The 115,343-nt window shown below is 42.3% G+C and carries 100 protein-coding genes and 5 pseudogenes (2 of these 105 cut by a window edge); 47 read left to right on the forward strand and 58 right to left on the reverse strand.

Annotated elements, in window-relative coordinates:
• Positions 1 to 403, forward strand: the 3' portion of a protein-coding gene (locus FTV31_RS00275) for an SDR family oxidoreductase (protein WP_180012623.1). Its footprint begins 368 nt before the window's first position; the window shows 403 of its 771 coding nt (coding positions 369-771); the start codon falls outside the window, past its left edge; it ends in the stop codon at positions 401 to 403.
• Between the two features lie 25 nt (positions 404 to 428).
• Here FTV31_RS00275 and FTV31_RS00280 read toward each other — a convergent pair whose 3' ends face one another.
• Positions 429 to 1,049 (reverse strand): 4'-phosphopantetheinyl transferase superfamily protein, encoded by a 621-nt coding sequence (locus tag FTV31_RS00280; RefSeq protein ID WP_180012707.1) that lies wholly within the window; start codon positions 1,047 to 1,049, stop codon positions 429 to 431.
• 352 nt (positions 1,050 to 1,401) lie between these two features.
• Between FTV31_RS00280 and FTV31_RS00285 the strand changes: the two genes are divergently transcribed.
• Positions 1,402 to 1,881: a hypothetical protein gene (locus FTV31_RS00285; protein WP_218948649.1), complete on the forward strand. Its 480-nt coding sequence runs from the start codon at positions 1,402 to 1,404 to the stop codon at positions 1,879 to 1,881.
• A 56-nt stretch (positions 1,882 to 1,937) separates the two neighbouring features.
• Here FTV31_RS00285 and der read toward each other — a convergent pair whose 3' ends face one another.
• From der to FTV31_RS00360, 15 genes are all read right to left on the reverse strand, one after another.
• Positions 1,938 to 3,350: a ribosome biogenesis GTPase Der gene (gene der, locus FTV31_RS00290; protein ID WP_180012624.1), complete on the reverse strand. Its 1,413-nt coding sequence runs from the start codon at positions 3,348 to 3,350 to the stop codon at positions 1,938 to 1,940.
• Between the two features lie 176 nt (positions 3,351 to 3,526).
• The gene (bamB, locus tag FTV31_RS00295) at positions 3,527 to 4,675 is read right to left on the reverse strand and encodes an outer membrane protein assembly factor BamB (protein WP_180012625.1); all 1,149 of its coding nucleotides are present in this window, start codon (positions 4,673 to 4,675) and stop codon (positions 3,527 to 3,529) included.
• Positions 4,672 to 5,370 (reverse strand): tetratricopeptide repeat protein, encoded by a 699-nt coding sequence (locus FTV31_RS00300; protein ID WP_005232125.1) that lies wholly within the window; start codon positions 5,368 to 5,370, stop codon positions 4,672 to 4,674. The genes bamB and FTV31_RS00300 overlap by 4 nt, the downstream gene beginning before the upstream one ends.
• 30 nt (positions 5,371 to 5,400) lie before the next feature.
• A complete protein-coding gene (hisS, locus tag FTV31_RS00305) occupies positions 5,401 to 6,696 on the reverse strand; it encodes a histidine--tRNA ligase (protein WP_180012626.1) in 1,296 nt (431 codons plus the stop codon).
• Between the two features lie 3 nt (positions 6,697 to 6,699).
• Complete coding sequence (gene ispG, locus FTV31_RS00310; RefSeq protein ID WP_004782104.1) at positions 6,700 to 7,821, reverse strand: flavodoxin-dependent (E)-4-hydroxy-3-methylbut-2-enyl-diphosphate synthase; 1,122 nt, start codon at positions 7,819 to 7,821, stop codon at positions 6,700 to 6,702.
• A 23-nt stretch (positions 7,822 to 7,844) separates the two neighbouring features.
• Positions 7,845 to 8,630, reverse strand: a complete 786-nt coding sequence (locus tag FTV31_RS00315; RefSeq protein ID WP_180012627.1) for a helix-turn-helix domain-containing protein — start codon at positions 8,628 to 8,630, stop codon at positions 7,845 to 7,847.
• A complete protein-coding gene (gene pilW / locus FTV31_RS00320) occupies positions 8,621 to 9,394 on the reverse strand; it encodes a type IV pilus biogenesis/stability protein PilW (protein WP_373683619.1) in 774 nt (257 codons plus the stop codon). The genes FTV31_RS00315 and pilW overlap by 10 nt, the downstream gene beginning before the upstream one ends.
• A gap of 41 nt (positions 9,395 to 9,435) precedes the next feature.
• On the reverse strand, positions 9,436 to 10,671 hold the full coding sequence (rlmN, locus tag FTV31_RS00325) for a 23S rRNA (adenine(2503)-C(2))-methyltransferase RlmN (RefSeq protein WP_180011824.1): 1,236 nt from the start codon (positions 10,669 to 10,671) through the stop codon (positions 9,436 to 9,438).
• Between the two features lie 121 nt (positions 10,672 to 10,792).
• Entirely contained in the window at positions 10,793 to 11,224 is a 432-nt protein-coding gene (gene ndk, locus FTV31_RS00330; protein ID WP_004782097.1) for a nucleoside-diphosphate kinase, read from the reverse strand.
• Between the two features lie 109 nt (positions 11,225 to 11,333).
• Positions 11,334 to 11,534, reverse strand: coding sequence for a Fe-S cluster assembly protein IscX (iscX, locus tag FTV31_RS00335; RefSeq protein WP_005232138.1), 201 nt, complete (start codon positions 11,532 to 11,534; stop codon positions 11,334 to 11,336).
• A gap of 88 nt (positions 11,535 to 11,622) precedes the next feature.
• Entirely contained in the window at positions 11,623 to 12,174 is a 552-nt protein-coding gene (locus FTV31_RS00340) for a phosphatase PAP2 family protein (RefSeq protein ID WP_180012628.1), read from the reverse strand.
• 607 nt (positions 12,175 to 12,781) lie between these two features.
• Entirely contained in the window at positions 12,782 to 13,054 is a 273-nt protein-coding gene (locus FTV31_RS00345; protein WP_180012629.1) for a hypothetical protein, read from the reverse strand.
• Positions 13,055 to 13,298: 244 nt separating this feature from the next.
• Positions 13,299 to 14,315, reverse strand: coding sequence for a ketol-acid reductoisomerase (ilvC, locus tag FTV31_RS00350; RefSeq protein WP_005232140.1), 1,017 nt, complete (start codon positions 14,313 to 14,315; stop codon positions 13,299 to 13,301).
• A gap of 107 nt (positions 14,316 to 14,422) precedes the next feature.
• Positions 14,423 to 14,914: an acetolactate synthase small subunit gene (ilvN, locus tag FTV31_RS00355; RefSeq protein ID WP_004782091.1), complete on the reverse strand. Its 492-nt coding sequence runs from the start codon at positions 14,912 to 14,914 to the stop codon at positions 14,423 to 14,425.
• Entirely contained in the window at positions 14,911 to 16,638 is a 1,728-nt protein-coding gene (locus FTV31_RS00360) for an acetolactate synthase 3 large subunit (protein ID WP_004782089.1), read from the reverse strand. The genes ilvN and FTV31_RS00360 overlap by 4 nt, the downstream gene beginning before the upstream one ends.
• Positions 16,639 to 17,318: 680 nt before the next feature.
• Here FTV31_RS00360 and FTV31_RS00365 point away from each other — a divergent pair.
• The 4 genes from FTV31_RS00365 (at position 17,319) to holA (ending at position 22,246) form a co-directional block, all read left to right on the forward strand.
• Positions 17,319 to 17,669 carry a DUF4124 domain-containing protein gene (locus FTV31_RS00365; protein ID WP_180012630.1) on the forward strand — a complete coding sequence of 117 codons (351 nt, stop codon included), beginning with the start codon at positions 17,319 to 17,321 and terminating at the stop codon, positions 17,667 to 17,669.
• 121 nt (positions 17,670 to 17,790) lie between these two features.
• Positions 17,791 to 20,427 carry a leucine--tRNA ligase gene (gene leuS, locus FTV31_RS00370; RefSeq protein ID WP_180012631.1) on the forward strand — a complete coding sequence of 879 codons (2,637 nt, stop codon included), beginning with the start codon at positions 17,791 to 17,793 and terminating at the stop codon, positions 20,425 to 20,427.
• A 277-nt stretch (positions 20,428 to 20,704) separates the two neighbouring features.
• The gene (locus FTV31_RS00375) at positions 20,705 to 21,238 is read left to right on the forward strand and encodes a hypothetical protein (protein ID WP_180012632.1); all 534 of its coding nucleotides are present in this window, start codon (positions 20,705 to 20,707) and stop codon (positions 21,236 to 21,238) included.
• Between the two features lie 9 nt (positions 21,239 to 21,247).
• A complete protein-coding gene (gene holA, locus FTV31_RS00380; protein WP_180012633.1) occupies positions 21,248 to 22,246 on the forward strand; it encodes a DNA polymerase III subunit delta in 999 nt (332 codons plus the stop codon).
• Here holA and FTV31_RS00385 read toward each other — a convergent pair.
• Positions 22,243 to 22,691, reverse strand: a pseudogene (locus FTV31_RS00385) (bacteriohemerythrin). The gene holA and the pseudogene FTV31_RS00385 overlap by 4 nt on opposite strands.
• A 600-nt stretch (positions 22,692 to 23,291) precedes the next feature.
• On the opposite strand from FTV31_RS00385, the gene FTV31_RS00390 reads away from it, so the two are divergent.
• From FTV31_RS00390 to FTV31_RS00400, 3 genes are read left to right on the forward strand one after another with little or no spacing between them, the layout of a single operon-like run.
• On the forward strand, positions 23,292 to 24,665 hold the full coding sequence (locus tag FTV31_RS00390) for a MacA family efflux pump subunit (protein ID WP_180012634.1): 1,374 nt from the start codon (positions 23,292 to 23,294) through the stop codon (positions 24,663 to 24,665).
• Between the two features lie 2 nt (positions 24,666 to 24,667).
• A complete protein-coding gene (locus FTV31_RS00395) occupies positions 24,668 to 26,644 on the forward strand; it encodes a MacB family efflux pump subunit (RefSeq protein ID WP_180012635.1) in 1,977 nt (658 codons plus the stop codon).
• A gap of 10 nt (positions 26,645 to 26,654) precedes the next feature.
• Entirely contained in the window at positions 26,655 to 28,067 is a 1,413-nt protein-coding gene (locus tag FTV31_RS00400) for an efflux transporter outer membrane subunit (protein ID WP_180012636.1), read from the forward strand.
• Between the two features lie 56 nt (positions 28,068 to 28,123).
• Here FTV31_RS00400 and FTV31_RS00405 read toward each other — a convergent pair whose 3' ends face one another.
• Both FTV31_RS00405 and FTV31_RS00410 read right to left on the reverse strand, forming a co-directional pair.
• Complete coding sequence (locus FTV31_RS00405; RefSeq protein WP_180012637.1) at positions 28,124 to 29,938, reverse strand: tetratricopeptide repeat protein; 1,815 nt, start codon at positions 29,936 to 29,938, stop codon at positions 28,124 to 28,126.
• Positions 29,939 to 30,039: 101 nt separating this feature from the next.
• The gene (locus FTV31_RS00410; protein WP_004782076.1) at positions 30,040 to 30,810 is read right to left on the reverse strand and encodes a ThiF family adenylyltransferase; all 771 of its coding nucleotides are present in this window, start codon (positions 30,808 to 30,810) and stop codon (positions 30,040 to 30,042) included.
• 198 nt (positions 30,811 to 31,008) lie between these two features.
• Here FTV31_RS00410 and FTV31_RS00415 point away from each other — a divergent pair, with 198 nt between their 5' ends.
• Positions 31,009 to 31,257, forward strand: coding sequence for a hypothetical protein (locus tag FTV31_RS00415; RefSeq protein WP_159124233.1), 249 nt, complete (start codon positions 31,009 to 31,011; stop codon positions 31,255 to 31,257).
• 35 nt (positions 31,258 to 31,292) lie between these two features.
• Here FTV31_RS00415 and orn read toward each other — a convergent pair whose 3' ends face one another.
• Positions 31,293 to 31,847, reverse strand: coding sequence for an oligoribonuclease (orn, locus tag FTV31_RS00420; RefSeq protein ID WP_004782074.1), 555 nt, complete (start codon positions 31,845 to 31,847; stop codon positions 31,293 to 31,295).
• 124 nt (positions 31,848 to 31,971) lie between these two features.
• Here orn and rsgA point away from each other — a divergent pair, with 124 nt between their 5' ends.
• From rsgA to secB, 4 genes are all read left to right on the forward strand, one after another.
• Positions 31,972 to 33,030, forward strand: a complete 1,059-nt coding sequence (gene rsgA / locus FTV31_RS00425; RefSeq protein ID WP_179992385.1) for a ribosome small subunit-dependent GTPase A — start codon at positions 31,972 to 31,974, stop codon at positions 33,028 to 33,030.
• Positions 33,031 to 33,123: 93 nt separating this feature from the next.
• Positions 33,124 to 33,531: a rhodanese-like domain-containing protein gene (locus FTV31_RS00430; RefSeq protein ID WP_005232169.1), complete on the forward strand. Its 408-nt coding sequence runs from the start codon at positions 33,124 to 33,126 to the stop codon at positions 33,529 to 33,531.
• Between the two features lie 21 nt (positions 33,532 to 33,552).
• Positions 33,553 to 33,807 carry a glutaredoxin 3 gene (gene grxC, locus FTV31_RS00435; RefSeq protein ID WP_004782071.1) on the forward strand — a complete coding sequence of 85 codons (255 nt, stop codon included), beginning with the start codon at positions 33,553 to 33,555 and terminating at the stop codon, positions 33,805 to 33,807.
• Between the two features lie 35 nt (positions 33,808 to 33,842).
• Positions 33,843 to 34,301: a protein-export chaperone SecB gene (gene secB, locus FTV31_RS00440; protein WP_004782070.1), complete on the forward strand. Its 459-nt coding sequence runs from the start codon at positions 33,843 to 33,845 to the stop codon at positions 34,299 to 34,301.
• Between the two features lie 51 nt (positions 34,302 to 34,352).
• Here the strand turns inward: secB and FTV31_RS00445 are convergent, their stop codons facing one another.
• The 12 genes and pseudogenes from FTV31_RS00445 to FTV31_RS00500 form a co-directional block, all read right to left on the reverse strand.
• Entirely contained in the window at positions 34,353 to 34,751 is a 399-nt protein-coding gene (locus FTV31_RS00445; RefSeq protein WP_180012638.1) for a cytochrome b562, read from the reverse strand.
• A gap of 189 nt (positions 34,752 to 34,940) precedes the next feature.
• On the reverse strand, positions 34,941 to 35,747 hold the full coding sequence (locus FTV31_RS00450; RefSeq protein WP_005232173.1) for an enoyl-ACP reductase: 807 nt from the start codon (positions 35,745 to 35,747) through the stop codon (positions 34,941 to 34,943).
• A gap of 129 nt (positions 35,748 to 35,876) precedes the next feature.
• Positions 35,877 to 36,698 carry a TatD family hydrolase gene (locus tag FTV31_RS00455; RefSeq protein WP_180012709.1) on the reverse strand — a complete coding sequence of 274 codons (822 nt, stop codon included), beginning with the start codon at positions 36,696 to 36,698 and terminating at the stop codon, positions 35,877 to 35,879.
• Positions 36,695 to 37,657 carry an RsiV family protein gene (locus FTV31_RS00460; RefSeq protein ID WP_180012639.1) on the reverse strand — a complete coding sequence of 321 codons (963 nt, stop codon included), beginning with the start codon at positions 37,655 to 37,657 and terminating at the stop codon, positions 36,695 to 36,697. Before FTV31_RS00460 ends, FTV31_RS00455 begins: the two co-directional genes overlap by 4 nt.
• Positions 37,658 to 37,706: 49 nt before the next feature.
• Positions 37,707 to 38,534, reverse strand: a complete 828-nt coding sequence (locus FTV31_RS00465) for a hypothetical protein (RefSeq protein ID WP_180012640.1) — start codon at positions 38,532 to 38,534, stop codon at positions 37,707 to 37,709.
• 95 nt (positions 38,535 to 38,629) lie between these two features.
• Positions 38,630 to 40,219, reverse strand: coding sequence for a peptide chain release factor 3 (locus FTV31_RS00470; RefSeq protein ID WP_180012641.1), 1,590 nt, complete (start codon positions 40,217 to 40,219; stop codon positions 38,630 to 38,632).
• A gap of 387 nt (positions 40,220 to 40,606) precedes the next feature.
• Positions 40,607 to 43,639, reverse strand: a complete 3,033-nt coding sequence (locus FTV31_RS00475) for a type III restriction-modification system endonuclease (protein WP_180012642.1) — start codon at positions 43,637 to 43,639, stop codon at positions 40,607 to 40,609.
• Between the two features lies 1 nt (position 43,640).
• Positions 43,641 to 45,509 (reverse strand): site-specific DNA-methyltransferase, encoded by a 1,869-nt coding sequence (locus FTV31_RS00480; protein WP_373686970.1) that lies wholly within the window; start codon positions 45,507 to 45,509, stop codon positions 43,641 to 43,643.
• Between the two features lie 16 nt (positions 45,510 to 45,525).
• The gene (locus FTV31_RS00485) at positions 45,526 to 46,317 is read right to left on the reverse strand and encodes a DUF4391 domain-containing protein (RefSeq protein ID WP_180012643.1); all 792 of its coding nucleotides are present in this window, start codon (positions 46,315 to 46,317) and stop codon (positions 45,526 to 45,528) included.
• On the reverse strand, positions 46,310 to 49,567 hold the full coding sequence (locus tag FTV31_RS00490) for a helicase-related protein (protein WP_180012644.1): 3,258 nt from the start codon (positions 49,565 to 49,567) through the stop codon (positions 46,310 to 46,312). The genes FTV31_RS00485 and FTV31_RS00490 overlap by 8 nt, the downstream gene beginning before the upstream one ends.
• A gap of 11 nt (positions 49,568 to 49,578) precedes the next feature.
• Complete coding sequence (locus FTV31_RS00495) at positions 49,579 to 49,761, reverse strand: helix-turn-helix domain-containing protein (protein ID WP_178868215.1); 183 nt, start codon at positions 49,759 to 49,761, stop codon at positions 49,579 to 49,581.
• A gap of 233 nt (positions 49,762 to 49,994) precedes the next feature.
• A pseudogene (locus tag FTV31_RS00500) lies at positions 49,995 to 50,446 on the reverse strand (hydrolase or metal-binding protein); the annotation flags it as partial.
• A 100-nt stretch (positions 50,447 to 50,546) separates the two neighbouring features.
• On the opposite strand from FTV31_RS00500, the pseudogene FTV31_RS00505 reads away from it, so the two are divergent.
• Positions 50,547 to 50,804: pseudogene (locus FTV31_RS00505) on the forward strand (Fic family protein); the annotation flags it as partial.
• A gap of 55 nt (positions 50,805 to 50,859) precedes the next feature.
• Here FTV31_RS00505 and FTV31_RS00510 read toward each other — a convergent pair.
• The 4 genes from FTV31_RS00510 to FTV31_RS00525 form a co-directional block, all read right to left on the reverse strand.
• Positions 50,860 to 51,120 carry a YkgJ family cysteine cluster protein gene (locus FTV31_RS00510; protein WP_180012645.1) on the reverse strand — a complete coding sequence of 87 codons (261 nt, stop codon included), beginning with the start codon at positions 51,118 to 51,120 and terminating at the stop codon, positions 50,860 to 50,862.
• Positions 51,117 to 52,745 (reverse strand): DNA repair protein, encoded by a 1,629-nt coding sequence (locus FTV31_RS00515; protein ID WP_180012646.1) that lies wholly within the window; start codon positions 52,743 to 52,745, stop codon positions 51,117 to 51,119. The genes FTV31_RS00510 and FTV31_RS00515 overlap by 4 nt, the downstream gene beginning before the upstream one ends.
• A gap of 66 nt (positions 52,746 to 52,811) precedes the next feature.
• Entirely contained in the window at positions 52,812 to 53,888 is a 1,077-nt protein-coding gene (locus FTV31_RS00520) for a chemotaxis protein (protein ID WP_180012647.1), read from the reverse strand.
• 115 nt (positions 53,889 to 54,003) lie between these two features.
• Positions 54,004 to 54,435 carry a hypothetical protein gene (locus tag FTV31_RS00525; protein WP_180012648.1) on the reverse strand — a complete coding sequence of 144 codons (432 nt, stop codon included), beginning with the start codon at positions 54,433 to 54,435 and terminating at the stop codon, positions 54,004 to 54,006.
• A 210-nt stretch (positions 54,436 to 54,645) separates the two neighbouring features.
• Here FTV31_RS00525 and FTV31_RS00530 point away from each other — a divergent pair.
• A pseudogene (locus FTV31_RS00530) lies at positions 54,646 to 54,952 on the forward strand (transposase); the annotation flags it as partial.
• 435 nt (positions 54,953 to 55,387) lie between these two features.
• Here the strand turns inward: FTV31_RS00530 and FTV31_RS00535 are convergent.
• The 6 genes from FTV31_RS00535 to FTV31_RS00560 form a co-directional block, all read right to left on the reverse strand.
• Positions 55,388 to 55,618, reverse strand: a complete 231-nt coding sequence (locus tag FTV31_RS00535) for an AlpA family transcriptional regulator (protein ID WP_180012649.1) — start codon at positions 55,616 to 55,618, stop codon at positions 55,388 to 55,390.
• A gap of 79 nt (positions 55,619 to 55,697) precedes the next feature.
• Complete coding sequence (locus FTV31_RS00540) at positions 55,698 to 56,582, reverse strand: hydrolase or metal-binding protein (RefSeq protein ID WP_180012650.1); 885 nt, start codon at positions 56,580 to 56,582, stop codon at positions 55,698 to 55,700.
• 195 nt (positions 56,583 to 56,777) lie between these two features.
• Positions 56,778 to 57,836 (reverse strand): YqaJ viral recombinase family protein, encoded by a 1,059-nt coding sequence (locus tag FTV31_RS00545; RefSeq protein WP_078388751.1) that lies wholly within the window; start codon positions 57,834 to 57,836, stop codon positions 56,778 to 56,780.
• A 175-nt stretch (positions 57,837 to 58,011) separates the two neighbouring features.
• Entirely contained in the window at positions 58,012 to 59,043 is a 1,032-nt protein-coding gene (locus tag FTV31_RS00550; RefSeq protein ID WP_078388752.1) for a DUF932 domain-containing protein, read from the reverse strand.
• 22 nt (positions 59,044 to 59,065) lie between these two features.
• Positions 59,066 to 59,344 carry a hypothetical protein gene (locus tag FTV31_RS00555; RefSeq protein WP_131273872.1) on the reverse strand — a complete coding sequence of 93 codons (279 nt, stop codon included), beginning with the start codon at positions 59,342 to 59,344 and terminating at the stop codon, positions 59,066 to 59,068.
• Between the two features lie 105 nt (positions 59,345 to 59,449).
• Positions 59,450 to 60,358, reverse strand: coding sequence for an inovirus-type Gp2 protein (locus FTV31_RS00560; RefSeq protein WP_180012651.1), 909 nt, complete (start codon positions 60,356 to 60,358; stop codon positions 59,450 to 59,452).
• Between the two features lie 463 nt (positions 60,359 to 60,821).
• Here FTV31_RS00560 and FTV31_RS00565 point away from each other — a divergent pair, with 463 nt between their 5' ends.
• Entirely contained in the window at positions 60,822 to 61,718 is an 897-nt protein-coding gene (locus FTV31_RS00565) for a hypothetical protein (protein ID WP_180012652.1), read from the forward strand.
• 97 nt (positions 61,719 to 61,815) lie between these two features.
• Here FTV31_RS00565 and FTV31_RS00570 read toward each other — a convergent pair whose 3' ends face one another.
• Positions 61,816 to 63,000 (reverse strand): hypothetical protein, encoded by a 1,185-nt coding sequence (locus FTV31_RS00570; protein WP_180012653.1) that lies wholly within the window; start codon positions 62,998 to 63,000, stop codon positions 61,816 to 61,818.
• Between the two features lie 146 nt (positions 63,001 to 63,146).
• On the opposite strand from FTV31_RS00570, the gene FTV31_RS00575 reads away from it, so the two are divergent.
• Positions 63,147 to 63,440 (forward strand): pyocin activator PrtN family protein, encoded by a 294-nt coding sequence (locus FTV31_RS00575; protein ID WP_032008304.1) that lies wholly within the window; start codon positions 63,147 to 63,149, stop codon positions 63,438 to 63,440.
• 216 nt (positions 63,441 to 63,656) lie between these two features.
• Here FTV31_RS00575 and FTV31_RS00580 read toward each other — a convergent pair whose 3' ends face one another.
• The 4 genes and pseudogenes from FTV31_RS00580 to FTV31_RS00590 form a co-directional block, all read right to left on the reverse strand.
• Positions 63,657 to 64,859 carry a site-specific integrase gene (locus FTV31_RS00580; RefSeq protein ID WP_178868015.1) on the reverse strand — a complete coding sequence of 401 codons (1,203 nt, stop codon included), beginning with the start codon at positions 64,857 to 64,859 and terminating at the stop codon, positions 63,657 to 63,659.
• A gap of 215 nt (positions 64,860 to 65,074) precedes the next feature.
• Positions 65,075 to 65,146, reverse strand: a pseudogene (locus FTV31_RS17545) (hypothetical protein); the annotation flags it as partial.
• A gap of 287 nt (positions 65,147 to 65,433) precedes the next feature.
• Positions 65,434 to 67,491 carry an EAL domain-containing protein gene (locus FTV31_RS00585; RefSeq protein WP_180012654.1) on the reverse strand — a complete coding sequence of 686 codons (2,058 nt, stop codon included), beginning with the start codon at positions 67,489 to 67,491 and terminating at the stop codon, positions 65,434 to 65,436.
• A gap of 425 nt (positions 67,492 to 67,916) precedes the next feature.
• Positions 67,917 to 70,106, reverse strand: a complete 2,190-nt coding sequence (locus tag FTV31_RS00590; protein ID WP_166136328.1) for a carboxy terminal-processing peptidase — start codon at positions 70,104 to 70,106, stop codon at positions 67,917 to 67,919.
• A 199-nt stretch (positions 70,107 to 70,305) separates the two neighbouring features.
• Here FTV31_RS00590 and nagZ point away from each other — a divergent pair, with 199 nt between their 5' ends.
• Both nagZ and FTV31_RS00600 read left to right on the forward strand, forming a co-directional pair.
• Positions 70,306 to 71,328: a beta-N-acetylhexosaminidase gene (gene nagZ, locus FTV31_RS00595; protein WP_180012655.1), complete on the forward strand. Its 1,023-nt coding sequence runs from the start codon at positions 70,306 to 70,308 to the stop codon at positions 71,326 to 71,328.
• Between the two features lie 123 nt (positions 71,329 to 71,451).
• Positions 71,452 to 72,315 carry a class I SAM-dependent methyltransferase gene (locus FTV31_RS00600; RefSeq protein WP_180012656.1) on the forward strand — a complete coding sequence of 288 codons (864 nt, stop codon included), beginning with the start codon at positions 71,452 to 71,454 and terminating at the stop codon, positions 72,313 to 72,315.
• A gap of 29 nt (positions 72,316 to 72,344) precedes the next feature.
• Here FTV31_RS00600 and FTV31_RS00605 read toward each other — a convergent pair whose 3' ends face one another.
• Complete coding sequence (locus FTV31_RS00605; RefSeq protein ID WP_180012657.1) at positions 72,345 to 73,682, reverse strand: alpha/beta fold hydrolase; 1,338 nt, start codon at positions 73,680 to 73,682, stop codon at positions 72,345 to 72,347.
• A gap of 324 nt (positions 73,683 to 74,006) precedes the next feature.
• Between FTV31_RS00605 and FTV31_RS00610 the strand changes: the two genes are divergently transcribed.
• The 3 genes from FTV31_RS00610 (at position 74,007) to pta (ending at position 79,095) form a co-directional block, all read left to right on the forward strand.
• Positions 74,007 to 75,272: a glutamate-5-semialdehyde dehydrogenase gene (locus FTV31_RS00610; protein WP_034703231.1), complete on the forward strand. Its 1,266-nt coding sequence runs from the start codon at positions 74,007 to 74,009 to the stop codon at positions 75,270 to 75,272.
• A gap of 406 nt (positions 75,273 to 75,678) precedes the next feature.
• The gene (locus tag FTV31_RS00615; RefSeq protein WP_180012658.1) at positions 75,679 to 76,902 is read left to right on the forward strand and encodes an acetate kinase; all 1,224 of its coding nucleotides are present in this window, start codon (positions 75,679 to 75,681) and stop codon (positions 76,900 to 76,902) included.
• A 54-nt stretch (positions 76,903 to 76,956) separates the two neighbouring features.
• Positions 76,957 to 79,095 (forward strand): phosphate acetyltransferase, encoded by a 2,139-nt coding sequence (pta, locus tag FTV31_RS00620; protein ID WP_180012659.1) that lies wholly within the window; start codon positions 76,957 to 76,959, stop codon positions 79,093 to 79,095.
• A gap of 308 nt (positions 79,096 to 79,403) precedes the next feature.
• Here pta and FTV31_RS00625 read toward each other — a convergent pair whose 3' ends face one another.
• Complete coding sequence (locus FTV31_RS00625) at positions 79,404 to 79,643, reverse strand: DUF2171 domain-containing protein (RefSeq protein WP_004781996.1); 240 nt, start codon at positions 79,641 to 79,643, stop codon at positions 79,404 to 79,406.
• Positions 79,644 to 80,429: 786 nt separating this feature from the next.
• Between FTV31_RS00625 and FTV31_RS00630 the strand changes: the two genes are divergently transcribed.
• Entirely contained in the window at positions 80,430 to 81,956 is a 1,527-nt protein-coding gene (locus FTV31_RS00630) for a fumarate hydratase (protein WP_005232211.1), read from the forward strand.
• Between the two features lie 60 nt (positions 81,957 to 82,016).
• On the opposite strand, the gene FTV31_RS00635 is transcribed toward FTV31_RS00630, so the two are convergent.
• From FTV31_RS00635 to tig, 4 genes are all read right to left on the reverse strand, one after another.
• Complete coding sequence (locus FTV31_RS00635) at positions 82,017 to 82,733, reverse strand: DUF2846 domain-containing protein (protein WP_004781989.1); 717 nt, start codon at positions 82,731 to 82,733, stop codon at positions 82,017 to 82,019.
• Between the two features lie 167 nt (positions 82,734 to 82,900).
• Complete coding sequence (clpX, locus tag FTV31_RS00640) at positions 82,901 to 84,211, reverse strand: ATP-dependent protease ATP-binding subunit ClpX (protein WP_064094817.1); 1,311 nt, start codon at positions 84,209 to 84,211, stop codon at positions 82,901 to 82,903.
• A gap of 29 nt (positions 84,212 to 84,240) precedes the next feature.
• Positions 84,241 to 84,846: an ATP-dependent Clp endopeptidase proteolytic subunit ClpP gene (gene clpP, locus FTV31_RS00645; protein WP_004781985.1), complete on the reverse strand. Its 606-nt coding sequence runs from the start codon at positions 84,844 to 84,846 to the stop codon at positions 84,241 to 84,243.
• Between the two features lie 190 nt (positions 84,847 to 85,036).
• A complete protein-coding gene (tig, locus tag FTV31_RS00650) occupies positions 85,037 to 86,368 on the reverse strand; it encodes a trigger factor (protein WP_180012660.1) in 1,332 nt (443 codons plus the stop codon).
• 502 nt (positions 86,369 to 86,870) lie between these two features.
• Here tig and FTV31_RS00655 point away from each other — a divergent pair.
• The 10 genes from FTV31_RS00655 (at position 86,871) to rdgB (ending at position 101,626) form a co-directional block, all read left to right on the forward strand.
• Complete coding sequence (locus FTV31_RS00655; RefSeq protein ID WP_180012661.1) at positions 86,871 to 89,108, forward strand: TonB-dependent siderophore receptor; 2,238 nt, start codon at positions 86,871 to 86,873, stop codon at positions 89,106 to 89,108.
• A gap of 412 nt (positions 89,109 to 89,520) precedes the next feature.
• The gene (locus tag FTV31_RS00660; protein WP_180012662.1) at positions 89,521 to 91,776 is read left to right on the forward strand and encodes a catecholate siderophore receptor Fiu; all 2,256 of its coding nucleotides are present in this window, start codon (positions 89,521 to 89,523) and stop codon (positions 91,774 to 91,776) included.
• A gap of 79 nt (positions 91,777 to 91,855) precedes the next feature.
• A complete protein-coding gene (locus tag FTV31_RS00665) occupies positions 91,856 to 92,539 on the forward strand; it encodes a Fe2+-dependent dioxygenase (RefSeq protein WP_071320590.1) in 684 nt (227 codons plus the stop codon).
• On the forward strand, positions 92,539 to 93,645 hold the full coding sequence (locus tag FTV31_RS00670) for an alpha-hydroxy acid oxidase (protein ID WP_180012663.1): 1,107 nt from the start codon (positions 92,539 to 92,541) through the stop codon (positions 93,643 to 93,645). The genes FTV31_RS00665 and FTV31_RS00670 overlap by 1 nt, the downstream gene beginning before the upstream one ends.
• 316 nt (positions 93,646 to 93,961) lie before the next feature.
• Positions 93,962 to 96,280 (forward strand): TonB-dependent siderophore receptor, encoded by a 2,319-nt coding sequence (locus FTV31_RS00675; RefSeq protein ID WP_180012664.1) that lies wholly within the window; start codon positions 93,962 to 93,964, stop codon positions 96,278 to 96,280.
• A gap of 465 nt (positions 96,281 to 96,745) precedes the next feature.
• Complete coding sequence (gene leuA / locus FTV31_RS00680; RefSeq protein WP_180012665.1) at positions 96,746 to 98,443, forward strand: 2-isopropylmalate synthase; 1,698 nt, start codon at positions 96,746 to 96,748, stop codon at positions 98,441 to 98,443.
• A gap of 112 nt (positions 98,444 to 98,555) precedes the next feature.
• Positions 98,556 to 99,716: a homoserine O-acetyltransferase gene (locus FTV31_RS00685; RefSeq protein WP_034704397.1), complete on the forward strand. Its 1,161-nt coding sequence runs from the start codon at positions 98,556 to 98,558 to the stop codon at positions 99,714 to 99,716.
• On the forward strand, positions 99,716 to 100,309 hold the full coding sequence (metW, locus tag FTV31_RS00690) for a methionine biosynthesis protein MetW (protein ID WP_004781976.1): 594 nt from the start codon (positions 99,716 to 99,718) through the stop codon (positions 100,307 to 100,309). The genes FTV31_RS00685 and metW overlap by 1 nt, the downstream gene beginning before the upstream one ends.
• Positions 100,306 to 100,896 (forward strand): tetratricopeptide repeat protein, encoded by a 591-nt coding sequence (locus FTV31_RS00695; protein ID WP_218945549.1) that lies wholly within the window; start codon positions 100,306 to 100,308, stop codon positions 100,894 to 100,896. Before metW ends, FTV31_RS00695 begins: the two co-directional genes overlap by 4 nt.
• A gap of 103 nt (positions 100,897 to 100,999) precedes the next feature.
• Positions 101,000 to 101,626, forward strand: a complete 627-nt coding sequence (gene rdgB / locus FTV31_RS00700) for an RdgB/HAM1 family non-canonical purine NTP pyrophosphatase (RefSeq protein ID WP_180012666.1) — start codon at positions 101,000 to 101,002, stop codon at positions 101,624 to 101,626.
• Between the two features lie 166 nt (positions 101,627 to 101,792).
• Here the strand turns inward: rdgB and FTV31_RS00705 are convergent, their stop codons facing one another.
• Positions 101,793 to 102,674, reverse strand: a complete 882-nt coding sequence (locus tag FTV31_RS00705; protein ID WP_180012667.1) for a permease — start codon at positions 102,672 to 102,674, stop codon at positions 101,793 to 101,795.
• 186 nt (positions 102,675 to 102,860) lie between these two features.
• Here FTV31_RS00705 and FTV31_RS00710 point away from each other — a divergent pair, with 186 nt between their 5' ends.
• From FTV31_RS00710 to FTV31_RS00725, 4 genes are all read left to right on the forward strand, one after another.
• Positions 102,861 to 103,079 carry a Sec-independent protein translocase subunit TatA gene (locus tag FTV31_RS00710; protein ID WP_159123604.1) on the forward strand — a complete coding sequence of 73 codons (219 nt, stop codon included), beginning with the start codon at positions 102,861 to 102,863 and terminating at the stop codon, positions 103,077 to 103,079.
• 9 nt (positions 103,080 to 103,088) lie between these two features.
• Complete coding sequence (gene tatB, locus FTV31_RS00715) at positions 103,089 to 103,511, forward strand: Sec-independent protein translocase protein TatB (protein ID WP_179992406.1); 423 nt, start codon at positions 103,089 to 103,091, stop codon at positions 103,509 to 103,511.
• Complete coding sequence (tatC, locus tag FTV31_RS00720; protein WP_180012668.1) at positions 103,508 to 104,287, forward strand: twin-arginine translocase subunit TatC; 780 nt, start codon at positions 103,508 to 103,510, stop codon at positions 104,285 to 104,287. The genes tatB and tatC overlap by 4 nt, the downstream gene beginning before the upstream one ends.
• A gap of 187 nt (positions 104,288 to 104,474) precedes the next feature.
• The gene (locus FTV31_RS00725; RefSeq protein WP_180012669.1) at positions 104,475 to 106,703 is read left to right on the forward strand and encodes a PhoX family phosphatase; all 2,229 of its coding nucleotides are present in this window, start codon (positions 104,475 to 104,477) and stop codon (positions 106,701 to 106,703) included.
• A 34-nt stretch (positions 106,704 to 106,737) separates the two neighbouring features.
• Here the strand turns inward: FTV31_RS00725 and FTV31_RS00730 are convergent, their stop codons facing one another.
• Complete coding sequence (locus FTV31_RS00730) at positions 106,738 to 107,529, reverse strand: NRDE family protein (protein ID WP_159123608.1); 792 nt, start codon at positions 107,527 to 107,529, stop codon at positions 106,738 to 106,740.
• 93 nt (positions 107,530 to 107,622) lie between these two features.
• Between FTV31_RS00730 and lgt the strand changes: the two genes are divergently transcribed.
• The 3 genes from lgt to FTV31_RS00745 all read left to right on the forward strand — a co-directional run bounded on the left by lgt (position 107,623) and on the right by FTV31_RS00745 (position 109,296).
• Entirely contained in the window at positions 107,623 to 108,435 is an 813-nt protein-coding gene (gene lgt / locus FTV31_RS00735; protein WP_159123609.1) for a prolipoprotein diacylglyceryl transferase, read from the forward strand.
• Positions 108,436 to 108,524: 89 nt separating this feature from the next.
• Entirely contained in the window at positions 108,525 to 108,917 is a 393-nt protein-coding gene (locus FTV31_RS00740) for a hypothetical protein (protein ID WP_180012670.1), read from the forward strand.
• Complete coding sequence (locus FTV31_RS00745; protein ID WP_180012671.1) at positions 108,910 to 109,296, forward strand: hypothetical protein; 387 nt, start codon at positions 108,910 to 108,912, stop codon at positions 109,294 to 109,296. Before FTV31_RS00740 ends, FTV31_RS00745 begins: the two co-directional genes overlap by 8 nt.
• A gap of 49 nt (positions 109,297 to 109,345) precedes the next feature.
• Here the strand turns inward: FTV31_RS00745 and FTV31_RS00750 are convergent, their stop codons facing one another.
• A complete protein-coding gene (locus tag FTV31_RS00750; protein ID WP_166136276.1) occupies positions 109,346 to 109,891 on the reverse strand; it encodes a CHAP domain-containing protein in 546 nt (181 codons plus the stop codon).
• Between the two features lie 388 nt (positions 109,892 to 110,279).
• Here FTV31_RS00750 and FTV31_RS00755 point away from each other — a divergent pair, with 388 nt between their 5' ends.
• The 6 genes from FTV31_RS00755 (at position 110,280) to msrA (ending at position 114,656) form a co-directional block, all read left to right on the forward strand.
• On the forward strand, positions 110,280 to 110,771 hold the full coding sequence (locus FTV31_RS00755) for a lipocalin family protein (protein ID WP_180012672.1): 492 nt from the start codon (positions 110,280 to 110,282) through the stop codon (positions 110,769 to 110,771).
• 170 nt (positions 110,772 to 110,941) lie between these two features.
• A complete protein-coding gene (gene thyA, locus FTV31_RS00760) occupies positions 110,942 to 111,784 on the forward strand; it encodes a thymidylate synthase (RefSeq protein WP_180012673.1) in 843 nt (280 codons plus the stop codon).
• A gap of 98 nt (positions 111,785 to 111,882) precedes the next feature.
• On the forward strand, positions 111,883 to 112,395 hold the full coding sequence (gene dfrA40 / locus FTV31_RS00765) for a trimethoprim-resistant dihydrofolate reductase DfrA40 (protein WP_180012674.1): 513 nt from the start codon (positions 111,883 to 111,885) through the stop codon (positions 112,393 to 112,395).
• 26 nt (positions 112,396 to 112,421) lie between these two features.
• Positions 112,422 to 113,468 carry a DUF4105 domain-containing protein gene (locus tag FTV31_RS00770; RefSeq protein ID WP_004781909.1) on the forward strand — a complete coding sequence of 349 codons (1,047 nt, stop codon included), beginning with the start codon at positions 112,422 to 112,424 and terminating at the stop codon, positions 113,466 to 113,468.
• Positions 113,469 to 113,571: 103 nt separating this feature from the next.
• On the forward strand, positions 113,572 to 114,033 hold the full coding sequence (locus tag FTV31_RS00775) for an META domain-containing protein (protein WP_004781908.1): 462 nt from the start codon (positions 113,572 to 113,574) through the stop codon (positions 114,031 to 114,033).
• Between the two features lie 98 nt (positions 114,034 to 114,131).
• Positions 114,132 to 114,656 (forward strand): peptide-methionine (S)-S-oxide reductase MsrA, encoded by a 525-nt coding sequence (gene msrA, locus FTV31_RS00780; RefSeq protein ID WP_004781907.1) that lies wholly within the window; start codon positions 114,132 to 114,134, stop codon positions 114,654 to 114,656.
• Positions 114,657 to 114,745: 89 nt separating this feature from the next.
• Here msrA and FTV31_RS00785 read toward each other — a convergent pair whose 3' ends face one another.
• A complete protein-coding gene (locus FTV31_RS00785) occupies positions 114,746 to 115,150 on the reverse strand; it encodes a biopolymer transporter ExbD (RefSeq protein WP_004781905.1) in 405 nt (134 codons plus the stop codon).
• Positions 115,150 to 115,343: the end of a MotA/TolQ/ExbB proton channel family protein gene (locus tag FTV31_RS00790; protein WP_180012675.1), read on the reverse strand. It continues 430 nt past the right edge of the window; 194 of the gene's 624 nt are visible here — the last part of the coding sequence; its start codon lies off the right edge, out of view; its stop codon occupies positions 115,150 to 115,152. Before FTV31_RS00790 ends, FTV31_RS00785 begins: the two co-directional genes overlap by 1 nt.

Here is a 115,343-nt window from a genome sequence, read left to right on the forward strand (position 1 = left end):
GGCTTCCTTTGCTCGGGTCATTAACCTGTCTTCAGCATCGGCGATTTATGGCCAAGCGGATCTGGCTTCCTATGCAACCAGCAAATTTGCGGTTCGAGGTTTGACTGAAGGCTTAGATATTGAATGGCAAAAATATGGCATTCGGGTATTTGATGTGATGCCGCTTTTTGTTAGCACTGCAATGGTGAAAGATATGCAGGCTGAAAGTATCAAAAAAATGGGCGTGCATTTAAAAGCTGAGGATGTTGCACAAGATATTTTTAAATTAGCACAACTAAAAGATTCGATCTGGCAAGTGACACATCATCCGGTCGGATTCAAGAGCAAGTTTTTATTTCACTTATCTCGAATGAGCCCACAGTTCGTTAACCGACTGAGTAATTTAATGATTGCCAAACAATAAGAAATCTTTGGGGCTTAATCTACCTTCAAACAGCTTGATGAATCTGGATCATTGGAAATCTTAGACCTTTACAGGAATGCTCACTTTGCCAGGCCACAGTGAGCATGCAGCCCGCTAAAATATAATTTTGATAAGCATAAATTCCGATTTCTGGATGTTCACAACGTCCCCCATCCTGATGTGGATGAATTTGGGTATTCAGCTCATTGAGGTTCATCCGGATTCCAAGTCCTGAGGCTTTTAGGACCGCCTCTTTGGTGGTCCAGACTTTAAACCAGTATTCAGGATCATAATCTAATGCCTGCCACTGTCTCAGCTCTTCAGGATGAAAAGCGTGTTGGGCTAAGGCTTCAAAACGTACATTTCGATTAAGTTCTTCAATGTCAATTCCCAAATTCTGAATATGTTTGCTTGTTGCTAATGCATAAAAATTCTGGCTATGCGTATGATTAAAGCCAAAGTCTGGATGGGCTGGAAGATAGGGTTTGCCGTATTCGGTTGTAGTAAAGTCCTGCTGGTCAATAACACAACCTAAATGTGCAGCTAGCAACTGATTACGATAGTTATAAATTAGTTGTTTACGCTGCTGAATATAGGTTTTCCGATCTAAGTCTTGTAAATGTCTAAGTCGTGGTGCCAGCGCGATCCAATCAATATGAATAATAGACTTCAAAAATAGTCGCCCTTATAAAAAATGTTACTTTTAAGGCCTTCAGTATAAATCAACCTGATTGCCTCTCTGACAAACTATAGGTAATATCTTAAAATATATTTTAGTAAAACTTAAATAAAACAATAAAATATACTGTAAATCAAAATAAATAATTGAGCTTTCAAGCTATTTTTAATCGAATAAAAAATAGTTACAATCCAACTACAATTTTATACATAGAAAAACAGAGGGTCATAAGTTTAAGCGAATCATACTCAGTACGACAATTGCTGCACTATCATTTTCAACACAAGCTGGCTCCTGGCTAGAAGCTGCTACTGCAGTTATGGGAGCTAGAAACGGCGCAATCATGGATCAGGCTGAAGCAAATATGGAGCGTAGCCGTGCACAGGCGAATGCTGCTGTTGCACGTGCAGATCGTGCTTATGCTTCTAATTATAATAATGCTTCAAATCAAAATAACGGTGTCTACTCAACAACATACTTAAAAGGTTTAGATTGTACAGATTTGGCAGTAGAAGCGCGCAGTTTTGAACGTACCTTAGAAGCAAGTCAAAATGCACTCAACCAGGCGAATGCTCAAGCCAATAATCCTGTTTCTAAATTGGCAGGTATTGCAAGTGGTGCACTATCTGCTTTTGCAGGTCAATCACAAACAGTTGCGCGCGCAACTGAAATTACCAATGCTTTTAATGGTAATAATAATCAAAATAATATTGCTGCTTCTCAAGCCGATGCTGACGTAGCTTTAGCTAATCTTGAAAATATCCGTATTTATCAAAAAGCAAAAAAATGCTCAATCTAAAAAATGAATAAATAAAAAAGCCTGCTTTCGCAGGCTTTTTTATTTAACTATGGCAATTAACCACGTTTAAATTTTTTCTCGGCTTTCTTGAATTTCTGTACATAACGACGGCGACGCGCAGCAGTACGTTCATCCAGCTGTGACTTGCGACCTTCAAATGGGTTTTCTGAGGTTTTAAATTCAATTTTTACTGGTGTACCTTCAAGTTTGTACACTTTACGGAATACGTTTTCCAAGTAACGGCGATAGTCCGCAGGTGTCTTATCTACCTTATTACCATGAACCACGATAGTCGGTGGATTCTGTCCGCCCATATGCGCATAACGCATCTTGATGCGACGACCTTGTACAGTAGGCGGTTGGTGCGCTTCAGTGGCATCATTCAGGATCTGGGTCAGCTTCGCTGGTGATACTTTCAGATGTGAAGAATCATAAGCACGGTGAATCGACGGATACATCTCACCGACCCCTGTACCGTGTAGCGCAGAAATCAGGTGGATTTTCGCCCAAGGAATAAAGTCAAAACGACGCTCTACATCGAGCTTACATTGTTTACGATCATATTCAGACATATTGTCCCATTTATTGATCGCAATCACCATGGCACGGCCAGCTTCCAGTGCATAACCGATCAGATGCAAGTCCTGCTCCACAATGCCTTCACGTGCATCCACCACGATCACCACTACGTGCGCATCTTTCATCGCCTGCAAGGTTTTCACGATTGAGAATTTCTCAATCATTTCATCAACTTTACCTTTACGGCGTACCCCAGCGGTATCAATCAGGGTGTATTGACGACCATCACGCTCAAAAGGAATATAGATCGAGTCACGCGTTGTTCCTGGCTGGTCAAACGCCACAACACGCTCTTCACCCAATAGACGGTTTACTAATGTCGATTTACCTACGTTTGGACGACCAATAATTGCGAGACGTAGACCAGTATTCTTGTCATGCTCTTCTGGACTTTCATCTTCAGGCACATCTTCAAGTACTTCTTCTAGCATTTGCTGTACGCCACGGCCGTGGCTAGCAGCCACTTGCATAGGCTCGCCCATACCAAGTTTATAAAACTCGACCAGAGCAGCTTCAGCATGCACGCCATCAACCTTGTTAGCTACAAGGAAAACTTTCTTGCTCAAAGTACGCAATTCACGAGCGATCTGTTCATCAGATGCCAGCAGTCCGGCACGTGCATCGACCACAAAAATGATCATGTCAGCTTCATGGATCGCAGTTTTAGACTGCTCGGCCATATAGGAGTCAATACCGCCTTCATTTTCACCGATACCGCCAGTATCCACGACAATGAAAGATTTGTTTTGATAGATCGCATCGCCATATTTACGGTCGCGTGTCAGACCAGCAAAGTCTGCCACCAATGCGTCACGGCTCTTGGTTATCTGGTTAAACAGAGTTGATTTTCCGACGTTCGGACGACCAATGAGCGCAATTACGGGTTTCATAGATTAACCTTTATTCAATATCAGGCTGTCTAAAAATGGCCTGAACATCAGAAAGTTTTGGAAGAAAAAGGGAATAGGATTAAAGCCTAAAATAAATAAAAACACGGGGCATTGAACATTCAATCACCCCGCGTAAAAAATACGGTTGGCTTATTTTAGCATAAGCCAAACAAAAATTAACGATTCTGCCAGATGCTTAATGCACCCTTGCGTGTAGAAACATAGAGCTGGTTGTCAATTACGCGTAAATGCCGCACTTCACCAGAAGTTTTGGCACGACCAATAATCTGCCCTGTTGATGGATCTAATAGGTGCAATACCCCGTCCAGATCACCTACGATAAGCTCAGTTCCGAGCATTACCGGATTGCTCAGCTGACGATTCAACAACTGGTCATTTTCCCATAAAGGCTGGCCAGTGGTAATTTCATACGCGCTAATTTTACCATCAGTTTGGGCAACGAATACGCCATTGCCAACCACTTCCGGTCGCTGGATGCTGCTGGCATCTTCACTCCAGATCACCTGTTGTGAAGCCAGATCAAATACAGTCACTTGACCTTGATAGCTGGTGGTCACAATAAATTGACCTGCTACAACAGGATCACCATCGATATCGATCAAACGCTGAATGTCCGAACGGCCATCCGAGATCGCAACACGGCGCTGCAATTTAGGCACACCACTTAAGGCATCAATTGCATAGATATAAGCATTTGAAGTCGCAATCAATACGTTACGCGCGTCTAAAGGCACCGGAGCCGCCATGCCACGCAGGCTAAACTGGACATTCGGTAAATCATAGGTCCAGACCTGGGCGCCTGAGGCCACTTCGTGAGCATATACAGTACCGTCATTAGTGACAGTAATTACGCGACCTGCATGAATCAAAGAAGGCGCCAAGATGGCACCAGTCAATTGTGCAGTCCAGCGTTGTTCGCCAGTCTGCTGATCCAGTGCGATCAGTTGGCCTTTGTTGCTGCCAACCACCACGATCCCATCAGCGGCTTCAACGCCAGAGCTTAACGTATCTTTGCTGACTTTTTTCTGCCACAGGCGCTGCTTGCCATTAAAAGCAGTGACTTCACCCTTAGGGTCGATCGCAAATACGACTCCGTTATCCGCATCCAGACGTAAACGTAGCGGATCAGCCTTCTCTGTTGAAGAAACACTGGTCGAAAATACAGGAACAAGTGTTTTAGTCTGACTGATTTTTGGAAGTGGATTCGGTTTTACTTCTGGTACTTTATTGGTCTTACCCGCACAGCCAGCGAGTGCAAGAGTTAAAACAGTTAAAGCACAGGTGATTTTATATGTTCTGTTCATTCAGCTTCTTCCACTTGTGTTTCTATAATTGGGCGTTCGATTTCCGGGTCATCGACCAACACGCCTACGCTTTCGAGCTTAATTTGTAAAATTTGACGTTCTTCTTTACGTTCAATCAAAGCATCCCATGCACTTTGATATACTTTTTTGGCATTTTCAATATCATTTTTGGCAACATAGATATCGCCACGTGCTTCATCGGCGGTTGCTTTAAATGCAGGTTCAGTCACTGCATCCAAAGTTTTCAGGGCTGCATCATATTTTTTCTGTGCTAATTGTGCATAAGCCAGACGCAATTTAACGACCTGAACCAGGCCTTTATCATCAACTTTAGAGTTTTCAACTTTTTGTAATGCTTTCTCAGCGGCAGCGTAATCCTGCTTGTCATAAGCCAGTTTCGCCATGACCAACTGGGTTTGAATCGCTTGAGCTGAATCTGGCGCTTCTTTGACAATCTTGTCTGCAGTTTCAGATAGCTTGGCAAAAGCATCACCATCTGCAGCCTGTGCTTCATCCATCAGTTGCTGAACCTTGGCAGTCTGCATTTGCGATTCCGCCAGGTTTTTCTTCTGCCAATATTCCCATCCGAAAAAGGCAATCAGCGCAACCAGAATCCCGATAATGATCGAAGAACCATACTTCTTCGTGAAGGATTTTAAACTTTCAAGTTGTTCATCATCAGTCATTGCGCTCATGCGATTACCTTTTTCCTAATGTTTTATCGATTATTTTGAAGAAATTTTAGTACTGAAAAATGCGACAAAGTCAGCAAATGGCACAGTAGATTGCTCTGCAGTCGCCAGCTCTTTCACCGTAAAGCTTTGTGCTTCCAGCTCACGCTCACCGATAATGGCTGCATATAAAGCACCGGCCTGATCGGCTTTTTTCATTTGCGATTTCATTGAACCCTGAGAGCCGACTTTCAGACGAATATTACTGCCTGCAGCTTCCAATTGATCACGAATCTGTTCAGCTAGCACTAGTGCTTTACCTTGAGAAGCAGGATCGGCAACCAGGAATACTTCGCAATCACGTACTGGCGTATTGTCTTCAACCTGTTCCAGTAGAAGCAATAAACGCTCCATCCCCATCGCGAAACCAACTGCAGGCACAGATTGATCTGCCCTGCCTTTCAATTGACCGACTAAGCCGTCATAACGACCACCGGCACACACAGTACCTTGCGAACCTAAGTGAGTAGTGGTCCATTCAAATACGGTTTTGTTGTAGTAGTCCAGACCACGTACCAGTTTCTGATTGATGACAAAGCTGATACCGGCATCTGACAAATACTGTTGTAACTGGTTAAAGTGCGCCAGTGTTTCTTCACCCATAAAGTCGTGAAGTTTTGGTGCATTTTCTAGGATGCTTTGAGTTTTGGCATCTTTGGAATCCAGAATACGCAGCGGATTAGTCGTCAGACGACGTTGAGAATCTTCATCCAGATCCGCTTTATGCGCTTGTAGGAAGTCTACCAGCGCCGCACGATACGCTGCACGTTCATCAGACTCGCCCAATGTATTCAGTTCGAGTTGAACTTTGTCAGCAACGCCCATACGTTTCCAAAGACGTGCTGTCATCAGAATCAATTCTGCATCCTGATCAGGCGTTGCCACACCAAAGGTTTCCACGCCAAACTGGTGGAACTGACGATAACGGCCTTTTTGCGGTTTTTCATAACGGAACATCGGTCCGATATACCACACTTTCGGTGTTGCACCACGAAGCAGGTTATGTTCCAGCATCGCACGTACACAGCCCGCTGTTCCTTCAGGACGTAAAGTCAGAGACTCAGGCGGATTACCTTTGTCCAGGAAGGTGTACATTTCTTTTTCAACGATATCTGTGGCATCACCGATCGAACGTTTGAACAGATTGGTCTGTTCAACTATCGGCAAACGAATCTGTTGATAGCCATAGGCATCCATCAGACCTGACAGATGCTGTTCAAGACGTCTCCAAGCTGGGGTTTGCGTTGGGAGAATGTCATTAAAACCTTTGATTGCGACGATTGAACTCATGATCTACTCAGAAAAACTTGTGCGAATAATTTCTTTTGATTTGGCTTCTTCAAGCTCGGAAACACGTTGACGAACCATTGATTCGATTTCATCAACCAGTTGATTGGTATCGATTAAATGGCTCTTTTCACCATTACGATACACCAGTGAGCGCGGACTTGCACCTACTACACCGATATCGGCTTCTTTGGCCTCGCCCGGGCCATTCACTTTACAGCCAATTACAGACACATCCATCGGAACACGGACATCTTCCAGACGTTCTTCAAGGGTCTGCATTACTTTAATCACGTTAAATTCCTGACGTGAACAGCTTGGGCAGGCAATGAAATTAATTCCGTTAGAACGAAGACCCAGCGATTTCAGGATATCAAAACCAATCTTGATTTCTTCTTCAGGCTCAGCTGCCAGAGAAATACGCATGGTATCGCCAATACCTTCCATCAGCAGACCACCCAAAGCAATCGCTGATTTCACTGAACCAGTACGATACACACCCGCTTCAGTCACACCCAAGTGCAGTGGATTATCAATCTGTTTAGACAGCAGACGATAGGCATCCATCGTCAAAAACACGTTTGATGCTTTGACCGATACTTTGAATTCATGGAAATTCAGGCGATCCAGAATGTCGATATGACGCATCGCAGATTCCAGCAATGCTTCACCAGTTGGTTCGCCATATTTTTTCTGGATATCTTTTTCCAGTGAACCGGCATTCACACCAATCCGCATGGAAATGTCGTTGTGACGTGCTGCTGCCACGACTTCACGAATCTTGGCTTCTGAACCGATATTCCCCGGGTTAATACGCAGACAGTCTGCACCCAGATCAGCAACAGCCAGCGCAATTTTATAGTCGAAGTGAATATCTGCAACCAGTGGTACGTCAACTTGCTTACGGATTTCACCAAATGCAGCCGCTGCCTCCATACTTGGCACAGAGACACGCATGATGTCCGCGCCTGCATCCACACAACGCTGAATTTGTGCAACAGTTGCTGCGACATCACAGGTTTCAGTATTGGTCATTGACTGAACAGTGATCGGTGCATCACCACCGACATAGACAGAACCGACACGGATTTTACGTGTTGGACGGCGCTGAATTGGATTTACGATCATGATTTCGCCCTATCTGCTCACCATTAACGTGATAAACGGAAATCTGCTTTTCCGTTAACCGTATAAGGTGACAATGCAATACTTTCATTATTTAAACTGAGTGATACTGCTGTCGCATCATCCAGTCGGATCTGGAATGGCGCTTCACCGTTCAGCTCTATAGTAGACGCCTGACGACCAGTGGCCAGCACGTTACCACCTGCATCTACAATATGCACAGAGGTCGGACGGCTAAAATCAAGCTTGAGCTGATCACCGGACATGGTAGCACCGGCATCCAGATTTAAAATTTCGACATCAGAAGAGGTGTCCGCAACTTCGGCACTATTCTCGCTGCTCTCTGACCAGTTCTGGATCATGGCGACCAGTGCACCCAAGATCAGCACCACAACCAGTGCAATCAGGCCACGCTTTAACCATTTGCGGTTACGATCACGCTTTGAACCTGGCAATTTACCCATGATCTTGATTGGAGAATCTTTCAGAGCATGCGTTGCAACCATACCGGTATCATTGGCATAAATTTCATCAAAACGCTGAATCAGGCTAGAAGCATCGACACCGAGATATTTGGCATAGGTGCGGTAATAACCCTTAATAAAAGTCGCTTCAGGCAAGGATTTATAATCATCCTTTTCCAAGGCATTCAGGGTTTTTACTGGAATATTGAGTTCTTTGGCAACGTCTTCAAGCTCACGTTGCTGATTAATACGAATCTTGCGTAAGTACTCGCCTGGACGCTGAACATTTCCTAACGCGTTTGGAGCTACGCTCGAATTATTCGAATCTGAATTAGGATTTACTTCCATACGGCCTCAGTACTGTACTGTAATTGCAAATAACGTTGGTATTCCGGGCTTTCAGGGAACAATGCACGTAATTGATTGACCAAAACCTGCATGCCTAACTGATCGCCACTGGCACGCGCAGTGCGAATGCCAATCCAGAGCGCACGGGCACTCTGGTTTTTCTGCCCCACGCCACGCACAAACTGTTCATACATTTGAGTCGCGGCCGGGAACTGCTGGTTCAGATAAAAAATTTCTGCCAACTCTAACATTGATATATACGAAGCGCGATTAGCCTGTAGTGCCTGTTTGAATGATTTTTCAGCATTCGCCAGATCACCCTGTTTCAGGTAAATCCGCCCCATATTTTCAAGGGCGCGAAATCGCTGGTCATAACCTAAAGTTGCGCCAGCAATTTCGAACTGCTCAATCGCATCTTTATAGCGCTCAAGCTGATATAAATAGGTGCCGTAGTTATTTCGTGCCTGGGCATTCTTTGGATCTGCCGAAATTGCACGCTTGAAATAACCTTCGGCTTTTTCAAGATTAGGTTTACTGCCTTCCTGCTGAAGCAGCACCCCCATCATCATATTGGCTTGCGAATCACGCGGATTAGTTTCCAGTGCCTGATCCAGCGCACGTTTGGCTGAATCCAGATCACCGTTTTTAAGATATTCAACCGCCAACTGAGTACGAACCTTGGTGGCTTTTTCCGGATCCTTCTGACCTAGATCTGGCGTTTGACACGCAGTTAAAACCAAAGACCCACATACTACTGAAACCAAAGCAAGTTTAGATGTCAGACTACTCAATTGGCGACCTCTTGTTATCCTTGTGAGCGCATAATCTCATTGGACTGCGCAATTTTCTTTTTCCACTGTTCCGCACGACGGGTACGGTCAGCAACTTGTCCTACCAGTTGTCCACACGCAGCGTCGATATCATCACCACGTGTCTGACGAATCGTACACACAAAACCGGCATCAGACAAAGTTTTTTGGAAAGAAATAATCCGGTTACGGCTTGAACGGCCATATGGCGCATGCGGGAACGGGTTAAATGGAATCAGGTTAATCTTGCTTGGCAGATCTTTAAGCAGCTTGATCATCTGCTGGGCATGTTCAGGTTTGTCATTTACGCCATCCAGCATTACATATTCGATAGTCACGTGCTTACGCGCACTTTCATTACCATCTTTAGTGATGTAGCGCTGACAAGCGGCAATAAGCTGCTCTAGCGGATATTTTTTGTTGATTGGCACCAGTTCATTACGCAGCTCGTCATTGGTTGCGTGTAATGAAATCGCCAAAGCCACATCAATATCTTGCGCCAACTGGTCAATTTTCGGCACGACACCAGATGTTGAAAGCGTTACTCGGCGTTTAGACATGCCATAAGCAAAATCATCCAGCATAATGCGCATAGAGTTCAATACAGCATCATAGTTCAGCAATGGCTCGCCCATGCCCATCATCACCACATTGGTCACTGAACGCTCGCGCTCAGCCACAGGCACTTCTTCCATATAGGAGTAGTTGGCCATCCATAACTGACCAATGATTTCAGCTTGAGTCAGGTCACGCTGGAAACCTTGCTTACCGGTTGAACAGAATGAACAGTCTAGGGCACAGCCCACTTGTGAAGAAATACACAGGGTCTTACGTGAACCAGTTTTATCCTCTGCCGGAATCAGGACAGTTTCAACCAGAGAGCCTTCACCATCACCGACACGGAACACCCATTTACGGGTACCGTCTTTGGAATAGTTTTTATGCACCACTTCTGGCGCTTTAATTTCACAAATCTTTTCCAGTTTTTCACGCAGCTTGCCTGAGATATTGGTCATCTCAGCAAAATCAGTCACAAAATACTGATGAATCCATTTCATCACCTGACCGGCACGGAACTTCTTCTCGCCCATATCTTCGAAGAATTTTTCCATTTGCGGACGTGACATGCCTAGTAAGTTCACTTTTTCCACAGAATTTTGCTGTGCAGGAGTGGACGGAGATTGTTGCTGTGCATCAGAAACTGCTGATGTAGCGACCACTTCAGTACTCATGTGTATACCTAAACCATGCCTAAAGATGAAAGGAGAAGCTCAATATCTGAGCAAAGAATTATTCAGAGAATAAAAAAACCAGATAAGTATAATAACACTTATCTGGTTTGAATACTGCGTATTAACGAGTACGTGGAGCAATCTCAGTTTGCGCGAAGAAGTAGTTAATTTCGCGGTCAGCAGATGCTACAGAGTCAGAACCGTGAGCAGCGTTTTCGTCGATGCTTACAGCGAAGTCTGCACGGATTGTACCAGGAGCAGCTTCTTTAGGGTTAGTCGCGCCAAGGATGTCACGGTGAGCAAGAACTGCGTTTTCGCCTTCAAGAACTGAAACAACAACTGGACCAGAAGTCATGAATGCAACTAGGTCACCGAAGAAACCACGTTCTTTGTGCTCAGCGTAGAAGCCTTCAGCTTCAGCTTGAGTCAGGTGTTTCATTTTAGTCGCAACGATTTTAAGACCTGCTTTTTCGAAACGAGCAAAGATGTCACCGATGTGGTTTTTAGCAACTGCGTCTGGTTTTACGATAGATAATGTACGTTCAATAGCCATGATTGGCTCCTTAAGTCAATTGTTGACATGAAAATTTGCCGCATTATACCGAATAATGGACTTTTTTCTGCCTTTAAACTGTAAAAAAATTGCTTTTTTCAACTGGCAATTAACGTGCTTCGTCAATCCATGCCATTTGAATGGCTTCCAGAAGCCCTTCGGTTGATTTGGTTGGATCGTCTTCAAAATCAGGAAGCGCACATACCCAGGCATGCAGGTCGGTAAAGCGAACCCATTGCGGATCCACGTCTGGATGCGCTTCATACAATTCAATCGCGATATCGAGGGTATCTGTCCAACGTAAACCCATATCTATTCCTAAGCCTATTTACTGTGATGTAGTACTTTAGCAAATTTGCAAAATTCTGCGAGCCTTTGCCAGATCATCTCGTGATTTTTTACAACACGATATTAAAAAAAGGTGCCGTAAATACAATCATGGTGGCTACCAGCGCACCCAATATGGCTCCTACCGCCACATCACTTGGATAATGCAAGCCTAAAACCATTCGGGAGATCGCGACCAGAATGGCAAATGGCAGCATTAAAAACAGCAAGAAAGGCATGATATAACCCAGCACGATGGTCACCATCACTGCATGCAAGGTATGTCCCGAAGGAAAACTAAAATGATCCAGCGGATGCTCACAGAGCCGAATCACCTGATGCACCTGATAAGGACGTGGACGTACTGTCTTGGTTTTTAAAAGTTTATAAATCAGGGTTCCGACCATACTGCCAAACACCAGATAAACTATCTGTAAGGTATACATCAGGCCCTGAATCAGCCAGACGGTAATGAGCATCAAATACCAGAATACGCCATTACCCAACCGGCTAATGATTTTAAAAAAAGCTGCAATGCGTTCTGAATGTGAAAAATGATTAAGATAAATACAGCCTTTTAAATCAATTTCTAAAAATTTTAATTTTGCATTCTGAAATTTCATTGTAGAGCTCTTATTGTTTTATGCCCTGTATTTCAGGTTTTGCACGACTGAAAAATAGAGCTTGTTCAAATTGACACATGAGATAATCGCTATTCACCTTTTTAGTTTCTTAATGCCTACATCCTTCTGTAATCGTTATAAATCGCTTAATTCAGACATCTAACAGATGAATTCTTGCCACTATCTCAACCTACTCAGCCAACCTGTCCAATCATGTTGCACCTGTAAATCAGTACGTCCATGATCATTAGCGATCACTGCTCCACCGCTGGCCATCGCCTCCTGCACTATATTTTTAACCTTTCAATCCGACCTATCCTTGAACTGTTAATAGATGATTTATTTGTACTGGTATTTATTGAAATAAGTCTGAACAAAACCTGAGAAGGATCGAATGTGCTTCGAGTATAGTGCAGTTATAGCGCCCAAGACTTTGGTGAAAATGTATCTGGAAGCCGCCTCTTGCCTTGCTCTTACTCAAAATTTGGTTATTTCAAAGCATTTAAAAGTTAATGATATATAACTATCCATACTTTTGATTAAGTATGGGGTTCAGGTGTGACTGTTTTATGAATTGATTTATGGGAGCTTAGCATTTCTTACATTATCAAACTTGCTGATGCTTTATGTCTATTCCATCTACCTTTTCAATTTCTTTACTATACTTATGCTCAACTAATAACCGATTAAATACCTGATCCATGCCAACGGATTCAACTTGTAAAATAGTTGCCATTTTTGAATATGATTTATTTTTTTGAGATAACATTTTATCTTCAAATCCCCAGTCAACCAACAAAGCTGCTCCAAGCAATAAAATTAAAATTAAGACAGCTAACCACAAACTTAATGAAAGCCAACTACCCCCACCATACATCACGATAAATAATCGTTTGGATTTGCTGCCATGAAGTTTTGGTATTTTTTAATTCGAATGCATATTGCTCAAACTCTTGATCACCTACTTCTACTTCAGTCCAAACATAGATATGATTTTCTATATTAAAAATTCAGTTCGATCTTTCACCTTATCTTTTTATATTTATTTAAATTATTATTCGACTATATAAAAAAACCCACTCTAGTGAGTGGATTTTCGCATTCAAATCAAATGATCCAAGAAATTAGTTTTTCTCTTTATCAACGATTTTGTTTGCTTGGATCCAAGGCATCATTGCACGCAATTTAGCACCAGTTTGTTCGATACCGTGTGCAGCGTTTTGACGACGACGAGCAGTCATAGATGGATAGTTCAATGCACCTTCTTGGATGAACATCTTCGCATATTCACCAGATTGGATACGTTTAAGCGCATTACGCATTGCTTCACGAGACTGTTCGTTAATTACTTCAACGCCAGTTACGTATTCGCCGTATTCAGCATTATTAGATACTGAGTAGTTCATGTCAGCGATACCGCCTTCGAACATCAAGTCAACGATCAGTTTAAGTTCGTGTAAACATTCGAAGTAAGCCATTTCAGGTGCATAACCAGCTTCAACCAGAGTTTCAAAGCCCATTTTAACCAGTTCAACAGCACCACCACAAAGAACCGCTTGCTCACCGAACAGGTCAGTTTCAGTTTCTTCACGGAAAGAAGTTTCGATGATACCAGTACGGCCGCCACCTACGCCTGAAGCGTAAGAAAGCGCAACGTTACGTGCATTACCAGAAGCATCTTGGTGGATCGCGATTAAGTCAGGAACCCCTGAACCACGTTGGTATTCAGAACGTACAGTGTGACCAGGAGCTTTAGGCGCAACCATGATTACGTCTAGGTCTTTACGTGGAACAACTTGGTTGTAAAGAACAGAGAAACCGTGAGCAAATGCAAGAGTCGCGCCTTCTTTGATGTTTGGCTCGATCACGTCGCGGTAAAGTTGAGCTTGGAACTCATCTGGAGTCAAGATCATTACTACGTCAGCTTGAGCTACAGCAGCAGGAACTTCAGCAACTTTAAGACCAGCGTTTTCAGCTTTTTTCCAAGAAGTAGAATTCGCGCGTAGACCAACAGTTACGTCAACGCCAGAATCTTTAAGGTTAAGCGCGTGTGCGTGACCTTGTGAACCATAACCAATGATTGCTACTTTCTTAGATTGGATAATAGATAAGTCGCAGTCTTTATCGTAAAAAATTTGCATTGCTGTCTCCGCTTAAATGCTTGTGTGTCCGTTTCATCAGGCAATGATCCTTGATCACATTGCCTGAAGCCCCCTTCTTATTAGAATGAGGAAATAATTTAAAAAATTTAGATGGTTAGTACTTTTTCGCCGCGTGCGATACCTGATACGCCTGAACGCACCACTTCCAAAATCGTGTTTTCTGCTAATGCATCAATAAAACCGTCGATTTTTTCAGTCGTACCCGCGATTTGAATCGTGTAAGTTGTTGGTGTTACGTCAACCACCTGACCACGGAAAATATCGGTCGTACGTTTGATTTCATCACGGGTTGCGCCTAAAGCTTTCACTTTGATCAGCATCAACTCACGTTCAATGTGTGCACCCTCAGACAGATCCACCACTTTAACCACTTCCACCAGCTTGTTCAGCTGTTTGGTGATCTGTTCGATCTTGTGATCATCACCATACGTGGTCAAAGTCAGACGTGAAAGTGTTGGGTCTTCAGTTGGCGCAACGTTCAATGTTTCAATGTTGTAGCCGCGTTGTGAGAATAAACCCACCAAGCGAGAAAGCGCACCTGCTTCGTTTTCTACGAGTACAGAGATAATATGTCTCATTTCGTGCGCTCCCCTTTTGCTAACCACATATCCTGCATCGATTGACCCGCAACCAGCATTGGATATACGTGTTCTGTACGGTCAACCATTACGTTAATAAATACGCACTTATCATTGATCGCCATCGCTTCTTCAAGCTTAGACTCAAGCTCGTCCGCATGGTCAATCTGAATACCTACATGTCCATAAGCTTCCATCAATTTTGCAAAGTCAGGTAAAGACTCTACATAAGAGCTAGAGTGACGGCCTTCGTAGTTCATATCCTGCCACTGTTTCACCATACCTAAGGCACGGTTGTTCAGGCACAGGATTTTAACGTTCAAGCCATATTGCTTACAGGTAGAAAGTTCCTGGATACACATCTGAATCGATGCTTCACCAGTAATACAAACCACTTGCTGATCCGGGAATGCAAGCTTAGCCGCCATTGCATATGGCAGACCCACACCCATGGTACCTAGACCACCAGAGTTGATCCATTGACGAGGACGTTTGTAGCGATAGTGCAACGCGCCGAACATCTGGTGCTGACCAACGTCAGACGTAATGATCGCTTCGCCATTGGTGACTTTGTCTAGAGCACGAACCACCTGTTGTGGCTTCATAGAACCATCAGTCGGTACATCGAACTTCAAGCCATGAACCTGACGCCATTCATCAATCTGTTTCCACCATGCCGCAATTGCTTCAGGATTTGGCTTGGACACATTCATTTGCTTCAACTGGTTCAGCATTTCGTTGAGTACAGGTTCTACTGCACCCACGATTGGAATGTGCGCCATAATCGTTTTAGAAATGGTCGCCGGATCGATGTCAATGTGAATGACTTTGGCATTCGGACAGAATTTTGCCGGGTTATTGGTTACACGGTCATCGAAACGCGCGCCTACACACAGAATCACGTCTGCATTGTGCATGGTCATGTTGGCTTCGTAAGTACCGTGCATACCTAACATGCCGATGAATTGTGGATCATCGCCCGGGAATGCGCCAAGACCCATCAGGGTATTGGTAACTGGGTAACCCAATAGATGTGCAAGCTCAGTTAATTGTGCTGAAGCATTGCCCTGAACCACGCCGCCGCCTGAGTAAATGACTGGGCGTTTCGCATGAATCAGTTCATCAATCGCTTTACGGATTTGACCTGAGTGACCACGGTATGGTGGTTGATACGAACGCATCTTCACTTTTTCAGGATATTCGTAAGCAAATTTCTCTGCTGGGTTGGTTGCATCTTTAGGAATATCAACTACAACTGGACCTGGACGGCCAGATGACGCGATATAGAATGCTTTTTTGATAATTGAAGGAATTTCGCTGGCATGGCGAACCTGGAAGCTGTGCTTCACGATTGGGCGAGAAATACCGACCATATCAGTTTCTTGGAACGCATCCTCACCGATCAAATGGCTTGCAACCTGACCAGACAGGATCACCATTGGAATGGAATCCATATAAGCCGTTGCAATTGGAGTAACGGTATTTGTCGCGCCTGGGCCAGAAGTGACCAGCACAACACCAGTTTTACCTGTTACGCGTGAGTAAGCATCCGCCATATGGCCGGCAGCTTGTTCGTGACGTACGAGGTAATGATTAATTTTGTCTTGTTGAAATAGCGCATCATAAATATGCAGTACTGCGCCGCCTGGATATCCAAAAACATGTTCAACGCCTTCATCCGCTAATGCGCGAACGAGCATTTCACCACCAGATAGAAGTTCCAACGTGATTCACCCTATATTATTCACTGCACAAATGGGAGGCATTTGCAGTGTTCATTCATTAACTGTCTGCACTGTTATAGCACACAAATTTCATAGTTTTCAAAGCAATAGGAATAAAAATCCGATCTACCTGCTGTTCGAGCAATACAAGATCTAAAACATGTTGGGGTAAACATATTTTGTTCGCTTTGTTCAATTTTTCGGCTAGAAAAATTGCCCATTGCATGACATGACACTTATTCGAAGGGTGATCGATCTAAGGCATATAAAACTATTGCTGCATTCTTGTGTTTTCAGCCTTTAAAGTCAAGTTTAAAAAACAGGCTATTATTGTTTATACGTCTAAAATTTGCTGCTTTTACAGACAATTTCGACTTTAACTATGATTTTTAGCTTTAAAATTTTAATTTAAATTAATAAATTTCATATACTTAAAACTTTAATTTTATAAATTTTTAATATGTCTTATATAAAAAAATTGAATGAATTTTTAAGAAATTCAATGCAACTGTTTATAAATAAATTTCTTTTTATATAAAATTACTCTTTTTTAGCATTAGCTTGAAACATAAGACCGCTATTGATCACAAAATTAATTGAATTAAAAATCATCTTATGGCAAAAAATTCTCTACAATAACAACTCTATTTAACCGCTTGAAATTTTCAGGACTTTTACTCATGAAAAGATCTTTCCTGACCGCATTAAGTTTTGCCACTACGCTTGTTTTAGGTGTAGCAAGCAGCTCTGCTTTAGCGATTGAATATTATAAATGGGTCGATGCCAAAGGCGTGACTCACTATACCAAAACCCCGCCTCCTAAAAATGCCAAGCATAAAAGCAAAGTAGAAACCTATGGCTGGACCAATTCCGCGCCTATTCCAGCAAGAACAACCGAAAATGAGAACCGGACCGAAACGGGTAACTCAAACTCATCTGCACCTGTGCCTGTCGTTTCTGAAAATGAGCAGCAACAGCGTGAAGCCAATGAAGCTTTACAACGTGGTCAGTCTGAGCGTGTAGCCTTCTAATCATACTCGTCTGCCAATTTAGATTTTTCCTGCAGAATCCCGTACGCAAAATTCACTTTTAGGTGCATTTTGCGCTATGCTGTGCCTTATATTTTTTTAACCGTTCTCTTGTATTACGTATATGACTACTCACATTGACTCAGAATATCAAGCCAGTGCGATTGAACCTCAAGTCCAGCAGGACTGGGAATCTCGCAAAGCCTTTAAAGTTGCCGACACTGTAGAAGGTCCACGTCGTTATATCCTCTCGATGTTCCCTTACCCAAGTGGCAAACTGCATATGGGTCATGTGCGTAACTATACCATTGGTGACGTGATCAGCCGCTTTCACCGTTTAAAAGGTGAAACTGTATTACAACCCATGGGTTGGGATGCTTTCGGTCTTCCTGCGGAAAACGCTGCAATTGCACACCAGGTCGCTCCTGCAAAATGGACTTTCGAAAATATTGATTACATGCGTAATCAGTTGAAGAAACTTGGCCTGTCTGTAGATTGGGATCGTGAATTCGCAACCTGCACACCAGAATACTATCGCTGGGAACAATGGCTATTCGTTCAGCTTTATAAAAAAGGCCTGATCTACCGTAAACTTTCTACAGTCAACTGGGACCCAGTAGACCAAACAGTTCTTGCCAATGAACAGGTTGAAAATGGTCGCGGCTGGCGTTCAGGTGCATTGGTTGAAAAACGTGATATTCCAATGTACTACTTCCGCATCACTGATTATGCGCAAGAATTACTGGACGATCTTGAAACGCTGAAAGACGGCTGGCCACAACAAGTCTTGACCATGCAACGTAACTGGATTGGTCGCTCGCAGGGTATGGAAATCACTTTCCCTTCTGCTAATCCTGAAATCTATGCAGATGGTTTAACAGTATTTACCACACGTGCCGATACCTTAATGGGTGTGACTTATGTTGCTGTAGCAGCAGAACACCCAATGGCGCTAAAAGCAGCTGCCCTCCAATCAGAAGCAGGCAATCCTGAACTTCAAGCATTCATCGAAGAATGCCGTATGGGTTCTGTGGCAGAAGCGGATCTTGCGACTGCCGAGAAGAAAGGCATGGCAACAGGCCTTTCTGTAAAACACCCTGTCACAGGTGAAGAAGTTCCTGTCTGGATCGCAAACTACGTACTGATGTCTTACGGTTCAGGTGCGGTGATGGCAGTGCCTTCACACGATGAACGTGACTTCGAATTTGCCAACAAATATGGCTTAACCATCAAGCAAGTCATTGATGCCAAAGGTGCAGAAGATACAGATTTTGATGCAACTCAATGGCAAGAATGGTACGGCTCTAAAGACGGTAAACTGGTTAATTCAGGCGAATTTGACGGTTTAGACTTCCAAGGCGCATTTGATGCCTTCCTTGCAAAATTAGAACCACAAGGTCTTGCGAACGTTAAAGTTCAATTCCGTCTACGTGACTGGGGTGTATCTCGTCAGCGTTATTGGGGTTGTCCAATTCCAATGATCAACTGTGACAAATGTGGTCAAGTGCCAGTGCCTGAAGATCAACTGCCTGTGGTACTTCCAACTGATGTTGTGCCAGACGGTTCAGGTAACCCGCTGAACAAGATGCCTGAATTCTACGAAACCACTTGTCCTTGCTGTGGTGGCGATGCGCGTCGTGAAACAGATACGCTAGACACATTCGTAGAATCTTCTTGGTACTATGCACGTTATGCATCTCCAGACTTTACTGATGGCATGGTAAAACCAGAAGCAGGTCAAACCTGGCTTCCAGTCAACCAATACATCGGTGGTGTTGAACACGCGATTCTGCACTTGCTCTATGCACGTTTCTTCCACAAATTGATGCGTGATGAAGGCGTGGTACAAGGTAATGAGCCGTTCACTAACTTGCTCACTCAAGGTATGGTGCTTGCCGATACTTATTACCGTGAGTCTGAGTCAGGCAAGAAAACCTGGTTTAACCCTGCCGACATCGAACTTGAGCGTGATGAAAAGGGCCGTATCACTTCTGCGAAATACAAAGGTGATGGTCAAGACGTCATCGTTGGCGGTCAGGAAAAAATGTCGAAATCGAAAAACAACGGTATCGACCCGCAAGCGATTATTGACCAATACGGCGCAGATACTGCACGTGTGTTCATGATGTTTGCTGCCCCACCTGATCAATCACTTGAATGGTCTGATGCCGGTGTTGAAGGTGCAAACCGCTTCCTGAAACGTGTATGGCGTTTGGCAACAGGTTTCCTTGAAAAAGGCAATGCTGCGACTAAATTCGATAAAGCCGCTCTTTCTACAGCTGCGCAAGACTTACGTCGTAAGACTCACGAAACCATCCAGAAAGTGGGTGATGACATTGAACGTCGTCATGCATTTAACACTGCCATTGCAGCGATGATGGAACTGTTAAATGCGAACAACAAGTTTGAAGCGAAAGATGACAATGACGTTGCTGTAGCACGTGAATCAATCACTACGCTTCTTACTTTATTGGCACCATTTGCACCGCACTTAAGCCAGACTTTATTGGCTCAGTTTGGGATTGAGTTAACTCAAGCGCAATTCCCACAAGTGGATGAATCTGCATTGACTCGTAATACACAAACCATCGTGGTTCAGGTGAACGGTAAACTTCGTGGCAAACTTGAAGTGTCTGTAGATGCATCTAAAGATGACATTCTTGCTCAAGCCAAAGCCTTGCCTGAAGTTCAGCAATTCTTGACTGGTCCAACCAAGAAAGAAATTGTGGTGCCGAATAAGTTAGTGAACTTGGTGGTTTAATTTCCTTGAAGCCTCCTTGAGCAAGATATAAAGCACTGCTTTATATTGAAGCGCAAGAAAGGGAGGTTTGGAGGGATTTAATCTCCCCTAACCCCTCTTTAATAAAGAGGGGAATTCCCGTCCATATATAAAAAATGGGTTCTCCTCCCTTTTTAAAAGGGAGGTAGGGAGGGATTAAAAAACAATTCCAAACAAAGCCCGTTGCCAGCCAACGGGCTTTGACTTTACAATCCGGTTCAGGATTTCAAATATTTCCCCAAGGGAAAAGAGGATACTCATGCATTTAGGCAAACGTTTAGCAGCAATTGTTTTAACTTGTGGTCTAAGTGCAGGCCTCGTCGGCTGTGGCTTTCATTTAAAAGGAACCAATCCGAGTTCCGCACCTGTAGCTTACTCAGTCATGAGTCTGGCCCTCCCTGACAATACTGAAGATCTTCAGGAAAAACTGGCTGTTTACCTGGGTGCTGCTGGAGTACAGCTGAGTAATGCACCTGATGCTTATGTCTTACGTGTCCTAGATTACACCCCTCGCCGTTTAGAATTGAATGGCAAACTTGTAGAAACCTTATTGCGTCTGAATGTAACTTTCCGAATTGAAGATGCGCAAGGCAATCCGGTGACTGAACCCCGTACGGTAATTGCGACCCGTACCTATCAATATGATATTGAAACCGTGAATACAGATGACCAGGAACAGAAATTCTTAAATCAGGTCCTGATTGATGATGTGGCCCAGCAGATTGCCCGTCAAATTTCATCGAATCGTTTGCCATTGGCAAGATCAGAAACTTCGACTCAACTAGCCCAATAAGACGACCCAATGAAACTTGACTACCTCCAGGCATTAAAACGTGTCAATGAAGCTCGCGGTGCCTGGGTGTTGCATGGTCAGGAGCCTTTGCTGGAACAGAATCTGGTAGATGCCTTTCGTAGCAGCTGGCAAAACCGTGAAGTTGAACGCCAGCGTTATGATATTAGCTCTGCCTCTGACTGGAAAAATGTCTTTAATGCTTTAAACAGCCTGTCATTATTTTCTAGCCAACTGGCAATTGAAGTGCATGGCAATATCAAACCGGATGCCAGCGGTCTCAAACTATTAAAAAGCTATCTCCAACAGGACAGTGATAATCTGCTCTTGGTGGTCATGCCGAAGCAGGATGCCAGCAGCCTGAAATCCAGTTTTTTTCAGACCATTGATGCCAATGGCGTAAATGTATCACTGGTAGCGAACTACCCAAAAGATCGTCAACAGATCCTCGGGATTGAATCAGAAAAACTGGGAATTAAGCTGGCAAATGACGCCTGGCAATGGCTAGAGCAGCATCATGAGCACAATTTGCTGGCTGCTAAAAACAGCCTGATGCGCGTGGCGGATACCTTTGCTGAAGTGGATATTATCCAGATTGACCATCTATATGCCTGCTTGCAGGATCAGTCCCGTTACAGCACCTATGATCTGAGTGATGCCTTGCTGAATGGGAATTTGGCACAATCAATTAAGATCTTTCAGTATCTAGTTGCGTCTGGTGAACCGATGAGCCTGATTTTGTGGAGTATCAGTAAAGAAATGCGTCTATTGATGCAGTTATTTGAACAGCCACAAAATGCCTTACAAATTGGCATCTGGAAGACTAAAGTAAGCTTATATCAGCAAGCCTTGCGTCGTTTAAGTCCACAACGCTTTTTAAGCTGGCCTCAGCTTTTGATCCGGATCGATGCTGCAATCAAAGGGATGTCCAGAGAGAACCCTGAACATCTGATCTTACAGGCCATTGCTGAAATGTGCGGTCAAAGCTTGTTTGCATCTCCGAGTGCCTAACTAAAGAAACGCGCAAACCAGCCTCTTTGCCTTTTTTCTTCTCCTGCGTTCGCAGGTAGCTCAGCATATTGTCCCGTACTGCTACATAATCCTGATCATCGTGCTGAATATGGTTGATGAGCCATTTGGACAGTAGACGATATAAATCTTTTTCAATGGACTGACCTTTCTCAAACTTCAGACGATAATCATTTAATTTTTTGACAAATAATTCATGTATGCCGCGATGTGAGGGCAAATATTGATAACTCACCTGTTCCAGCAGGTTTTCCTCAAAGCTGAAATGTGACTGGGTATAGTCGATCAAATCATCTAAAACCTCCCGGATTTTATCGCGATCTCCGGTACTTTTGACCTACTCTAAAGCATTTATATAGTCCAGAATCTGGCGATGTTGATGATCAATCACCTCAATTCCAATATTGTAACTTTCATTCCATTCCATCTATGAACCTCATCAATTTTCTTAGTAAAGTCGTATTATTTTTTCGCTCATTAAATAAGCATATTCTCTTAATGAATAAACCCATATTTTTTTATGGAATTAAATATTACAAACTTTATTTGCTTAAACCTATATGTAAAACATAGATTTTTTAAATTTTAATAGAACACATCATTCGAAAAATTAGATTAAAAAATAAAAAAGGTTGGCTTTAGCGCAGAATTATTTTTACAACAAATATCATTAAAAACTTCCATGATATTGAGCAGCACTATGGCGTATTTTTATCAGCAATTTAGTGGCCAGCTTTTTGCATACAGTCTATCTGAGAAGTACTTTATACTCCCATGAAGATTTAATTGATTCATCATATGATCAATATTTCTCAGATAGCTAAATCGTATAAAATTTCACCTAAAAAAGATAATTCTAATAGGAATAGTTCAATGAATCCTTTATATAAAATCAGGTTTTATCTTATATGCTTTTTTAAACCAGGCAGTGGAAAATAGTTCTCATTTTAAATAAAAAAAATTCACGTTTTATCCTAATTTCGCTTTTATAATCAACTGTTATCCTACGACCCAAATCTGAATCCATATGCCAAAAATAAAACCTACGAAACTCATTATGGCGATTGTGATTGCCATTCTGGTGGCAGTCACTGCCTGGTATTTTCTGAAACCAAAAGAGCAGCAGCCACAATACATTACAGCTGAAGTGACTCAAGGGGATATTGAAAATTCGGTACTGGCAACTGGTGTACTTGAAGCCACCAAAATGGTCAGTGTCGGTGCCCAGGTTTCGGGTCAGGTTAAAAAAATGTATGTGCAACTCGGCGATCAGGTCAAACAAGGCCAACTGATTGCCCGAATTGACTCTGTTCGTCAGGAAAATGATTTAAAGACTGCTGAAGCCAGCATTAAAAACCAGATGGCACAGCTTGCCGTGAAACAGGCCAACCTTGCCAAGGTGGAAGCCGAGTATAAGCGTCAGCAAGCCATGTATGCCCAAGATGCAACCTCGCGTTCAGAACTGGAATCTGCATTAGCCAGCTACAAAACCGCTCAGGCAGATATCACCGCGATTAATGCACAGATTGAACAATCACGTTTAACCCTGGCAACTGCGAAAGAAGATCTCGGTTATACCCAAATCGTGGCACCCATGGATGGAACCATCGTAGCGATCGTGACTGAAGAAGGTCAGACTGTAAACGCCAATCAAAGTGCACCAACGATTGTGAAACTGGCGCAGCTGGATACCATGACCATTAAGGCTGAAATTTCTGAAGCTGATGTGATGAAAGTTCAGGAAGGCCAAACAGTGTATTTCACTACTTTGGGTAATACTGATAAGAAAATTTACGCCAAACTTCGTCAGGTTGAACCTGCACCAAATTCAATTAATACCGAAACCAATACTTCAAGCTCGACTTCAGGCTCTGCAGTGTATTACAACGCCCTGTTTGATGTACCCAATGAAGATGGCAAGCTGCGTATTGATATGACAGCGCAAGTTTATATCGTGCTAGATGAAGCACGGAATGTACTGACTGTTCCGGCGGCTGCCATTCAAGGTTCAAACCGTCCACAACGTCCAAATCGTGGTGAAGGCTCTCGCGGAGCCGGTGACCCATCTGCACGTGGCGAAGGTCAGGATCAAGCCCGTGGCGATAGTAAACGTCCGGAAGGTGACCGCCCTCCTCGCTTAGAACTTTCTGATGCGGAACGTGCCCTGATTGAACAAGGCAAAGCTCAGCGTGCCATGGTTCGTGTATTGCAGGCAGACGGTACAGCAAAACCAACTCCTGTCCTGATTGGTCTGAATAACCGTGTAACCGCACAAGTGATCAAAGGCTTGAAACGTGGTGATCAGGTTGTGATTGCAGATGGCTCTGATACTTCTAATGACGGTGCTAAACGTGGCGGCAGTGGCCGTGGTCCTGGTGGCGCCGGCCCAATGAGAATGTAAGCATGAATCAACAACAGCAACCTCTACTCGAGGTCAAGAATCTGGTTCGTGAATTCCCTGCGGGTGAAAGCACGGTCCAGATTTTAAAAGGGGTCAATCTGGAGATTTATCCGGGCGAACTGGTCGCCATTGTCGGTCAGTCCGGTTCCGGTAAATCCACCCTGATGAATATTCTGGGCTGTCTGGATAAGCCGACCAAGGGCAGCTATAAAGTTAAAGGCCGTGAAACCCGCGAACTTAAAGCTGATGAACTAGCGCAGTTACGTCGTGAATATTTCGGCTTTATTTTCCAGCGTTATCATCTGCTCAGTGATTTAAGTGCGGCAGGTAACGTCGAAGTTCCTGCAATTTATGCCGGTGCAGATTCAGATACCCGTCACGAACGTGCTGTCAAATTACTGACTGATTTGGGCTTGGGTGAAAAAACCCAGAACCGTCCGAGTCAATTGTCTGGTGGTCAGCAGCAGCGTGTTTCGATTGCCCGTGCCCTGATGAATGGCGGTGACGTGATTCTTGCCGACGAACCAACCGGTGCACTGGATAAGAATAGCGGTATTGAAGTGATGCGGATTCTGCGTGAGCTGAATGCCAAAGGTCATACCATTATTCTGGTCACACATGATCATAACGTGGCAAAAAATGCGACGCGTATTATCGAGATTTCAGACGGGAATATCATTTCAGATAAACCGAATATGCCTGAAGTTGATGATGGTTTCGAGAAAGAAAATCTGGTCCGAAATGAACAGAAGAAAATCTCGAGCTGGCGTTCCGCGGTAGACCGTCTCGGTGAAGCTTTCCGTATGGCTTTATTGGCCATGAATGCACACCGGATGCGGACCTTCCTGACCATGCTCGGGATCATTATCGGGATCGCGTCGGTGGTTTCGGTCGTTGCGCTGGGTAACGGTTCACAAAAGCAGATTCTGGAAAATATCAGCAGTCTTGGGACCAATACCATTACCGTGTTCCAGGGCCGGGGCTTCGGGGATAATTCACGTTCCTCCCAATCCAAGACACTGATTCCCGCTGATGCCGATGCACTGGCAGAACAGCCTTATGTGGATGGGGTCAGCCCATCGGTCAACAGCAGTGTCACTGGACGCTTCAAAGAGATTGAAGCATCAACTACCGTCAACGGCGTCAGTGAAGACTTCTTCTATGTCAAAGGTATGACCTTTAAATCAGGTCAGCCATTTGATAAAGAAAGTATTACTGAGCAGGCGCAGGATGTGGTGATTGATACCAACACCCAAAATACTTTCTTTGCAGATGGCACCAATCCTGTCGGTCAGGTACTGCTTTTAGGCAGTGTACCAAGCCGGGTGATTGGCGTCATTGATGCGCAAAAAGGCATGATGGGAAACAATGATAGCCTGAATGTCTATCTGCCCTATTCTACCGTCATGAGCCGTATGCTGGGTCAACCGAATGTGCGTCAGATCATTGTGCGTATTAAGGATGAATATCCAAGCGCAGCCGCGGAAAATGCCATTTTGAATTTACTGGTCCAACGTCACGGTGCGCAGGATGTGTTTACGCAAAATGCAGACAGTATCCGTGAAACGATTCAGCAAACGACTCAAACCATGACCTTGCTGATCTCTGCGATTGCGGTGATTTCTCTGGTCGTCGGTGGTATCGGCGTAATGAATATTATGCTGGTTTCCGTGACTGAACGTACTCAGGAAATCGGGGTACGGATGGCGGTCGGTGCACGCCAAAGTGACATTCTGCAGCAGTTCCTGATTGAAGCTGTTCTAGTTTGTATTCTGGGCGGTATTTTAGGCGTATTGCTGTCACTCGGTATCGGTCAGCTGATTACCCATTTTGCTGGAGGAACCTTCCAGATGGCATACTCGACCACATCGATTGTCGCGGCCTTTGTCTGCTCAAGTCTAATCGGTATTGTGTTCGGCTTTATCCCGGCACGTAATGCAGCCCGTTTGAATCCGGTCGATGCACTTTCTCGAGAATAAGGAATCTGATATGCATACTCTTACCAAACTTGCCAGTGCCCTGATTCTAGGGAGTTCATTGGTTGGCTGTGCGGCCGTAGTGAAAACGCCGTATGAACAGCCTGCTGTACAGGTGCCTAACAACTTTCAAAACAGTAAAGCTGTAAGCCAGCAAATCCATGCTGATATTCTGGCAGATCAATGGTGGACTCTATTTAAAGATCCGCAATTGAATAATCTGGTGAATGACGTACTGGCAGCCAATAGTGATCTGGCCGTAGCCGGGATTAATTTGCAGCAAGCCCGTATTCAGGCCAGACAGACACAAAGTCAGCAAGGTGTACGCATCAGTGATGCAGGACTAACCACGCGTAGAAGCTTTGATCTGGAAGATGGCAGTAGTTCATCCGGTTTTGGGGTTAATTTCCCTGGCTTAAGCTATGAACTGGATCTGTTCGGTAAATTGGCCAATCAGACTGAAGCAGCACGCTGGGAAGCCCTGGCATCTGAAGAGGACTTGCAGGCGACTGCACAAAGTCTGATTGGTACGACTGCTCAACTGTACTGGCAACTGGGTTATCTAAATGAACGTTATAGCGTGGTTCAGCAAAACCTGGCAACTGCACAGCGTACCTATGATCTGGTCAATGTCCAGTATCGCGCCGGGGCAGTATCTGGTCTCGATCTGACTCAAGCTGAACAGGCCATTCAAAGCCAGCAAGCGACCTTAAGTCAGATTGAACAGCAACGTGTGGAAACGCGTACGGCGCTGGCAGTGCTGATGAATATGCCTGTGCAACAGCTTTCGATTCAGGAACCTAAACGTTTACCGAATATTACTTTACCGTCGATTGAAGCCGGCTTACCTGCTAGCCTTCTCTCCCGTCGTCCTGACTTGAGAGCTACTGAATTGCGTTTGCGTAAAGCCTTGGCCAACAAGGATGCCAATAAAGCCAGTTATTATCCTTCGATCAGCCTGACTGGCAGCCTAAGTACCGGCGTGGGCACCAGTTCATCATTGTCAGATGCACTTAAAAATCCGGTGGCGACCTTAGGTGCTGGACTCAGCCTGCCATTCCTGCAATGGAATGACATGAAGCGTGATTTGCAGGTGAATGAACTGGAATATGAAAAAGCGATTATCCAGTATCGTCAGACCATGTATGAAGCTTTTGCCGATGTAGAGAATGCCTTGTCTAATCGTACTGAACTCACTAAACAGGTTGCGTTACAACAGCGTAACGTTGAACTGGCTGAACGTACTGAACGTTTGACCGAAGTGCGTTATCGTAATGGTGCAGTAGCATTGAAAAATCTGCTGGATGCACAGGAAACTACGCGGAATGCCCGTCTGTCTTTGGTGCAAACCCGACAAAGCCAATACAATGCTTATGTGACCCTGATGCAAGCTTTGGGTGGTAGCCCGATCAAACAACTACCTTAAGCAATATATTTGACTCAAAAAAGACCGCTGTTAGTCAGCGGTTTTTTTATTGAAGTTTACATATGCAGATAAGCATTTACATTGTTGAGCTGTTCAATAGAAGGCTCATGTCCTAACAGACTGCCTTTTTCTAGCCATTGACGGGCAATTGCAATATCACGTTCTACACCAATGCCTTTGGTATATAAGCGCCCCAGATGACTATAAGCATCAGCATTCACCTGCGCAGCCGCTTTACGATAGCACTGGATTGCCTGATCCAAATTGGCTTCAATGCCAATTCCTTGTTCCAAAGCCTCACCTAAAGCATTTAGTGCGAGACCATTATGCTGGCTCGCAGCCTGTTCCAGATATTTCAGTCCTAAAGCCGTATCCTGCTCCACCTTTTTGCCCTTTAAATACATTAAGCCTAATTCGGTCTGGGCTTGTGCATTGCCCAATTGAGCTGCCTGATGCAGATAACGTTTGGCCTGTTCCTCATTCACTTCAAAGACTGGATAAAAACCAGAATATGCTTGATACAGATACCAAGCAGCCTTACTTGATCCTTTCGCCACCGCCTGATTCAAATATTGAATTGGCTTTTCTCGTGTCGGCAGTGGATATTCAGGCAAGCTATAAAAACGTCCGACTATATAAATCAGATCAGCTTCAGACTGTGCTGCAAGTTGCTCTTGCTGTGCAATTGCTTGAATCATTTGGGTAGCTTTAGCCGTATCTTTAGTTACACCTATTCCGTTTAAATAGCAGAGCGCCAGACCCATCTGACTAAAGCGATGATCAGGATCGCTTTGCAAGGCATGTTGATAGAGTTCAAACGCTTTCTCCGGTTCATGTGCGACCAGATAGGATTCAAAATATAGTGCGGCAATCAGACTCAAGGCCTGTGGATGCTGGGTTTGTGCTGCTTCAGACCAGTAGCGAAATGCCATGGTTTCATTTTTTTGTACATACCAGCCATGAAAATAAGCCAGACCGATCAGGGTTTTGGCCTGTGCATCTTTATGTTCTTTAGACTGCTGTAATAGATGCTGAAACACCCGTTGACGTTGATCAGGATCAATAGTGCCGAGTAACACGCCAGCATAGTAATCATATAAACCACTCTGATCACCGAGATGAATACAGCGTTTAATGAAATTCAAAGCCTGCTGTTGATCTTTGGGCAAGACTTTGCCATTTGCATAGGCTTCGGCAATATCCTGATTGGCCGCCAAGTGATCCTGCTGTGCTGCCAGAAACAGATAGTGAATACCCAGACTTAAATCTTGCGCTCCACCATCCGCCAAATAATATTGGGCTAACTGATACTGTGAATTGGCATGTCCCTGCTCGGCATTTTGAATCAATAATTGCAGACGTTGCTGTTCTGCAGTGTCATGATCAGATTCGGCCAGCTCAGTAATGCGATACTGCGCATCCAGATGACCGCGCGCGACCGCATGCCGATACCAGTACAAGGCTTTTTCAGGATCATTTAATTGGTATTGATGACCATCATAGATCTGGCCTAAATGATAGGCTGCATCCTCACCACCTAAGCTATAAGCTTTTTCAAGAAAGCTAATGGCTTTTTCCGTGCTCTGCTCACGCCCCTGTCCGTTTAAGTGCATCAAGGCCATGCCCACATAAGCCTGTGGCAATTCCTGCTGCTGGGCCAGCCCCTGATAAATTTGATAGGCACGTTCATAGTCCGGGTGATGCGGATCCGTACTTAGACGCGTTGCATATTTCAATTGAGCATCAATCTGCTCAATCCATAGATCATGATGCACGGCTTTGGCCTGATCACGTTTCACCGGATCAGGACGTTTCCACATCCAGATTGCTAAAGCCCCAATCCCCAAAACCAGCACTAGCAAAAACCACATAGCTGCTCCAAAACCAAAAGATTGTTTTTGTTATATGTATAAAAATTCATTTTAAACTTAGCATAAAAAAAGCACAGATCGTGTGCTTTTTTTTGACTCAATCAGGCTTTAAGTCTTTTACTATCGAGCTTTTTCAATACTTCCGATACCGCAACCATGGCGAAGCTAGATGTCACTACCACTGCAGACCCATAACCACCACAGCGTAAGCCTGCGCTTGCACAAACATCTGCACTCGAGAATGGGTTATCGATAGAGTAGACACAAGTGATGCCAAATTTTTCTTTTGGCTTTTTACAGATGCCTTTAGCACGTAATTGCGCACGTAATTTTGCCAGCATTGGATCCTGTTCGGTTCTGGATAAATCGGCAACACGGATTTTTAAGGGATCCAGTTTACCGCCTGCTCCACCGGATACAATCAATGGAACCTTGTTAAAACGGCAATGCAGCATCAAGGCAAATTTCGCTTTGACGTCATCGATACAGTCCAGAATGATGTCAGGATTTCCTGACAGAATTTCTTTCACATTTTCTGGCGTCAGATAATCGTCAATCAGATTGATCTTGATGCGTGGATTAATCGAACGGCAGCGTTCTGCCATGATTTCGATTTTTTCACATCCTAGTGTCGCCGTCATAGCTGGTAACTGACGGTTAATATTCGATGCTGCGACCACATCCATATCGACCAGTGTGAGCTCACCAATCCCGGTACGTGCCAATGCTTCGACTGCCCATGAACCAACACCGCCAATTCCGATCACCATCACATGACTGTTTTCATAATGATGAAAGCTATCGTCACCATAAATTTTGGCTACACCCGCAAAACGGCGGTCATACTCATCATCTTGAAGCAGATCAGTCATAGGTCATCAATAGCAAGAAAAACACCAGAGCATTTTAGCAAAATCATGGACACTTTACTGCCACTAAAATCCAGATACAAAATCAGTTAAAAAAGCATTCTTGTGCCATCGCTAAAACACGTAAAATCGATCAAATTACAACCATCATAAACTTCACAATATTTCAATTATTATTGTCCTAAAGGGAGCCAGATCAGCATGCTATTTAACGCCCTTTTTGCCCTGATGGTTTTCCTGTTCCTGCTCTATCTTTACGGTTTAACCTTTAAAAAGCAGAAAAATTATTATCTCAGTATCATGATCCGTATCCTGACTTTAGGATTATTTGCTTTGATTATCTTGGATCAATATGAAACCCAAACCCATCTTGCTCTGGTGCTTCTGACCTGGGTACTGTTTGAAAGCAGTGAAAACTTTTATCACAAGAAACTTTCTGCCAAGCAATAAAAAAGAAGCTTTCGCCTCTTTTTTATTTGCTCGGATTATTTATTCATAATGAAGAAATATTCACGATAATATTTCAGTTCAGCAATCGAATCACGGATATCATCCATCGCTAGATGCGAAGCATTTTTCTTCAGACCACTCATGATTTCAGGGCGCCAGCGTTTTGCCAGCTCTTTTACTGAAGATACGTCTAGATTACGGTAATGGAAATACTGTTCCAGTTCAGGCATTAAACGGTGCAGAAAGCGACGGTCCTGACAGATCGAGTTACCACACATCGGCGATACTTTTGGATTGACCCATTTTTTCAGGAATTCAATCGTTTCACGTTCTGCATCCTGAGCAGTCAATTTACTGCGGCGTACACGCTCAATCAGGCCAGACTGACCATGCTGGCGAGTATTCCACTCGTCCATCGCATTCAGGATACGGTCAGATTGATGCACAGCTAGCACGGGCCCTTCGGCAAGAATATTTAGGTTATCGTCCGTTACAATCGTGGCAACTTCAATAATCTGGTCATTATCTGTATCCAGACCTGTCATTTCCAGGTCAATCCAAATCAGGCGGCTATCCGGGGTGCTGCTCATAAATGTGCAATCTTATTAGGCTATAAAACATTTATAGTAGCAAATTTATTACGTCGATGCTGTAACTGACACCCCGCTTCATGCTATTTTTGCCATCTCGCTCCCATGGTTTTTTAGGATTTGAATGGCTTTAATACGTAAACGTCGTTTAACTGAACAACAACAACGTCGTATTCAAAAACAGCACAAAACGCGTCAGGAAGAGATCGATACCTCTCAAGACCTGGAAGGACTGGTCGTGCAGCATTATGGCCGCCAGCTTGAAGTCCAGGCCTTGTCTGTACCTGAACAGCATCCTGAAAAACCGGTCGTGGCTGAAGGTGAACCTGAGCCATTCTGGAAACCGATTGAACTAGGGAGTGTCTGGCGCTGCCATACCCGAACTAACCTGGAATTGCTGGTAACAGGTGACCGGGTCAAATGGCAGGCTGATCCCAATACCGGACTCGGCATTATTACAGCGATTCATCCGCGTACTTCTTTGCTGACCCGTCCTGACCGTTACCACAAGGTTAAACCGGTTGCCGCCAATATTTCCCTGATTGTGATTGTGTTCGCGCCATTGCCTGAACCAGCACCGGGTTTGATTGACCGTTATCTGGTGGCTTGTGCAGATGCAGAGATTCCAGCACTTTTAGTTCTGAATAAATCCGATTTGCTCAAGGAAAATGATCCGATTCTGGATTTGCTTAAAGAATATAAAGATTTGGGTTATGAAGTTATGCAAACCCAGTCCGATGGCGATCTGACAGAACTATCCGCTCGTCTGAATGAGGAAACTGTAGCGTTTGTCGGTCAGTCTGGTGTAGGTAAAAGCACGCTGATTAATGCGATCGTCCCGGATGCTGCACAGAAAACTAATGTCATTTCTGAAAACTCGGCACTGGGTCAGCATACGACGACCTCCACACGTCTGATTTCCTTTGGCGATGGCGCTGCTCTCATCGACTCACCAGGGATTCGTGAATTTGGTCTCTGGCATCTGACCTTGGATAAAGTCCAAAGTGGTTTTCCGGAAATTGAAAACTTGCTCGGTCACTGCCAGTTCCGTAACTGCACACATAAGCATGAAAAGCAGTGTGCCTTACGTCAGGCAGCATCAACAGGGGAAATTTTGCCGCGCCGACTGGAAAGCTATTTACGTTTAATCGGCGAAATTAACGAAGCGCAGCAAAAAAATTAATTTTCTTAAGGCTTAGCCCTTGAAGCGGTGATTTTGATCACCATATTTATGAGCTATACTCTTGGCAATTTTAAAATTGTAATTAGGTGAATTGTGGAACGTTGGTTCGAGTTTATGGGGAATCACCCCTTCTTGTTTGGAACACTCGCGGTACTCGTGGTTGTCTTCTTCATTATCGAAGGTCAACGTAATGGTCGCAAAATCTCTCCGCAATCGCTGGGAATTTTAGTTAAAGCAAAAAATGCCATGCTGATTGATTTACGTGATGCCAAAGACTTCCGTGAAGGTCACATCAGTGGTAGCCGTAACATTCCATATAGCCAAATTACAAAACACGTTGATGAGTTAAAAGCATCTGATCGCCCGTTGGTGTTCATTTGTAATCTTGGGCAAGTTGCAGGTTCTGCGCTTCAACAGGTAGGTCATGCAGATGCCTACCGTCTGGATGGCGGCATTACAAACTGGAAAGCTCAAGGTTTACCTTTGGTGAAAAGCAAATAATCTGCGAACAGGAGATTGATCATGGCTGAAGTTACTATTTATTCGACGACAGTATGTCCGTATTGTATCCGTGCAAAACAGCTCCTTGAGCGCAAAGGTGTTGCATTCAAAGAAATTAATTTATCGAATGAAGCCCCTGAAGTGCGTCTTGAATTGATGCAACGCACCAATCATCGTACCGTGCCACAGATTTTTATTAATGAACAATTTATCGGCGGTTTTGATCAACTTTATGCCCTAGAGCGTGAAGGCAAACTAGACGAATTATTGGCTTAATTTACTAAAACCTACCTCATATCAAGGATTAAAGAATGAGTGAAGAACAACAAGCTCAACCACAATTGGCATTAGAGCGTATTTACACTAAAGATATTTCTTTTGAAGTTCCTGGGGCACAAGTTTTTACCAAGCAATGGCAACCTGAGTTAAACATCAACCTTTCTTCTTCTGCAGAAAAAATTGATCCGACTCATTTTGAAGTGGCTTTAAAAGTTGTGGTTCAAGCAACCAATGAAGGTGATACAGCGTTTATCGTTGACGTGACTCAAGCAGGGATTTTCCTGATTGATGGCGTGGAAGAAGAGCGTCTGCCATACATTCTTGGTGCTTACTGCCCGAACATTCTGTTCCCGTTCCTTCGTGAAGCGGTGAATGATATGGTCACTAAAGGTAGCTTCCCGCAATTGCTGCTTACTCCAATCAACTTCGATGCTGAATTTGAAGCGAACATGCAACGTGCGCAAGCTGCTGCTGTTGAAGGTCAAGCTTAATCACTTGATCTTGAAGTTAAAAAAGACCGCAATTGCGGTCTTTTTTATGGCTTATTTAAAGGCTTGATGCCCCTGCTTTTTAATCTGATCCATTTTCTCTGTCAATGTTTGTGCTTTGGCTAGCTGATTGGCTGCAACAAGTTGCTCAGCTTGTTTAATCTCTTTCAATAAGTCAGTTAACAATCCCTGATAAGCCGTAATTTTTGCATCTTTGGATTTTAGCTTTTGTAGACCTGATGGTAAATTTTTCTGGCAGACTTCCACAGATTTTTGCATGCCTTGCAATGCTGCCCGCGCCTCTTTGCTATCCTTGGCAGATTTGAAATTTTTTAAATGATGGTCAAGTTCATGCATATTGTCATGATAGTGATTGTCTGCTGCCATGCCCGACGTGGTGATCCCCACAGTTCCCATCACAAAAATCATGCTGATTAAAAAATTTTTAAACATCCTTAATTGTCCTGTATTGTTTTTATATTAAGCATCTTAGTGGGAAAGTCCTGAAAGATAAATTATTTTGATCCAAATTCTTGTATCCCTTGTCATCAGACTTACATCATTAACAATTAGAGTTAAAAATAAAAAACCCTCAAAAACTTGAGGGTTTTTCTCTGCTGAGAATTAATCTTTTAAAGCGACTTATTCTGCATCCAGCATCAGTTCAGCACTCATACCTACTGTGTTATAACCCGCATCGACATACATGATTTCACCAGTAATCCCGTTCGCCCATGGTGAGCACAGGAACAATGCTGCATTACCGACATCTTCAATGGTCACATTGCGTTTTAGTGGAGCCACTTTTTCATTTAGGTCCAGCATTTTACGGAATGATTTAATGCCAGACGCTGCCAATGTACGGATTGGACCTGCTGAGATCGCATTGACACGGATACCTTCTGCACCCAGGCTAGATGCCAGATAACGTACACCTGCTTCTAAAGAGGCCTTCGCCAGACCCATCACGTTGTAGTTTGGCATCACACGCTCAGAACCTTGATAAGTCAGGGTTAACAGGCAGCCTTGACGTACAGCCAGTAATGGCTTCGCAGCGCGTGCCATCGCGATAAAGCTGTACGCACTGATGTCATGGGCAATCTTAAAGCCTTCACGATCCGTCACATCAGTAAAATCACCATCTAAAGTATGTGCTGGTGCGAAACCGATTGAATGTACGACACCATCCAGACCATCCCAGTGTTTTGCCAGTTCTGCAAATGCATTGTCAATTTCTGCATCTACAGCCACATCACAAGGAAAAACCAATTCCGAACCGAATTGTGCAGCAAAATCATCTACACGTTTTTTCAGCTTTTCATTTGGATAAGTAAAAGCGAGTTCTGCACCTTCACGATGTAATGCCTGAGCAATACCAAAAGCAATTGATAATTTACTTGCAATACCTGCGATCAAGAAGCGCTTACCCGCCAATAGTCCTTGTGCCATGTGAATCTCACTCAAAATAATTTATATGCATGATGCCAAGTCTAAAGCATTTTAGAAATTGCATAATGCGCCTTTTTTTCACTGGATCATAAATTGGAATCCAGTTTCCGACCGATGTATGGTTTTATCTTAGATCGCCAGATGTAAAGCCTGATGGGTATTTTTCCAGAGCTGCTGTGCCAGTTCATCTTGATCCATGTGCAGACTCTTGGCCAGGCCTTGCAGGACATAAGGCAGATTGGCAGGCGTATTGCGAGTTCGCTGCTCAGTAGAATGCTGGCAACATAAGGGCGTCATGTCCGGACAGTCGGTTTCAAGCACCAGATGTTCCGGTCCTACCTGCTGTACGACTTGGTGCAGTTTTTTGGCATTCGGATTGGTGATTTGCCCTGTTATCCCAAGCTTAAAGCCCAGTTTAATAAAGGCTTTGGCTTCTTCAATCCCGCCACCAAAAGCATGGGCAATACCACCTTGTTTAAACTGATGCTGTTTTAGAATCTGTAAAACATCGGCATGAGATTTACGGATATGCAGTAACACAGGTTTATCAAACTGCTGCGCCAGTTCCAGCTGTGCAGCAAAAAAATCTTTCTGTTTCTGGAAAAGTTCCGGCTGTTTATGCCGTTTATCGAAAGTATCCAGACCAATTTCACCAATGGCAATACAAGGCTCTGTGCTTAATAACTGCTCCAGATCCTGTAAATGCTCAGGTTGATGCTGCTCAATATAAAATGGATGCAGGCCGGGTGCCAGATGACTTTGAGGCGCATTGTCTAACTGATTAATAAAATGATGCGTCTGCAATAAATCCTTAAACCGGCTCTGTAAAAAACCAATTAAGACCAGATGCTCCACCCCTGCTGCTTTGGATGCATAAGCCAACTGTTCCCGATCATAATCAAAATCGGGAACATCAAAATGGGTATGGGTATCAAATAATGAAACCATCAGCGTGCTTTGGCAGGAGTTGCAGGCTCGGCTTCTGAAGCAGCGTTCTCTGTTTGAGGCAGATATTCAGGTTTCAGAATGCCATTCAGCTGTTCATAAGGAATGACCAGACGTGGCAAACCCACCACATAAGGACCAATCTCATATTCGGCATATTGCAGTGCCAATCCCTGTTTAGACAGATAGAAATTATCAGTCAGTTTGAATTTCCAAGCCTGTTCATATTCAGCTACATCATTGGCCAGTTTGGATTCCATCACCCAGGCTTTAAAAGCCTCATAAGCTTTGGCTTCAAGTTGAGCCTTTTGTTTAGGCAGAATGATATCGTCCAGCTTAATCAGCTTTTTCTGCTCAAGGTCAAAATTGTAGTAAGTCTGAGCAGAAGCGCCATGCGCACCACCGAGATAATGGGTACTGTTTAAGACCACAGTCGCGAGTGGATCGCCAGACTGCAGAATTCTCGGTTTGATCATCAGACTGATACTATGGCTGGCACTGAGTGCTTTCAGTTCCTTGTCCAGATTCAGGAAAGTCTGCATATGCGGCTGAATCTGCTGTTCAAGCTGCTGTTTTGGAGTTTTGACATTGGCTAATGCAGTTTGCGGTTCGGAAGCAGCGGCTTCTGCTTCACTGGCTGCAGATGCTTTCGCCGGTTCGATCGCATCAATAGACAAAATACCCTGTAGCTGCTGCAGAATCTGCTGATCTATCCATTCATCAATAAATGGCTGATTGCTTTTCAATCGCTCAATAGAAATCTCAGGACAGTTTTTTCCTTCACATTCAGGTAAGGCCAGTTTCAGCTTCTCAGTATCACCGCTCAGCTTCAGCACTTCAGGCTGAGCCTGTACCACTTCAGGCGCAGCAGGCTCTTTCGGGTCTCTTTCCTTAGGCTGACAGGCACTCAGCAAGACCGCTGATGCCAATACTGACAGACATAAAACATTCTTATAATTTGACATGCATTAACCTTTGTTCAACATCATCATTTATCCTTGCAGGACCTACCTGTTAGAACATATTCTGATAAATATCCACTTTCAAGACTTGTTTTGTTTGTTCTTTGGTTAAATAGATGTCCAGTTGTTTGGCATCTTTGCTAATTTCCTGACTACGATAATGTAAGCCAATTCCTTCCTGATCAAAGAACCAGTCCGCCTGCCCCCAATACAGTTTTTTTGGAGCTTTCTGCTGGACTTCCGCATTATTGTCTTTTAACCACTTTTGATAAGCCTGCTGCACAATTTGGTCCATCTGCAACTGCTGTTCAGGATTGATAATATCCAGAGGACTGAGTATTTTTTGCTGCAACCGGTCAGCTACAAAGAAATAATAGCGTTCATTGACGCGGATATTTTCCTGAGTGCTGTCTACCCCAATTTGCATTAACACAAATTGATTGCGCTGATAAGGAATACGGGTATAAAGAGATAATTCGTAGGCCTTATTCAGTTTGAGCTGGGCTTGCCAGGCATCGGATTTTTTTACATAGGCATTAACCGCCTGCTGCAGGCTCATATCCTGCTTTAGGCCAATTTGATCCTGAATCACTTTCGCCTGCTGCTTTTCAATAGACTGGTTTAGCCAGGAATCGGCTGTCTTTAAGGTCTGAATATCCAGATTAATACAGTTTTTGGTCTCACAAAATGGCAAGGCAATATCGGCCGATTTCTCCTGAATATTCAGGTAAGGCAAAAATTTGGCTTTTTCTTCAGGGGTGACTGCTGCAGATTTTTTTTGTTCTGTCGCTGGCTGTTTTTTTTCATTTTTATCACATGCTCCAAGTAACAAACTACAGCCAATGACTGAACCGAGCAGGATTTCCTTACTAAACTTCATGATTTTTTAGAGATATAAGTAATGAGTGGTTTAAATGTAGCACAAAATAAAACAGCTTCCGGAGAAGCTGTTTAACATTTTCCAAGCCTGAAGGCTTAGTGTTCGCGTGTATTACGGAATACGATATCTGGATAACGTTCTTGCATCAGCTGTAAATTCACCCGGCTTGGTGCAAGATAAGTCAAGTGACCACCACCATCTACAGATAACTGGTCATGGGCTTTTTTCTTGAATTCGTTGAATTTTTTCTCATCTTCACAAGATACCCAACGTACTGTATTGATGCTCACCGGCTCATAAATACAGTCCACCTTGTACTCTTCTTTCAGACGATACGCTACCACTTCGAACTGCAGCACACCCACAGCACCAACAATCAGGTCATTGCTGTTTTGTGGCATGAAGACCTGAGTTGCACCTTCTTCAGACAGCTCTTTCAGACCTTTTTGTAGCTGTTTTGACTTCAACGGATCTTTGAGACGGACACGGCGGAACATTTCCGGTGCAAAGTGCGGAATACCGGTAAATTGCAGTTTTTCACCTGAAGTGAAAGTATCACCGATCTGGATGGTACCGTGGTTATGCAGACCGATAATATCACCCGGCCATGCTTCTTCCAGATGCTGACGGTCACCGGCCAGGAAGGTCAAGGCATCACTAATGCGGATATCTTTATCGATACGCACATGCTTCATTTTCATGCCTTTTTCATACTTACCTGAACAGATTCGCATGAAAGCGATACGGTCACGGTGTTTCGGGTCCATATTGGCCTGAATCTTGAAGATAAACCCTGTGAAACCTTCTTCATCCGCCTCTACTTTACGGTCTTGAGTTGGATGCGCTTTGGGAGGCGGTGCATATTCGCTAAATGTATCCAGAACATGGTCGACACCGAAGTTCCCCAAAGCAGTACCGAACAGCACTGGAGTTTGACGGCCTGCCAGGAATTCTTCACGATCTAATGGCTCATTCGCCATTTGTACCAGTTCCAACGATTCTTCAAATGCCGCCCAAGCCAGCTCACCGACTTTTTCACGTAAGTCTGCATGGTCATAACCATCACGAACTTCGATGTCAGTAATTACTGAACCAAAACCGGCTTTATAGACATAGAACTTTTCTTCGAGCAGGTTATATACACCAGCGAAGTCACGTCCTGTACCGAGTGGCCAGGTAATCGGGACACATTTAATTTTCAAGACATTTTCGATCTCATCCAGCAGCTCTAAAGGCTCACGGATTTCACGGTCCATTTTGTTGACGAAAGAAATGATCGGTGTGTCACGCATACGACACACTTCCATCAATTTAATGGTACGTTCCTCGACACCTTTTGCACCGTCAATCACCATCAATGCCGAGTCTACCGCAGTGAGGGTACGGTAAGTATCTTCCGAGAAATCTTCATGTCCCGGGGTATCCAGCAGGTTAATCATCTTGTCCTTGAACGGGAACTGCATGACGGACGTGGTGATCGAAATCCCACGCTCTTTTTCCATTTCCATCCAGTCAGAAGTGGCTGCACGATCCGATTTACGGCTTTTCACCATACCTGCAACCTGAATGGCCTGACCCCATAACAGCAGTTTTTCTGTCATGGTGGTTTTACCGGCATCGGGGTGGGAAATAATAGCAAAAGTTCTGCGAGCCGCTACTTCTCTAGCTAATTGATCTTTAAACATAAGGGAAATCTTCAATATGTACACAGTTTTGTACACACTTGTGAATGTGTATCAAGCCAGTGAAGTGATAACTTAAAATTGGCGTAATTGTAGCAGATTTATAGTTCTTGTATTTGTGTCTCGATTCTTAAAAGTTAGTGATTTTCCATAGAAGTATTTACTAAAGTCCAAAAATAGTTGCTTGCATATTTCAATACTATATCAACTTGCACACTTCCATCATCCTCCTGACTTACTAGGAGTCATAAAAACTTTAAGTATGAATATTCGAAAGCTATAACAATATGATTTCTTAATTTATTTCTATAAACTTTAAGTCCTCACTAATTAAGTGAGGACTTAAATAAATATTATATTATTGATTAGTAATTACTTTTAACAACCAACTTAGACATATTCCCCCGAAAAATCCTCAAATGATTTTGTAAAAGTGAATTCAACATCATTACCAAGCGCTTTGAAATGTTCTTTACCACACGCAATTTTGGCTGTTTCGATTGGGCGAAGGGCATCAGTGAATAGCGTACTCTTGGTTTCAACCACGAAATAAAGCTTCTCTTTTCCATCCACTTCAATCAGAACCGCCCAGTCCGGATTATAAGTTCCTAATGGAGTATCGATTTTGAACCAATCCGGAAGCTTTGCATAAAGCTTGATATCATCACTTCGCTCAAATGCATTCGCAAATTCCAGCTCAATATCAGAATCGTAGACTACGTGATCAAAAACTGACTTTTTACTTTCGACCATGTTTTGCTGCAGATAGCCAAACAATTCATTATCACTGAATAACTCTTGTGCATAAAACTGATCATCACCAATTTTGTGATATTGGATTCCACCGACCACAAAGAGACGCATCTGGTGCTGAATAATGGTTGCGACCTGCTCGATGAACTTTTGTGGATTGTTCTTAAAAGACTCTAGGCGACCACTTTTCTTGATGATTTTAACAATTGTGCGACGAGTCAGATTAGTTTCGTTCTGCAGGTAGGTAATTAAATCCGGCAGTTCAAATGAACGTGATTCATAGACACTGGCTGTTTCCTGAATCTGCTCTGTATGAACTCCACCACGGTTAATCTCGGTTTTAGCCTTGCGATAGATAAAACGAGCTTTACCGACCTGTAGATTGGATTTAATCTCTTCCGCACATTTTGAAATCAGTGCATCTATGTCAAAATCTACTCGGAAAGTCGTTTTGTATTTGATCCGATCCCAGAGTTCTTTAAACTCAGGGCTTAAAAATACCGCTTTATTCAGTGATACTTTTTTCTTGTCATCTCGGTTTTTGATATTCAGGTTACCGGAAACTTTCTTCAGCACTGTCGCAATTTGTGGTGTGTGTGCCTTGAATTCTTCCGGCAAATTAAGATCACCACTTTTCAACGCAGTTTTCAAAGAATCCTGAACTTTGCCCTTGTTATCAATATATCCAGTTGCTTGCAGATGTTCCCAAAGCTTTTTGGAGGCATCAACACCAAGATACTCATGATTGTATTCATCCACCGGAACTACAATATTGGCAAAGAGATGGTATTCTACTACACCGAATTTAATCCCTTCTTCCTGCTCGATTTCTTTCTGCAGTTTCTCTGCGAATTGCTCATAAGACTCATTGGCCATCACAGTCAGTGTATTAACCTCAAAGCCATGAACCCGCTCACCATCTTGATTGACACAGATTCGTAGACCACGACCAATTTCCTGGCGTTTTTTGATTACGGAATTAGTTTCATTCAGCGTACAGATCTGGAAAACATTCGGGTTATCCCAACCTTCCTTAAGGGCAGAATGCGAAAAGATGAACTTCAGTTTAGAACTAAAGCTTAACAGTTTTTCCTTATCTTTCATGATAAGACTATAGGCACTGCCATCTGCATCCGTACTTGCTGCTTTCCCATCTTTTCCTAGTTTGGACTCTTTCAGCATTTCATTGCCAGATGAGTCTTTCTTTTTATCAATAGCAAAATAGCCGTTATGAACACCATCAGCAGCTGTATCTAGATCAGCTCCCTCAAAGAGTTGATTGTATTTAGGCTTGCGTATGGCTTTAGCATATTCCTCTTCAAACATCAGAGCAAATTTACCTTTTTGAGAATTTCCTTCTTCATCGTACCAACGATAGTTGGCTACCTTGTCGATGAAGAACAAGCTCAATACTTTGATACCCTGAGGGCGCAAGCGTATTTCCTTATCCAGATGCTCCTCAATAGTCTTGCGAATTTGCAATCGCTTATATTCATCAGGGTCAACCTCTCCAATCGCCTGGCCCAGCTTTAAAATTTCAGGTTTGCTGGTAAAGCTGATGTACTCATTGCCTTGTTCACAATAGATATCTTCAATAATGTAACCATCGTAAACATCACGTCCTCCACTGTATTTTGCATCCAGCAGATCAGCACCACTGGTGACCGTAACCTCTTTTCGTTTGATACTGCCATTTTTCAAACGGGTATCAATCTCGATTTTTGCGGTAATCGGACTTTTCTTATTATTGACACTTAATAGCTTGATATAGGCTTTGTTATGACCATCTTTGACCTCAATACCTGCCACTTCAATCTGCTTAACCAGTTTTTGCTCATAAGCATCGACTGAATCCAATTTATAGAGCATGTGATGCTTTTCTACATGCGTTGCGGAATAACGTAAAGTACACATGGGATTGAGCGAGGCAATCGCTTCTTTACTCTTATCCGTGGTATCCACACTTTGAGGCTCATCGATAATCACAATGGGATTGGTTTGCTGGATAAACTCAATAGGTTTAGCCCCAGTCATGCGGTCGTGAGCCCTGTGAATAATATTGGCTTTATTTTCTTGCTCAGGGTCATTAAAGCTTTTACGGAAAGCATCAATGTTAATCACCATGATCTGAATATCAGGACTGGTCGCAAAATTTCTTACATCTGACAGCTTGCTAGAATCATAGGTAAAATAATCAAAAGCAACGTTTTCATACAGCTCTTTAAAATGGGTCGCAGTGATTTCTAGTGACTTCTGAACACCTTCTTTAATCGCAATTGAAGGTACTACGATAATGAATTTGGTAAAGCCATACAGGCGGTTCATTTCAAAGATCGTACGCAGATAAACGTAAGTTTTACCAGTACCGGTCTCCATTTCAACAGTCAAGTGTATGCCGTCTTTTGAGTTGAATGATTCAGAGGGTGCCAAGCCATTTTTCAGCTGGATCTTACGGATATTGGCATGGATATCTTCATCCAATAATCTTAGGCGATTACCAATACCTAAACTGTTTTCTTCTTTTCCATAAAACAGTGAACCTTCTACCCAAGACTGCAACGATGAAACAGTAAAATTAGTCTGACAAATTTCTTGTCCAGAAAATACACTGGTTACCGACTCTATGGCTTGTGCTTGGTAATCAAGATTCGCATCGAATTGGATCTTCATGTTACAGGCTCCTTACATCTTCGATGCCAGCCTGCTTCAAAATCTGAACAGCATTGGTTTTAACAACATCATTGGCAAAACCGGAGTCTTTAAATACCACGCGCATAATTTCCGGATTAAGTTTTTCCTTCAATTTGGCAATGCCTTCGACTACTTCAAGGGAAATATCATCCGATAAACAGATAATCAGTGCACCCATACCAATATCAAAGACCTTGTGCTCAATAATACTATGTTCAGTGATCGGAAGTGTCAGGTCTAGACCATACTTAAGCAATACCTCATACAGAACATCTCTTTCAGTACGATCAGGCTTGATATTACCGATCATTTTTTCAAGGAATGTCTCATCAAGCGTATCAAAGTCAGCATCCCACGGCTTGATGTTAGTGGAGTCAAGTTTAAACACTTTAAAACCAAGGTCGCCTTTATAGTTAGGGTTCTCTTCTTTAATTTTGGTAGCAGTACGTCGAATGCGCTCTTTGCCGATTTCAGCGATGGTTTTGTAGCCAGACTTGAAAGCCTCTGATTTTTCATCAGTAACTTCTGGTAACTGCACTATCATGAATCTATTCGATTTTTTATTAGCCACATTTGACTGCATTATAGCGTGTGCTGTTGAAGCCGACCCTGAAAAGAAATCTAAGATCAGATCATTAGCATCAGCACCTGACGTAACAAGAGCTCGGATTATTAATCTAGGAGGTTTTGGGGTTTCAAAAATACTTGCGTTACCAAAGATATTTTTTATGATTTTCTTTCCTTCTTGAGTATCACCAACATCCTCACGCATCCATATAGTTTGCGGAGTAATCCCTTGTTTAACTTCAGAAAGGAATCGCTTAATTGACGGAACCGATTCACCATTTGGTCCAAACCAAATTTCATTATTCTGAATCATTTCTTCTACTTTTTCTTTTGGTCTTCCCCAACTATTTCCAGAAGGAGGGCGAAATTCCTTCTTGTTCATTGGATTAGTAATAACGTAATCGTCATTAGGACGATATTCTTGGCGTGTTAAGTCACTAGATTTCCAGGGTCCTCTAGGATCATTATCTGGATTTTTATAACGAGCATTCGCTTCCTCTGTTCTAGGCAATAAGCCAACCTGATATTTCTCAATATTTTTTGCGAAAAGCAAAATATGCTCATGACTATCGGAGAAATATTTTGCGTCATTTTGTGGTGAATATTTTTTTTGCCAGATAATATTGCATAAAAAATTTTCTTCCCCAAAAATCTCATCACACATTTTTCGCAGATTAGATACTTCACCATCATCAATACTGATAAAAATCACCCCGTCATCTTTTAACAGATTTCTAGCCAACTTTAATCGTGGATACATCATATTCAGCCAGTCAGTATGATAACGGCCACTGGTTTCCGGGTTGTTTAAAAGGTTACGACCTTCTTCATCCAACTGTCCGGTGATTTCTTTATAATTCCTGATATTATCTTTAAAGTTATCTTTATAAACAAAGTCCTTACCGGTGTTATAGGGCGGATCGATATAGATCATCTTCACTTTTTTGTGATAACTTTTTTGTAAGAGCTTAAGCACTTCAAGGTTATCGCCTTCAATAAAGAGGTTTTGGGTAGTGTCCCAATCTATTGACTCATCTTTACAAGGACGTAAGGTTCCAGTACTCGGTGTTTGAGCAATCATCCGGGCTTTGCTTTTACCATTCCAGGTAAAGCTATAACGTTCTTCACGCCCATCTACATATTCACCAAGCACTGCTTTTAATGCTTCGAAATCCACCTTGCCTTCAGTGAAAGCCTCTGGGAACAGCTCTTTAAGCTTGTTCACATTTTCAGCCACGATATCCATTGTTTTACTGTCCATTTCTGGAATAACTTTTTCCACGATTCAACCTCTGTGATTACAAGCATTCAGTGAGTTGTTTGAGTGCTTGTTCATGTTTTTTAATTTGAGTATTTAGTTCAACCTGCTGATTAAACGCTGCTTGCTTGATCTGTCCACATAATTTTTTAATCTCTAACTGTATCTGTTGATACTGTTGCAGATTTTCACGCTGTTGCTGACTTTTATCGGCATCTTGTGCCAGGTGATATCTACCTGTTATTTCGGCACATTTAAGAGAAATTACTCGATGGCTCAAGGCCTGATAAACTTGCCAAAAGTTCGAAAATGGTAACGTAGCTAGCTGCAAGCTGTTTAAGAAAGCCTGATTTACCTCAGTACTCTCATCCAGTACCAGCCATGGGGCTAAAAGCTGTTCTTCTATCACCCACTTTTCTTTATCGGCTTTATTTAATCTTTTATCTGCCAAGCACAAGGCAAGATGTTCTTTGCCTTCTTGATTTGCGGTAAAGAAAATGATCAACGGGTAAGGAATGGCACGATTGATAAAATGAGCAATTCGTTCAGCATGCTTTGTTTCATTGATCTCAACATGCAACACTGCCAATTCGCTATAGTCACGCAGCTCATCGCTGTAAGGCGCTATATGGATCGTGCTTGGCTTTAACGTATATAACCAGCGGATTTTCTCCACATTATCTTTCAAGGCTTTTTTGTCTTTGGCACCAAGCTCGGTATGTTCAAGAAACATTTTTTTGTACAATGGCTTGTTAAGTAAGCAACTGTCCGGCACACCAAGTGTGTTCAAAAATGCCTCAAAGTGGGGTAGCGCGATATTTAACTCAGCCATTTGAACCCCCACCTGATACTCCAACGACTTTTTCTGCTTCTGTCAAAATTAAATAGGACACCACGATAAAATCTTCAATGCCTTGACTAGAAGTTGCAGTAAGTACCGTTCCACCTTTGGTGAATAGGCTTTCAATGCCTTTCTCTTCGCTCTTACCAGCAATACTATCAACTGCAGTTGCAAGCAAGTGTTGATAATGAGCCATATCTCTTCCCTGACGGGTGTGACTATTCACCACTGCAATAGCTGACTGGTCAAGCATGTTATGAGTAAATGCCTGACGTTTGAGCAAATCTAGTATTTTCTTACTTTGGGTAAAGTTGAGCTCAACGACAGCATCATCTACCACATACACCAAAAAGTACGGTGCCAATGGGTAGTTTTCATCGACCTGAATGGCTTCTTTACCATTGCGGATATTCTTTAAGCAAAAGATTACACCTGGTTTAATACCATCTCTGGCAAGATCAGCATCAATGCTAACGGCTGAATACAGACCAAATGGAGCCTGCTCCAATAGAGCAAGGTTATCCGCTTTCCCCATATAACCAGACAGATCCATACGGAAGTCATTTAGCGTCAAGTCGGTAATCGAAATACCACCACTCATATCTTCCAGATCAACTACTGCATCTTTCAATTGCTGGAGTTGTTTGCGACGGTACTCCAGGTCATTCATCTCTTTGGCACTTTCATCGATGACGTTCTCTTCGCCAGTGGCAGAGATATCCAACAACACCATTCGCCCGGAGACCCTTGCCTCTAGGTTGATGTATTCATCTAGCTCCATATTAGGCCAGAAGTTAATCAACTGGATCTGAGTGTTCTTACTACCCAACCGATCAACCCGACCAAAGCGCTGGATAATGCGCACTGGGTTCCAATGAATATCGTAGTTAATCAAGGTATCGCAATCCTGAAGGTTTTGACCTTCACTAATACAGTCAGTGGCAATCAGCAAATCCAATTCAGTCGTCGCTTCAGGATCAATTTTATGTCGCTCTTTGGATACAGGAGAAAAAGCAGTGAGTATGCTATTGAGATCAGACCCAAATCCAGTAATCGTAGTTTTATTCGTTCCGCCGCCGGTAACTAGTGCACTGTGAATATCCAGTTCTTCTTGTGCCCACTGTGCAAGGTTGCCATAAAGATACTGTGCTGTATCGGCAAACGCAGTGAATACGATAACTTTTCTATTACCTAGGTTCAGCGGGTTTTGGATTTTGTTACGAATGGTTCTTTTGAGCAACTCAAGCTTGGCATCTCTCGTGGCTGAAACATTTTTCGCAGTTTCGGCAATACTCGTCAGGAATATCTGGTCAACTTCAAGTTCCTGACGGAAACGAATCAAATCCATATCCTGTAGCAGCACCTTGGTTTTGTTACCAATCATGAAGGCTTCCAACTCAGTGGATTCCAACTCAAAGTCTTGAATATCTTCAATACTTAGTGCTTCCACCTCTTCGGATTCATGAGCATCGATTTTTGCAAGAAGATGATTTACCTGCTGCAGTAATTTAGTCACTGTAAGCGTAAAAGAATGAATAGAACTCTCCATCCGTTTAAGCAAGTTTACACGCATAAGGTGAATCAAGCTTTCTTCACGGTCTACTTGTTTGAAAACTCCTTTACCTCCACCAACTGCTTGGTCATAACGACGAGCATATTCTGCTTTTTTGGCATCACGCACAAACTTAAGTGGTGAGTAACCTGCAAGAGATAATCTCCGGATAGTTTTATTCACTTCTTTGAGTGGTGGAAACTCACCAGAAGCATCGATATCAGCATATATATTTTTGGGAGGTAATCGTGTCGGGAAACTACCGATATCCGCTGTACCGTAATATTTTTCAATGTGTTTACGCGAACGAGCAATAGTAACAATATCAAGAAGCTTGAAGTAGTCAAAGCTCATGATATCCAGCAAAGATGCAGTCGTACGGTTTGCTGCTGGCTCCTTCACCCATTGATTAAACTGCATTTGAGCAAGTCGCAAAGTAGAATCAATATTCTTAATCCCATGATCAATAAAAGCATCATCACGACCTTCAGTGATAAATGCGACCTGATTTTTTAGATCATTCATGCGGTTATTTACTGGTGTAGCCGATAACATAAGTACTTTAGTTTTAACACCAGAACGAATGATGTCATTCATCAATCGCTCATAACGACTTTTTCCTTTTGCCTTACTGGGGGTATTACGAAAATTATGCGATTCATCGATCACAAGAAGATCGTAGTTACCCCAATTAAGGGTTTCCAGGTTAATTTCGCCTGAATAACCTTTAGGGCGAGTTAAATCTGTATGGTTGAGTACATCATAGTTAAACCGATCTGGCGCAAGCAGGTTTCTCTTGTCATTGACCGTGTACATGGTCCAGTTATCACGGAGTTTTTTAGGGCATAACACCAGAACACGATCATTTCGGAGCTCATAATACTTAATCACAGCCAAGGCTTCGAAGGTTTTACCCAAGCCTACGCTATCTGCAATGATACAGCCATTATGTTTTTCAAGTTTATCAATTGCTCCAAGAACACCATCCTTCTGAAATTTATAAAGTTTATTCCATACTAGAGTATCTTTAAAACCTGTTTTACTGCGAATAATGTTTTCTTCATCGATATCTTCAAGGAAGTCTTTAAAGATATGAAAAAGCGTCAGGAAATAGATAAAGCTAGCAGGTTGATCCGCTGCAATGTAATCTAGTTTGGCGATCAGTTCATTTTTAATCTCACGTGCACTATGTGCCTCATTCCAAACACTATCAAACCATGAGAGCAACTGCTTAGTGCTTTCTGTGTCTGAAAGCCCAATATTCATTTGCAAAGTATCTGAACGTACTTCTCCCAGACCAATAGGGGAAAAAGTGGCAGTGCCGTGGATAGCAAAACTTTGATCAATAGAATCGAGATGAATAAGGTTCTGACCGGGCTGATTTATTAGGCTGGCTTTCACATCGACCTTGCTGCTCAACCACTGTGAAAATTCAATCGCTATACGCTTTTGTTGTAACTGATTCAATAATCGCACTTCTGCATCTGTGCCAATCAGTGTCTGTAACGTAGGTATATTCCAATTGGTCAGCAAAATTCGTGCAGAATGAATTTGTTTAAGTTCTTGTTTAAGCGTTGAAAAACCGTATAGAGTAAATAGACTCGATAAGACAGACAACTTCGAGCCATCAAAGATACGCTTTTTGAGTTCATTACCAACGTAGCCACTTGTTTTGTTATCGATTAACACATCTGAGCCCCTTACTGCAGTTTATTATTTTTCTGTTCTTCAATCCATTTTTCTAAATCTTCTCGCTTAAACCTCCAAGAGGTTCCAACCTTGAAAGCTGGGATTTTTGCAGAAGTGGCCATACGATAAACTGTACGCTCGTTGAGTTTTAGATACGATGCGACATCCTTGACTGTCATTATTTGTTCACTCATGCTGATTGCTCATACTTAACAAGTACAGGGTGTAAATTGTCAAAATAATACATAGATGTCTTATCAAGAACAATGTATTCAAACAATATCAAAGATTTCTATAATGAGTTAAATTTGCTAATCTCGATTTTTGAAGTCTGTATCGTGATTGCTAAATAAGCAAAAAAATAAGGAAGCCGAGGCTCCCATATTGCATAGCGATAAAATGCTATTCATACACAGTCTATGCAAACCTAGTTCAGTGACTGTACGGATTGCTTTAAACCCTGCTGAATACCCTGTACAAAACCCTCTCTCTGATTGAGTTTGGGCTTTGCGTTAGTTTTCGGTTCAGGCTGGATTTGCTCAGGTTCATCTTCAGTATAAAACTCCTCTAGCACATCCATACCCTCCTCACTCTGGATTTCAAACTTAGTATTGGCAAAACCTTGCCTGGCCGTAAAATCCACCGCCTCCTGATAAAACCCCACCTGCTTACTCTGCTCATCAATTTGCTTTGCCTGAATAATCGCTTCATTTAAACTGATCCCATCTCTTAAAGTTAAATCCACGTAGTACACTGGTTGACGATAACTCTGTGCGTACTCTTGCCCCGCAATATCAACTGCAATGGGAGGCAAGATAACAAACCATTAGACGCTGCATGGTAGTAGCTCAGTCGAGCTGCCAAAGTCCGAATACGGTTATCCTGCTGTATAAACCTATATAGGAAATGCAGACTGACTGAAATATGAGAAGCAATCTATTCGGGACTCCATTGGAGATCAAGATAAGCAATGACTTGTAATAATGAAGCACATAAGCTGCATCCAATTGAACGTGTAGCCAAAGTACATGCTGATTTTGTCAGAATCCATCCATTTATTGATGGCAATAGTTGCACATCACGTCTATTGATGAATCTTGAATTATTAAAAGCTGGTTATTCACTTTGTATCATCATAGTTGAAAATCGATTGACTTATTATGAAGCTCTTGATCAGTGGATGGCATATTGGAAAACTGAGGCATTTGTCCAATTAGTTTCCAATGCTGTACTATAATATTTTAAACTTTATCAAATTTTTATAGGTTTTTTTAAAGTATATAATCGATCAATCACTCTAGCTGATCCAACTGCTTACAAGCGATCAAATTAAGATTTACAAATTGTTCCCAAGAAATTTTTTGTTTAAAGTGTTGCTCATAATAGGTATCAACTCGACATACTTCTGGACGATTTTCATAGATTGTACATAAATGAGAGGTTAGATCGTGGTGACGGCAAATGCCGTCACCACGATCTAAAAAAGCAGTTTGGTTTGATAAATTAACATGCCTGCAACAGGCTCCGCACTGAGTGCATGGAAAATTAATCAATTTTTAGCCAACCCTAATAACCAGCTTCGAGTACTTTCTGAATTTCCCATTTCAAATGGTAATTTAATTTCTTGCTTTTCTATTTCTTTCTTTAGAACTATATTGCGCTCTAATTCAGAATTAGCACTTTTTAGTTGTTCTGTAAATACAGAAATCTCATCAATATTTAAGCCAAATTCTAATTGCGTCAATTGTAGAATATATTGATCTAACTCTTTATTGATCTCTCTAAAGTTATCTAGTATTTTTTCATATTTTGTTTTTACCTGATCTAAATATGACCAGAATTTTTGCATTATTTCACTTTGCTCAATGAAATAATTTAAAGCCAGAATTACAATACCACTTGCCAAAGCGCTAGCGAAGTCAACCACTAAATTTCCTAAAGGCATTGAGTTAAGAGCAGCTAAACCTTCATGCATAAGCATACCTACGATTATGCCAATACTTGCTGAAAGAATTTTAAAAGTGGCTTTAGTTAATTCACCAGTCGATAAGTTCTCTGGATTAAAGAATGCCATCTTCATGACTTTGATCAAATTTAACCAAGTCTCTCTTATAATTTTCCCCCAAAACTTTGTTGTTGTAAGAAAAATATTTAATACCGTTGTAGAAAGACTTGCAAAAACACCTGAAATTGTTGCATCCCGAAAACCAGAAACTACATCCTTAAACCGCTGTTTTACACGTTCAATAATATTTAAAACCGTATCTTTTAAATCACCTAAAAAGTTTTTAATTCTAAATTCAACTGTTTTATACTTCACGTATATAGAAGGAATTACCGCTTTTAATTCAAACCAAATTTCAGCAAGTATAAGTCCTAACGTCTCCCTTAAACCCATGTTTAAACCAGCAATCCCTGCTGATGATAAGCTTGCCTTAAAAAACTTAGTACTTTGATAATAACTATTTATCTGCTTCTCAGTTTCAGCTCTTGCCTTTTCATCAACTTTTTTCATGGATTCACTATCAACTTGTTTAAGCTCATCCAATGATTGCTGTTTTTTTCTAATTTTATCTTGAACTAGCTGAAACTCATGCCGTTCTTGAGGTGTAGATTGTGGCATTCCATGAAGCTTCTGATTTAACTTACTTAATTCAATTTCACGATTATTAATTGTTTCGGGTAAATTATTTAAAAATTTATCAACCGAATGTTGTTTTTTAGTTCTATTTATACTGCTAGCCGTTGAAGATAAATTTGAGTCTTGATTAGCTAATGCTATTCCATCCAGTCCAGCTAGCATTCTTCCAGCATCATTATGAATCTCATGCGCCGATATAACATGATCCAAATCACGGTTTTGGCCTTTTGATAGGTTTTTATCTTTACGATATTTATCTTTCAGAGTCCCATTTTCTTGCGCTAGTTTATCATTCCGCCCTTTCTGAATATAATTATGATGTTGATGATAAGCAGCCGAATCATATTTTTCACGACTTTCATACTTTATCTTTTCTGCTTCTGTTGCCCATATGTCTTGTCTGACATTTTGAATCGTATTGACATCTCCACCTTTTTTATCTTCAAATAATAAAAAATCAAGACCAAAGGTGGTCACTAAACTTTTGGTGACAACTTGGTTAATTTCATCTGACCAATCAAATGTTTTTGATGCCATATCTGTTCCTAATATAAGAACTCCTCCTGTCAACACAGGAGGAGTTCTTCATACTTTAAAATTATGTTATGAACGCTTAAAATCTTCTTGGGTTTCTTTTAAAACTTTCTCAAGACCTTGATGATCAAGTACTTGCATACCATGCTCGTCTACAAGAATTTCTGCATTACCATCTTTATCTAAAATAGGCTTACCTTTATTATCTTGTTTTACTTTGAATAGCGGCGTAGAAATCATTTTTGCCATAATTGCAGCTAAACTTGTACCATTTTCAATGCATGTAATCGTTTCTTCCGAAATGCTATGTATTTTTTCCTGATTACCCTCTTTTAGTATTTGATTAATCTCTTTTAGCTTTTCAAAATACAAATTGAAGACGCTATATATTTTAGTTAATTCATTATAAATTCGGTCCGCATAAGATTGGACTCGCAATAATTGCTCTTGTGCAATCTCCATTTTTGTAACAGCTTGGTCAACTTCGTAACGGATATCTCTTGCTTTATCTAGCGCTTTAGAACCATGAATCGCATAAGCAATACCAGCTACAGCTAACACAGGAGCAACAACAGCACCTCCTAGTACCATAGCACCACCAGCCATTCCCCAACCGCCAGCAGCCAATGAACCACCACCTATAGCCGCCATAGTAGCATTATATGCAGCAACACCAGATAAAGATGCTATAGATGTCCCTGTAGATGCGGCTCCAAGAGCCATAACGCCACCGTATACAGCAAATCCTGCTGCTGCTCCCGAAATACCACCACCAACAACAGTTTTCAAATAGTCAGTTGCTGTAATAGCTACTTCTTTTATTTGATTTAATTTATGCTGGGGAATTTGAATTTTTGTGTCACTATATTTTTGAAAATTATTATTTTTTAAAATTTCTTCTACTAAACGATCAAATTTATCAAAATCTGAACCTATTTTGAGCTCTAACTCGCCTAAGCTTTCTAATGATTGACTGGTTTTATTATTTACCTCTTCAAGAGCTTCCTTATGCTTTTTATACATATTTTTTGAGCGTTCAATAATATCATCTGCAAGACTTTTGTCTTGATGACCATCATAAGCTTTTTTTGCACCAACACCTACTGCAGCAGCTGCAGCTCCAATTAAAAGTAAAGGTAAAGGCATAACTCCCCTCTCTTAAACAGTTATTTATCAATAAATTAATTAATTTTTTATACAAAACATCATACGAAAAGAAGCAGTAAATTCGCTGCCTCTCCTAACACCTCATATATTGAAACTAGAAATCAATTTCCGAAAATGGTTTTAATTTTTCTTGTAACTCTGCTTGCTTACGTCTTTCCTTGTCTGCTGCAACATCTTTCTCAGCATAAGTGATTAAACGATCAACCCATGCCCCAGTACGGAAAGTAGATACATCAAAATCACCACTATAATCACTGATATAATAATAAGTTTTCAGAAGAACTGTGCCATCATCTAATGTTATAGTAACCCATTCTGAATAACTTCTAGCATCTTTAGCTTTTAAGTGTATGGTGCATTTTTCCCATGTTTTCGTAGCTTCATTAGTATTTTCATAATTTCCGTCATCTAACCAATCTCTATTAATTGGTTTACCTTCCATTGCAATAGTTTTAGCTGCATCATGTACTTTTCTTGCTTTAGCCTTAGCTTCAACTTTTGCTTTTTCAAACTCTTTATCTGACATATTTATAATTCCAAACAATCACACTAAAATAGAAAACTTTTATTAGATCAATAATTAAAACATCAAGATGATTTATTTGTAAACAAAAATATTTATAATTCTCTTCATAAGTCGAGTTTCTTATAACACAAAGCTCTAAGGTAATCCCCTCTAAAAATAAAAGGATCTAAAAGAAGAATTTTCTCTCAAAATATAGGCAGGAGATTTTGCATGAGAACATCGAAATTTACTGACAGCCAGATCATGTTGATTCTGAAACAGGCGGAGTCTGGCACACTCGTAGCCCCCTCCCTTTCCATAAACACAGCATGGGTAATGCCACTTTTTATAAATGGTGCGCCAAATATGGCGGTATGGATACATCATTGATAGCACGGCTAAAAGAATTAGAAGCAGAAAATACTAGATTGAAAAAGATGTATCCGGAAGAATGATTAAAGGCAGAGATTATCCATGAAGCGATGACAAAAAAGTGATGAAGTCATCTCACCGATGTCAGATGATACAACAGGCAGTTAAGTCCTCATTGTCATCTGCTCTTCAAAAACCTTTTGAATCGTCACATCAGAAATGTTTTCATTCATTTGCGTAATGATTTTTTAGTAGTCTTCATGGAACTTCGCACGATCACCGTTTATAGCAGTGAAACGAGCTAATGCTTTTTCAATACGCTCCTGAATAGTTTTATTAAAACTTTTTTTAAAAATGATCAAAACTTCTTTATGACAGCCAAATTTCAAAATCTAGAGTAAACAACAGTAGACGTTTAAATCTTTAAAAATTATGTTTTCATTTCTGATTTAAAAAAAGAATACCCATTTTATCTTGCCTAAGCATACGCCCACTCTGCAACCTTATTGTAATAGTCCATTTTTTTTATTCAGACACTTAGGCTAAAAGACATTTTTAGTCTACAAGAAAACAAAAAAATAAGGGAGCTTTTGCTCCCTTTCTATTCTCGACTCGCCAACTTACTTTCAATCCATTGATGGATCTCATACGCTGACCAGCCGATACAATTTTGAGTAATTTTAACTTTCTTTGGGAATGAAGAATCGTAATAAGGTGAGTTCTCATCCATCATTTCATAGATAGTGGAACGCCCCACACCAACAAAATTTACGACTTGTTTGATGCTAATAAATTGGTTCATCTGAAAAGTCTGACCTACAAAGGCATTCATGATGTCTACTCCTATCTCATGATTTCGAGCAAATCGCTCATGAGATACGGCAATCCCGTAAGGTTTTACCCTGTACGATTTAATTTAAAGCCGTCACTGATCCTTTCAATCCCTGCTGAATATTAAATTGAGTCTGCGTTTCCTCAATCTGCTGGCCTTCAACAGGCTGATAAAACTCCTCAATTACATCCAAACCTTCCTCCATGTCTACGTCCATCCTTCCATTCCCAAAACCCTTCCTTGCGGTAAAGTCTAGAGCCTCCTGATAAAACCCTGCCTGCTTACTCTGCTCATCAATCTGCTTCGCCTGAATAATCGCTTCATTTAAACTGATCCCATCTCTTAAAGTTAAATCCACGTAATACACGGGCTGACGATAACTCTGCGTTGTGCTTTTACCTCGTAATGTCAGTTGCAATGGCAAACATGACAACAAACCATTTGATGCAGCATGGTAATAACTCAGCCGTGCAACCAAAGTCCGAATACTGTTAAAACCCGTGGTTCTAAAGATAAAAGTTCCAAATTCATCAGATTCATCTAAGTTCACATGCAAACGCCCATAGGGCTTGCAGTTCCCGCCTTGGGCCAATGGACATAAATCAGGGGATAGACAGGGATGTTGCTCTACGCCTTGATTAGTTAAACGCTGGCAGGTTTCTCCATTACCGACGCACACTGGCCGTCCGGTCTGTCGGTCAAATAAGGTATATTCTGCACGTAGGTTTAAATCAGGATCATTAAAGATCATTCTGACCGGGATTGAGCGTAGCTTTTGATTAGGCGTATTGGCTCGAAGCTGATCATCTAATGGATGTTTAACCCAGCCTTCTTTGCTTTGGATCTGGGAAGTAATGGTGAATTGATCATCCTTTTCAGGCAATCGCTTACCATTCTTTTCAACCATACGACCGATACTGATCCGCCCCAAGATTGGAGGGGTAATTGCTAAACCTTTAATCATGTTGATATTCCTTAATGTATTACCTTACGAATTTGGGTCTATGTATGTAGGTCAGAACAAGGACCAAATAAGTTACCCAAAGAATGTAGAGCCAGATAAAGTGCTACAGAGATCGCGACCGATTTGCTCTCTACCGAAGGGTAGAGAGCGGGGAGCGATTTTTGTGAATTTTTGATTTGGTGCTGTAGATAGGGCTTAGTCGGTATAGATGTTAAATCGACGACTGCCTTGCTTTTGAAGTGGATAAAGCTCTATGAGTTCAGGCTGGTGCTGAAGCAATGCCTTGGTATTGAGACTGATAGAATCCTTGGCTTTCTTCCAGACTACTGAGCCATGAGTAAAGACAGCCCTTTCCTTGTCTTGCATCATCATCTGAATTTCATGTTTAATTTGGTCAAAGCGTTCCTGTTGATGCTGAATCTCTTCCTTCATTTTGATGAGCTGGTCGAACATCAAATTGGCATTTGGATTCTGAGACAGATCCTCTACGGTTAAAGGTACATGCGCTGGATAAAGTTGTTGAATCGCTTTAGCTGCGGATTCACTTGCATCCACGGATGGTGGTGTATCCTTTTCCACGCATTCCCAGAAATATCGTTCTGCTTGAACAATATGTTCAATCACGGATTCTGATCGTGTCACTTTGAAGATCTTGGTTTCATGCCCACAGATCAAGACACAAACATGCGCTGCCTGTTTACCAGTCACCGCCAGTTGATGTTGTACCTGACACAGCACGTATAAAGGCACACCATCACGCCACAATTTTGCTCCATGCTCACCTGCTGTTTTGCATTCCAAAATTTGGACTTCATCACTGCCGACCACGCTGTAATCCAGATTGGCTAGCATAAAGTATTTATCGGGATCAGGATGCTGAAGTACTGCATTGATCCGTCGCACCTTGTTATGGGTGTGCATGCTATAGAACTCTGCCACCAAAGGTTCCAGCTGCTTACCCCAATACAGCGGTGCTACACCTGAGCTTTCATCTTCTATGGATTGAGCCTGTCGTCCAGTTTTGATTAGCCAGAGTTCCAGCATCGACATATAGGGATTGAGACCACAGGCAGTCGCGGCATCACTGCTACCGATACCTTGTTTACGAACTTCGAGCCAGTCCTGATATTCCATCCCTTTGGTGTTGACCAGTCGCTTGGCTGCTGTTGAGCGTTTGGTAGTAATGGTTGGATTGACTACGATCTTAGATCCTACAGTCGTAGGCTGATGGGAAATAGGTACAATTTGATTCATGGAATTATCCTTATTAATTCTGATCTCTGTAAAAGAAATGCATAAAAAAGCCATACCCGACACGAGGTCGGGTATGGCGATTTATTTGCTGTTTTAATTGATAGGGGTTACATGAGTGCTATGACTAGCATTTGTTTGGGGTGACTTGATTTCAACATAAGTGAATCGGTTAATTTCAGGCGATTAAAGCAAGTGCTTGCTCCAATCCTCTTTGTTTAAGACCAGCACCTGCACCGAACCAAGCTGAATCAAGACGATGATCGGTACTCATGGCACGTCGTTCATGATCCACAAATTCTGTGATCGAACAAAGTAAACCATAAGCCGTATCTTTAGCTGATGACAGGTCAGCACCACGACCTTGACCATTAAACATCTCCAAAGCTTTATTCATGGCGCGACCATTAGGTTCAGGCTTTTTCTCCTGAGCTTGCTGCGCGACATTGCGATAGAACTGAATGATGTTTTCTTCAGGATCGGAAACTGACATGGTGCTGTTGTTGAACACCGCATCAAAGTAGGCTTTAGCTTCCTGCTGACTCACCTTACGCTGTGTGAGCTGTTTCATTTCATACATGTGCTCATCCCATGCACGAACTGAAATACCCAATTGCTGTTTCACTTTCTCTGCATCAAACTTGGTGCTATGTGGAACTTTCACTACACCAGCACTACTGCTCTGCCCACGTAGAGCAATGGCTAACGTGTTGTTACAGACCACCCGGATACTTGTGAATTGTGCCGTCGTTGCCAACGTGCCGTCACACGCAGTAGCCAGCAAGATATAACCATTACTGACATCCTTAGACTTTAATGCAGTGCTTTGCCCAGTACGTGCCAAAGCCCAGAACTTCTTCCCACCTTTCAGCACCCCCGCAGTTTCTAGCTCAAAGCCTGATTGTTCAGTCAGATCCCGATAAAACTCCAGAATCTCTTTAGGCTGAACTTCCTGATAACGCTGACTGACCACAGATAAAGGTGCATGGGTATCTGAACGATACAAGACACGCTGCTCTTCAAATGGCATGATGATGCTTTGGCCACGTTCATTCTGTGCCATATAGCTGACATTCGAGGATTCAATCCGCCAATCCATTCCAGCTTGCTGTGCCCAGACTTCCAGTGGTTGATTCGGACTCAGCTGATTACCGAGACCATGCCAAGGGGTTTCGCCAACATAGGCGATTTGTTCGATTTGATGTGCCATCGTTCTTATCTCCTATGCTAATTCAACGAAAATTCTGCTGACAGTGATTGCAGTGATAATAGGTCAGCGTGATCGGCTTTTTAGGCTCATCAAACACACTACTGAATAGGCCACCAATGACTGCACCTGCAAGCCCGCCAAGCAGTGGTGATACAGGCAAAGGTAAACCCTTTGAAATGGTTGCACCGATAGTTGCGAACGATGCAGATGCGGCTAGACCTGTAGAATCAGACCCACTCACCTGCTGATTAACCACTTGAATAACCTGATCCGAAAAACAATAAGGACAATTTAAACTCATAATATATACCTCTAGAAATGACAAAGGCTCACCGATTGGCAAGCCTTGCAAAGTATTTAAAACCTCGTTTTCACCTAGATAATGTATATCTGAGATTATCTTCATTTAGCGTCTATCATACTGCGCTCTTAACTGACCTTTACCAAATACTCTTCGTCCTTTTGGCTTTACACGTAAGTATTGAAGAGTACGTTTGTGATGATCCGCAATGTATTGCATTGCCTCAATGAAATTTGTCACTTGGGTTGAATCACGACGATAAATCACACCGATCCCCAGCTTATTCTCTCTTCGAAGTTTCGCTATACGTTCACGGTTCCAGCAATTATAGCCTTGACCATAACCTCTAGTAATATCCCTCCATAGCTCAATAATTTCATTCCCCCAATAAACTGCGCTTCCATCACGATAGGCATTATCATAAATGATTGCTAAGTGACAGTGAAAACCTTTACTTTTACCGCCTTGCTCCACTCCCCATATATACCCGACCACATGTTTAAATATGCCATCTTTATTTTGAATACGATTAAGCAGTATATCCAAATCATTATAAATATCTTCAACTCTGATGCGACTAGAATGTTCTTGTAAATAACCCAAGTCCACCCGAGCAACTAATATTCGGCTATATTTACCAATTATTGACTCACAATATTCCTGCACTTCAATTTTATTTTCATCTTTCTGTTTTTCGATCGTCTTATAATCTTTTTCAAAATCCTCAGATAAATCTAAAAACCACGCTCTCATCTCTCTATACCCAATTATCTTTAGCTCATCCATAAGATCAAAATAATCGGAATCTATTCTCTGTAAGTCATATCTCAGAATTACAAAGAATTTAAGATAACCTGTGTATTCCTCATCAGGATCATAAATATCATCAAAGCCTAATAACAGATTAGTAAGCTGTGAATAGAATTCATCCCATTCCCTACTTCTTCTTTTTAGACATTTTAAGAAGTTCTCAATATCAAGTGTAAGTTGTGCATGATTAATTGAAGCTCTCATGTTTGAACCTATGTGTGTGATAGTTACATAAGAGATAGGGAATTCAGTATATATATACGTTTTACTTCTTAACAAAGTATTAACTAATAAATGATTAGATTAATAACCAAAGCTTAAAACAAACCAAATTATCAGTAAATTAAAATAAAATATAAAACCTCAAATACAATTTTCCCGTATTTCACAAAGATTTTTTAATACCCTACCCCTCATTAAAAGCTAGAATTAAGGAATAAAATTAATTTTAGACTATATCGTTTTAGCACCTAATTTTAGTTATAAAAAAATTAAATTAAAAACTTATATTGCCTAAACATTTTTTATTTATAACACCCTTACCCCCTAGTAGAAAGCTTTTAAAAATATAGTGCAAAACAAGGGGAAATAGAGTGAAAAACTTAGTAGAAAGTATTGTTTTTATTACCTAAAGTATGACGTAAGCTTTTTAAAAACAGGATACAAAATGCGCAATTCTGAACTAGACAATCTTAAATCATTCCTGACACAACTTAGAGATGAAGATCTTATCTGGGCACTGTTTGTCTATCATCGCCCAAATATTGATAACAATCGCAGAATACGGGAGAGCAACGCTGCTATAGAAAAAGATATAGCAAAACTGAACAGCCTAGATAAACTCAGGAACATAAGTAAATTTATAATTGATGAAATGAATAATAGTAGTGATGATGATATCTATTATTTTTTACGTGATTTAAAGGATTTTCAATCTAGAATCACAATACATTCTTTTGACTTTAATAAAATTAAAGATAATCAAAGATTCTTACAATTTGCATGCAAAGTCTTGAATGAAAAAGAAGGAGATCGCTTAATTTTAGATATAAAAAATCTATACTTCCAGCTCCTTTATCTGGCTTATACAATCCCTTTTTATTATGAAAATTCTAGATCAATTGAAAATATATATTTTCGATTTGACAAAATATACACAAAATTCAACAGTCATTTTAAATCACCATGCTCTGATTTTTTTGTATGGGCTAAAAAGTATATTAATGAAAACTCAGAATTTAGAAGATACAGAAGAGATGCATCACATGTATCTGAATATGAGACTTTAATTAACTCAATATTTGATATTATCTATTATGAAGATGAAAATATTCACTATGCTCTAAGAAAAAAATTATCTAATGCGTGGTATCAAAAAAAGCACCGTGAGGAGAAAAAGGTGAAAAAACCTAACTATTACGCATTAACCAAAAGAGCTAGAGAAGCGTTGCTTACATTAGCTTTCAAGAATGGTATGTCAGAAGAGCAAATGATCGAAAGACTCATCAATGAAACCTATGCCAAAGAATGCTGTTCAGTCGATGGAGAAAACCTATATTTGTAAAAATAATCTCTCCACCAGTCACACCCAATCTAGTCCATTGTATAACTAAGATTGGGTTTGTGCGTGCAGACCTAATGAAAATAGGTATCATAAAATTTTATTGATTTAAGCTCATATTCACTTTACTTAAAGCACTTTTAAACTTATCCCCAATATTCGGATCATAAAAGAAATATTTAGTAAGTACTGGTTCTAATACTCCATAGAAGCCCTCATCTACCATGTCATTCACTGTAATGCTAATAAGCTGATAAAAATCAAAAATACTATTATGTTGATCAAATAAGGTTCTTTCCGAAATAGAAAAACCATACTCTTCCATTTCTTTTTTTGCTATCTCAGAGCAGGTAGGTTCAGCATCTAAGATGTGTATAGGGGTCTCACGGTATAATGGTTTATTTATGTTGTTCTTTTTGACCAGCATCAGATGCCATGCTCCTAGCAAGCTAACCCAAGATGCAAGGTTGGGCTTAAAGATCGGATTATGCCCTAACCTTGCCTCCACATTATTAAGATACCCAGACAAATCATTTTTTTTATTTAGATCAATAGTATAGATGCGCTGATAATCTACTTTTTCCAAAGCTTCCAACTTAGCCTTAGACTTAATTACTGCAATGACTTTTTCATGGTCACTTAAATTATTCAAATCTACAATCTGCGACATTTTTAAATTTGATGCCAACAGCTTATTTTTAAAAATTTCTAATTCAAGAAATAGCATAGCTCTAAAAAATAACTTATCTAATAATTCCTGAGATATCACCTGATAGGCTTTACTATACTTTGAGACCTTTAAGATCCCCATATCAATTAATTTTCCAAGTACTCCAATGGCAATATTGTCATATTCATAGCTTAAAAACTGACTAACTATTTTATAGCGTTCATTTCCGCTCAACGGATATATAGGTTGTCTATCCAATATGTTCTGCAAATCTTGGGCAAATTCATCAATAGGAAAACCCGCCCTATCGACTTCTAAACGTATCTCATCATTAAAAGCAGAGATAAAATTGCTAACATCATTATCTTGCATCTTATCCGATTTACTATAATAGGTAATATTTAAGTCTAGCCCCATCAATAGTAAATGCTTGTAGTGCTCAGCTCTCAGCCCTCTATATTTTCTTGTAGCTAAAATTAGATGAAAAGAATCATTCAACCTTTTATAAAAATCCGACTTCTCATCAGAAAAGGTTTCTAGCGAAACAATATCGTAGAAGTATAAATAATCTAATAGTTTAATAGTGTTGATTTGAATGTCTGTTAGTTTTGGCATTGAGCTAGCTATGAAGAAAAAAGTTACCCTTATTTCCTCATTATTCGTCATTTCATCTTTTTTACAATTATTTCGGTGAATTTTTTTAGCTGTACCTTAGTTGTATGACTAAAGATTCAAGAATTAACTTTTAAAAGAGTGACCAAATGAACAAAGTACAAATGAATTTATCAGATTATTTATTCATGCAATTTAAAACAATCACTCCTACTCTCGAGCAAGTAGGAGCCATGTATTATCCTCATTTAAGTAAAGCTAAATTGCTTGAAAAGGCTAGAAACATGGATTTCCCATTCCCATGCTATAGAATTGATGATAGCCAAAAAGCTCCTTACCTTATCAACCTAGCTGATTTTTCAGAGTTCCTTTCAAAGGCCCTACGAATTAATCAACCCTACATAGACACCGACATACACCAAACGTGCAAAAACAATGGTTGATGGTGGTTAAAGATGTCATACCTCACTTCCAAACAGATACGTGAAAAATTCAATATCAAAGCAGCCGCTACATTATGGAGATGGCAACAGCCAAACCAAAAAATGTTTGCGGAGCCATTCCCGCAACCCATAAAAGCAGTAAAGGGGTCTACAAGTCTTTGGGACCGAGAGCAAATAGAAACATGGGAAGCTAAATTTTTTAGAAATAATGAAAGCCTAACTAGTTAGGCTTTCCAATTTATCCCACCATTGTTTATAAGCGATTCCCATCTCTTTCTGATAATCATGGTAGTCATATGTCCCTTGCTCTCCTGGCATGGTATGACCAATCATTAACTCTGCAATATCACGCGATGTAAAACGACTAAAATGAGTACGAGCTGTACGTCTTAAATCATGCATAGACCAATGTTTCATCTCAACACCATAATGTCTTCTTGCATATTGCATGACATTATACGGTAGCTTACCTGGACCATTTTGCCCATACATCTCTTTAGTCCCATTATTCACGAACATATAGATGGAACTATTCAGCTCCATAGCCTGCTGAATAAAAGGCTCAATTTCAGGCAATATCGGTCTAAGAAGAGGTCGCTTCGTATACTTACCTGTCTTATGGTTTTCAGGTGGTACAGTCCAAATTTTGCGTTCAAAATCGAAATCCGATTTTTTTGCCATCCTCAACTCACTATATCTATTAGCATAGAAGAGACAGATTTTAATAAACAGCGCATTTTTCAACGCCATTCTAGACTCATCGCAAATTTTCCAAATTAGTGCCACTTCGTCATCTTCAAGAATTCGATCCACTTTATTCTTTTTAATGTTGAGATCACGTTTTCCAGTTATATGACGTATCGGGTTATTCTCAATCAGCCTACGATTTACGCCCCAATCTAAGCACTGTTTTGTATTTGTTAGCAGTCGATCAGTAATTGATGCAGATTTTTCAAAATGGTCTTCTAGTAACTCTAACCACATATGTAGTGTAATTTGATCTGCTGGCAGATATCCATATTTAGGAAACACATACAACTCAAAAGACCGCAATTGTTGTTGTGCATTTTTCTTATTCGGCATGCAGTATTTTTCATGCCATTCTAAATAGAGCTCCTTAAAAGTTAGTGCGTTCGTCACTTTATGAACTTCTAACTTTTTATATACTCTTGGATCATGTCCTGCCTCTAGGACACCTTTCATTTTTTGCAACTCTTGCCTAGCTTGTAATAAAGTCAAATTGGGGTAAGAACCCAAGTCTAGGCGAGCTTGCTTACCCTCGTATCTGAAGCGCATTTGAAAAGTGATCTTACCTTTAGGTGACACACGTACACTCAAGCCATCTCTATCAGGTTCGACATGTTGCTCATCCCTAGTCTTACCTAAATTCTTTTTAAGCCATGTGTCCGTAAGTGGCATTTCACACCTGTGTACAAAATTTTAAATCAGAAAAAGTAACATCAAATATGTACACACTCATGTACACAAAACTTCTGAATAAACTTAATTCAACTTGAAACATGATGCAATGGGTATAGAGAAAAATTTTATTAAAATACTGTAATTTAATAAAATATTAATTTTATTTTGAATGCTTTTGAAATGGGTTGGAATAAGATGAATTATAGTGTGTTATTTGGGTGGGAAATAATGGCGAATGTACGTCGCTGAGCGACCTGTGCCGCTAACTCATCTTTAAAACTCATGGAAAATACCTACTGCAGAACCGCAGTGCTCAAGATCAAATACGATCAATATGAAAAATTGACGATATTGTAGCAGATTTCTAGAGCCAATAAGCAGCCCTATAAACTGGAGAAATCGCAGTTTTCCATTCTCTTTTCTGGTTGAACTGATATTTTTTTGGCTCGTCGATTTAACGGATTTAATTCACTACCCAATCTAGAAATTATAAATCGATAACCACATAAATTTTATAATTTACAATTGATTAGTTTAATCATAAAAAATTCTAAATAGTGATTTACCGGGTTCAAGAAACAAAGGCCCTAGCTTCAAGTTGCTCGACATCCATCGGTTTACCCAGCAGATAGCCCTGCATCTGCTGACAGCCCAAACGGGTCAAAATTTCCGCTTGCTGCACAGTTTCAATTCCTTCTGCTGTCACTTTTAAACCCAGTTTAATGGCCAGCTGAATAATACTTTCCAGAATCATTTCTTCCTTGGAACCTGCACTCAGACCCTGAATAAATTCCTTGTCAATTTTCAGCTCATCGACAGGCAGGTTTTTTAAATACAGAAAGCTGGAATGCCCGGTACCAAAATCATCAATCGCCAGCTGGATGCCCATCTGACGCAACTGCTGCAAAGTCCGGATACTCGAATCAATGTGATGCATGGCAGTCGATTCAGTAATCTCAATCATCAAATGTTGAGGATCAATTTTATATTGACTGAGTAGCTGCTCCAGCGTACTGATCAGATGCTTATGCTCAAACTGAACCGCAGATAAATTGACACCGATCGGGAAAAAATCAGCATGATCAGCTTCCCAGAGCTGAATCTGTTTACAGGCCTGCTCTAAAGCCCAGTAGCCCATCGGAATAATCAGACCGGTTTTTTCTGCTCCGGGAATAAACATATTCGGACCCAACAAACCATGCAATGGGTGCTTCCAGCGAATCAGAGCTTCTACACCACAGATCTGCTCATCATGGGTAAATTTTGGCTGATAAACCAAGATAAACTGCTGCTCTTCTACTGCTTTATACAGATCATTGATCAGTTTGCTCTGGCTTTTGCTTTCATGCTGATCGGTCGAGAAATTAAAAACAGAATAGGTATTCCGTCCCTGATACTTGGAAGTCAACATGGCGGCATCTGCATTGATCAGCAGATCCTGCAGATTCTGGCCATGCTTCGGATACATCGCGATCCCGATACTGCCCGAGATATTGATGGTCTTGCCACTGATCTGGAAACTTTCCTGAATCAGTTCCAGGATCCTTTCCGATATTTTCGAGGCCTGCTCTACTGAAGTATTTTCCAGCACCAGCAGAAATTCATCGCCACCGATACGCAGCAGTTTGGAATCATCTCCCAGAATTTGATGAATACGATAAGCCAGCTGAATCAGTAGCTGATCCCCAACGTGATGGCCAAACACATCATTCACGGCTTTAAAGCGATCCAAATCAATATATAAAAAAGCGATTTCATGCTGGGCATCTTGTTGCCGGCCAGAAAACAGCAATTGTGCATATTTGACCAGATATAATCGGTTTGGCAGTTTGGTGAGATTATCCTGAATCGCCTGATTCGCCAGTTCTTTATTGGCCAGCATCAGCTGACGGTTACGTGATTCAAAGCGTAACTCCAGCATGGCTACGCCAAATGCAGTCACCAGTACCAGACAACTAATCAGGATGACTGAAAATAGCAAGGCATAGTGGGAATGACTGATCTGGCTCAGTGGGTGGGCATCTTCATAAAAACTGAGTGCCGCCATTCCCGTATAATGCATCCCGACAATGGTCAACGTAAGCATACTCGCGACCACGAGCTTCATCCGGATCGTACTTTGCACTGCCTGTCGATATTTGAAGGCCACCCAGAAACTGAGTCCCGCTCCACTCGTTGCAATCAGGATCGAACAAATCATTAATAAAGGATGATAGGCAGTCACATGATTTTTAACATTCAGGCCCAGCATGCCCACATAGTGCATTCCTGACATGCCCAGCCCCATCAGAACAGCACCTAGAATCAAGCGGGCACAAGGCAAGGTTTTACGGGTAGTGAGCCAGATGGCAAAGGTTGCTCCCACAAAGCCAATCACATAAGAACTTAAGGTGAGTGCAGTATCGATATCATAAGCATCAGGAAAATGAGCTGCCGTCATGCCGACATAATGCATTCCCCAGATCGCCAGTCCCAGTAAGCCACCGCTGAACAGTAAAACAAGGGTTTTCAACCTTAGCGACACATTACGAAATAGCATCTGCTCAAGCGTAAGCGTCAAATAGCAGGCAATAAATGCCACAGCCATTGATCCAATGAGCAGACTGACATCATGATGAGCATGAATCATATAAAATGTTCCATCTGGGCGATCATTTTTATTTTATTGCGCAGCTGTATTCGCACGATTCCCCGCTAAATTTACGCCCTATAAAAAATAAAATACTCTTTTCAGAGTTCATCCCGACTGCTTCAAACTTGAAGCCATAACAAAATTTATTGCAATATTTTTATCTCTTCAGTAGCTGGAGTGAAGTTTAAAATTGCCCTGAATCGATAAAATAAAAATTCAGCTTACATATTAGAAGTCTTTGAGATTTTATCAATTGATTAAATTTAATATTCCAGCTTTTTTATTCGACATAAATCACAAATTTTTCTTTTTTATTTAGTTACATAGCACTTTATATTTAATTGATATTGCATTTTATTTGCACAAAAAAACAGCCTATCGAAATAGGCTGTGTTTAGAACTTATATTACTTTATGTTAAAGTTACTGTTTTGACTGTACTTGAGCATAGTCAGCCAAGACATGTGCGGCTTCCAGCACAAAAGCTTCTTCTTCCGGTAATGCCGGACGTTCTTTGGCTTTCATTTTCGCCCGGGCTTCAACCATGGCATCCAGAGATGCCTGATAACTTTCCCAGTTTGGATAAGGTTTCAGGCCGGTTGCAGCACGGCGGGCATTTTCAGCTTCTAAAGCTTTACGCTCGATATCCAGCAACTCAGCTTTACGCTGTTCCAGATCCAGAACTACACGTTTTTGGTCTTCGACTTTTTTCATAGCCGCTGTACGCTGTTCCAGATACTTGAATTGAGGATTCTGAGCGACACGCTGTTGAGATAACTTGGCCAGTTCCGGTACATATTTCTGGACCACACCTTCACGTTTAAATGGCGCAGTTGGAATCGTATCCCACTCTAGGGCATTTTTAGCCTTACGTTCACCAAACTCTTCGTTATAGATGTCGACCAGCTTGATATCCGGAATCACGCCCTTGTTTTGGGTACTACCCCCCGTCACACGGTAGAACTTACGCTGAGTCAGTGTTGCCTGACCATGTGCCAAGCTATCCAGCTGAACCTGCGCAGTTCCTTTACCTGTTGTGGTACTACCAATCACGATGCCACGTTCATAATCCTGAATTGCTGCTGAATAAATTTCACTTGCAGATGCAGAAGCCAGGTTCACCATTACTGCCAATGGACCGGCATAGGTTTGTGCACCACCATCATCATCTTCAAAGACGCTGACATTACCGTTACCATCACGAATCTGAACCACAGGACCTGACTTGATCACCTGTCCCAGCATACGTGCCACTTCTTCAAGTGAACCACCCGGGTTATTGCGCAAGTCTACAATAATACCGGCAACATTCTTCGCAGCCAGCTCTTTCAGGGCCTTATTGGTATCTTCTGATACGGAACGGTAGTCGGTACCCGCACGACGGGCACGATAGTTCAGATAGAAAGATGGAATTTCAATCACACCATATTGATATTTTTTACCATCACGCTGGATTTCCACGGTACGGGTTCTAACCCCGGCATCTTCTTCCTGAATCACATCACGTACCAGACTGACATTACGCGCCTGTCCCATGGTCGCACCCGGGCCTAGTAACTTCAGTGTTACTTTGGTGCCGCGCTTACCACGAATCAGACCAACAATTTCATTACTTGGCCAGCCAATTACATCAACCATCTGTTCGCCGTCTTGAGCAACGCCAACAATACGGTCACCTGATTTTACCTGTCCTGATTTGCTGGCAGGCCCACCTTCTACAATGGTTTCAATCTTGGTGTAATCTTCATTACCACGTTCTGGGCGAATCGACACTCCAATCCCTTCCAGCTGCAATGTAGTCTGACGGTTCAGCTCCATCGCATCTACAGGCGGGAAATAATTACTGTGCGGATCATAAGTCAGCATCATCGCATTCAGGGTTTTGTCCAGCACATCATCACTCTTGATCCGGCTGAGACGCTCTAACTGACGGGTATAACGCTTAGTCAGGGTTTGAGCAGGCGTTAAATCTTCCGGCCCAGTTAGGTCCTGACCATTCGCCAGTTCAGGATTGGCTTTAAGTGCATTTTGCTTGGCCTGCTCTTCTTCCTTACTGATCGTCAGGTTAATCAGCTGAGAGACCAGCATTTTTGACCAGTGAGCACGTTGTTCAGCCTGAGTTTTAAAGAACGGCGCCTTTTCGCGATCCGTTTCAATATATACATTCTTCTGGTTCAGATTTTGTGGTTTTTTCAGTTCTTCCAGCATAAAGGTATAGAACTGGGCTAAACGCTCACGATACTGCGCATGAATTTCATAAGGGCCAGACAAATTACCAGCTTTCAGATTGGCACCGAAAGTAGCGCCATAGCGTTTTTTATAATCTTCTATTTCAGATGCCAGAAAAAGACTGTGATCTGCATCCAGACTATCAATATAAAAATCAAAGATACGCTGTGAAGTCTGAGCATCCAGACGCATATTCAAATAATGTTGGCGATCAACGAGAGTTGCCAGTTGTCGGGATACCAATGCCTGTTCTTGAGAAGGTTGAAGCACTGCTTTGCTGACTACTTCTTTACCATCAGCTGCAATTGCATCATTCACCACATGGGTAAAAAATAATCCGCCTGTCGCAATCGCAACTGCACAAGCTATTGTTTGAAATTTCATAAATAATTCGTACTTCCTTGGCCTCAAGACCAATTTGACCGTGTTGCTTTTCGAGCAGAACTTAAAGTATTCAGCATCTTAAACAACTTAATATGTTTATGTCGTGTAGTTTTATCATATTCTGTGCTGACAAAGTGTAGCAAATCATTGCAGAATTCAGGTATTGTTTTCCCCGAAAATTCTAAAATGGATTCCGCATATGATTGGCGCATTGATGCTCGACATCGCAGGCACTACCCTTACTCAAGAAGATATTGAACTCTTGGGTGCACCACAAGTCGGTGGTGTGATTTTATTCGGTCGCAATATTGAATCTCCTGCCCAAGTCCGCGCTTTGACTGATCATATGCGTCAGGTCCGTCCAGATATTCTGATTGCGGTGGATCAGGAAGGTGGCCGGGTACAGCGCCTGAAACAGGGCTTTACCCTGCTGCCTGCCATGGGCAAATTTGGTGAGCTTTACCAGACGGATCGTGAAAAAGCGCTGGAACTGGCCGAGAAATGTGGCTGGTTGATGGCGACTGAAGTACTGGCTGTCGGAATTGACTTCAGTTTTGCGCCTGTACTGGATCTGAATGATATTAGTGATGTGATTGGCGACCGTAGCTTTGCCAGAAATATTCAGGATATTATTCCACTAGCTAGTGCTTTTCTGAAAGGTATGAAACGTGCTGGCATGGCTTCGACCGGTAAGCATTTCCCGGGACATGGTTCGGTTAAGGCCGATTCGCATGTGGCCGCTGCCATTGATATGCGCAGCTATGAAGAAATCCAGCAAAAGGATATGCAGACTTTTATTCAGTTACAATCCCAACTGGATGCGCTTATGCCTGCCCATGTTATCTATAGTCAGGTTGATCCAAATCCAGCCGGTTTTTCAGAATTCTGGATTCAGAAAGTGTTACGTCAAGAACTTGGATTCGACGGCGTACTGTTCTCGGATGATTTAAGCATGCAGGCTGCCTGTGTGGCTGGTGGTGCCGATGCCCGTATTCAGGCGGCATTGAAAGCAGGTTGTGATATGGGGTTAGTCTGCAATGATCGCGCAGCACAATGTATTGCGCTTGAGGGCATTCAGGATCTGCCACTGCCAAATCAGCAGCGTCTGGAACGTATGCGCGGAAAAATTCCAGAGATTCAAATCAGTACTGAACTGAATCTTGGAGATGAATGGCGCCAGATCCGTGATGAAATCAGCCAGTTTAAAGATCAGGTTCTGTAATTTTTAAATGACCTGAATACGACAAAGGAACACGACAAGGTGTTCCTTTTTTATTATCATGTTGAAAAGACTGCTATATTAATGAGCAGCATTAAATTAAAACAACAATAAGGTCAGGACGACATGACAGAATCTCTTTCACAACACCGCCATATTTCTTTTACTGCACATTATACTGGCTATATCTGGTACAAAATGGGGATTTCACATCCCGTATTTGCCACTTCTAAAGGTAAATTCCTTGCCAAACTGGTTCATCCACTGGAGTCATGGGCTGAGCGTCATGTGGGCGGCAGTATGCGCACTACCCTGAAACAGCGTCATCAAATGATTGATGAACACTTAAGCCAGTTAATTAGTAAATATCCTCAATTACAGGTACTGGAAATTGCTAGTGGTTTATCCCCACGCAGCTGGAGTTTTAGACAGAAATTTCCCGGGATTAATTATCGGGAGCTGGATCTGCCCGATATGGCCAGGATCAAAACCAACGCCTTGCAGCAGATTGATCAAGATGCCCCGGAAGTATTGAGCGGCGATATTTTTAGTGCAGAACTGGCGAATATTTTTAAAGTCTTTGACCCGCAACAGCCTCTAGTCATTATTAGTGAAGGCCTGATCAATTACTTTGATCAAAAAATGCTGTTTACCTTGCTCAAAGGTATTAACGAATATGGTCAAGGTTTCAGTGAAGTGCATTATCTCAGTGATATTTATCCTGAACCGGTCAAAAATAAACTGGCAAGCTTTATCTGGGCTTGTAGCCGTCTGCTAAAATTCATGTCACGCAGTGCATTTACTTTTCATTTTAAATCACCTCAAGAACTACAGCAGTTTTTTCAGCAAGCTGGGTTTATGTGGGTGGAGGTCGAACAGCCACAACGTTATTTTGCAGAACCTCGACAGCAGAGTCCTCATTATGAACAGGATGAACATCTAGGCGATTTGGTCTGGATGATTCATGCGGTGAAAAAAAACAGCGTTTAATCACGCTGTTTTTTTATGAATTTTATTGTTTAGATGACTGCATCGAATACTTCAGCCTGTTGAAGTGCTTTCTCTTTCTGGACAAAACGTAGTAAACGCTCTGCTACATCAAAACTGCCATGCTTGAACAAAGCACGTAACTGAGTGCCATCATGCTCGAAGATTAAACATTCGATCTTAAACTCCCCTTCTTCATCTTCCAAATGTAAAGCCAGATCACGTGGATATGCGGCTGCCTGATCGGTTAATCCAGGTTCCAATTCCAGCAACACCCCAAAGAAATTCATATCGATAATTTCTGCCTTGAGTATCAGATCAGAATGGCGATGACTTAAATAACGCTGTGGATCCTGAACTGTAATCCGCTCTTCACCACGTCGTTCGATCTGCTGCATCTGTTCACGGGTGAACGGGATAATACCTTCGAGCTGATCAACCGGCTCATCACGCAAGAAAGTTGCAAATAGATGCATGGTTTCTTTACGGCGCTGTAACTGAGGCACATGATCTGCAGAAGCGATCTGCACATACTGCATGTTTGGACATTGCAGGGCAAAATTGGCATTTTCATGCGGCAAGGTAAAGCTGTCATATTGCCCGCAAGCCACCAAAACTTTGCATTGAGGAATCGGTACATTGGTCAGTCTTAAAAGACGGTTACAGTTAATGTCATAGCGGTCCTGCTCAGTGGCAGTAAACTCGGACATCTGCTTAAAGAACAACCGTTTTGCTGTTGGCGACATGCGGGTTTCTTTTAAACGTGCATGATTGACCAGATACAGAATCACCGCTTGGCCGAATTCATCCATGCGCTGTTCTTTCATTAAATGCAGAGATTCTTCCAGCAGCATGCGCCAGCTTTTGCGGGTTTTCTGCATCACACCCATTAAAATCATACGGTCTACCAGTTCAGGACGCTGATCTGCCAGACAGGAAGCCACCACTGAACCCAGAGACATTCCCAGAATAGCCACCTTAGGCAGTTGCATCTGCTCCAGCCATTGGCCTAGCATCGCTGCCAGATCTTCCAGTTCAAGTGTTCCTGCAGATAAGCCGGTATCAACGTTAGTAATTTGCTGGTTGGCCCCCATGGAAGGTAAATCAATTAAAATAATAGGTCCCGCATCAAATAACTGTTCTACACAATATTTGTAAGAATTAAAGTTCTGAAAAGCTCCCCCAATAATCACCATTGGGCGCATATGCAAAGTATCAGGACGCGCAATGGCCATATACTCGATTTTCCAGCCATCGATCCATGTCGTACGTGCTGGTTGCTTGAAACTGTGCTTATCATAAAGATCAAAAAAACCGTAATGGCTATGTTGGTCCAATGCCTGGGCATCCATCTGGATAATGGAATTCATATTCCTTTCCTCCGTCCTTGCCTTATTTTTATTGTGCAAGTCATTATTTACAGATCTTATGCTTCAGGATTATTCCGATTATCCTGAACACGCATCCTGCGCTGTAGTAATTATATCAATGACATCTATGTCGCTACATTTCATTCTATACAGAGCGGCTTTTCACAAGCAACTGATTCGACAACCACTTATCTGCTTTTAAAGATAAAACAATTTCAAAATGTTTAGAAACAGTGAAAAGCTTATGATTTTTAAGTGATGGGCTTCATTGTCCGGCATCAGACTGTTAATATCAAAGTGAAATTTCTAAGTGATTGAACCGCTATGCAAGAGTCTATTGAACAATACATGCAAACGGTAGGACAGCAGGCACGCCAGGCTTCTCGCATTTTGGCTCGTGCGTCTACCCAAACTAAAAACAGCGCATTGTCAGCAATTTATACCGCTTTAGAAAATAGCCAGGCCGCTATTCTGGCTGCTAACCAGATTGATATGAATAAAGCTCACCAGAACAATCTGGACAGTGCCCTGCTTGATCGCTTAGAACTCAACCCCGCACGCTTTAAAGGTATGTTACAGGGCCTGAAAGATGTGATCAGCCTGAAAGATCCAATTGGTGAAATCACTGATATGGCTTACCGTCCTACAGGGATTCAGCTTGGCAAGATGCGTGTGCCTTTGGGCGTAGTGGGCATGATTTATGAATCACGTCCGAATGTAACTCTGGAAGCTGCTTCACTGGCATTAAAATCTGGAAATGCGATTATTCTGCGTGGCGGTTCAGAAGCTCTGGAATCTAACCAGGCCATTGCAACTGCCATCCAGCATGGCTTAAAAGTGGCAGGTTTACCTGAAGCATCAGTTCAGGTGATTAATACGACTGACCGTGCTGCAGTTGGCCAGCTGATTACCCTAACTGAATATGTCGATGTGATCGTACCGCGTGGTGGTAAAGGCTTAATTGAACGCATTACTGAAGAGGCACGTGTGCCTGTGATTAAACATCTGGACGGGAATTGCCATGTCTATGTCGAAGCACAGGCTGATCTGCTCAAAGCCCTGCCAATTGCTTTAAATGCCAAAACCCATCGTTATGGCGTATGTAATGCCATGGAAACTTTGCTGGTTGATGAAAAAGTGGCTGAAGATTTCCTGCCTCGAATTGCTGAGCTGTATCAGGAAAAACAGGTAGAGCTTCGTGGTTGTCGTGAAACCCAGCGTATCTTGGGCAATCAGGTAGTTGCCGCAACAGAAGAAGATTGGTACACCGAGTATCTAGGTCCGATTCTGGCAGTTAAAATCGTATCGGGTGTTGAGGAAGCCATTGAACATATCAATAAATATGGCTCGCATCATACAGATTCAATTATTACTGAAAATTACAGCATCGCTCGCGAATTTTTAGCTGGTGTAGATTCGAGTTCAGTCATGATCAATGCCTCTACCCGCTTTGCTGACGGTTTTGAATATGGCTTAGGGGCGGAAATCGGTATTTCGACGGATAAGATTCATGCCCGTGGCCCGGTTGGTTTAGAAGGCCTGACTTCCCAGAAATGGGTAGTCTTCGGCGATGGTCAGATTCGCCAGTAAATAGATAATAAAATCAGCCTTGTTCGCAAGGCTGATTTTTTATGCATTAGATGAATAAAAGACATGTTCAAGTAAATATGCAGCCTTTATAAAATTGCATATAATTTCTTCATATCCATACCTAAAAGGTAGAATAAATAAACATTATTTTTAAGAAATATAAGTTACAGTTTAATAGATCATTTTTTAGCAGTATTTTATTTATAAATGAAAACTATGAACTGATAAATTTTAATTATTATTGTCGCTGTGGTCGATAATGCTTAAGTCTAATCGGCTAAAGTCTATCTAGGACAGTAAAAAAACCCATGTTAAAACATGATCACAGACCTATCTTGTGTCGCTTTTGCCAGCAGACAGGTCAACGAAATGGATGAGAATTTTAATTAGAATCGGGTAAACAATCGTGTCTAAATCAGTATTAGTTATTAATTGTGGCTCTTCTTCAATCAAGTTTGCCCTATTGCTTGAAGAAAAGAATTTCCGTATTCACGGCTTAGCTGAGAACTTAGGCACAGAAAATGCCCGTATTAAAGGTGTGACTGTCGGCAATGAACCAGTCGATATTCATATTCCTTTTGCAGATCATAAAAAAGCGTTAGAAGTAGGTTTAGAGCGTCTGGCGAACTACAAGCCGGATGCGATTGGTCACCGTGTGGTACATGGCGGCAGCCTGACCAAAGCTGAACTAATTACTGACGAGATTATTGAAAAAATTCGCGAAGCAACTCCACTTGCGCCTTTGCACAACCCGGCTCACCTGATCGGGATCGAAGCGACTAAACGTTTATTCCCAGACTTGCCACAAGTCGCAGTATTCGACACTGCTTTCCATCAAACCATGCCGGCATATGCTTACCGTTATGCCCTGCCTAAATTCCTTTATACCGAATATGGCGTACGTCGTTATGGTTTCCATGGTACCAGCCATGCTTATGTATCAGATCGCGGTTCTGAACTGGCGGGCAGCTTTAAGCAAGGTGGCTGGTTAACAGCGCATCTCGGTAATGGTAGTTCGACCTGTGCCGTATGGAATGGCCAAAGTGTAGATACCTCAATGGGTCTGACGCCACTTGAAGGTGTGGTGATGGGGACCCGTAGTGGTGATGTCGATCCAAGTTTGCATAGCTTCCTGGCTGCAAACCTAGGCTGGGATGTATATAAAATTGACAAGATGCTGAATAAAGAAAGTGGCTTGCTTGGTTTGTCTGACAACCTGTCTAATGACATGCGTACCCTGATTGAAGCCTCAGAACAAGGTAGTGAAGATGCGACTCTTGCGATTGAAGTATTCTGCTACCGTCTGGCGAAATCTTTAGCTGCTTTAAGCTGTGGTCTGCCACGTATTGATGGTCTGTTCTTTACCGGTGGTATTGGTGAAAACTCGGCGTATATCCGTGAAAAAACCATGGCTTATTTACCACATTTCGGTTTCAACCTGGATAAAGACGCTAATAGCAGTTTGAAACGCGGTACTGAAGGCCGGATCGATAATGGTACAGGCCCACAAATCTGGGTAGTTCCGACTGATGAAGAAGGTCGAATCGCGAAAGAAACTCATTCTGTGGTAGAGAATGAAGTGGAGCAAGCCACTGCAAAAAAGTCTGAACCTGAGGCTGCGCTTGCATAAGCAAGCCTGGTTCCCTTTTACCTAATTTCTATTATTGCGCGACTGATATTACTTATGAAAACGATTTTATTGGTGCCGACCGGGGAAGGCGTTGGCTTAACTTCAGCCTGTTTAGGTTTGGTATATGCTTTAGAATGCCAAGGGGTAAAGGCAGGCTTTGTGAAACCTTTTTCACAGGAAAAAAGTCAGGATACAGATCGCACTACAGCACTCTATCGTCATTTATCCCAAAGTGAAACCGTTGAACCGATTGCTTATGAAAGTCTGATTCAGCGCTTTAATCTTGGTGAAACAGATGAATTGCTTGAAGATGCAGTACGCCTGCATCGTGAGATTGCCAAAAATCATGACCTGATTATTGTTGAAGGTTTGGTACCCAATAGCCGTGATACCTTTGCGTCAAGCTTTAATGCAGCCTTGGCACAGGCACTCGATGCCAAAGTCATTATTGTCAGCAATGCTGATATCAACCAGCCTGAAGTGGCAGCTGAAAAAATTGAAAGCCAATTACGTTATCTGGGTGGGTCCTCTTCTACCCGTATGGCTGGCGTATTATTTATGCGCACCAAAGGCTTACCTGAAGATTCTGCCCATATCCCGGTGACTATTGATCCTGGTTTACGCCTGATTAGTGATACCAACAAATTTATAGCAGCTATTCAGAAAACTCATGCCCATATTGGGTCTGAAAAGCTTCCAGTCATTGGTCTGGTTCCATTCAGTAATACTTTAAGTGTGCCACGTATTTCTGACCTGGCAGCGCATATTTCAGCAGACTGGGTGAACTTGGGTGAAGCAAAACAGCGCCGTGTCTTACACAGCAGTTTAATTGCGTCCAATATTGAACATGAATTGCATAAATTCGTGGCTGGCGAGCTGATCATTAGTGCATCAGACCGTATTGATGTCTTGCTGGCAAGTAGCCTGGCGAGCAGCAATGGCATTCCATTGGCAGGACTGGTACTGACTGAACATTATGAGCCAAATTCGGCTGTACTGGAGTTCTGCCAGACAGCGATTAAACATGGTCTGCCTATTCTGCATACGCCACTTAGCACTTTTGAAACTGCCCAAAGTCTGGCCAATTTAAGCAATGAAATTCCATGTGATGATACTGAACGTGCTGAACAGGTCACTCGTTTTGTGTCCAGTCATTTAAATGAAGAATGGATTGCACAGCTAATCAATGGTTCTTATAAGCCACGTCTGTCTCCTTCTGCATTCCGTCATGAACTGGTACAAAAATCGATTACTGCGAAAAAACGTATTGTGCTTCCGGAAGGTGATGAGCCACGTACCATTCAGGCGGCTGCGATCTGTCAATCTCGTGGGATTGCGCACTGTATCTTGCTGGCAAAACCGGAAGAAGTGGTTGAAGTTGCTAAAGCACGCAATATTGAATTACCGCACGATCTTGAAATTATTGATCCCGACCTGATTCGCGAGAATTATGTCGAAAAAATGGTTGAACTGCGTAAAGGCAAAATCAATGAATTACAGGCGCGTGAACAGTTACAGGATACTGTGGTACTCGGCACTATGATGCTGGCACTTGATCAGGTGGATGGTCTGGTTTCTGGTGCAGTACATACGACTGCCAATACCGTTCGTCCTGCTTTCCAGTTGATCAAGACAGCGCCTGAATATTCACTGGTTTCCTCAGTATTCTTTATGCTGCTGCCAGATGAGGTCTATGTTTATGGTGACTGTGCGATTAATCCAGATCCGGATGCTGAACAACTGGCGGAAATTGCGATTCAGTCTGCTGACTCTGCAAAAGCCTTTGGCATTGATCCACGTATTGCCATGATTTCTTACTCTACCGGGACTTCAGGTACAGGTGCAGACGTAGAAAAAGTGGCGAAAGCGACTGAGATTGCCAAGCAGCGTCGTCCTGATCTGCTGATTGATGGTCCACTTCAATACGATGCCGCTTCAGTTGAAAGTGTGGGTCGTCAGAAAGCACCAGATTCACAAGTCGCTGGTCGTGCCAATGTGTTTATCTTCCCTGATCTAAATACTGGTAACACCACTTATAAAGCGGTACAACGTGCAGCAAATGTCGTGAGTGTCGGTCCGATGCTGCAAGGCTTGAACAAGCCGGTGAATGACCTGTCACGTGGTGCGCTGGTCGATGACATTGTATTTACCATTGCTTTAACTGCGATTCAGGCTGATCAGCAAGCTAGTTAATTTTCTTTAACACTCCACAACCATCCGGTCAAAAGATCGGGTGGTTTTTTTATTGATCTATTTTATAAGTTTTCTCGGTAATCATTAGACGTTCTATAATCTACAGATTGTCTAGCTCAAAAAATTATGCAGGTTCGTAATCCGCGCTATGAGTAAATAAAACTAAAATAAAAAAATTTATGACACAAAAGAAATGCCAGCCGATCAGGCTGGCATTTACCACTTTAACAGATCAGATTTGCCTATTTAAACTTGTATCCAGTTTGACTATTTAAGCCAAAGCAGAACAAATCAAGCAACGATCATGCTTATACCGTGGTCCATTCTTTGTGCACATCTTCTGCTGTTTTATTCAAGATCACGCTGTCATCTTTCACTTCGCTTACCCAGCTGATCGGAATCAGATGATGCTCATTATTCTCGTCATCACTTCTTGTCAATTTAATCTTGTCCTGACCTTCTAAATGATCCACTTTACCAACTTGAGTACCATCTGAAGCAATTACTGAAGCATGTTCTTTGATGTCATTTGTATTAAAGTTACTCATTCCAATTGCCCTATTTATAGAAGTTGAGAGACCTCAGTCTAAGCCCTAAAAAATTGGCTGTGTGTAAGGGTTTTCAGGCTTTGAGTTTTTCTGGGTTAATAATGTAATGAAGAAAAATAACTGTGTCACAGGCGTGTTGTGGCAAGACCAAGATGATTGAAATATTGTTTTTTTATTAAGGTAATTTGAAGATTTGAAGATTTGAAGATTTGAAGATTTGAAAGATTTGAAGATTTGAAGATTTGAAGATTTGAAGATTTGAAGATTTGAAGATTTGAAGATTTGAAGATTTGAAGATTTGAAGATTTGAAGATTTGAAGATAGGCTAATTTTTTAGCTTTTAAAATGTAAAAAAGAAGATAAAGCTTAAGCTTGATCTTCTTTCTGGCCGTAGAACCAAGTAGCAGCGATATAAAGACTAAAAGCAATTACCATCAATACACTAGTCAGGGTCATAAAGAAAACTCATCATTCATTTGATAAGCGCATTATGTAAAAGTTTTATGACAGTTATATGACAATGATGAAATTTTCATAATTTTAATTAATTAATATAAATCATATATTTATAATAAATTTAATTATATTCAAATAAACTTTAAGCTGAAATATGACAGTAAATATGACAAAAACCTGTCATTTTTCACCAATCCTTCAGCCAAATTAATATGCCTTATTGCTTAAACTATAAACTTTTGGCCAATGTCCCTGCAAAACGCCCACAACCGGATTCATTTGTCTTATAATTTAGCCCGCTAGCTAACAGCCCGCTCAAGAGATATTTGTATGACAACTATTATCAAGCAAGATGACTTGATCACATCGGTTAAAGATGCGCTTCAGTTCATTTCTTACTATCATCCACAAGACTTCATCCAAGCGATGAGCCGTGCGTACGACCGTGAAGAGAACAAAGCTGCGAAAGATGCGATCGCGCAAATCTTAATTAACTCACGCATGTGTGCAGAAGGCCACCGCCCTATCTGCCAGGATACTGGTATCGTCAACGTATTTGTTGAAGTGGGCATGGACGTTAAATTTGATTTAACCATGAGCCTTGACGATGCGATCAACGAAGGTGTACGTCAAGGTTATCTTGAAAACTCTAACGTACTTCGTGCATCTGTACTGGCTGACCCTGCTTTTGGCCGTAAGAACACCAAAGACAACACGCCTGCTGTGATCTATCACAAACTTGTTCCAGGTAACAAAGTAGACATCACTGTTGCTGCTAAGGGTGGCGGTTCAGAAAACAAATCTAAACTGGCAATGTTGAACCCGTCTGACTCAATCGTGGACTGGGTATTAAAAACTGTTCCAACTATGGGTGCAGGCTGGTGTCCTCCTGGTATGCTGGGTATCGGTATTGGTGGTACTGCTGAAAAAGCCATGATGCTTGCCAAAGAAGCATTGATGGAAGAGATCAACATGGACGAATTGCTTCGTCGTGGTCCACAAAACAAACTTGAAGAACTTCGTATCGAAATCTTTGAGAAAGTAAACGCATTGGGCATTGGTGCTCAAGGTCTTGGCGGTTTAACCACTGTTCTAGACATCAAGATTAAAGATTACCCTTGTCACGCTGCGGGCAAACCAGTCGGCATGATCCCGAACTGTGCAGCAACCCGTCACGCACATTTCACGCTTGATGGTTCAGGTGTTGCGCATATTCAAGCACCAAGCCTTGAAGACTACCCATCAGTTACTTGGGATTCTTCATCATCTAAACGTGTTGACCTCGACAATATCACTCAAGAAGAAATGAACTCTTGGAAACCAGGTGATACGCTGCTTCTAAACGGTACAATCTATACTGGCCGTGATGCTGCACACAAACGTATGGTAGACATGCTGAACAACGGTGAAGAACTTCCTGTTGATTTGAAAGGCAAGTTCATCTACTACGTAGGTCCTGTTGATCCAGTGGGTGACGAAGTTGTAGGTCCTGCAGGTCCAACAACTGCAACTCGTATGGATAAATTCACTCGCCAGGTATTAGAAGCAACTGGTCTTTATGGCATGATCGGTAAAGCGGACCGTGGTCCTGCTGCTGTTGAAGCAATTAAAGACAACAAAGCGACTTACCTCATGGCTGTAGGTGGTGCTGCATACCTCGTATCTAAAGCAATCCGTGAAGCTGAAGTGGTTGCATTTGCTGATTTGGGCATGGAAGCGATCTACAAGTTTGTAGTGAAAGATATGCCTGTTTCTGTTGCAGTTGACGTAAATGGTACATCTGTACACGCGACTGCTCCAAAAATCTGGCAAGCGAAAATTGGCAAGATTCCAGTAGTTGACGCTGCTGCAGGCTAATTTAAGCTGCATGAAAAAAGCACCCAGATGGGTGCTTTTTTATTGGAGTTTTAAAATTAATTACCAGGTTCTTGGATCCCAGAGTTTAAATGGTGTCGTCAACTGTACATCTGTAGATGGATCATATTCAGTTGCCTTAATTTTCTGGGCTTTCTTGCGGATTTTCCCAGTTTCCTGATCCTGTGCAAAAAAGTTAAAACTGTCCGATTTTAACTGGGTAAAAGCAATTTCATTAAGGCCCACACTGCTCGGCATCAGCATCAGAGGTCCAGGAACACTACGACGGGTGCTTAGATTTTCTTCATCATACTTAATAAAATAGGATTGGCCCGCTTCTACTGTAAAGTCCAGATACTTAGGTTTTTGGAAGTGCAACGCACCTAAAGGACGACTGGTACTCAAACGATAAGTACCTGCAGGTAACTCAATCCAGTAATGATGATTATGCAATAAACTCGGAATACGATGCTGATTGATAAACAGACTGGCAGCGACAATTTCCTGACGGTTCCATTTGGAATCCGGGCGGTATAAATAAACGATTGCAGCATCCTCATGCTGAGGTTTAACTGCCTGAAAATGATTGCCCTGTTTCTGGTTGACCCAGCCACCAATCGTAAACATCCCCACCCGATGCTGTTCGACGAAGCCCGGTTTTTTTTCAAGATCAATATTTTTTAAAGTGCTGAGTGGCTGTGTAGGCTCAACTACGGCTTTTTTACCGTGACAACCCATCAGCGCCAAACTGCCGATGAGCACCATTGCGACTCCACGCATGCTTATCCCTCACTGCGTCTTTATTCTTGTATGCAAGTGCTTTGCGATATATTTCTATAGCTTTCGGCGTCCACGCCTAGATGTTGAGATTAGCATCTGCTTTTATCTTTTGGAAATAAAAAACGTGCGAAAACACGGGGTTTTCGCACGTTTCTGACGAATAGCAATCAAGCAGATTTGCTATTCACCACCTTTAAATCAACTTTTGCCGCTGTTTCTGGCTCGTCATGTGGTTGACGTTCAGCACGAAATTCTGGTGCAGCTTTACCATTAATGACAGCTTCATTCACCACCACGGTGCCTACATCGCTACGACTCGGCAGGTCATACATGGTTTCTAGCAATGAATTTTCCAGAATCGAACGCAGGCCACGCGCACCAGTATTACGTTCCAGTGCTTTTTTCGCAACCGCACGTAGTGCTGAATCTTCAAAGACCAAGTCCACATTTTCCATCTCAAACAAATGTTTATATTGACGGGTTAATGCATTCTTCGGCTCAGTCAGAATCTGCATTAAAGCTTCTTCATCCAGCTCATCCAAAGTCGCAATCACGGGTAAACGACCAATGAATTCTGGAATCAGACCAAATTTCACTAAGTCAGTCGCTTCAACCTGACGGAACAATTCAGACAGCTTTTTGCTTTCGTCTTTATTACGGACTTCTGCAGTAAAGCCAATACCACCTTTCTCCTGACGCTGCTGTACGATTTTCTCAAGACCTGAGAATGCACCGCCACAGATGAACAGGATATTCGAAGTATCAATCTGAATGAATTCCTGCTGCGGATGCTTACGGCCACCTTGTGGTGGAATTGAAGCAACCGTACCTTCGATCATTTTCAGCAAGGCTTGCTGTACGCCTTCACCTGATACATCACGAGTAATGGATGGGTTTTCAGATTTACGGGTAATCTTGTCGATTTCATCGATATAGATAATGCCCTTTTGCGCTTTTTCGACATCATAATCAGCTTTTTGCAAAAGCTTTTGTACAATGTTTTCAACATCTTCACCCACATAACCCGCTTCAGTCAGGGTTGTTGCATCTGCCATGGCAAATGGAACGTCCAGAAGACGGGCAAGGGTTTGTGCCAGCAAAGTTTTACCTGAACCAGTCGGACCGACCAGCAGGATATTACTTTTGGCAATTTCAACGGAATCATCTGCTTTCTTACCATTGGTCTGTACTTTCAGACGTTTGTAATGGTTGTATACGGCCACAGATAATGTCTTTTTCGCTACGTCCTGACCAATCACATATTGATCGAGCGCCGCACGGATTTCATGCGGTTTCGGTAAAGGACGGTTCGCCCAGTCATTGGTTTCGACCTGTTGACTGGTTTGAACCAAATCTAAGCATACGTCCACACATTCATTACAAATGTATGCGTCCTCGCCTGCAATCAGCTTTCCGACTTCAGACTGCGTTTTACCGCAAAATGAACAATGCTTTTGTCCTTGAGGATGTTCGGACATATTTACTCCAATATCTCAATCTCTAAAACTTATGGACGTTTCGTTAAAACTTCATCCACAAGACCGTATTCTTTCGCTTGCTGAGCAGTCATGAAGTTGTCACGGTCTGTATCGCGTGCCACTTTTTCATAGTCCTGACCGCTATGTTCAGCCATTAAACGGTTTAAACGTTCTTTAATGAACAGAATTTCACGTGCGTGAATTTCAATATCTGATGCCTGACCTTTGAAACCACCCAAAGGCTGGTGAATCATGACACGTGCATTTTCAAGGCAGTAACGTTTGCCTTTAGTTCCTGCATTAAGCAGGAATGCGCCCATTGATGCTGCCTGACCCATACAGTAAGTCACAACATCCGGTTTAATAAACTGCATGGTATCGTAGATCGCCATGCCAGCAGTCACCGAACCACCCGGTGAGTTGATATATAAATGAATATCTTTATCTGGGTTCTCAGCTTCTAAAAACAACATTTGCGCAACGATCAGGTTGGCCATATTGTCTTCAACTTCACCTGTCAGAAAAATTACCCGCTCACGTAAAAGGCGTGAATAAATATCAAAAGAACGCTCACCACGAGAGGATTGTTCTACCACCATTGGCACTAAAGCGTTTTCAATCGTTGGAACATACATAGGTTTATTTATTCCTAAATTTTTGTGACTTAATCCATAATCACAATATGAGGGATAATCAATGAAATTGCAAAATAATCGCGAATAATTCCATCATATTTTTTGCATTAGTTTTGTGAAAATCAGATATGTCAAGAAATTACTAATATGAAAAAAGGCGCACGAAGCGCCTTTTTATGGAAAGCTTGAATTAGCCTTGTTGACGAGCTTGTTGCTCTTTCAATAAGTCTTCATAGCTTACAGTCGCATCAGTCACTTTAGCAGATGACAGAATGTGATCAACAACTTGGTCTTCAAGTACAACTGCTTCGATTTGAGCACGTTGTTGCTTGTCATTTTTGAAGTATTCGATCACTTCGTTTGGATCTTCGTAAGAAGAAGCCATATCTTCGATATAAGCTTCAACGCGCGCTTGATCTACTTCGATTTTCGCATCAGCAAGAATACGGCTTACCAATACGCCAAGTTTAACTGATTTCTCAGCTTGTTCTTTGAACAGGTCATCTGGAAGCATGCTTGAATCAAATGCTTTCGCGCCTTGAGCACCGAACTGTTGAGTGAACTGCTGGATCATTTGTTGACGTTGACGATCAATTTCCTGAGCAACCATTGCAGATGGAAGTTCAACTTCGTTTGCAGCTACAAGTGCATCGAAAGTTGCGCCTTTAACCTGGTTACGCAGGCCGTTTTTCACTTCACGTTCCATGTTTTTACGAACGTCAGCTTTCAGTTTTTCAACGCCATCTTCTTCAGAAATACCGAAGATTTTCAGGAATTCAGCATCAATTTCTGGAAGTTTTTGTTTTTCGACAAGTTTCACATTGATTTTGAATTGAGCTTGTTTACCAGCAAGGTTTTCAGCTTGGTAATCTTCAGGGAAAGTAACATCGATCACTTTCTCTTCGCCTTTCTTCATACCGATGATGCCATCTTCGAAGCCAGGGATCATACGGCCAGAACCTAAAACAAGTTTAAAGTCTTGCGCAGCGCCGCCTTCAAATTTTTCGCCATCAACAGTACCTTCGAAGTCGAAAGTTACTTGCATGTCTTTTTTCGCCATGCCTTTAGTTTCAGTCCAAGAAGCACGTTGTTTTTGAAGATTTTCAATCATCTTCTCAACGTCTTTGTCATTTACTTCAGACGCTTTACGTTCAACTTCCAGACCTTCGAATTTCACTTCAACTTCTGGATAAACTTCAACAGTCGCTTCATAAACTAAAGCGTCGTCTTTCATTTCAGTTTTTTCGATGTTTGGCATACCAACAGCGTTGATTTTTTCTTGTTGGATTGCTTCGAAAACTGTGTCACGAATGATGTCGTTGACAACTTCTTGGTAGATACCAGCGCCGTATTCACGACGAACTACGTTTACAGGTACTTTACCTGGACGGAAGCCGTTGATCTTCGCAGTTTTAGCAGTGCGTTTTAAACGAGCTTCAAATTGCTCATTAATACGGCTCGTCGGTACAGAAACATTTAAACGACGGGCAACGCCCGAAACCGCTTCAGAAGTTACTTGCATGGCTTCCTCTATATATTTGGTAATAACAGGTTTATAAAAATGTGCCACATTATATGACAACATTTGCAGATATACAAAACACAATACTTGAATCGTCTTTATTGATGCTGTAATAATCAAATTTATTCAGTCAAATTCATTTTTCTTTGATTGAATATCCCTTCCCTCAAATAAGAGTAGATATATTGATTACTCAAACTGGACAGATCATCTCATTCATCGGCATTTATGGATTTTTATAGGACTTTTAGTAAACTTTTCTTTATCTTTTCTTCAAAATTTTTAAACTCTAATAATCTCAATAAAAGTAACGATAATAATCTATTAATCAGATTTAGTTTAAATACATTAACTTAGAAACATTTTGATACACTATCACATTGATCAAACCAATTAATAAAATTATTTAAATCGCCATTTCCTATCTGCAAGTAATTCTTAATTTAAATAAGAATTATTATTATTCGCATACATAAATTTTAAGCTTTTTTCGGGTTCCCACATGTCGTTTATCAAATCACGTAAAAAACTCGTTTCATCGGCGATTGCCTCTTCCCTCTCGATTGTAACTGTAAATGCTGTGGCTGATGAAAATGTGGTCAAGCTCGAAACTATTCATCAAGAAGTTAAAGCTGAACAGGCACCAAGTTTAAAAGTAGATAATTCCGCAAATAAGAAATTTGTTGCACCTTTACTGGATACACCTAAATCTGTATCAGTTATTTCTAAGCAACTGATTGAAGACACTCAAGTCACTACACTTTCTGATGCTTTACGTACTGTACCGGGTATTACTTTGGGTGCGGGTGAAGGCGGCAACCCGAATGGCGACCGTCCATTTATTCGTGGTTATAACTCTGAAAGCTCGATGTATGTAGATGGCGTACGTAGTGCGACTTCACAAAACCGTGAAATGTTCGCAGTCGAACAGGTTGAAGTGACCAAAGGCTCTTCTTCTGCAATGGGCGGTGCCGGTACGACTGGCGGTAGTATTAATATGATCTCTAAAGTTGCTAAAGCTGGTGATTCTTTAGAAGGTTCCATTGCACAAGGTACCGATAATTACCAACGCATCACTTTAGATGGTAACAAAGATTTCGGTAATGGCATTGCAGCGCGTGTTGCTGTGATGGGTCATCATAATGAAAAAGCCGGTCAAAAAGACGGTACTGAATATAAACGTGCAGGTATTGCGCCAAGTATCAGTTTTGGCCTGGATACCCCTACCCGTGGGACTTTAAGCTACTACTACTTAAAAACTGATGATACGCCTGATGCTGGTGTTCCATATAATTATGACAAAGATAAAAAAGCGACTGTCGGTAAACCTATCGATGTTAAACAAGGCATCTACTATGGTTTATTAAATCGTGATTTCCAGAAACAGGAAAATCAGATTGGTACACTTAAATTAGAACATGATCTGACTGATGATTTGACTTTGAGTAATACTGCTATTTATAGCAAGTCAAAAAATGATTATCTATGGACGCAGCCTGATGACTCAAAAGGTAACGTACTCAATGATAAAGTATGGCGTCGTATTAACTCACGGATTACAGATACAGAAACCTTTAGCGATCAACTTTCTTTAGCAGGTAAGTTTAATACCGGTGCTCTAAAGCATAGCTTTAATACAGGTGTTGAATACTCTAAACAAGAATCTGATAAAGGTAACTATTCAACCACCTACCCTGGCTACCCTGATAGCACGACAGGTGGATTTAACAGTGATTGTGCAAATAATGATGCATGGTGTACTTCTTTAACCAATCCAAACTCACGTGATCAATGGTTAGGTGCTCGTACAGCCAACAGAGCTACCACGACCACTACCACAGAAACAGCTTCTATTTATTTACTGGATAACATTGAACTCAATCCGCAATGGTTATTGGACTTAGGATTGCGTTGGGATGACTTTGATACCAAGCAAAAAACCAATGCTTCAGGTGAAACCATTTCAAGTGACGCTGATTTCTTCACTTACCAGGCAGGTCTTACTTTTAAACCGCGTGAAAATGGATCTATTTACACAAGCTTCGCTACTTCAGCCAACCCTGTAGGTGTTGACTCAGGTGATGGTTCAGAAGGTATTGCAGAAAATTATAGCAATCTCGATCCTGAAGAAAGCCGCACATTTGAAATTGGTACGAAATGGGATCTATTTAATGACAAATTGAATTTGACTGCTGCAATTTTCCGTACTGAAAAACAGAATGCTCGAGTTCAGTTAACACCGACTACTTATGCTAACGTTGGTGAAAGTAAGGTAGATGGCTTTGAGCTTGGTTTAAACGGTAATCTTACTGATAAATGGGCAGTCTCTGCGGGCTATACATACCTAGACAGTGAAGCTGTTGATAATGGAAAAAAATGTAGCGGTCGACCAACTGTATGTACAAATGAAGATAGTCCATACAATGGAAATAAAATGCCTAACGTTGCGAAAAACTCAGCCACACTTTGGACGACTTATGATCTAACCCCTGCGTTAACAATCGGTGCTGGTGCAGTTGCGATGGACAAAGTGTATGGTGACCTAGCGAATACTAAATATGTTCCAGGTTATGTACGCTATGATGCCATGGCACGTTATAATGTAAATCAAAATGTTGACCTGCAGTTAAATGTAAATAACTTATCTGATGAACGTTATTTCACTAAAGCTTATGCATCTCACTATGCAACTGAAGCAGAAGGCCGTAACGCAGTTCTTTCTCTGAACTTTAAATACTAAGTTTTAGCTTCTTCCCTCATCAAAAAATAGCCTCATTCGTGAGGCTATTTTCATTTTCTGAAAGATATAAAACTTTAAATCTAGATTTAGTTGTATTTATAAACCTTTTGATAAAAAGCTTTAAATAGAAAATAATTACATTTTTTAATCTTAGGTAAAAAACTGAAAAATAAGTTTATTTTGAAATTTTTCTTAATAGAAATCCCAGATTAAAGTTTGAATATTAAACAGTAATTTCATCCATAAATTCATAAGAATGATTTAATTAAATATTGTTAATGATAATTATTATCACTACAATTCGCAAAATTGTTAAAGGCCATAACAATAACTCCATAATTGCTGCTATTTGATGAACTCGAGCATATCAAGGTGGTAAGGGAAATATTATTCAATTCAGGAATTCTGTCACATGGCGCATATCAAAAGCCGAAAACATCATTACAAGACTTCATTGGTCGCACTTGCTGCAACTTTGCCACTGATCACTCATGCAGATAACATCACCAATGAAGGCGTTATTCAGCTTCAAGAAATTACAGTTAAGAATAAAACTGCAAATGAATATAAAGTAGATCAATTGAGTTCTGCTAAATCTAGCCAAGCTTTAGTAGATACGCCTCAAACTGTTTCGATTATCAACAAAAACTTATTAAAAGAACAAGGTGCGACTACTTTGGTTGAAGCCTTACGCAATACGCCAGGAATTACCTTACAACTCGGTGAGAATGGGAATACCAGTGCTGGCGACGCCTTCCAGATGCGCGGCTTTTCAACTCAAAGCTCCACCTATCTGGATGGCATTCGTGACCTCGGCGCTGTGAGTCGTGATGTATTTAACCTGGAACAGGTGGAAGTCGTCAAAGGCCCTGCTGGTGCCGAAGGTGGACGTGGTACGGCGTCTGGTTATGTGAATCTGGTCAGCAAACTGCCTCATTTGGAAAACAGTCGTGAAGTCTCTGCCACCTACAATACGGCTGAACATACGCGTCTTGCCACTGACATTAATCAGGCGATCAATGACAGCGTTGCTGTCCGTTTAAATGCAATGGGTCAAGATGGCGGTGTAGAAGGCCGCGACTTTATCCAGAATCAAGGCTGGGCTGTTGCCCCTTCTATAGCGTTTGGTCTGGATAGTGATACTCGACTGTATCTTTATTCCCAGCATATCCGCCAACGTAACATTCCAGATGGCGGTATTCCAACGATTGGCATGAAAGGATTTTGGAATGCAGACCCGCTGATCGCCAGCGCACCTAAAGTGAACCGTGAAAATTATTATGGTCACGCAGATGACCATGAAGATGTTGATGCCGATATGTATACAGCCAAAATCGAAAGTGACTGGGCTGATAATCTGAAATTTACCAATATTACCCGTCTAGGCAATACCCATATGCAGCGTACTTTGACGGGGATTAATAGCCTTTCAAGAAATGACTCTACCAATCCTCAAGACTGGACTGTAAGCCGTTCACGTCAGGGTGTCGATCAGGAAAATAAAATTCTGGCCAATCAGAGCACGGTGAACTGGAATGTCAAAACCGGTTCAGTAGAGCATGATCTGGTCGCTGGCGTAGAGCTATTAAAAGAGCAGCAACATTCCAGAACACTGGCTACACAAATGCCAGGGCAGCCTACTAACAGTACACCACCCGCGAATCTATACCATCCTGACCGTCACCAGAATCTGCCTGATCCTGTGTATACGGGCGCTTATTCGGATGGTGAAACCCAGACGGCGGCTGCTTATCTTTTCGATACGCTCAAGTTTGGCGAACGTTTTCAACTTAATGGTGGCGTCCGTGTCGATTATTACGATACCAATTACGATGCACTAGGTTACTCAACCGATAGTACGACACTAGCAGTGACTGAAACCAAAACAGATTTAAAAGCCCATGACACTTTATTCAGCTGGAAGCTCGGTGGTGTATATAAGCCAACCGCCTACAGCAGTGTCTATGCATCTTATGCCAAATCCCTGACACCGCCGGGTAGCAGCAACTTTAGCCTTTCAACTACAGGAATAAACAGCTCGGCAGCAGACCCTCAAGAGACTCATCATTATGAAATTGGCACCAAATGGGACCTGCTGGATGGTGATCTGGCTTTAAATGCTGCGGCATACTACACCGAAAATGAAAACCAGTTTACCCAAGATCCGATTACCCGCGAGTCTGTTCAGGAAGGTAAAACTACAGTTAAAGGAATCGAATTGGGTGCTGTCGGTAAAATTACTGATGCCTGGAATATTTCAGCAGGTGTTGCCCATATGAAAACCGAGCAAAAAGACCAGTTCAGTGTCAACTCCAACACGGGTGTAGTGACCCAGACCAATAGTGTACGCTGGTCGCCTGAATGGACCGCTTCACTATGGACGACCTATAACATTGCTGGTTTAAAACTGGGCTTAGGCGCACGTTATGTGGATGAGCAAAAACGTGTGATTACCGATAGTACTGCAGCAGCGAATATGCCAAGTATTCCAAGCTATGTGGTGTTTGATGCTATGGCCGGTTATACCTTTAATGACCAGACTTCCTTAAACCTGAATGTTTATAATCTGGCAGATAAAGAGTACATCAGCACGTTGAATAATGGAGGTGGCCGTGTGATCTTGGGTCAACCACGTTCAGCAGCTTTAACTCTGAACTATAAATTTTAATTCAGCTTTTATCTCTATCTATCAATATCGTGTATTCTCTTGAATGCACGATATTTTCAATTGCAGGAATGCTTTTAAAATGATGTTACATATCCCGGCAGTATTAAGCAAAGCACAAGTTGCCGAACTGAGACAGCAATTGGATCGCTCAGAACACTGGATGAATGGACAACTCAGTGCCGGGAGTCAGGCACAGAAAATCAAAAAGAACCTGCAGCTGGATTCTTCTTCTGTTCTGTATCAGCAGATTAGCCCTATCATTTTACAGGCGCTGAAAAGTCATCATTTAATTACCTCTGCTGCCCTGCCGAAACATATCCTGCCGCCCCTGTTTAACTGCTATCAGGATTCAGGCACCTATGGCAATCATGTGGATAATGCCATTCATTATTCTCCTCTGCTCGGACAGGCTATTCGTACCGATGTGTCACTGACTTTATTTTTATCTGAAATCGATGAATATGAAGGTGGCGAGCTGGTCGTTGAAGACCAGTATGGCTGCCATGAAGTCAAACTGGACGCTGGTGATGTGATTGTTTATCCATCGACCAGCCTGCATCGGGTTGAACCTGTGACTCAAGGCAAGCGTATTGCTGCCGTGACCTGGATTCAAAGTATGGTTCGTGAAGATGCCAAACGTAGCATGCTGTTTGATCTGGACATGACCATTATCAAACTACGCCAGCAGATTGGCGATACTGAAGAAGTTCTGCAACTCACCCATCATTATCACAACCTGATTCGTCAGTGGGGTGATTTATAATGTCACGTGAACCAATGGCACCATTAACCCAAATCCCGGCCTACCTACAAACCATCGCCGATTATGAGGTCGAAGCCGAGAAACATCTCTCCAGCATGGTCTGGGATTATCTGCAGGGTGGCTCCATGGATGAAATCAGTGTCCGGGACAATTTACAGCAGTTTCAGGATATTCAGCTTCTACCGCGTATGCTGAAAGATCTGACTCAAGGCAGCACTGAAATCGAGATGTTCGGACAAAAATTTCCGCATCCAATTTTTCTGGCACCGATTGGACATCAGCAGCAGTTTCATCCTGAAGCAGAAGCCGCGTCTGCCCTCGCAGCACAAGTGATGGGCAGCAATATGATTCTCAGTACTTTTACTAATACTGATATGCGTGCATTAAAGCAGGACAATCCACGCAAATGGTTTCAGCTGTATTGGCAAGGGGATCGGGAAAAATCTTTAGCATTGGTGAAAATGGCTGAAGCACACAATTATATGGCGCTGGTAATTACCGTGGATTCACCACACACCGGCATCCGCGATCGTGAACGTCGTGCCTTTTTCCATTTACCGGAAGGCATGCAACATCCACATACACCTACCCATATTCCCCTTCCGGAATTAAAGGAAGGTGATCATCCCGTTTTTAATGGACTGATGAAAATTGCCCCGACTTGGGAAGATATTGCCTGGATCGTACAGCAAACCGATTTACCCGTGATTCTAAAAGGAATCGTGCATCCTCAGGATGCCCAGCTGGCCATTCAGCATGGGGTAAAAGGCCTGATCATTTCCAATCATGGCGGTCGCGTGCTGGATACCTGCATTTCTCCTCTCATTGCCTTGCAGCTGATTAAAAAGGTGGTGCCAGCAGATTTTCCTCTGCTCTATGATGGCGGCATCCGTCGTGGATCGGATGTATTCAAGGCTATTGCCTTAGGTGCTTCTGCTGTCCTGATTGGCCGTCCTTATATTTATGGTCTGGCGACTGCCGGAGCTTTGGGCGTAGCGCATGTGATCAAAATCCTGAAAGAAGAATTTGAGATTACCATGGCCTTAATGGGAACAGCGACCGTGGCAGATATTCAACCGGACTGTCTATTTAGGGGAATTGATTAATTAGGATTTAATTGAAAATAAAAATGAAAAATAAATTAGTTAAATATCTTACCCTTAACTCCTTGAAGCGTCTTTAAAGGCAATTCAACATAGCTTTATATATCAATAGCTATTATCAATAAAAACCAAATAAGATCCATATTTAATCAATCTATATTAAAAACATGGTTTTAATTCTCAGTTCGCACTCTAGTCTATCTATTTTTTAAATTGATTAAATTTTGTTCATCGCCAATATCAATGCAAGAAGGATAGCAACGATAACAATAATAATTATTATTTGCGAATCCAAACTTAAAAATAAAAAAGAATCATTATGAGCTATATAAAATCTCGTAAAAAAATAGTTTCTTCAGCCATCTTTTCTTCCCTTTCTTTTGCATCTGCACACGCGATTGCACAGGAAAATGTGGTACAGCTTGAGACCATTCATCAGGAAGTACAAGCTGAACCCGTGCCGGGTCTAAAAGTCGATCAGTCAGCAAATAGCAAGTTTGTTGCTCCACTCCTCGACACGCCAAAATCTGTGGTCGTGATTCCTCAACGACTGATTGAAGACACTCAAGTTACCACTCTGGCTGATGCTTTGCGTACTGTACCGGGGATTACTTTAGGCGCAGGTGAAGGCGGCAATCCGAATGGGGACCGGCCTTTTATCCGGGGTTATAACTCGGAAAGTTCAATGTATGTCGATGGCGTGCGGAATTCAACTTCACAAAACCGAGAAATGTTTGCCGTCGAACAGGTCGAAGTCACCAAAGGGTCTGCTTCTGCCATGGGCGGTGCGGGCACTACGGGTGGCAGTATTAATATGATCTCCAAAGTGGCGAAAAAGGGAGATGCGCTGGAAGGCTCTGTTGCGGGTGGTACAGATATGTATGCACGTATCACTTTGGATGCTAACAAGGACTTCGGCAATGGTATGGCGGCTCGTGTCGCAGTCATGGGCCATCAAAATGAAAAAGCGGGTCAGCATGATGGCGCAGAATATAAACGTGCCGGTATTGCACCCAGTTTCAGTTTCGGCCTAGACAGCGCAACGCGTGGAACTTTAAGTTATTACTATTTGAAAACTGATGATATTCCAGACTCCGGCATTCCCTATAACAATCCATTTGCAGCGACCAATGCCAATGTCGCTTTAAATGGCAGTGGGAAACCAATTGATGTGAAAGCAGGTCAATACTATGGCTGGAAAGATCGTGATTTCCAGAAACAGGAAAACCAGATTGGTACCCTTAAATTGGAACATGACCTGAATAACAATCTGACCCTGAGTAATACGGCGGTCTTTAATCGCTCTAAAAATGATTATCTCTGGACCAACCCCGATGATTCACGTGGGAACTTCATTTTGAATGGCAATGTCTGGGCGCGGGCCAATTCACGTATCGCAGATACCGATACCTTTACTGACCTACTGGCTTTAACCGGTAAATTTGATACTGGTGCTATTCAGCACAGCTTTAACCTAGGTGCAGAATATTCAGATCAGGATACCGAACGTACCCAATATATTATTAATGGTCTGAATACTACTGGAAGCTCTTTTGCGGCCTGTGGTACTTCTGCCAATGTGGCCTTAGGTTGGTGTACTTCTGTAGACAATCCAGACCGGGGCGCCTGGACGGGGACAATTAGCACAGATGGTGCGGACCGTTATGGTATCGAGACCAAATCAAAGTCGATCTACTTACTGGACAGTATCGAATTGCATCCGCAATGGATTCTGGATCTGGGTGTACGTTGGGATGATTATAAAACCCAGCAAACCTTGACCTATGGACGATTCAATAATGCGGTGACAGGCGCAAACAATACGCCGATTACCGCCGTTCCAGGTGATCAGCTTACCCTCGAAAATGAAGAAGACTTTTTTAATTATCAGGCCGGTCTGGTCTTTAAGCCAAGAGAAAATGGCAGTATGTATGTCAGCTATGCCACTTCATCGAATCCGGTCGGTGTCGATGGCGGTGATGGCTCTGAAAGTATTAGTGCAGCTATTGAAAATTTAAAAGCTGAAAAAGTTCGTACCATGGAACTGGGAACTAAATGGGATCTTCTGGAAGATAAACTGAATTTGACGGCTGCCATTTTCCGTACTGAAAAAACCAATACCCGCTCCACCGATGCTGATGGCAGTACCCGTAATATCGGTGAGACCCGTGTCGATGGGATTGAGCTGGGTATCAATGGAAATGTCACCGAGAAATGGGCAATTTCCGCAGGCTATACCTATTTGGATAGTGAACTGATTGATGGTGGCTTTGAAAATATTGGAACCACAGCAGATCCCATCTATGTACCAAGCTCGAACAATGGCAATCGGGTTCAGAACGTAGCAGAAAACAGTGCAACCTTATGGACGACCTATCAGGTCATGCCTCAACTGACATTGGGTGCCGGTGCTGTGGCAATGGATAAAGTCTATGGCAATGCCGCCAATACCAAATTTGTTCCCGGTTATGTGCGTTACGATGCCATGGCACGTTATCAGGTGAACCCAAATGTAGATCTACAGTTGAATATCAATAACCTGTCCGATACACGTTATTTTACCAAAGCCTATTCTTCCCATTATGCCACTGAAGCAGAAGGCATCAGTGGCGTTTTAGGCCTACATTTTAAATACTGATCTAAGCAATCTTCATGATATTAAGGGCTAGTCTGGATTCATCAAACTAGCCTTTATTTTTTTGATATGAAAGATTTCATGTACGCATTGCTTAAGAACTTCTAATAAAGCTATCACATAAAGAAATATTTTAGCCTTATCGCTTAATTACAGGAAAATCCAACAAGATTAAAATAGATTATAGAAATATTTTTCCAATTAACAACTTTATAAGAAAATCTTTTTTAAGATACGACTAAAATCCATAGAAAAAGCAAAAACTTTTCACGTTTTCTGGACTAAAATTTAATTATAGGTTCACCATGCAGGTGTCTGGTCGATCCTGATGATCAAAACTTAAAAAAGACAGGATTGATCTAATTTACCCTCACCTGCCTGTAAACGAATATATAGACAAAATCTATGCTGTAGACCGAGCAACTGCTACACCAAGCAAGTATGCCAGGCTACCTAAGGAGCTCTCTCATGATGTTGGCTGATCCAAGTAAAAAATACCGTCGCATGTATCAACGTGTGGACTTACCAGACCGTCAATGGCCGAACAATGAAATCACTAAAGCGCCAATCTGGATGAGTACTGATCTGCGTGATGGTAACCAGGCGATCTTCGAGCCAATGAACATCGAGCAGAAGTTCAAAATGTTCCAGATGTTGGTAAAAATCGGTTTCAAACATATTGAAATCGGCTTCCCGTCTGCCTCTCAAATTGATTTCGACTTCACTCGTAAATTGATCGAAGAAGGTCATATTCCGGATGACGTCTACATCGAAGTATTGGTTCAGGCACGTGACCATTTAATCGCACGTACTTTTGAATCTTTACAAGGTGCGAAACGCGCAATCGTGCATATCTACAACTCTAACTCTCCAACCTTCCGTCAAAAAGTGTTGAACGTAGACGTTGAAGGTGCAAAACAGTTAGCGATAAATGCAGCGCAAAAAGTGAAAGAATACGCAGCAAAACAGCCTGAAACTGAATTTGTCTTCCAGTACAGTCCTGAATGTTTCTCTGCAACTGAATTAGAAGTTGCCAAAGATGTCTGCGACGCTGTGACTGAAATCTGGGAAGCATCTCCAGAAAACAAAGTGATCTTGAACTTGCCAGCCACTGTCGAAGTCTCTACACCAAACGTATATGCCGATCAGGTGGAATGGATGCACCGTAACATCGAGCGTCGTGACGGCGTGATCATTTCAGTTCACTGCCATAATGACCGTGGCTGTGGGATCGCAGCGTCTGAATTAGCAATTATGGCCGGTGCTGACCGTGTTGAAGGTTGTGTATTCGGTAATGGTGAGCGTACCGGTAACGTGGACGTAGCGGCAATTGCCTTGAACATGTATACCCAGGGTGTTGCACCAAACTTGGATTTCTCGAATATCAACGAAATCATTGCAACTGTTGAAGAATGTACGGGCTTGCCAGTCCACCCACGTCATCCATATGCGGGTGACTTGGTGTTCACAGCATTCTCTGGTTCACACCAGGATGCCATCAAAAAAGGTTTCGAATTCCAGAAAAACGAAGAAATCTGGGATATGCCGTACTTGCCGATCGATCCGAAAGACTTGGGCCGTGACTATGACGCTGTCATTCGCGTGAACTCACAGTCTGGTAAAGGCGGTATCGCTTACTTATTAGAATCGAACTACAACGTGACCTTGCCACGTCGTTTACAGATCGAATTCTCGCAAATCGTGCAGCAAAAAACTGATGAAGATGGTACTGAGATTTCAGCACAAGCGATCTGGAGCTTGTTCAAAGAGACGTATGTTGCCGCGAAAGATGCGCATTACTCTGCCAAAAACTACAAATTGTCAGATGAAAATGGCAATCAGATGATTGAGCTGGATATTGAAGTCAATGGCGAAACCCAGCACTTGCGTGGTGAAGGTAACGGGCCGATCTCTGCGATCTTGGATGCATTACAATTGCCGATTGATGTCTTGAACTATGAAGAACGTAGCATCAGTTCAGGTGCACATGCCAAAGCCTTGGCATTGGTTGAACTTCAAGTAAAAGGCACAGGTAAATCTGCCTTTGGTGCGGGCGTGCATGACAACATCGTGACCTCTTCAATTGAAGCGATTATTGCATGTACCAACCGTCTGATCGACCAGGATGTGTTAAGCACTGAACAGGTGATTGCTGCTGCCGTCTAAACCCGGTATTTGAATTAGCGATAATTCATAGCATTAAAAAGACTTTAGAAGGATACCTGCAAATGGTATCCTTTTATTTATTCATACTAAAGATTTAAGGCGAATCATTCCCGTGTCTTTTCCAGCTGACTCAGTGGGCCTTGTTGTCCCACAAAAGTTCCAATTCGAACAGCCGTTAGAGCTTGAATGCGGTCGCATCCTCCCACGTTTTGAACTGATGGTAGAAACTTATGGCGAACTGAATGCCGATAAGTCCAATGCCATTTTGATCTGCCATGCCCTGTCTGGCCATCATCATGCTGCAGGTTATCATCATGAAGATGATAAAAAACCAGGCTGGTGGGATGCCTGTATTGGCCCGGGCAAGGCAATCGATACCAATAAATTCTTTGTGGTGGCGCTGAATAATATCGGCGGTTGTAATGGTTCTACTGGTCCTACCTCTCCTAATCCCGAAAATGATAACCGCCCATATGGTCCAGACTTTCCGCTGGTCACTGTGCGTGACTGGGTGAAAACTCAGGCGATGCTGTCTGACCGTCTGGGGATTGATGTGTGGTATTCCATCATTGGCGGCTCACTCGGGGGCATGCAGGCCTTGCAATGGTCGGTAGATTATCCGGACCGTCTGCAAAAATGTGTGATTATTGCCAGCGCACCAAAACTGTCTGCACAAAATATTGCCTTTAACGAAGTCGCGCGTCAGTCGATTCTGTCTGATCCAGACTTCCATCATGGCCGTTATCTGGAAAATGACAGCTATCCAAAACGTGGCCTGATTCTGGCGCGTATGGTCGGTCATATCACCTACCTGTCTGAAGAAGCCATGAAACAGAAATTTGGCCGTGATCTGAAATCCGGCAAGTTTATGTATGGTTTCGATGTCGAATTCCAGGTCGAAAGTTATTTGCGTTATCAGGGTGAACAGTTTAGCCGTAACTTTGATGCCAATACTTACCTGATCATGACCAAGGCATTGGACTACTTTGATCCTTCACGTGAATATCAGCAGTCACTGGTCAAAGCGATGGCGCAAACCAAATGTAAGTTCCTGGTAGTTTCTTTCACGACTGACTGGCGTTTCTCGCCTTCACGTTCTGTTGAAATCGTGGATGCCCTCATTACCAATCATAAGCCGGTCAGCTATGTCGATATTGATGCTGAACAAGGCCATGACTCCTTCCTGTTCCCGATTCCCCTGTATGTAAAATCCTTGCGCGCCTTCCTGGGCGGTGAAGAACATCTGCGATCAACACCGAAGGAGGCTGTGTAATGCGTATTGACCAACAACTTGCTGAGAAATGGATCAAGCCCGGTTCACGTATCCTCGACCTCGGTTGTGGTGATGGCGAACTGCTGGCCCATATGAGCAAAAAGCACAATATTCGTGCATATGGATTAGAAATTGATCAAGAAAAGATTGCAATTGCGATCAGTCGCGGGTTAAATATCATCCAGCAGGACTTAAACCTCGGTTTAAGCCGTTTTGCTGACCAGTCTTTTGACTATGTGGTGATGGCACAAGCTTTGCAAGCTGTAGATGCACCAGACGTATTATTGCGTGATATGGTGCGTGTAGGGAAACAGGCCATTATTACCTTTCCAAACTTTGCGCACTGGAAGACTCGTTCTTTCTTGGCATTAAAAGGGAAAATGCCGGTTTCGGAAGCCTTACCCTATATGTGGTATAACACCCCGAACATTCACCTATGTACATTCCGTGACTTTGAAGCATTATGCGCGGAAAACAACATAAAAATTATTAATCGACTCGCTGTGAATGGGAATCAAGAGGATAGTTTGCTCAGCAAACATCTCCCAAATCTGTTTGGTGAAGTCGCAATTTATCGAGTGAGCGCTCTATGAAAAAATTATTATTAAGTACGACGCTACTGGCTGGACTTTTTGGCATGCAGGCCCATGCCGATTACGTTGCACCAACGCCTTCTGTGGCCAGCCAAGCAGCGCAATATTCAGTAATGGACATTCATAGTCTGACTAAAGCGGCTAAAGCAGGTCAGCCTGGTGCACAATTTTATTTAGCAACCAAATATCAATATGGCAAAGACGTCCAGAAAGATGAACGTCAGGCCTTTGCATGGTACAAAGCTGCTGCTGACCAAGGTCTGGCAGTGGCTCAGCTGAATGTTGGCCGTATGCTGGCAGATGGTATTGGTACCAAAAAAGATGAAACACTGGCTCGTCAATACTTTGAAAAAGCAGCCAGCCGCGGTGATAACCGTGCCAGCTTCAATCTGGCCATGATGGAAGAGAAGAAGAAAAACTACATGGGTGCTTACCAGTGGTATGAACTCTCTACCCGCGATGGCATGCTGGACAATAAAGTGATTACTTTATCTGAAGGCAAGAAAACTGCATTGGCAGCCAACTTGACCCAGGAACAGATCCGTCAAGCACGTGATCGTGCAGACCGTTGGATTCAGGCACAATAAGCTGGATCTGCAAAAGAGCGCCTTCGGGTGCTTTTTTTATGGCCTAAAAACTGCAGCAAGTTGCTACACTACATATATGTAATTTGAAAGATGAGTAATTGATATGGCTTCAACTGACTGGTTATCCCAAGGCACACTGGTACTGGCAAGTAATAATAAAGGCAAGATTGCAGAATTTGAAAAGATGTTTGCAGAACTCAAACTTCCAGTTGAAGTTATTCCTCAAGGTCAGCTGAACATCGAAGATGCGATTGAAGATGGTTTGAGCTTTGTTGAAAATGCCATTATCAAGGCGCGTCATGCCTCTAAAATTTCGGGTAAACCAGCCATTGCCGACGACTCAGGAATTTGTGTACCAGTTCTGGGCGGTGCACCTGGGATCTACTCGGCTCGTTATGCGGGTGAACATGGTGATGATGCTGCGAACAATGAAAAATTACTGACTGACCTGAAACCACTGCGTCAAGACGGTGAAGCGATTGAAGGCATGTTTGTGTGTGTATTGGCCTTAGTCCAACATGCTGAAGATCCACTGCCACAAATTTTCCAGGGCATCTGGAAAGGTGAAATTCTGGAAGCAGCACACGGTGAAAATGGCTTTGGTTATGATCCATTGTTCTGGTTACCAGAATTAGGAATTTCCAGCGCTGAAATGAGCAAGGAAGAAAAAAATAAAATCAGCCATCGTGGTCAGGCAATGAAACTGTTTAAGGCGAGTTTGGAAAAATAAATCTAATTCCTAAAGGAGTCCTCCCTCCTTTTAGGAGGGAGTTAGAGGGAGGGCATTCCCTCACCCTTGGGGAGAAGAAGCCCCTCCCTTTTTCAAAGGGAGGTTGGGAGGGATTTAAATAGTAAATTACCTCTCCCTAACCCTCTCCTACAAGGAGAGGGAACTTTCATAACGTTGGCACCACCGCATGTACCACCACTCCATATACTCCAATCAATATTGCACTCGCAATCGTTCCCGAAGCAATATATTTGGCTGAATGCCCTGTGCCTTGATAATGGGTTTCCAGTGCCACAATATTGGCTGCTGGCGGTAATAAAAAGAACATCAGCATGACGGCATACGTTAGAGTAAACTGTGGAATCGGCAAATAAAAATAAGCTGCACCACACAGTAACACCGCAAACAATCCCCGACTAAAAATTAGTTGTAGACTGCGCATTAAATCGAAGCGGCTGATCCGTACATTGCTTAGCCACATTCCTAGCACACACATGCCACTAAAAGTCACCAGCACTTTATTGGCTTGATACAGCATCTCTACCCAAGCCACTTGTTGCCAGTGACTCAAATCCCAAAATGACAATAAAGCTGCCATCGACAAAGCCACCACTGGCGGTGAGAGCAACACATTTTTTAAAATATAACGCGCGTCTTGTCTGGCTTCACTGACTGCCATGACTGCACAGACATTGCCAAACAAAGAACCACCAATGTACAGCGCCACCACGGTACTGGTCGCTTGTGGACCAAAAACGGCCAAGGCAAAAGGAATCCCCAGCCATGCACCATTTAAATAGCTCAGACATAAGGCACGCAGTTTATTTTTAAGGATGCAATAAAATACGGCAAAAAACAGGCAGGAACAAAAGAAGCTAAAGCTGATCAGCCACAAACTGCCTTCCTGGTAGAACACCATGTTGTAAATAATCAGCACCGGAATCAGGACCCGGGCCAGTAAAGCCGCCAAGAAAGGCCGAATCGGTTTTAAATATTGCACGCCCCAATAACCGGTCAGAAAAGACAGGAGCGGAAGAATCAAGGCCATGACAGTACTGCTGGGATTTCTATATCAGGCCATATGCTAGCACAGCATGGTTTTGATCGAATCGTAGATTTTTTGATATGAGCTATTCATCGCACTGATGCTGTGTCGGCAAACTGTCATTAAAGCGTCACTGCATTGTCATACAAGCCTGCTGAGATAGGTGCATGAAATATGGAGGATAAAATAATGGCAGGATTATCAATTTGGCATGTGCTGATTTTTGCAATTGTGGTGATTTTATTGTTTGGCACATCGAAACTGAAAAATCTGGGTAAAGATGTTGGCGGCGCAATTAAAGACTTTAAAAAATCGGTCAAAGATGAAGAAGCTGAACAGGCCAAGTTAGCAGAGCCACGCATCATCGAGGCACAAGTCAAAACCCCTGAAACCTCGATCAAGAGTTAAGAGTTCGCTATGCTCAATATCGGAATGACCGAGCTGCTGATTTTCGGGATTATTGCGCTTTTAGTCCTTGGGCCAGAGAAACTTCCTGAGGCAGTACGTTTTGTCGGAACATGGTACGGCAAGATCAAGCGTATGGTGAGCAATGTTCAGAATGATCTTGATCGTGAATTACGTCTGTCTGAGCTACGCGAACAAATGCAGGCTGAAATGCAGCGGATTCAGCAACTCGAAGCCAAGATGCAGGCACAAATGGCAGATTTACAGCAGCCGATCGCAACTGAGAAATCAAAAGCAAAGCCTCAGCCTGTTCAGGTATCGGTCAGCTATCAGCCGATCGTAGAGCCTGTATCCCCTGTGTATCTACCTAAACCGGCAATAACACAAGCTGCGATTTCCGAACAACGCTATACAGAAATGAAGGTGGCTGTATGACATCCTTACCGACCACACCAGCCTCAAATGATGCTGCAGTGGTAAATCTTGAAGAGATGCCAATTACCCAGCATTTGGTGGTATTAAGAAAGCATCTGTTTAAAGTAGTTGCTGTCCTGATTGGCCTGTTTTTCTGTTTATTACCCTTTGCCAATCAGACTTACCAGTGGCTGTCTGAACCGCTGCGTGCACAGCTACCCGCAAGCTCGACCATGATTGCCACTGATGTGACGGCAACCTTCATGGCACCGTTTAAGCTGAACTTTTTTGTGGCACTGATGATCGCGATGCCGTTCATCTTGTACCAGCTCTGGACCTTTATTAAGCCGGCGCTGTATGCCAAAGAAAAGAGTCTGGCTTTACCACTTCTGATCGGCAGTATCGTGCTGTTTTATACTGGCATCAGCTTTGCATACTTTGTGGCATTGCCCTCGATTCTGCATTTTTTTATCAGTGTTTCGCCTGAAACCGTAGCCCCAATGACCGACATCAACAGTTATCTCAGCTTCTGTTTAAAGCTGTTTCTGGTCTTTGGTTTTACCTTTGAAATCCCGATTATTACCTTGGTTCTGATCTTGATTGGAGTGGTTTCAACCCAGACGCTGGTCGAAAAACGCCGCTTTATTATCGTTGGCTGTTTCTTTGTAGCTATGTTCGTGACTCCACCCGATGCCTTGTCGATGATCATGTTGGCCATCCCCATGTGGTTACTGTTTGAACTGGGTTTACTGGCAGGAAAACTGATCGAAAAACGCCGTTTAACCGATCAACAATAACAAGAACCCAAAAACAAAAAGAATGTATTTCACTCAGGCAGCCTTGGCTGTCTTTTTGTTTACATTTACACCAATATATTGATTTATTTAATTTTATTGAAATATAGACTTAACCATTTTGTCATACTTTAGGTCTAATTTATTTCTGACTTAATGAAAAGCAAGCCTTTCACCAGGATCAGAAAAAATGACAGATTATTTAGATTTTAATGATGATTATGACAGCAACAATTCGGGGAATGCAGAGTTCACTCAACTTTTGCAAAAAAATATTAACCGCCGTGAATTGATCAAAAAAACAGCTGGTGGTGCAGTTGCCTTAACTTTAGCAGCTTCTTTAACCGGTTGTAGTGATGACGATGATGAACCAAATAACTCAGACAATCCTACTCCACCATCAACTGAACCAGATTTAACAGCGAAACCAAGCTCGCTAAAATTTAAGGCAGTCGAGAAAAATACTTTAGAACAATTTTCGGTGCCTGAAGGCTACGATTTCAAAATCTTGCACGCTGTAGGCGATCCTCTGAATTCAAGCCTGCCAGTTTGGGATGAAAACAATATTCCAAGTGGTATTTCATATGAGCGTCGTGTTGGTGATAACCATGACGGCATGACCTTTTTCGGTATGAATGCCGCTAAGCAAAATTATGATGCAACAGTATCTGATCAAGGTCTGTTGGTCATGAACCATGAATATTTGCAACGTGGTGATCTGCACCCTCGCGGCAATGCTTTTGATCCAAAAGATATTACTGAAGATGAAGCGCTTCGTGAAATATACGCGCATGGTGTTTCAATTGTTCATTTGAAAAAAGACCCAGTCACTCAAGCTGTTAGTGTGAATCTGGACTCACCATTTAACCGTCGTATTACTGCAGCAAGTGAAATCGAATTTAGAGGCCCTGTAAAAAACCATGCCTTGGTACAGACAGCATTTAGCCCAACTGGCTTGATCACACGCGGTACGATTAATAATTGTGGTAATGGTTATACTCCGTGGGGTACTTACCTCACCACTGAAGAAAATTTTAATCAGTACATCGCGCGTCAAACAGAAGATGATGCTGGGGATGTACGTGACGCCATGACTGAACATGCCATCTCTCGCTATAAAGTGAGCAATAAGGCAAGTGGTTATAACTGGCAGAGTATTACAACTCCAACACTTTCATCTGTAGATATGTTCAGCCGTTGGAACACTGCTGCTTTAGCGAACACAGCTCAAGAAGATTATCGAAATACAATCAATACCTTTGGCTGGATCGTGGAAATTGATCCATTCGATAACCGCAGTCGCCCAGTAAAACGTACCGCATTGGGTCGTTTTGCGCATGAAGATTGCCGTGTTAGCCGTGCGATTGAAGGTAAGCCACTTGCATTCTATATGGGTGATGACTCTCAGGGCGAATACATCTATAAGTTTGTATCAGCAACCAATTGGAATCCAAGTGATATCAATGGTGGCTATGCAGCTGGTGATAAATACATGGACCACGGTAAGTTCTATGTCGCCAAGTTTGATTTTAATGAAGCTACGAGTGAAGCGCGTGGTGAATGGCTTGAACTGTCCATGAATAACCCGAAAATTACTAGTTATGAAAAGTATCAGTTTAAAGATCAGGCCGATATCTTGGTACATGCACGTCTAGCTGCCGATGCAGCGGGCGCGACCAAAATGGACCGTCCAGAATGGGTTGCCGTAAATCCTGAAAATGGTGAAGTTTATGTAACTTTAACCAATAACTCGCAACGCGGTACCGGCCATGCCATTGATGCAGCCAACCCACGTCAGTACTCGGACGATGATGATACGACTAATCGCTTGCGCGGTAACATCAACGGCCATATCATCCGCTTCCGTGAAGATCAGGATGATGTCAGCTCGACTGGCTTCACTTGGGATATTTTCCTGTTTGGTGCAGAAGCAGATTCGATTCCTGGGGTTAACCTGTCAGGCTTGACCGATGACAATGACTTCTCTAGTCCAGATGGCATGTGGTTCGATCCACGTGGCGTACTGTGGATTCAAACCGATGATGGTGCTTATACAGATACCACGAACTGTATGATGCTGGCTGCTTTACCAGGTCAAATTGGTGATGGTAGTGTAGCTACAGCTACTGCAGGTGCCGGTACTCAGAAAACACCACTTGGCACTCAACTAGATGACTCCAAGTTACGTCGTTTCTTGGTCGGTCCAGCAGATTGTGAAATTACGGGTGTGACCATGACACCAGACTACAAAGCAATTTTTGTGAATGTTCAGCATCCGGGTGGTACTTGGCCATCAAACCAGCCTGCAAATTTAATCAGTACAGGCAAAGGCTCTCGCCCTCGTTCGGCTACAGTGGTTATTACCCGTAAAGATGGGGGAATCATTGCAGGTGAAGCCTTAGAAACGACTCAAGCTTAATTCTCAAGCAACTTCAAAACAAGGCTGACCTATGTCAGCCTTGTTTTTTGTCCAATGGAATAATTTTTTCAATCACCTGTCCTACATTTTCACCCTGCTGTGATTTTTCTAGCCAGCACCATTTATCATTGGTCATTCTCAAAAAATTAGAACAGCGGGTGCCATAGGCTGGGCTTTGAATAAATGTCGAAGACAGCAGATGTTCCATTTCCACCGAAATCCCTGTTTCAGGTAACAGTTCAGGAATCACTTTACGTTCATCTTCCAGAATATCCCACACGGCATAAGACAGATCAGCTTCCGAAACTGCCTGTTGTTGCAGCATCGGTAAAAATTCCTGGGTAAAGCGTTTGCGTAAATGTCGGGTCTTGTACCAGTCTTCACTCATCAGGCCATTGGAAACCACATATACCCCTTGCGCCAACACTTGCGGTGCTTCACCACGGTTGCTCATATAGACCGCCTGCTCTCGATCACCAACAAACAGGTTAAAGCCTGCATAGTTACATTGCTTTTTTTCCAGTTCTTGGGCAAACCGAATTGGTGTTAATTCAGATTCCAGAAAATCCTGAAGAATATGACCGCGTGAAGTCGGATAAGATTTCTGATCCTGCCCATCCCGAAAATTGGTAATCACTGCCCATCGTCCTGAGGCAGTTACGCCCATCCAGGTACCGCCAGACTGCAGATCCTGCCCGGCAATAATCGGACTGTTCTCCCATTCATATAATGCCTGGGTTGGACGTTGATAGAACTCATCACGATTTGAAATCAGACATAATGGCGTTTCATCCAGAACTCGCCAAGCCAGTGCCACAATACACATAATTGATGCTCTCGATCTTTACACATTGAATGTACAACATTTTTCTTCGCTTTCAGCTAAAATCTGTGCAAAACAGAATCACAAGGAACAGGAATGCTCACCTATCCAAACATAGATCCCGTTGCAATTTCGCTCGGGCCTTTGCAAGTCCACTGGTATGGACTGATGTATCTCTTGGCTTTTTTATTTGCCTGGGGACTGGCGACTTATCGCGCTAAACAACGCGGCTGGACACCAGATATGGTCTCGGATCTGATTTTCTTTGGGGCTTTGGGTGTGATCATCGGTGGCCGGGTCGGTTACGTTTTATTCTACGGTTTTTCTCAGTTTTTGGAAAATCCACTCTGGCTGTTCCAGATCTGGACCGGTGGCATGAGTTTCCACGGTGGCTTCCTCGGCGTAATCTTGGCGATGTTATGGTGGTGCAAGAAATATAAGATGGCCTGGTTCCAGACGCTGGACTTTATTGCACCCTGCGTTCCGACAGGCCTGATGTTTGGCCGGATCGGTAACTTTATTGGTGGTGAACTCTATGGTCGTCAAGTCACTGATCCAAATTTTGCCTTGGGCATGATTTTCCCAACCGATCCGCTGCAACTGGTACGTCATCCCTCACAGCTGTATCAGGCGCTCTGTGAAGGCCTGATTCTGTTTATCGTACTATGGTGGTTCAGTAGCAAACCACGTCCACGTATGGCAGTTTCTGCGGTATTCCTGACCGGCTATGGTCTGGCCCGTTTTATTGTCGAGTTCTTCCGTGAACCGGATAATGGTCAGCTATTTATTGGTTGGATGAGTAAAGGACAATTCCTGAGCCTGCCAATGATCCTGATTGGTCTGTGGATGTTGTGGTACGCTTATCAGAAGAAAATTTATGACTGGGGTCCACAGAAAAATAACGGATAATTTTCCTAAATATTGCGAGGCCTCTGCCTCGCTTTTTTATATTTAAAATATGCTAAAGTGCTTTTTATCTTTTCTGTTCATACATCATCATGCTTGAGTTCTGGTTCAATCCGCAGGTGTCGCTCCTGAAAAAACTGCTGTTCTTTGTTGTGATTGCTGCAATTGCCGTAGGTCTGTACTGGATGGAACCTTTGCCTTTAGATGCCATCCTGATGTTTGCCGGTACCGGAATTATTTTTCTGATTTGTAGTTACTGCAAAATTCATTTCGCAGCAAAAAATCCGACTGGCCTGTTCTATCGTATCCTGACCTGGATTCCGATTGCCTTATTAATCAGCCTGATTTTTATGAACATGAAACAGGGTGAAATCTTGCTGCCCGGCGCTCAGGGGATTGCCTTTATGGCTTTGGCGATCTGCCTGTTTTCGCCTCTGTCTTTGCTTAATCAGAACAAGTCGGATTCAGGTTCCCCACATGCTTGAGTTCTGGTACTCCGAACGCTGCAACCGTCAGCTCAAGCTCATCATTATTATTGCGGTATGTATCGTAATTTACATAGCATCGACTGTAGCGAAACTGGGTCCGATATTTGTTGGAATCAGTCTGGCGATTGGAATGCTGATGCACGTCTTGCGTGAATTCAGATTAAAGTTTTCTCCTGAAAATCCTTATGCCGAAGGTTTTCGTGCTTTAACGATGGCGATTCCGATTGTGGCAGTAATTAGCCTGATCGGTTATTTACCTAAAACGGGTGAGATCTGGGAAACTATAGCGCTAGGTCTACAATGCTTGGGTTTTATGGCGATTGGACTGTTTATCGTGTCGATTTATAATAAACGTGCGAAACGCTTCGAAGATTGAACCATTTCGCGACTTTCATTTTTAAGTTCTGAAATTTTCAGCGTCTGATTTAAAGATATGAATCTAGACGGTAATACGTATATTTCACATCGGAATTACGATAGACCGCATAGCCATTCTGTTTAAAATCAGAAACCCAGGCCGAACCAGAATATGCTGCAATATGACCATACTGATGCTGTGAAGTCCGGTCGATAATGTAGATATCACCTTTTTTCGGACGGTCAAAAGACAGGTTGATTTTTCGATAGCCTAATTGCTGGAGGGTATTGCCCCAGTCAGCTGCGGCAACAGGATGATTCACAATTTTTGCGCCTGAAGACTGCAAACCGACGCGAATACTGCGTGCACATTTCTGTGTACTAGTACTGCGGGTAATGCCTTGCAGGTAGCTGGTGAATTTTTCAATATCGAAACGCTGGCCGTTCATTGCACTAAAAGTCTTGCGAGATTCAGAGCTTTTGTTACGAGCTGACACAGAGGTATAGCGCTGAGGCTGACGTTTGGAATTTTGTCCCGATTGGGAACGAATTATGACGTTCGCTTGAACAGGAGCATGCACTTCGCTCATATTCACTTGATGATCATAAATCATATTGGACCAAGTACTCCTCGCCTGTAAGTTTGGCTTTCAAATCTTCAACACGCGGTGAATACTAGACGGTTAAATGTTACTTTTCACGTTAAAAATGTAAATATATTTTTCCGCATTTGTTTAATTTTACTTAACTTGTTATTTATTTTAGATTTATAAAATTTATAATTTTCACAAAAAAGTTATAAATTCACTACTTTTCAAATTAATTAGCAGTTCTGCTCAGACTATTTCTAAATCAATATTTGAGCGCCTTTCTGACTAAATCTGTAATTTTACTCACGATAATAAAGTCAACATTTCACTACAGGATTACATCATTCCGGCTAACAACTCTCGTATTAGACTGATTTAGTAAATTTAAATTGAGATGATGAGGAAGAAAAATATGAGTCATGATGTAAAGACTATTTCAAATTTCAATTTAGAACAATATTTAGGGATCTGGTACGAAATTGCCCGTCTGCCCATGAAACACCAGCCTGAAGACAGTACTGATATTTCCGCAGTCTATAGTCTGAATGAAAATGGCACAGTCTGCGTCCAGAACCGTTGTCTGGATGGTGCGGGTAAACTGGATGAATCTATTGGGGAAGCCACCATTGTGGATGCTGAGCATGGGAAACTGGAAGTCAGTTTCTTGCCTGAAGGTTTGCGCTGGGTACCTTTTACCAAAGGGGATTACTGGATTCTCAAACTGGATGACAAGTATGAAACTGCCTTGGTCGGTGAGCCAAACATGAAATATCTATGGCTCCTGCATCGTAAGCCGACACTGGATGAAGCAACCAAACAGGAATATCTGGCCTATGCTAAATCTCTGGGTTATGACCTGTCTGATCTGATCCATACGGTACATACCGGTAAGCCAACAGCTTAAAAAAGATGATAAAAAAGCATCCATCATGGATGCTTTTTTATGCCCTTTTCTCTTATGTTTAATCATTTTCACTGCTATGCGGAAGTGCTCAAAAAAATGTTATGATGAGCGCAATTTTAAATTGCCCAATTCAAAGAAAAGCAATTTGCAACAGATTTTAAGAGAGACCTATGCGCCAATATCTTGACCTTTTACAACATATCCTCGACAACGGCGGCGATAAAGGCGACCGTACCGGCACAGGTACACGCTCGGTATTTGGTCATCAGATGCGCTTTGATCTTTCCAAGGGCTTCCCTTTACTCACCACTAAAAAAGTTCATTTCCGTTCGATCGTGATTGAACTGCTGTGGTTCCTGAAAGGCGATACCCATGTAAAGTATCTTCAGGATAATAAAGTGACCATCTGGGATGAATGGGCAACTGCGGAACAGACCGCGCGTTTTGGTCGTCCAGAAGGTGAACTCGGTCCAGTCTACGGCCATCAGTGGCGTAATTTTGGTGCTACTCAAAATACGGATGGCAGCTACAATCAGGATGGTTTTGACCAGATCAAATGGCTGATCAATGAAATCAAGACTAATCCGAATTCACGCCGTCTGATTGTATCTGGCTGGAATCCGAATGAAGCGAGTCAGGTGGCTTTACCACCTTGCCATACCCTGTTCCAGTTCTTTGTATATAATGGCAAATTGTCTTGCCAGCTTTATCAACGCAGTGCTGACGTTTTCCTTGGCGTTCCATTTAATATAGCCAGCTATGCCCTATTGACTCATATGATTGCACAGGTGTGTGATCTGGATGTAGGCGATTTTGTCTGGACGGGCGGTGATACGCATTTATATGCCAATCACTTTGAACAGGCTAAACTTCAACTCAGTCGTGAGCCTTTAGGCCTGTGCCAGTTAAAACTGAATCCTGAAGTTAAAGACCTGTTTGATTTCAAATTTGAAGATATTGAAATTGTCGGTTATGAATCACATCCAGGAATTAAAGCACCAGTTGCAGTTTAATTGCCGTTAAACCCCGGAAAATATTCAAATCCCACTTTGCTTAAAGTGGGATTTTGCATTTTAATAGCAATAATTTTTATCTGTTTTTGAGTATGGGTATGGCATTTCAGGATTTAGAAGTCGTTCATGTCGTGGCAATGGATCAGCAGCGCTGTATTGGTAAGGACAATGACCTGCCTTGGCATATCTCAGCAGATCTCAAACACTTTAAGGAAATCACCCAAGGTGGCGTGATTGTCATGGGCCGTAAAACGCTTGAGTCGATGGGCCGTGCATTGCCTAAACGTGTGAACTGGGTGATTACCCGTGATCCTGACTGGTCTTTTGAAGGCGTTAAGGTCGCGCATACGATTGAAGATGCCTTAACTCAAGCCGTGGCCGATGTGCAGGCTTCAGAAAAACCGACTGCTATTTTTATCATTGGTGGTGGTGAAATCTTTAAACAGACTCTGGAGATCGCTGATCGTCTGGAACTGACCCATGTTGAACTGGATGTGCAAGGTCACGCCTACTATCCGGAAATTCCGGCCCAGTTCAAAAAAGTTGCTTCAGAACAACATATCGATGACAAAACCGGTATTGCATTTGAGTTCGCAACATACAGAAAATAAAGCCTATTTTCTATAAAAGATTGAACATGCAAGGACAAGACCATTCAGAAAAGCATTGGAGCCTGTGGTTATTAGGGAGTCTGTTTAGTGTATTTGTCCTGTGTTCAAGTCTTTGGCTGAGCCTGATGCTCTGGGTGCAACAACCCTTGGGTAAAATTGGCAGCATCATTCTGATCGGTCTCTGGCTTCTATTTGCCTGTGTGGTCTTGGGCATTTATTTCACCAAGCATCTGATTTCCCGCCAGGTGGATACAGTGCTTTATCTGCTAGCCTTTCTGGTCAGCTTACTGGCTTATTTAAGCATAGAACCTCGTCAGGATCGTGACTGGAATCCTGAAGTTTCCCGACTGCTCTCCTATGAGCAGCAAGGCAATCAAGTCACCTTGCACAATATCCGTAATTTTGACTGGCAAGCAGAGGGTCAATATACCGAACGCTGGGAAAGCCGGAGTTTTGATCTAAACGACATTACCGGGGTAAACATTATTACCTCTTACTGGATGGGACCTAAAATTGCCCATACGCTGGTCAGTTTTGATTTTGCCAATCAGAAACCGCTCGCCTTCTCGATCGAAATTCGCAAAGAAAAGGATGAGAAATTTTCTGCTATTGGTGGCTTCTTCCGAAAATATGAACTGAGTTTGGTCGCCTCAGATGAGAAAGATATTGTATATACGCGTAGCAATATTCGTGGTGAGCAGGTTTACTTTTTTCCGGTCAAAATGCCGCAAGCAGAAGCTCAGGCTCTATTTAAAGAATATCTGCGTAAGGCTGATGAACTGGCCAAAGAACCTAAATGGTATAACACCTTGAGCAGTAACTGCACGACGCTGGTCTTTGATATGGCTCAGGCAGTATCTCAACAACAGCTTCCTTCAGATTACCGCTTGCTGGCTTCTGGGTATTTACCTGATTATTTATATGATTTAAAAGCGCTAGATCAACGCTGGGATATACAAACCTGGTATCAGCGTGCACACGTTAATCCACGAGTTAGAGATACCGGTCAGATTTCCAGTCAGGAGTATTCACAACGCCTGCGTCAGGGCCTACCTGAGCCGAGTTCCAGATAATCTTCTAAGTTATCCAACTTAAAGAAAGATACAAAATCAACTGGCATATATTGCATTTTTTTGTTTATATACAAATAGCTAACTCAGAATTAGAGTCTCTCTCATGCTAAAAAAATTAACAGCAATCATGATTTTAGGTTCAGTCTTTGCTATATCAGGTTGTGAAACCGTACCGAGTACTTCATCAGTCAAAACTGAAAATAATTTACAGCTCCTGCAAAATCGCACCTGGATTGTGAACCAGATTGGTAATACCGAAATTACTACAACACCGACAACACGCAATATTCCAAGTCTGCAATTCGATGCAGCGACTCAACGCGTGTCTGGCGCAGATGGCTGTAACCGTATAATGGGCAGCTACACTGCCGGCAAAGACACCCTTAACTTAAGCCAGATGGCGAGTACCGAAATGGCTTGTCTGGATAATGCAGGTCTGGATCAGAAATTTAAGGAGGCACTGAGCAAAGTGACTCATTATCAGGTCTATGGTAAAACCCTGAAATTAATGGACCGTCATGGCAATTTACTCATTCAGTTAGAAAGTGCAGTACAGCCTCGCTAAGTTTTGACTACAAAAAACCTGTGTCGTGCAGGCTTTATATCTTTCATACTCATATGAACATTCAATAATCAGCACTCTACAATGATGAGGACTTAACCATGCAACAAGCACTATTTGGTGGTGGATGCTTTTGGTGTACCGAAGCAGTATTTTTACAGCTTCAGGGCGTACAGAAGGTCGTCAGCGGCTATGCGGGTGGACAAAATCCTAATCCGACCTATGAGCAAGTCTGCGGCGGTGATACCAATCATGCCGAAGTGATCCTGATCGATTTCGATGAAAATCAGATTACGTATAGTCAGTTGCTCGAAGTCTTTTTCGCAACCCATGATCCAACGACATTAAACCGTCAGGGCAATGATGTCGGCACGCAGTATCGTTCTGTGATTTATTATTTTAATGATGAGCAGAAAGAAACTGCACAGCTCACAATAGACTCATTAAAAGCTGAAGGATTGAATATTGTGACTGAACTTAGCCCTGCACCGACTTTCTACCCTGCTGAAGAATATCACCAGAATTTCTTTGCCAAGAATCCGAATCAGGGCTACTGTAATTTCGCGATTCCGCCCAAGCTGAACAAATTACAACATAAGTTTATGACGCTGCTCAAAACTCATTAATCTGGATGCGGCTTGATCAAATGCCCTCTTAAATTAAGGTAATAAAAAAGCGACTGAGATCAGTCGCTTTTTTCATTGAGAGTAAAAAATTAGTTATCAGTTGCAAAGGCAATATCGCTGAGTCCGGCTCCACTCGCGCGTGACATCACTTGAGCAACGGTGTCATAACGTGATTCTTTATCTGCTTTCAATACGATGGTCGGTTGACGCTGTGCCTGACTCGCCTCATTGAAACGGGTTTCAAGTTGATCCAGGGTCAGTACATCACCATTCCACGCTACATCACCTTTGGCATTGATGCTGATGGTGACATTTTCAGGTGGCAGGTCAATAATTTCTGCAGTGGTTTGCGGCAAGGTTAATGGAATTGATGGGTTCGCAACGGTCGCTGTCACCAGAAAGATGATCATCAATACCAACATAATGTCGATCAGGGGAATGAGATTCATCTCATTCATGCCTGTATCGTTGTCTTCACCCAATTGAAAAGCCATTAAGCTTGACCTCCAACTAAACTGTCTTGTGCTACTTTTGCATCAGCCTTCTTTGCAGAAGAGTCCTGCTGCAACATGGTATCAATCAATAAGCTATGCGCATGGTCTTGCAGTTCATTGCTTAAAGTACGGTTGACACGTACACAGATGTTATATGCAAGTACTGCAGGAATCGCCACAGCCAGACCGAGAC

The sequence above is a fragment of the Acinetobacter sp. YH16031 genome (genome assembly GCF_013417335.1).
Taxonomy (GTDB): Bacteria; Pseudomonadota; Gammaproteobacteria; order Pseudomonadales; family Moraxellaceae; genus Acinetobacter.

Excerpts from the sequence above, each read along its gene's own strand:
- FTV31_RS00285 (WP_218948649.1), top strand. The coding sequence starts at position 1,402 with ATGGGAGCTAGAAACGGCGCAATCATGGATCAGGCTGAAGCAAATATG.
- der (WP_180012624.1), bottom strand. The coding sequence starts at position 3,350 with ATGAAACCCGTAATTGCGCTCATTGGTCGTCCGAACGTCGGAAAATCA.
- bamB (WP_180012625.1), bottom strand. The coding sequence starts at position 4,675 with ATGAACAGAACATATAAAATCACCTGTGCTTTAACTGTTTTAACTCTT.
- FTV31_RS00300 (WP_005232125.1), bottom strand. The coding sequence starts at position 5,370 with ATGAGCGCAATGACTGATGATGAACAACTTGAAAGTTTAAAATCCTTC.
- hisS (WP_180012626.1), bottom strand. The coding sequence starts at position 6,696 with ATGAGTTCAATCGTCGCAATCAAAGGTTTTAATGACATTCTCCCAACG.
- ispG (WP_004782104.1), bottom strand. The coding sequence starts at position 7,821 with ATGATCGTAAATCCAATTCAGCGCCGTCCAACACGTAAAATCCGTGTC.
- FTV31_RS00315 (WP_180012627.1), bottom strand. The coding sequence starts at position 8,630 with ATGGAAGTAAATCCTAATTCAGATTCGAATAATTCGAGCGTAGCTCCA.
- rlmN (WP_180011824.1), bottom strand. The coding sequence starts at position 10,671 with ATGAGTACTGAAGTGGTCGCTACATCAGCAGTTTCTGATGCACAGCAA.
- ndk (WP_004782097.1), bottom strand. The coding sequence starts at position 11,224 with ATGGCTATTGAACGTACATTATCTATCGTAAAACCAGACGCAGTTGCT.
- iscX (WP_005232138.1), bottom strand. The coding sequence starts at position 11,534 with ATGGGTTTACGTTGGACAGATACCCTCGATATCGCGATTGAATTGTAT.
- FTV31_RS00340 (WP_180012628.1), bottom strand. The coding sequence starts at position 12,174 with ATGAAATTTCAGAATGCAAAATTAAAATTTTTAGAAATTGATTTAAAA.
- ilvC (WP_005232140.1), bottom strand. The coding sequence starts at position 14,315 with ATGCAAATTTTTTACGATAAAGACTGCGACTTATCTATTATCCAATCT.
- ilvN (WP_004782091.1), bottom strand. The coding sequence starts at position 14,914 with ATGAGACATATTATCTCTGTACTCGTAGAAAACGAAGCAGGTGCGCTT.
- FTV31_RS00365 (WP_180012630.1), top strand. The coding sequence starts at position 17,319 with ATGAAAAGATCTTTCCTGACCGCATTAAGTTTTGCCACTACGCTTGTT.
- leuS (WP_180012631.1), top strand. The coding sequence starts at position 17,791 with ATGACTACTCACATTGACTCAGAATATCAAGCCAGTGCGATTGAACCT.
- FTV31_RS00375 (WP_180012632.1), top strand. The coding sequence starts at position 20,705 with ATGCATTTAGGCAAACGTTTAGCAGCAATTGTTTTAACTTGTGGTCTA.
- holA (WP_180012633.1), top strand. The coding sequence starts at position 21,248 with ATGAAACTTGACTACCTCCAGGCATTAAAACGTGTCAATGAAGCTCGC.
- FTV31_RS00390 (WP_180012634.1), top strand. The coding sequence starts at position 23,292 with ATGCCAAAAATAAAACCTACGAAACTCATTATGGCGATTGTGATTGCC.
- FTV31_RS00395 (WP_180012635.1), top strand. The coding sequence starts at position 24,668 with ATGAATCAACAACAGCAACCTCTACTCGAGGTCAAGAATCTGGTTCGT.
- FTV31_RS00400 (WP_180012636.1), top strand. The coding sequence starts at position 26,655 with ATGCATACTCTTACCAAACTTGCCAGTGCCCTGATTCTAGGGAGTTCA.
- FTV31_RS00405 (WP_180012637.1), bottom strand. The coding sequence starts at position 29,938 with ATGTGGTTTTTGCTAGTGCTGGTTTTGGGGATTGGGGCTTTAGCAATC.
- FTV31_RS00410 (WP_004782076.1), bottom strand. The coding sequence starts at position 30,810 with ATGACTGATCTGCTTCAAGATGATGAGTATGACCGCCGTTTTGCGGGT.
- FTV31_RS00415 (WP_159124233.1), top strand. The coding sequence starts at position 31,009 with ATGCTATTTAACGCCCTTTTTGCCCTGATGGTTTTCCTGTTCCTGCTC.
- orn (WP_004782074.1), bottom strand. The coding sequence starts at position 31,847 with ATGAGCAGCACCCCGGATAGCCGCCTGATTTGGATTGACCTGGAAATG.
- rsgA (WP_179992385.1), top strand. The coding sequence starts at position 31,972 with ATGGCTTTAATACGTAAACGTCGTTTAACTGAACAACAACAACGTCGT.
- grxC (WP_004782071.1), top strand. The coding sequence starts at position 33,553 with ATGGCTGAAGTTACTATTTATTCGACGACAGTATGTCCGTATTGTATC.
- secB (WP_004782070.1), top strand. The coding sequence starts at position 33,843 with ATGAGTGAAGAACAACAAGCTCAACCACAATTGGCATTAGAGCGTATT.
- FTV31_RS00445 (WP_180012638.1), bottom strand. The coding sequence starts at position 34,751 with ATGTTTAAAAATTTTTTAATCAGCATGATTTTTGTGATGGGAACTGTG.
- FTV31_RS00450 (WP_005232173.1), bottom strand. The coding sequence starts at position 35,747 with ATGGCACAAGGACTATTGGCGGGTAAGCGCTTCTTGATCGCAGGTATT.
- FTV31_RS00460 (WP_180012639.1), bottom strand. The coding sequence starts at position 37,657 with ATGTCAAATTATAAGAATGTTTTATGTCTGTCAGTATTGGCATCAGCG.
- FTV31_RS00465 (WP_180012640.1), bottom strand. The coding sequence starts at position 38,534 with ATGAAGTTTAGTAAGGAAATCCTGCTCGGTTCAGTCATTGGCTGTAGT.
- FTV31_RS00470 (WP_180012641.1), bottom strand. The coding sequence starts at position 40,219 with ATGTTTAAAGATCAATTAGCTAGAGAAGTAGCGGCTCGCAGAACTTTT.
- FTV31_RS00475 (WP_180012642.1), bottom strand. The coding sequence starts at position 43,639 with ATGAAGATCCAATTCGATGCGAATCTTGATTACCAAGCACAAGCCATA.
- FTV31_RS00485 (WP_180012643.1), bottom strand. The coding sequence starts at position 46,317 with ATGGCTGAGTTAAATATCGCGCTACCCCACTTTGAGGCATTTTTGAAC.
- FTV31_RS00495 (WP_178868215.1), bottom strand. The coding sequence starts at position 49,761 with ATGAGTGAACAAATAATGACAGTCAAGGATGTCGCATCGTATCTAAAA.
- FTV31_RS00515 (WP_180012646.1), bottom strand. The coding sequence starts at position 52,745 with ATGGCATCAAAAACATTTGATTGGTCAGATGAAATTAACCAAGTTGTC.
- FTV31_RS00520 (WP_180012647.1), bottom strand. The coding sequence starts at position 53,888 with ATGCCTTTACCTTTACTTTTAATTGGAGCTGCAGCTGCTGCAGTAGGT.
- FTV31_RS00525 (WP_180012648.1), bottom strand. The coding sequence starts at position 54,435 with ATGTCAGATAAAGAGTTTGAAAAAGCAAAAGTTGAAGCTAAGGCTAAA.
- FTV31_RS00535 (WP_180012649.1), bottom strand. The coding sequence starts at position 55,618 with ATGAATGCCTTTGTAGGTCAGACTTTTCAGATGAACCAATTTATTAGC.
- FTV31_RS00540 (WP_180012650.1), bottom strand. The coding sequence starts at position 56,582 with ATGATTAAAGGTTTAGCAATTACCCCTCCAATCTTGGGGCGGATCAGT.
- FTV31_RS00545 (WP_078388751.1), bottom strand. The coding sequence starts at position 57,836 with ATGAATCAAATTGTACCTATTTCCCATCAGCCTACGACTGTAGGATCT.
- FTV31_RS00550 (WP_078388752.1), bottom strand. The coding sequence starts at position 59,043 with ATGGCACATCAAATCGAACAAATCGCCTATGTTGGCGAAACCCCTTGG.
- FTV31_RS00555 (WP_131273872.1), bottom strand. The coding sequence starts at position 59,344 with ATGAGTTTAAATTGTCCTTATTGTTTTTCGGATCAGGTTATTCAAGTG.
- FTV31_RS00560 (WP_180012651.1), bottom strand. The coding sequence starts at position 60,358 with ATGAGAGCTTCAATTAATCATGCACAACTTACACTTGATATTGAGAAC.
- FTV31_RS00565 (WP_180012652.1), top strand. The coding sequence starts at position 60,822 with ATGCGCAATTCTGAACTAGACAATCTTAAATCATTCCTGACACAACTT.
- FTV31_RS00570 (WP_180012653.1), bottom strand. The coding sequence starts at position 63,000 with ATGCCAAAACTAACAGACATTCAAATCAACACTATTAAACTATTAGAT.
- FTV31_RS00575 (WP_032008304.1), top strand. The coding sequence starts at position 63,147 with ATGAACAAAGTACAAATGAATTTATCAGATTATTTATTCATGCAATTT.
- FTV31_RS00580 (WP_178868015.1), bottom strand. The coding sequence starts at position 64,859 with ATGCCACTTACGGACACATGGCTTAAAAAGAATTTAGGTAAGACTAGG.
- FTV31_RS00585 (WP_180012654.1), bottom strand. The coding sequence starts at position 67,491 with ATGATTCATGCTCATCATGATGTCAGTCTGCTCATTGGATCAATGGCT.
- FTV31_RS00590 (WP_166136328.1), bottom strand. The coding sequence starts at position 70,106 with ATGAAATTTCAAACAATAGCTTGTGCAGTTGCGATTGCGACAGGCGGA.
- nagZ (WP_180012655.1), top strand. The coding sequence starts at position 70,306 with ATGATTGGCGCATTGATGCTCGACATCGCAGGCACTACCCTTACTCAA.
- FTV31_RS00600 (WP_180012656.1), top strand. The coding sequence starts at position 71,452 with ATGACAGAATCTCTTTCACAACACCGCCATATTTCTTTTACTGCACAT.
- FTV31_RS00605 (WP_180012657.1), bottom strand. The coding sequence starts at position 73,682 with ATGAATTCCATTATCCAGATGGATGCCCAGGCATTGGACCAACATAGC.
- FTV31_RS00610 (WP_034703231.1), top strand. The coding sequence starts at position 74,007 with ATGCAAGAGTCTATTGAACAATACATGCAAACGGTAGGACAGCAGGCA.
- pta (WP_180012659.1), top strand. The coding sequence starts at position 76,957 with ATGAAAACGATTTTATTGGTGCCGACCGGGGAAGGCGTTGGCTTAACT.
- FTV31_RS00625 (WP_004781996.1), bottom strand. The coding sequence starts at position 79,643 with ATGAGTAACTTTAATACAAATGACATCAAAGAACATGCTTCAGTAATT.
- FTV31_RS00630 (WP_005232211.1), top strand. The coding sequence starts at position 80,430 with ATGACAACTATTATCAAGCAAGATGACTTGATCACATCGGTTAAAGAT.
- FTV31_RS00635 (WP_004781989.1), bottom strand. The coding sequence starts at position 82,733 with ATGCGTGGAGTCGCAATGGTGCTCATCGGCAGTTTGGCGCTGATGGGT.
- clpX (WP_064094817.1), bottom strand. The coding sequence starts at position 84,211 with ATGTCCGAACATCCTCAAGGACAAAAGCATTGTTCATTTTGCGGTAAA.
- clpP (WP_004781985.1), bottom strand. The coding sequence starts at position 84,846 with ATGTATGTTCCAACGATTGAAAACGCTTTAGTGCCAATGGTGGTAGAA.
- tig (WP_180012660.1), bottom strand. The coding sequence starts at position 86,368 with ATGCAAGTAACTTCTGAAGCGGTTTCGGGCGTTGCCCGTCGTTTAAAT.
- FTV31_RS00655 (WP_180012661.1), top strand. The coding sequence starts at position 86,871 with ATGTCGTTTATCAAATCACGTAAAAAACTCGTTTCATCGGCGATTGCC.
- FTV31_RS00660 (WP_180012662.1), top strand. The coding sequence starts at position 89,521 with ATGGCGCATATCAAAAGCCGAAAACATCATTACAAGACTTCATTGGTC.
- FTV31_RS00665 (WP_071320590.1), top strand. The coding sequence starts at position 91,856 with ATGATGTTACATATCCCGGCAGTATTAAGCAAAGCACAAGTTGCCGAA.
- FTV31_RS00670 (WP_180012663.1), top strand. The coding sequence starts at position 92,539 with ATGTCACGTGAACCAATGGCACCATTAACCCAAATCCCGGCCTACCTA.
- FTV31_RS00675 (WP_180012664.1), top strand. The coding sequence starts at position 93,962 with ATGAGCTATATAAAATCTCGTAAAAAAATAGTTTCTTCAGCCATCTTT.
- leuA (WP_180012665.1), top strand. The coding sequence starts at position 96,746 with ATGATGTTGGCTGATCCAAGTAAAAAATACCGTCGCATGTATCAACGT.
- metW (WP_004781976.1), top strand. The coding sequence starts at position 99,716 with ATGCGTATTGACCAACAACTTGCTGAGAAATGGATCAAGCCCGGTTCA.
- FTV31_RS00695 (WP_218945549.1), top strand. The coding sequence starts at position 100,306 with ATGAAAAAATTATTATTAAGTACGACGCTACTGGCTGGACTTTTTGGC.
- rdgB (WP_180012666.1), top strand. The coding sequence starts at position 101,000 with ATGGCTTCAACTGACTGGTTATCCCAAGGCACACTGGTACTGGCAAGT.
- FTV31_RS00705 (WP_180012667.1), bottom strand. The coding sequence starts at position 102,674 with ATGGCCTTGATTCTTCCGCTCCTGTCTTTTCTGACCGGTTATTGGGGC.
- FTV31_RS00710 (WP_159123604.1), top strand. The coding sequence starts at position 102,861 with ATGGCAGGATTATCAATTTGGCATGTGCTGATTTTTGCAATTGTGGTG.
- tatB (WP_179992406.1), top strand. The coding sequence starts at position 103,089 with ATGCTCAATATCGGAATGACCGAGCTGCTGATTTTCGGGATTATTGCG.
- tatC (WP_180012668.1), top strand. The coding sequence starts at position 103,508 with ATGACATCCTTACCGACCACACCAGCCTCAAATGATGCTGCAGTGGTA.
- FTV31_RS00725 (WP_180012669.1), top strand. The coding sequence starts at position 104,475 with ATGACAGATTATTTAGATTTTAATGATGATTATGACAGCAACAATTCG.
- FTV31_RS00730 (WP_159123608.1), bottom strand. The coding sequence starts at position 107,529 with ATGTGTATTGTGGCACTGGCTTGGCGAGTTCTGGATGAAACGCCATTA.
- lgt (WP_159123609.1), top strand. The coding sequence starts at position 107,623 with ATGCTCACCTATCCAAACATAGATCCCGTTGCAATTTCGCTCGGGCCT.
- FTV31_RS00740 (WP_180012670.1), top strand. The coding sequence starts at position 108,525 with ATGCTTGAGTTCTGGTTCAATCCGCAGGTGTCGCTCCTGAAAAAACTG.
- FTV31_RS00745 (WP_180012671.1), top strand. The coding sequence starts at position 108,910 with ATGCTTGAGTTCTGGTACTCCGAACGCTGCAACCGTCAGCTCAAGCTC.
- FTV31_RS00750 (WP_166136276.1), bottom strand. The coding sequence starts at position 109,891 with ATGATTTATGATCATCAAGTGAATATGAGCGAAGTGCATGCTCCTGTT.
- FTV31_RS00755 (WP_180012672.1), top strand. The coding sequence starts at position 110,280 with ATGAGTCATGATGTAAAGACTATTTCAAATTTCAATTTAGAACAATAT.
- thyA (WP_180012673.1), top strand. The coding sequence starts at position 110,942 with ATGCGCCAATATCTTGACCTTTTACAACATATCCTCGACAACGGCGGC.
- dfrA40 (WP_180012674.1), top strand. The coding sequence starts at position 111,883 with ATGGCATTTCAGGATTTAGAAGTCGTTCATGTCGTGGCAATGGATCAG.
- FTV31_RS00770 (WP_004781909.1), top strand. The coding sequence starts at position 112,422 with ATGCAAGGACAAGACCATTCAGAAAAGCATTGGAGCCTGTGGTTATTA.
- FTV31_RS00775 (WP_004781908.1), top strand. The coding sequence starts at position 113,572 with ATGCTAAAAAAATTAACAGCAATCATGATTTTAGGTTCAGTCTTTGCT.
- msrA (WP_004781907.1), top strand. The coding sequence starts at position 114,132 with ATGCAACAAGCACTATTTGGTGGTGGATGCTTTTGGTGTACCGAAGCA.
- FTV31_RS00785 (WP_004781905.1), bottom strand. The coding sequence starts at position 115,150 with ATGGCTTTTCAATTGGGTGAAGACAACGATACAGGCATGAATGAGATG.